The sequence below is a fragment of the Mesorhizobium sp. CA6 genome, from assembly GCF_020165035.1.
GTDB lineage: Bacteria > Pseudomonadota > Alphaproteobacteria > Rhizobiales > Rhizobiaceae > Mesorhizobium.
Genome location: NZ_JAIUHI010000015.1, coordinates 57,672 through 170,403 on the forward strand (window position 1 = coordinate 57,672; position 112,732 = coordinate 170,403).

108 protein-coding genes, 1 tRNA gene and 3 pseudogenes (2 of these 112 only partly in view) are annotated in these 112,732 nt (G+C 64.0%); 49 read left to right on the plus strand and 63 right to left on the minus strand.

Annotated features, from left to right (window positions below; all coding sequences use genetic code 11):
• Nucleotides 1-363, minus strand: the start of a protein-coding gene (locus LB526_RS21980; RefSeq protein ID WP_224629826.1) for a GntR family transcriptional regulator. The gene continues 366 nt to the left of window position 1, outside the view; the window shows 363 of its 729 coding nt (coding positions 1-363); it begins with the start codon at nucleotides 361-363; its stop codon lies off the left edge, out of view.
• Between the two features lie 147 nt (nucleotides 364-510).
• On the opposite strand from LB526_RS21980, the gene LB526_RS21985 reads away from it, so the two are divergent.
• Nucleotides 511-1,089 (plus strand): GlcG/HbpS family heme-binding protein, encoded by a 579-nt coding sequence (locus LB526_RS21985; RefSeq protein WP_224629827.1) that lies wholly within the window; start codon nucleotides 511-513, stop codon nucleotides 1,087-1,089.
• Nucleotides 1,090-1,266: 177 nt separating this feature from the next.
• Here the strand turns inward: LB526_RS21985 and LB526_RS21990 are convergent, their stop codons facing one another.
• From LB526_RS21990 to LB526_RS22015, 6 genes are all read right to left on the minus strand, one after another.
• A complete protein-coding gene (locus LB526_RS21990) occupies nucleotides 1,267-2,460 on the minus strand; it encodes a cyanate transporter (protein WP_224629828.1) in 1,194 nt (397 codons plus the stop codon).
• Nucleotides 2,461-2,584: 124 nt separating this feature from the next.
• A complete protein-coding gene (locus tag LB526_RS21995) occupies nucleotides 2,585-4,027 on the minus strand; it encodes an amidohydrolase family protein (RefSeq protein ID WP_224629829.1) in 1,443 nt (480 codons plus the stop codon).
• Nucleotides 4,027-5,751: a dipeptide ABC transporter ATP-binding protein gene (locus LB526_RS22000; RefSeq protein WP_224629830.1), complete on the minus strand. Its 1,725-nt coding sequence runs from the start codon at nucleotides 5,749-5,751 to the stop codon at nucleotides 4,027-4,029. Before LB526_RS22000 ends, LB526_RS21995 begins: the two co-directional genes overlap by 1 nt.
• Nucleotides 5,751-6,650: an ABC transporter permease gene (locus tag LB526_RS22005; RefSeq protein WP_224629831.1), complete on the minus strand. Its 900-nt coding sequence runs from the start codon at nucleotides 6,648-6,650 to the stop codon at nucleotides 5,751-5,753. Before LB526_RS22005 ends, LB526_RS22000 begins: the two co-directional genes overlap by 1 nt.
• Nucleotides 6,647-7,615, minus strand: coding sequence for an ABC transporter permease (locus LB526_RS22010; RefSeq protein ID WP_224629832.1), 969 nt, complete (start codon nucleotides 7,613-7,615; stop codon nucleotides 6,647-6,649). The genes LB526_RS22005 and LB526_RS22010 overlap by 4 nt, the downstream gene beginning before the upstream one ends.
• 133 nt (nucleotides 7,616-7,748) lie before the next feature.
• On the minus strand, nucleotides 7,749-9,320 hold the full coding sequence (locus LB526_RS22015) for an ABC transporter substrate-binding protein (protein ID WP_224629833.1): 1,572 nt from the start codon (nucleotides 9,318-9,320) through the stop codon (nucleotides 7,749-7,751).
• A gap of 164 nt (nucleotides 9,321-9,484) precedes the next feature.
• Between LB526_RS22015 and LB526_RS22020 the strand changes: the two genes are divergently transcribed.
• Together LB526_RS22020 and LB526_RS22025 are read left to right on the plus strand one after the other, a co-directional pair.
• Complete coding sequence (locus LB526_RS22020) at nucleotides 9,485-10,852, plus strand: amidohydrolase family protein (protein ID WP_224629834.1); 1,368 nt, start codon at nucleotides 9,485-9,487, stop codon at nucleotides 10,850-10,852.
• A gap of 35 nt (nucleotides 10,853-10,887) precedes the next feature.
• The gene (locus LB526_RS22025) at nucleotides 10,888-12,099 is read left to right on the plus strand and encodes an amidohydrolase (protein WP_224629835.1); all 1,212 of its coding nucleotides are present in this window, start codon (nucleotides 10,888-10,890) and stop codon (nucleotides 12,097-12,099) included.
• Between the two features lie 227 nt (nucleotides 12,100-12,326).
• On the opposite strand, the gene LB526_RS22030 is transcribed toward LB526_RS22025, so the two are convergent.
• Entirely contained in the window at nucleotides 12,327-12,524 is a 198-nt protein-coding gene (locus LB526_RS22030; RefSeq protein ID WP_224620865.1) for a multiprotein-bridging factor 1 family protein, read from the minus strand.
• A gap of 185 nt (nucleotides 12,525-12,709) precedes the next feature.
• Between LB526_RS22030 and LB526_RS22035 the strand changes: the two genes are divergently transcribed.
• A complete protein-coding gene (locus tag LB526_RS22035; RefSeq protein ID WP_224629836.1) occupies nucleotides 12,710-13,309 on the plus strand; it encodes a hypothetical protein in 600 nt (199 codons plus the stop codon).
• 33 nt (nucleotides 13,310-13,342) lie between these two features.
• Here the strand turns inward: LB526_RS22035 and LB526_RS22040 are convergent.
• Nucleotides 13,343-13,419: transfer RNA gene (locus LB526_RS22040), tRNA-Arg, on the minus strand.
• A 188-nt stretch (nucleotides 13,420-13,607) separates the two neighbouring features.
• Entirely contained in the window at nucleotides 13,608-15,101 is a 1,494-nt protein-coding gene (locus LB526_RS22045; protein ID WP_095767953.1) for a sensor histidine kinase, read from the minus strand.
• Nucleotides 15,102-15,355: 254 nt separating this feature from the next.
• Between LB526_RS22045 and rpmH the strand changes: the two genes are divergently transcribed.
• The 3 genes from rpmH to yidC are packed head-to-tail and all read left to right on the plus strand — an operon-like array spanning nucleotide 15,356 to nucleotide 17,703.
• The gene (rpmH, locus tag LB526_RS22050; RefSeq protein ID WP_008833937.1) at nucleotides 15,356-15,490 is read left to right on the plus strand and encodes a 50S ribosomal protein L34; all 135 of its coding nucleotides are present in this window, start codon (nucleotides 15,356-15,358) and stop codon (nucleotides 15,488-15,490) included.
• Nucleotides 15,491-15,506: 16 nt separating this feature from the next.
• Nucleotides 15,507-15,860, plus strand: a complete 354-nt coding sequence (rnpA, locus tag LB526_RS22055) for a ribonuclease P protein component (RefSeq protein ID WP_095767954.1) — start codon at nucleotides 15,507-15,509, stop codon at nucleotides 15,858-15,860.
• A 13-nt stretch (nucleotides 15,861-15,873) separates the two neighbouring features.
• Complete coding sequence (gene yidC, locus LB526_RS22060; RefSeq protein ID WP_224629837.1) at nucleotides 15,874-17,703, plus strand: membrane protein insertase YidC; 1,830 nt, start codon at nucleotides 15,874-15,876, stop codon at nucleotides 17,701-17,703.
• Between the two features lie 202 nt (nucleotides 17,704-17,905).
• Here yidC and secB read toward each other — a convergent pair whose 3' ends face one another.
• Both secB and LB526_RS22070 read right to left on the minus strand, forming a co-directional pair.
• Nucleotides 17,906-18,409, minus strand: coding sequence for a protein-export chaperone SecB (secB, locus tag LB526_RS22065; protein WP_095767956.1), 504 nt, complete (start codon nucleotides 18,407-18,409; stop codon nucleotides 17,906-17,908).
• Between the two features lie 351 nt (nucleotides 18,410-18,760).
• On the minus strand, nucleotides 18,761-19,255 hold the full coding sequence (locus tag LB526_RS22070) for an FxsA family protein (protein WP_224629838.1): 495 nt from the start codon (nucleotides 19,253-19,255) through the stop codon (nucleotides 18,761-18,763).
• Nucleotides 19,256-19,456: 201 nt separating this feature from the next.
• Between LB526_RS22070 and LB526_RS22075 the strand changes: the two genes are divergently transcribed.
• The 4 genes from LB526_RS22075 to LB526_RS22090 are packed head-to-tail and all read left to right on the plus strand — an operon-like array spanning nucleotide 19,457 to nucleotide 22,202.
• Nucleotides 19,457-20,164 (plus strand): Tim44/TimA family putative adaptor protein, encoded by a 708-nt coding sequence (locus LB526_RS22075; protein ID WP_095767958.1) that lies wholly within the window; start codon nucleotides 19,457-19,459, stop codon nucleotides 20,162-20,164.
• A gap of 23 nt (nucleotides 20,165-20,187) precedes the next feature.
• On the plus strand, nucleotides 20,188-21,291 hold the full coding sequence (locus LB526_RS22080; RefSeq protein WP_224629839.1) for a murein transglycosylase A: 1,104 nt from the start codon (nucleotides 20,188-20,190) through the stop codon (nucleotides 21,289-21,291).
• A complete protein-coding gene (locus tag LB526_RS22085) occupies nucleotides 21,288-21,812 on the plus strand; it encodes a Smr/MutS family protein (protein WP_140847517.1) in 525 nt (174 codons plus the stop codon). The genes LB526_RS22080 and LB526_RS22085 overlap by 4 nt, the downstream gene beginning before the upstream one ends.
• Before the next feature lie 24 nt (nucleotides 21,813-21,836).
• Entirely contained in the window at nucleotides 21,837-22,202 is a 366-nt protein-coding gene (locus LB526_RS22090) for a helix-turn-helix domain-containing protein (protein WP_224629840.1), read from the plus strand.
• A gap of 74 nt (nucleotides 22,203-22,276) precedes the next feature.
• Here LB526_RS22090 and LB526_RS22095 read toward each other — a convergent pair whose 3' ends face one another.
• The 4 genes from LB526_RS22095 to LB526_RS22110 form a co-directional block, all read right to left on the minus strand.
• The gene (locus LB526_RS22095; RefSeq protein WP_224526073.1) at nucleotides 22,277-22,531 is read right to left on the minus strand and encodes a hypothetical protein; all 255 of its coding nucleotides are present in this window, start codon (nucleotides 22,529-22,531) and stop codon (nucleotides 22,277-22,279) included.
• 195 nt (nucleotides 22,532-22,726) lie between these two features.
• Nucleotides 22,727-23,344, minus strand: coding sequence for a transglutaminase-like cysteine peptidase (locus tag LB526_RS22100; RefSeq protein ID WP_095767963.1), 618 nt, complete (start codon nucleotides 23,342-23,344; stop codon nucleotides 22,727-22,729).
• 187 nt (nucleotides 23,345-23,531) lie between these two features.
• Nucleotides 23,532-24,809 (minus strand): polyhydroxyalkanoate depolymerase, encoded by a 1,278-nt coding sequence (locus LB526_RS22105; RefSeq protein ID WP_224629841.1) that lies wholly within the window; start codon nucleotides 24,807-24,809, stop codon nucleotides 23,532-23,534.
• A gap of 290 nt (nucleotides 24,810-25,099) precedes the next feature.
• Complete coding sequence (locus tag LB526_RS22110; RefSeq protein WP_095767965.1) at nucleotides 25,100-25,462, minus strand: septal ring lytic transglycosylase RlpA family protein; 363 nt, start codon at nucleotides 25,460-25,462, stop codon at nucleotides 25,100-25,102.
• Nucleotides 25,463-25,772: 310 nt separating this feature from the next.
• Between LB526_RS22110 and LB526_RS22115 the strand changes: the two genes are divergently transcribed.
• The 4 genes from LB526_RS22115 (at nucleotide 25,773) to LB526_RS22130 (ending at nucleotide 30,608) form a co-directional block, all read left to right on the plus strand.
• Nucleotides 25,773-25,958, plus strand: a complete 186-nt coding sequence (locus LB526_RS22115; protein ID WP_224611290.1) for a hypothetical protein — start codon at nucleotides 25,773-25,775, stop codon at nucleotides 25,956-25,958.
• Nucleotides 25,959-26,424: 466 nt separating this feature from the next.
• Nucleotides 26,425-27,765 (plus strand): FAD/NAD(P)-binding protein, encoded by a 1,341-nt coding sequence (locus LB526_RS22120; RefSeq protein ID WP_224629842.1) that lies wholly within the window; start codon nucleotides 26,425-26,427, stop codon nucleotides 27,763-27,765.
• Between the two features lie 240 nt (nucleotides 27,766-28,005).
• The gene (locus LB526_RS22125; RefSeq protein ID WP_224629843.1) at nucleotides 28,006-29,442 is read left to right on the plus strand and encodes a pyridoxal-phosphate dependent enzyme; all 1,437 of its coding nucleotides are present in this window, start codon (nucleotides 28,006-28,008) and stop codon (nucleotides 29,440-29,442) included.
• Complete coding sequence (locus LB526_RS22130) at nucleotides 29,439-30,608, plus strand: trans-sulfuration enzyme family protein (protein WP_224629844.1); 1,170 nt, start codon at nucleotides 29,439-29,441, stop codon at nucleotides 30,606-30,608. Before LB526_RS22125 ends, LB526_RS22130 begins: the two co-directional genes overlap by 4 nt.
• A gap of 160 nt (nucleotides 30,609-30,768) precedes the next feature.
• Here the strand turns inward: LB526_RS22130 and LB526_RS22135 are convergent, their stop codons facing one another.
• Complete coding sequence (locus tag LB526_RS22135; RefSeq protein WP_224629845.1) at nucleotides 30,769-31,056, minus strand: GIY-YIG nuclease family protein; 288 nt, start codon at nucleotides 31,054-31,056, stop codon at nucleotides 30,769-30,771.
• Between the two features lie 254 nt (nucleotides 31,057-31,310).
• Between LB526_RS22135 and LB526_RS22140 the strand changes: the two genes are divergently transcribed.
• A complete protein-coding gene (locus tag LB526_RS22140) occupies nucleotides 31,311-32,552 on the plus strand; it encodes a D-amino acid dehydrogenase (RefSeq protein WP_224629846.1) in 1,242 nt (413 codons plus the stop codon).
• A gap of 42 nt (nucleotides 32,553-32,594) precedes the next feature.
• Nucleotides 32,595-33,401 carry an aspartate/glutamate racemase family protein gene (locus LB526_RS22145; protein ID WP_224629847.1) on the plus strand — a complete coding sequence of 269 codons (807 nt, stop codon included), beginning with the start codon at nucleotides 32,595-32,597 and terminating at the stop codon, nucleotides 33,399-33,401.
• 427 nt (nucleotides 33,402-33,828) lie between these two features.
• On the opposite strand, the gene LB526_RS22150 is transcribed toward LB526_RS22145, so the two are convergent.
• Nucleotides 33,829-34,719, minus strand: a complete 891-nt coding sequence (locus LB526_RS22150) for a LysR family transcriptional regulator (protein WP_224629848.1) — start codon at nucleotides 34,717-34,719, stop codon at nucleotides 33,829-33,831.
• Between the two features lie 96 nt (nucleotides 34,720-34,815).
• Between LB526_RS22150 and LB526_RS22155 the strand changes: the two genes are divergently transcribed.
• Complete coding sequence (locus LB526_RS22155) at nucleotides 34,816-35,811, plus strand: aldo/keto reductase (RefSeq protein ID WP_224629849.1); 996 nt, start codon at nucleotides 34,816-34,818, stop codon at nucleotides 35,809-35,811.
• Nucleotides 35,812-35,842: 31 nt separating this feature from the next.
• Here the strand turns inward: LB526_RS22155 and LB526_RS22160 are convergent, their stop codons facing one another.
• From LB526_RS22160 to LB526_RS22190, 7 genes are all read right to left on the minus strand, one after another.
• The gene (locus LB526_RS22160; protein WP_224629850.1) at nucleotides 35,843-36,445 is read right to left on the minus strand and encodes a nucleotidyltransferase family protein; all 603 of its coding nucleotides are present in this window, start codon (nucleotides 36,443-36,445) and stop codon (nucleotides 35,843-35,845) included.
• A 39-nt stretch (nucleotides 36,446-36,484) separates the two neighbouring features.
• The gene (gene pheT / locus LB526_RS22165) at nucleotides 36,485-38,893 is read right to left on the minus strand and encodes a phenylalanine--tRNA ligase subunit beta (protein ID WP_224629851.1); all 2,409 of its coding nucleotides are present in this window, start codon (nucleotides 38,891-38,893) and stop codon (nucleotides 36,485-36,487) included.
• Nucleotides 38,890-39,327 carry a GFA family protein gene (locus LB526_RS22170; protein WP_224629852.1) on the minus strand — a complete coding sequence of 146 codons (438 nt, stop codon included), beginning with the start codon at nucleotides 39,325-39,327 and terminating at the stop codon, nucleotides 38,890-38,892. The genes pheT and LB526_RS22170 overlap by 4 nt, the downstream gene beginning before the upstream one ends.
• Nucleotides 39,324-40,421 (minus strand): phenylalanine--tRNA ligase subunit alpha, encoded by a 1,098-nt coding sequence (pheS, locus tag LB526_RS22175; RefSeq protein WP_224629853.1) that lies wholly within the window; start codon nucleotides 40,419-40,421, stop codon nucleotides 39,324-39,326. Before pheS ends, LB526_RS22170 begins: the two co-directional genes overlap by 4 nt.
• 139 nt (nucleotides 40,422-40,560) lie before the next feature.
• Nucleotides 40,561-40,962 (minus strand): 50S ribosomal protein L20, encoded by a 402-nt coding sequence (rplT, locus tag LB526_RS22180; protein WP_042637600.1) that lies wholly within the window; start codon nucleotides 40,960-40,962, stop codon nucleotides 40,561-40,563.
• A gap of 93 nt (nucleotides 40,963-41,055) precedes the next feature.
• A complete protein-coding gene (gene rpmI, locus LB526_RS22185; protein WP_027166935.1) occupies nucleotides 41,056-41,259 on the minus strand; it encodes a 50S ribosomal protein L35 in 204 nt (67 codons plus the stop codon).
• Between the two features lie 326 nt (nucleotides 41,260-41,585).
• A complete protein-coding gene (locus tag LB526_RS22190) occupies nucleotides 41,586-42,233 on the minus strand; it encodes a methyltransferase family protein (protein ID WP_224629854.1) in 648 nt (215 codons plus the stop codon).
• Between LB526_RS22190 and LB526_RS22195 the strand changes: the two genes are divergently transcribed.
• A complete protein-coding gene (locus LB526_RS22195; protein WP_224629855.1) occupies nucleotides 42,232-42,390 on the plus strand; it encodes a hypothetical protein in 159 nt (52 codons plus the stop codon). The two genes, LB526_RS22190 and LB526_RS22195, sit on opposite strands and share 2 nt — an antisense overlap.
• A 74-nt stretch (nucleotides 42,391-42,464) precedes the next feature.
• On the opposite strand, the gene infC is transcribed toward LB526_RS22195, so the two are convergent.
• Entirely contained in the window at nucleotides 42,465-43,001 is a 537-nt protein-coding gene (gene infC, locus LB526_RS22200; protein ID WP_095767981.1) for a translation initiation factor IF-3, read from the minus strand.
• A 213-nt stretch (nucleotides 43,002-43,214) separates the two neighbouring features.
• Here infC and LB526_RS22205 point away from each other — a divergent pair, with 213 nt between their 5' ends.
• From LB526_RS22205 to LB526_RS22220, 4 genes are all read left to right on the plus strand, one after another.
• Complete coding sequence (locus LB526_RS22205; RefSeq protein ID WP_224629856.1) at nucleotides 43,215-43,988, plus strand: alpha/beta hydrolase; 774 nt, start codon at nucleotides 43,215-43,217, stop codon at nucleotides 43,986-43,988.
• On the plus strand, nucleotides 43,988-45,130 hold the full coding sequence (locus tag LB526_RS22210) for a benzoate/H(+) symporter BenE family transporter (RefSeq protein ID WP_224609804.1): 1,143 nt from the start codon (nucleotides 43,988-43,990) through the stop codon (nucleotides 45,128-45,130). Before LB526_RS22205 ends, LB526_RS22210 begins: the two co-directional genes overlap by 1 nt.
• 116 nt (nucleotides 45,131-45,246) lie before the next feature.
• Entirely contained in the window at nucleotides 45,247-45,726 is a 480-nt protein-coding gene (locus LB526_RS22215) for a DUF2852 domain-containing protein (protein ID WP_095767983.1), read from the plus strand.
• 120 nt (nucleotides 45,727-45,846) lie between these two features.
• A complete protein-coding gene (locus LB526_RS22220) occupies nucleotides 45,847-46,605 on the plus strand; it encodes a M48 family metallopeptidase (protein WP_224629857.1) in 759 nt (252 codons plus the stop codon).
• Between the two features lie 325 nt (nucleotides 46,606-46,930).
• On the opposite strand, the gene LB526_RS22225 is transcribed toward LB526_RS22220, so the two are convergent.
• Nucleotides 46,931-47,146: a hypothetical protein gene (locus LB526_RS22225; RefSeq protein WP_224629858.1), complete on the minus strand. Its 216-nt coding sequence runs from the start codon at nucleotides 47,144-47,146 to the stop codon at nucleotides 46,931-46,933.
• Nucleotides 47,147-47,256: 110 nt separating this feature from the next.
• Between LB526_RS22225 and LB526_RS22230 the strand changes: the two genes are divergently transcribed.
• The 6 genes from LB526_RS22230 to LB526_RS22255 all read left to right on the plus strand — a co-directional run bounded on the left by LB526_RS22230 (nucleotide 47,257) and on the right by LB526_RS22255 (nucleotide 53,078).
• A complete protein-coding gene (locus LB526_RS22230; protein WP_224629859.1) occupies nucleotides 47,257-47,916 on the plus strand; it encodes a phosphoribosylanthranilate isomerase in 660 nt (219 codons plus the stop codon).
• A 26-nt stretch (nucleotides 47,917-47,942) separates the two neighbouring features.
• Nucleotides 47,943-49,163: a tryptophan synthase subunit beta gene (gene trpB, locus LB526_RS22235; protein ID WP_224514884.1), complete on the plus strand. Its 1,221-nt coding sequence runs from the start codon at nucleotides 47,943-47,945 to the stop codon at nucleotides 49,161-49,163.
• 2 nt (nucleotides 49,164-49,165) lie between these two features.
• Nucleotides 49,166-50,005, plus strand: coding sequence for a tryptophan synthase subunit alpha (trpA, locus tag LB526_RS22240; protein WP_224629860.1), 840 nt, complete (start codon nucleotides 49,166-49,168; stop codon nucleotides 50,003-50,005).
• Between the two features lie 94 nt (nucleotides 50,006-50,099).
• A complete protein-coding gene (gene accD, locus LB526_RS22245) occupies nucleotides 50,100-51,026 on the plus strand; it encodes an acetyl-CoA carboxylase, carboxyltransferase subunit beta (RefSeq protein WP_224629861.1) in 927 nt (308 codons plus the stop codon).
• A gap of 255 nt (nucleotides 51,027-51,281) precedes the next feature.
• The gene (locus LB526_RS22250) at nucleotides 51,282-52,607 is read left to right on the plus strand and encodes a bifunctional folylpolyglutamate synthase/dihydrofolate synthase (RefSeq protein WP_224629862.1); all 1,326 of its coding nucleotides are present in this window, start codon (nucleotides 51,282-51,284) and stop codon (nucleotides 52,605-52,607) included.
• Nucleotides 52,608-52,658: 51 nt separating this feature from the next.
• Nucleotides 52,659-53,078: a VOC family protein gene (locus tag LB526_RS22255; protein WP_140843503.1), complete on the plus strand. Its 420-nt coding sequence runs from the start codon at nucleotides 52,659-52,661 to the stop codon at nucleotides 53,076-53,078.
• A gap of 36 nt (nucleotides 53,079-53,114) precedes the next feature.
• Here LB526_RS22255 and LB526_RS22260 read toward each other — a convergent pair whose 3' ends face one another.
• From LB526_RS22260 to LB526_RS22325, 14 genes are all read right to left on the minus strand, one after another.
• On the minus strand, nucleotides 53,115-53,879 hold the full coding sequence (locus LB526_RS22260) for a sulfite exporter TauE/SafE family protein (RefSeq protein ID WP_140843505.1): 765 nt from the start codon (nucleotides 53,877-53,879) through the stop codon (nucleotides 53,115-53,117).
• Between the two features lie 54 nt (nucleotides 53,880-53,933).
• Entirely contained in the window at nucleotides 53,934-54,215 is a 282-nt protein-coding gene (locus LB526_RS22265; RefSeq protein WP_027166948.1) for a cupin domain-containing protein, read from the minus strand.
• A 131-nt stretch (nucleotides 54,216-54,346) separates the two neighbouring features.
• Nucleotides 54,347-54,670: a thioredoxin gene (trxA, locus tag LB526_RS22270; protein ID WP_095767992.1), complete on the minus strand. Its 324-nt coding sequence runs from the start codon at nucleotides 54,668-54,670 to the stop codon at nucleotides 54,347-54,349.
• A 74-nt stretch (nucleotides 54,671-54,744) separates the two neighbouring features.
• Nucleotides 54,745-58,257, minus strand: coding sequence for a double-strand break repair helicase AddA (addA, locus tag LB526_RS22275; RefSeq protein ID WP_224629863.1), 3,513 nt, complete (start codon nucleotides 58,255-58,257; stop codon nucleotides 54,745-54,747).
• Complete coding sequence (addB, locus tag LB526_RS22280) at nucleotides 58,254-61,373, minus strand: double-strand break repair protein AddB (RefSeq protein ID WP_224629864.1); 3,120 nt, start codon at nucleotides 61,371-61,373, stop codon at nucleotides 58,254-58,256. The genes addA and addB overlap by 4 nt, the downstream gene beginning before the upstream one ends.
• Complete coding sequence (locus LB526_RS22285) at nucleotides 61,370-62,092, minus strand: nucleotidyltransferase family protein (protein WP_224629865.1); 723 nt, start codon at nucleotides 62,090-62,092, stop codon at nucleotides 61,370-61,372. The genes addB and LB526_RS22285 overlap by 4 nt, the downstream gene beginning before the upstream one ends.
• Nucleotides 62,089-63,600 (minus strand): tRNA (adenosine(37)-N6)-threonylcarbamoyltransferase complex ATPase subunit type 1 TsaE, encoded by a 1,512-nt coding sequence (gene tsaE, locus LB526_RS22290; RefSeq protein ID WP_224629866.1) that lies wholly within the window; start codon nucleotides 63,598-63,600, stop codon nucleotides 62,089-62,091. The genes LB526_RS22285 and tsaE overlap by 4 nt, the downstream gene beginning before the upstream one ends.
• Before the next feature lie 10 nt (nucleotides 63,601-63,610).
• Nucleotides 63,611-66,190, minus strand: a complete 2,580-nt coding sequence (locus tag LB526_RS22295; protein ID WP_224629867.1) for a sensor histidine kinase — start codon at nucleotides 66,188-66,190, stop codon at nucleotides 63,611-63,613.
• Between the two features lie 189 nt (nucleotides 66,191-66,379).
• Nucleotides 66,380-67,780 (minus strand): adenosylhomocysteinase, encoded by a 1,401-nt coding sequence (gene ahcY, locus LB526_RS22300; RefSeq protein WP_095767996.1) that lies wholly within the window; start codon nucleotides 67,778-67,780, stop codon nucleotides 66,380-66,382.
• A 289-nt stretch (nucleotides 67,781-68,069) separates the two neighbouring features.
• Complete coding sequence (locus tag LB526_RS22305) at nucleotides 68,070-68,366, minus strand: HPr family phosphocarrier protein (protein ID WP_140843515.1); 297 nt, start codon at nucleotides 68,364-68,366, stop codon at nucleotides 68,070-68,072.
• Nucleotides 68,363-68,764, minus strand: coding sequence for a PTS sugar transporter subunit IIA (locus LB526_RS22310; protein WP_027166957.1), 402 nt, complete (start codon nucleotides 68,762-68,764; stop codon nucleotides 68,363-68,365). The genes LB526_RS22305 and LB526_RS22310 overlap by 4 nt, the downstream gene beginning before the upstream one ends.
• Nucleotides 68,765-68,928: 164 nt before the next feature.
• On the minus strand, nucleotides 68,929-69,390 hold the full coding sequence (locus tag LB526_RS22315; protein ID WP_140843517.1) for an HPr kinase/phosphorylase: 462 nt from the start codon (nucleotides 69,388-69,390) through the stop codon (nucleotides 68,929-68,931).
• A 13-nt stretch (nucleotides 69,391-69,403) separates the two neighbouring features.
• Nucleotides 69,404-71,188 (minus strand): sensor histidine kinase, encoded by a 1,785-nt coding sequence (locus LB526_RS22320; protein ID WP_095767999.1) that lies wholly within the window; start codon nucleotides 71,186-71,188, stop codon nucleotides 69,404-69,406.
• 127 nt (nucleotides 71,189-71,315) lie between these two features.
• Nucleotides 71,316-72,017 (minus strand): response regulator transcription factor, encoded by a 702-nt coding sequence (locus tag LB526_RS22325; RefSeq protein WP_006201274.1) that lies wholly within the window; start codon nucleotides 72,015-72,017, stop codon nucleotides 71,316-71,318.
• Between the two features lie 341 nt (nucleotides 72,018-72,358).
• Between LB526_RS22325 and LB526_RS22330 the strand changes: the two genes are divergently transcribed.
• The 4 genes from LB526_RS22330 (at nucleotide 72,359) to LB526_RS22345 (ending at nucleotide 76,578) form a co-directional block, all read left to right on the plus strand.
• The gene (locus LB526_RS22330) at nucleotides 72,359-73,969 is read left to right on the plus strand and encodes a phosphoenolpyruvate carboxykinase (RefSeq protein ID WP_224629868.1); all 1,611 of its coding nucleotides are present in this window, start codon (nucleotides 72,359-72,361) and stop codon (nucleotides 73,967-73,969) included.
• A gap of 82 nt (nucleotides 73,970-74,051) precedes the next feature.
• Nucleotides 74,052-74,489, plus strand: coding sequence for an alternative ribosome rescue aminoacyl-tRNA hydrolase ArfB (arfB, locus tag LB526_RS22335; protein ID WP_095768001.1), 438 nt, complete (start codon nucleotides 74,052-74,054; stop codon nucleotides 74,487-74,489).
• Between the two features lie 188 nt (nucleotides 74,490-74,677).
• On the plus strand, nucleotides 74,678-75,295 hold the full coding sequence (locus LB526_RS22340) for an alpha-ketoglutarate-dependent dioxygenase AlkB family protein (protein WP_224629869.1): 618 nt from the start codon (nucleotides 74,678-74,680) through the stop codon (nucleotides 75,293-75,295).
• 107 nt (nucleotides 75,296-75,402) lie between these two features.
• Nucleotides 75,403-76,578, plus strand: coding sequence for a glycosyltransferase family 87 protein (locus LB526_RS22345; protein ID WP_224629870.1), 1,176 nt, complete (start codon nucleotides 75,403-75,405; stop codon nucleotides 76,576-76,578).
• A gap of 402 nt (nucleotides 76,579-76,980) precedes the next feature.
• On the opposite strand, the gene LB526_RS22350 is transcribed toward LB526_RS22345, so the two are convergent.
• From LB526_RS22350 to hisB, 12 genes and pseudogenes are all read right to left on the minus strand, one after another.
• Complete coding sequence (locus tag LB526_RS22350; protein ID WP_224629871.1) at nucleotides 76,981-78,579, minus strand: hypothetical protein; 1,599 nt, start codon at nucleotides 78,577-78,579, stop codon at nucleotides 76,981-76,983.
• Nucleotides 78,580-78,707: 128 nt separating this feature from the next.
• Nucleotides 78,708-80,258, minus strand: a complete 1,551-nt coding sequence (locus LB526_RS22355; protein ID WP_224629872.1) for a hypothetical protein — start codon at nucleotides 80,256-80,258, stop codon at nucleotides 78,708-78,710.
• Nucleotides 80,255-80,530 (minus strand): annotated as a pseudogene (locus tag LB526_RS22360) (GtrA family protein); the annotation flags it as partial. The gene LB526_RS22355 and the pseudogene LB526_RS22360, both read right to left, overlap by 4 nt.
• 218 nt (nucleotides 80,531-80,748) lie before the next feature.
• Nucleotides 80,749-81,708, minus strand: a complete 960-nt coding sequence (gene coaA, locus LB526_RS22365; protein ID WP_140843531.1) for a type I pantothenate kinase — start codon at nucleotides 81,706-81,708, stop codon at nucleotides 80,749-80,751.
• A 78-nt stretch (nucleotides 81,709-81,786) separates the two neighbouring features.
• Nucleotides 81,787-82,110: a phosphoribosyl-ATP diphosphatase gene (locus LB526_RS22370; RefSeq protein ID WP_095768008.1), complete on the minus strand. Its 324-nt coding sequence runs from the start codon at nucleotides 82,108-82,110 to the stop codon at nucleotides 81,787-81,789.
• A gap of 9 nt (nucleotides 82,111-82,119) precedes the next feature.
• Nucleotides 82,120-82,911, minus strand: a complete 792-nt coding sequence (hisF, locus tag LB526_RS22375) for an imidazole glycerol phosphate synthase subunit HisF (RefSeq protein ID WP_224629873.1) — start codon at nucleotides 82,909-82,911, stop codon at nucleotides 82,120-82,122.
• Nucleotides 82,911-83,750, minus strand: coding sequence for an arginase family protein (locus LB526_RS22380; RefSeq protein WP_224629874.1), 840 nt, complete (start codon nucleotides 83,748-83,750; stop codon nucleotides 82,911-82,913). Before LB526_RS22380 ends, hisF begins: the two co-directional genes overlap by 1 nt.
• The gene (gene hisA, locus LB526_RS22385; protein ID WP_224629875.1) at nucleotides 83,747-84,493 is read right to left on the minus strand and encodes a 1-(5-phosphoribosyl)-5-[(5-phosphoribosylamino)methylideneamino]imidazole-4-carboxamide isomerase; all 747 of its coding nucleotides are present in this window, start codon (nucleotides 84,491-84,493) and stop codon (nucleotides 83,747-83,749) included. The genes LB526_RS22380 and hisA overlap by 4 nt, the downstream gene beginning before the upstream one ends.
• Nucleotides 84,494-84,496: 3 nt before the next feature.
• Complete coding sequence (locus LB526_RS22390; protein WP_224629876.1) at nucleotides 84,497-84,787, minus strand: DUF1330 domain-containing protein; 291 nt, start codon at nucleotides 84,785-84,787, stop codon at nucleotides 84,497-84,499.
• A 2-nt stretch (nucleotides 84,788-84,789) separates the two neighbouring features.
• The gene (hisH, locus tag LB526_RS22395) at nucleotides 84,790-85,440 is read right to left on the minus strand and encodes an imidazole glycerol phosphate synthase subunit HisH (RefSeq protein WP_224629877.1); all 651 of its coding nucleotides are present in this window, start codon (nucleotides 85,438-85,440) and stop codon (nucleotides 84,790-84,792) included.
• A 1-nt stretch (nucleotide 85,441) separates the two neighbouring features.
• Nucleotides 85,442-85,915, minus strand: a complete 474-nt coding sequence (locus LB526_RS22400) for a DUF2628 domain-containing protein (RefSeq protein WP_224629878.1) — start codon at nucleotides 85,913-85,915, stop codon at nucleotides 85,442-85,444.
• A 4-nt stretch (nucleotides 85,916-85,919) separates the two neighbouring features.
• Nucleotides 85,920-86,516: an imidazoleglycerol-phosphate dehydratase HisB gene (gene hisB, locus LB526_RS22405; protein ID WP_224629879.1), complete on the minus strand. Its 597-nt coding sequence runs from the start codon at nucleotides 86,514-86,516 to the stop codon at nucleotides 85,920-85,922.
• 214 nt (nucleotides 86,517-86,730) lie between these two features.
• Here hisB and hslV point away from each other — a divergent pair, with 214 nt between their 5' ends.
• From hslV to LB526_RS22430, 5 genes are all read left to right on the plus strand, one after another.
• Entirely contained in the window at nucleotides 86,731-87,282 is a 552-nt protein-coding gene (hslV, locus tag LB526_RS22410; protein ID WP_224629880.1) for an ATP-dependent protease subunit HslV, read from the plus strand.
• 62 nt (nucleotides 87,283-87,344) lie between these two features.
• Entirely contained in the window at nucleotides 87,345-87,869 is a 525-nt protein-coding gene (locus tag LB526_RS22415; RefSeq protein ID WP_224629881.1) for a GNAT family N-acetyltransferase, read from the plus strand.
• 4 nt (nucleotides 87,870-87,873) lie between these two features.
• Nucleotides 87,874-88,473: a DUF2585 domain-containing protein gene (locus LB526_RS22420; protein ID WP_224546351.1), complete on the plus strand. Its 600-nt coding sequence runs from the start codon at nucleotides 87,874-87,876 to the stop codon at nucleotides 88,471-88,473.
• A gap of 5 nt (nucleotides 88,474-88,478) precedes the next feature.
• Complete coding sequence (gene hslU / locus LB526_RS22425; RefSeq protein WP_224546353.1) at nucleotides 88,479-89,789, plus strand: ATP-dependent protease ATPase subunit HslU; 1,311 nt, start codon at nucleotides 88,479-88,481, stop codon at nucleotides 89,787-89,789.
• A gap of 142 nt (nucleotides 89,790-89,931) precedes the next feature.
• Entirely contained in the window at nucleotides 89,932-90,966 is a 1,035-nt protein-coding gene (locus LB526_RS22430; RefSeq protein ID WP_411967977.1) for a DUF1402 family protein, read from the plus strand.
• Between the two features lie 379 nt (nucleotides 90,967-91,345).
• Here LB526_RS22430 and LB526_RS22435 read toward each other — a convergent pair whose 3' ends face one another.
• From LB526_RS22435 to LB526_RS22445, 3 genes are read right to left on the minus strand one after another with little or no spacing between them, the layout of a single operon-like run.
• Nucleotides 91,346-92,575: an NAD(P)/FAD-dependent oxidoreductase gene (locus tag LB526_RS22435; protein WP_224525953.1), complete on the minus strand. Its 1,230-nt coding sequence runs from the start codon at nucleotides 92,573-92,575 to the stop codon at nucleotides 91,346-91,348.
• A 5-nt stretch (nucleotides 92,576-92,580) separates the two neighbouring features.
• Entirely contained in the window at nucleotides 92,581-92,895 is a 315-nt protein-coding gene (locus LB526_RS22440; RefSeq protein ID WP_095768020.1) for a MocE family 2Fe-2S type ferredoxin, read from the minus strand.
• Nucleotides 92,896-92,926: 31 nt separating this feature from the next.
• The gene (locus LB526_RS22445) at nucleotides 92,927-94,033 is read right to left on the minus strand and encodes a fatty acid desaturase family protein (RefSeq protein ID WP_224525951.1); all 1,107 of its coding nucleotides are present in this window, start codon (nucleotides 94,031-94,033) and stop codon (nucleotides 92,927-92,929) included.
• 173 nt (nucleotides 94,034-94,206) lie between these two features.
• Between LB526_RS22445 and LB526_RS22450 the strand changes: the two genes are divergently transcribed.
• The 7 genes from LB526_RS22450 (at nucleotide 94,207) to LB526_RS22480 (ending at nucleotide 102,150) form a co-directional block, all read left to right on the plus strand.
• Nucleotides 94,207-95,238: a LacI family DNA-binding transcriptional regulator gene (locus LB526_RS22450; protein ID WP_095768204.1), complete on the plus strand. Its 1,032-nt coding sequence runs from the start codon at nucleotides 94,207-94,209 to the stop codon at nucleotides 95,236-95,238.
• Nucleotides 95,239-95,724: 486 nt separating this feature from the next.
• Complete coding sequence (locus LB526_RS22455; protein ID WP_095768205.1) at nucleotides 95,725-96,666, plus strand: sugar ABC transporter substrate-binding protein; 942 nt, start codon at nucleotides 95,725-95,727, stop codon at nucleotides 96,664-96,666.
• Nucleotides 96,667-96,847: 181 nt separating this feature from the next.
• Nucleotides 96,848-97,924 (plus strand): ABC transporter permease, encoded by a 1,077-nt coding sequence (locus LB526_RS22460; protein WP_224525950.1) that lies wholly within the window; start codon nucleotides 96,848-96,850, stop codon nucleotides 97,922-97,924.
• 2 nt (nucleotides 97,925-97,926) lie between these two features.
• The gene (locus tag LB526_RS22465) at nucleotides 97,927-98,697 is read left to right on the plus strand and encodes an ATP-binding cassette domain-containing protein (RefSeq protein ID WP_095768022.1); all 771 of its coding nucleotides are present in this window, start codon (nucleotides 97,927-97,929) and stop codon (nucleotides 98,695-98,697) included.
• An 80-nt stretch (nucleotides 98,698-98,777) separates the two neighbouring features.
• On the plus strand, nucleotides 98,778-99,770 hold the full coding sequence (gene iolG, locus LB526_RS22470) for an inositol 2-dehydrogenase (protein ID WP_224525948.1): 993 nt from the start codon (nucleotides 98,778-98,780) through the stop codon (nucleotides 99,768-99,770).
• 29 nt (nucleotides 99,771-99,799) lie between these two features.
• Nucleotides 99,800-100,594, plus strand: coding sequence for an SDR family oxidoreductase (locus LB526_RS22475; RefSeq protein WP_224525945.1), 795 nt, complete (start codon nucleotides 99,800-99,802; stop codon nucleotides 100,592-100,594).
• A 464-nt stretch (nucleotides 100,595-101,058) separates the two neighbouring features.
• The gene (locus tag LB526_RS22480; RefSeq protein WP_224525942.1) at nucleotides 101,059-102,150 is read left to right on the plus strand and encodes a 3-deoxy-7-phosphoheptulonate synthase; all 1,092 of its coding nucleotides are present in this window, start codon (nucleotides 101,059-101,061) and stop codon (nucleotides 102,148-102,150) included.
• A 21-nt stretch (nucleotides 102,151-102,171) separates the two neighbouring features.
• On the opposite strand, the gene LB526_RS22485 is transcribed toward LB526_RS22480, so the two are convergent.
• Nucleotides 102,172-102,807: a LysE family translocator gene (locus tag LB526_RS22485; RefSeq protein WP_224525940.1), complete on the minus strand. Its 636-nt coding sequence runs from the start codon at nucleotides 102,805-102,807 to the stop codon at nucleotides 102,172-102,174.
• Nucleotides 102,808-102,934: 127 nt separating this feature from the next.
• Here LB526_RS22485 and LB526_RS22490 point away from each other — a divergent pair.
• Nucleotides 102,935-103,638 (plus strand): annotated as a pseudogene (locus LB526_RS22490) (helix-turn-helix transcriptional regulator).
• Nucleotides 103,639-103,657: 19 nt separating this feature from the next.
• Here the strand turns inward: LB526_RS22490 and LB526_RS22495 are convergent.
• Nucleotides 103,658-104,458 carry a class I SAM-dependent methyltransferase gene (locus LB526_RS22495; RefSeq protein WP_224629883.1) on the minus strand — a complete coding sequence of 267 codons (801 nt, stop codon included), beginning with the start codon at nucleotides 104,456-104,458 and terminating at the stop codon, nucleotides 103,658-103,660.
• 177 nt (nucleotides 104,459-104,635) lie between these two features.
• On the opposite strand from LB526_RS22495, the gene LB526_RS22500 reads away from it, so the two are divergent.
• Complete coding sequence (locus LB526_RS22500; protein ID WP_224546387.1) at nucleotides 104,636-106,039, plus strand: FAD-dependent oxidoreductase; 1,404 nt, start codon at nucleotides 104,636-104,638, stop codon at nucleotides 106,037-106,039.
• 70 nt (nucleotides 106,040-106,109) lie between these two features.
• On the opposite strand, the gene LB526_RS22505 is transcribed toward LB526_RS22500, so the two are convergent.
• The 5 genes and pseudogenes from LB526_RS22505 to LB526_RS22525 form a co-directional block, all read right to left on the minus strand.
• A complete protein-coding gene (locus LB526_RS22505; protein WP_224629884.1) occupies nucleotides 106,110-107,186 on the minus strand; it encodes an NAD(P)H-dependent flavin oxidoreductase in 1,077 nt (358 codons plus the stop codon).
• A gap of 63 nt (nucleotides 107,187-107,249) precedes the next feature.
• Nucleotides 107,250-107,438 (minus strand): annotated as a pseudogene (locus LB526_RS22510) (LacI family transcriptional regulator); the annotation flags it as partial.
• A gap of 24 nt (nucleotides 107,439-107,462) precedes the next feature.
• Nucleotides 107,463-107,999 (minus strand): GNAT family N-acetyltransferase, encoded by a 537-nt coding sequence (locus LB526_RS22515; RefSeq protein WP_224629885.1) that lies wholly within the window; start codon nucleotides 107,997-107,999, stop codon nucleotides 107,463-107,465.
• The gene (locus tag LB526_RS22520; RefSeq protein ID WP_224629886.1) at nucleotides 107,999-108,304 is read right to left on the minus strand and encodes a DUF1778 domain-containing protein; all 306 of its coding nucleotides are present in this window, start codon (nucleotides 108,302-108,304) and stop codon (nucleotides 107,999-108,001) included. Before LB526_RS22520 ends, LB526_RS22515 begins: the two co-directional genes overlap by 1 nt.
• 90 nt (nucleotides 108,305-108,394) lie before the next feature.
• The gene (locus LB526_RS22525; RefSeq protein WP_176477055.1) at nucleotides 108,395-109,501 is read right to left on the minus strand and encodes a LacI family DNA-binding transcriptional regulator; all 1,107 of its coding nucleotides are present in this window, start codon (nucleotides 109,499-109,501) and stop codon (nucleotides 108,395-108,397) included.
• Between the two features lie 610 nt (nucleotides 109,502-110,111).
• Here LB526_RS22525 and LB526_RS22530 point away from each other — a divergent pair.
• Nucleotides 110,112-111,074: a sugar-binding protein gene (locus tag LB526_RS22530; RefSeq protein ID WP_140843592.1), complete on the plus strand. Its 963-nt coding sequence runs from the start codon at nucleotides 110,112-110,114 to the stop codon at nucleotides 111,072-111,074.
• Between the two features lie 121 nt (nucleotides 111,075-111,195).
• A protein-coding gene (locus LB526_RS22535) for a sugar ABC transporter ATP-binding protein (protein WP_224608259.1) crosses the window boundary here: on the plus strand, nucleotides 111,196-112,732 show its 5' portion. Its footprint extends 29 nt past the window's final position; only the first 1,537 of its 1,566 coding nucleotides appear in the window; its start codon is at nucleotides 111,196-111,198; the stop codon falls past the right edge of the window.

Below are 112,732 nucleotides of genomic sequence, written 5' to 3' on the forward strand. Positions count from 1 at the left end.
AATATGAGCTTGCAGCTGCTTGGCCTGTTCTCCAGTGAGCTGCCCAGCCAGGACTTCGATGACGGTGCGTTCCAGCCCACGCCGTACCTGAAATACACCACGCGCTTCGGCAAGACTCGGTGCCGCCACTTCCGCCCGCTTGTTGGGTCGCTGCGAAACCAGGCCCTCGAGCGTCAATCGCGCCAGCACGCTTCGCACCACGGTACGGCTCACCCCGAAGCTCTCGCCGACGGAATCCTCGGGAAGTTTTGTTCCTGGCGCCAGTGCCTGCTCGATGATTGCCAGCCGCAGCGCCTGATAGACGCCGTCGGCGAGATTGCCTGCTCTGCTCTTGCGCTTGGTGGATGATTTCTGATCGGTCATGGCATGCTGATCTGTTGGCGCGTGCTGATTTATCGAGTTGGGTCTTCAGGGTGTCAACCACGGCACCGTAACGGTCGGCTTGTTCAAACATTTCTCTTGCACCAATTAGTATACAATATTAGCATAAAAGTGAACACAAAATGTGTGGTGCCGAATTTCAATCCGGCGCCGGCATGCCAGATCTTAAAGGCGAGTCGAGAGCGTCCTTTTGCCCAGTTCACGGAAGAGGAGACCAGAATGACGAAACTTGGATGTCTTGCGGCCGGATTTGTCGCCTTATTGAGCTGCAGCGCTTCGGCGGAGGTACTGCAGGAACGGAACATGCCGATGGACGTAGCGCTCGAGCTCGCGCAGGGCGCCGTAAAGGCATGCGCGGCCGATAATTACAATGTGTCAGCGGCGGTCGTGGACCGCGCCGGTGTTCTGCGGGCTTTGCTGCGCGCGGACAATGCCGGCGTCCATACCCCCGATGCGGCGCGGCGCAAGGCCTATACCGCAGTCTCCGCCCGCACACCGACCAGCGCGATGGCCAAGAACATTCAGGAGAACCCAGCCGCGGCCCAGCTTACCGCCATCGACAATTTCCTTATCCTTGCTGGTGGCGTGCCGATCAAGCTTGGTGACGAGACCATTGGCGCAATCGGCGTCGGCGGCGCCCCCGGCGGCAACCTGGACGAAGCCTGCGCGCTCAAGGCGATCAAGGCGATCGAGGGTAAGCTGAAGTAGCTTGCTTTGGCATGACCGGGTCATTGTGGCCCAGGTCGCTCCCCGAATGTGAGCGCCGCCTAGGCGGGCCGGCCCGGCTCTCGAAGAGGCGGGTCATAGCATCTCAAGGCAATCGAACTTGCCGGCGGCACCACACCGTAACGCCAAAAAAGCTCGGGGCAGTTCAGCGTTCGAAGACTAGGCAAGAAGAGGCCTGAAGACCTCGCCATAGCGTTCGGGCCTGAAACGCGCGTAGATGAAGAAGGTAATGGTCACGCAGGCAAGATGCATGACCCATGCACTTGCGAAACTCCCGCTCCAGTTCCCAAGAAGAGCTGCGGCAAAGGGGCCTGTTGCCGCGATAAGGAAGCCGCCACCCTGCATCAACGCGACCAGAGCGCCGGCCTGCTCGGGTCGGTCGAGGTGATCCAGCGCAGTGACGATCGCGAGAGCAAAGCTGCCACCAAGCCCTGCCCCGCAAATACCCACCCAAAGGGCGGGAAAAGCCAATGGAACGACGGCCAGCCCAAGAAAGCCCGCCGCTTGTAAAACAAGCGTCGTCCACAGCCAGGGACGACGATCGACGTTTCGACGCGCCAATGTCGGCAGGACAAGAGCGGAAGCTGCCTGAGCAATGGCCATGACCGCGACAAGATTTCCGCTCTGGGAATTGCTCAAACCTGCAGCCTGATAATAAGGCGCAAGCCAGGCAACCATGGACGAATAGCCGGCGTTGACCAGGCCGAAAGCTGCCATCAGTGCCCATGTGCGCGGGCGGCGCAGCAGTCGTCGCGTTAGCGAAGAGTCGGGCTTGACCGCTTTCGTGTCGGAGGCGGCCCAATAGGCCGCGCACAAAGCGAACACCGCGGGAACAGCCATCGACGCCAATGCGAGGCGCCAGCTGTATCCACTGTTGACGAGCACAGGAGTAAGGCGCGCGCCGAGAGCACCGCCACCCATGATCATGCAGGAATAGAGGCCGGTAACAATTGGGATCGTTTTGGGGAATTTCTCTTTGATGATGCCGGGAAACGCTGCCTGGATGAAAGCCACGCCCGCACCGCAAAGTGCAGCCGTCAGGACCAGCCACGCGCTGCCGAACGCAACGGATCTGAGCAGCGAGCCGGCCGTCAGCACCGCAAGCGCTGCGAGTATGCCGCGGCGCGTTCCGACAACCGCCTGGATGCCGGGCGCCACGAACGCACCGATCCCCATGAGGAGCATCGGCAGCAGCGTCAACATGGCAAGGCTTGGATAGCCCATCCCGGTATCGGTCACTATATCGGTCAGTATCGGTCCGGGGGCCGTCAGGAAGGGGCGAAGGTTGGCTCCAATCAGCACGACCAGAACCAGCTGTTTCCATTGTCCGGTAACGAGTGTGATCCTCGGCATTTCATCCCTGGTTCTTTGGAGACATCCCTGGGCCCGACAAACCGCTTGGGGAACGGCTTGGATCGGCTGGCGAAAATTCAATCGCTCCTGCGCGATCGGGTCGGGCGATGCCGATTGCGTGGCGCTATTCGATAAGATCCGTGTCACGGCTGTACCGCCAGAACCGGTCAGGCGTCCGCAGCGCCTCCTGCAGGCCAAGCCGCTCGATCATCAATTCTGTCTCGCGCTGCGCGGCATCCAGAACCGCATCCTGATCGACATGAACCGGCTTGCGGCCGCGCAGCACCACGCGGCCCCCGACCAGCACCGTATGAACGTCGTTGCCGTTGGCGAAATAGGTGACCCGGAACTCCGGCATGTTGGCTGGATAGAGATGCGGGCGCCGCAGATCGACCAGAATGATGTCGGCCTTCTTTCCCGGCTCGAGCGATCCGATCTCATGGTCGAGGCCGAGAACACGCGCGCCGTCGATGGTGCACATCTCCAGTGCCTTGCCCGGCGGAAGCCAGCTTGGATCATGGAAATGAGTGCGATGGTAGTGCATGCATTGCTGCATGTGACGGAACATGTCCGCCGAGCGATCCGGCGCGGTCGCATCGGAACCGATCGCCACCACGACGCCCGCATCGAGGAGTTCCGTGACCGGGCAGCGCGCCAGGATCGCGGCGACGGCACTGGGATTGTGGACAATGCGGGTGCCGGTTTCGGCGCAGATCGCGATTTCCTCCTCGTCGAGACCGGTTGCATGGGAGAGCAGTGTGCGCGGCCCAAGGATGCCGATCTCGTTGGCAATTTTTACGCTGCCTCTCGTGTGTCCATCCTGCGTGAAGACAAGACCGCGCTCCTCGGCAATGCGCTTGACCTGGCGCGATTGAGCAACGGCGGCATCGGCATCCGCGCCGTCGAGATGCTCGCGATGGATGGTCGGCGTCAGCAACGCGACATGGAGACGATCCTCATGCGTGCGATGCCAGCGATCGGCGAGCTTCAGCGAGGTGTCGAGTTGCCGCTCGAAGGACACCGGATAATCAATACGTCGAGAGCCCTCCCAGCGCGCATAAGTCAACGGATGCGGAGGACGGGTGGTGCCGACCGCCACCACCGAGCGCGTGCCGATGCCAAGCACGCCCTCCATATGGGCATCGCCATAGGCGGGGTCGTCGGTGCGCATGACGGAATCGCCGCCGCCGAGCAGCGACACGCCGGTCGTCACGCCGAAGCGCAGGCGCTCCAGGGCGGCGAGCTGGGCCTCGGCGTGCCAGAATTCGGGCGTCGAGCCTACCGTATAGGCGCCTCGGCACGCCTGATACCAGACGTCGCTCCGGCCGCCGCCCATCGTCTTGATGAGACCGTGCCCGGCATGGGCATGGCTGTCGACGAAGCCCGGCATGATCGCCATGCCTTTGGCATCGATGGTCACCGGCGCCGGATGACTGCGCGCGACCTCTTCGGTCGGACCTACAGCCGCGATCCGATCACCCGCAACGGCAACAGCGCCGTCGGGAATAATGCGCCGCTCGGGATCGACCGCGATGACCGTGCCATTTCTGATCAGAATGTCAGCCATCACACGGTCGCCTTCTTGCTTTCCCGGGAAAGAATGCGGTCGAGCGAGGGAGCAAGGCGCAGCAGTTCGCGCGTATAGGCATGCGCGGGGGCGGAGAACAAGGTTTCCGTATCGGCGAGTTCGACGATCTCGCCCGCTTTCATCACCGCCACCCGATCGCACATTTGCCGTATGACTGCGAGATCGTGGCTGATGAACAGCATCGACAGCCCGGCAAGGTCGCGCAGATCCTTCAAGAGGTTCAGAATCTGCGCCTGCACCGACACATCCAGGGCCGAGGTCGGCTCGTCGCAGATCAGCAGAGCCGGCCGCGGTCCGAGCGACCTGGCAATCGCGATACGCTGGCGCTGGCCGCCCGAGAAGGCATGGGCGAAGCGCGCACCGGCCTCGGCTGGCAGGCCGACCGCTTCGAGCAGCGTCTCGGCGTCCAGTCTTGCCTCGGCGGCATTCGAGGCCAGTCTGTAAAACAGGATCGGCTCGGCGATGGCCGCGTTGATCCGCAGTCTTGGATTGAGCGCTGAATAGGGATCCTGAAACACCATTTGCAACGATTGCCGGACCGATTTCTCGCGCCGGGCGGTGAGCGCAGCACCTTGAAAATCAATCGTCCCCGCACTCTGCTTCACAAGACCGGCGATCGTGTTGGCGACCGTGGTCTTGCCGCAGCCGGATTCGCCGACAAGGCCAAAAATCTCACCGCGACGAACGTCAAAGGACACATTCTTCACGGCCCTGAACACCGAGGTCTTGCGACCCGGAAGAAGGGAGCGCTGCCCATATTCCACGCAAAGATCGCGCACGGTGAGTGCTGCGTCGCCATTCCTGCCGGCGACGATGCCGGTATTCTTGGCGCGCACGGCTTCGCGTGCATCCAAGGTCGCCTTGGTTGCCTCGCTCGGAATCGGCAAGCGCTCGAGGCGGGTGTCGATCGGCGGAACGGCGGCGATCAGCGTGCGCGCGTAAGGCGCCTTCGGCGCGGTCAGCACGTCGCGCGCCGATCCGCTTTCAATCATCGAGCCGTTTTGCATGATCGTCACACGGTCGGCGATCTCCGCGACCACGCCCATATTGTGCGTCACCAGCAGGACGCCGACGCGCCGCTCGTCGGCCAGGTCGCGGATGAGCTTGAGGATTTGCGCCTGCACCGAAACATCGAGCGCCGTGGTCGGCTCGTCGGCAACGATCAACCGAGGGCCGCAGGCCAGTGCGGTGGCGATGACGACCCTCTGGCGCTGGCCGCCCGACAGCTGATGCGGATAGCAGCCGAGCCGCCGCTCTGGCTCGGGAATGCCGACGGCCTTCATCAGTCCCAGCGCGCGGGCGCGGGCCTCGCGACGGCTGATCTTCAGATGCGCCAGCATGCCCTCGCAGAGCTGGCTCTCGACGGTGAAGAGCGGATTGAGGCTCGTCATCGGATCCTGGAAGATCGCGCCCACGTCGCGTCCGGGAACAATGCCTGCCGTTTTCCCGGTTCGGATGTCGATCGGCTTGCCGTCGATCGTAATGGCGCCCGAGGCGATCCTGCCGGGTGCCTGCAACAACCCCACGAGCGCGTTGCCGACGGTCGTCTTGCCGGCGCCCGACTCTCCGACCAGGGCGTGGATTTCACCAGGTTCAATCGTCAGGTCGACGTCGTTGACGGCGACCAGCAGTCCCCCATTGGCCAAGGGATATTCGACACGCAGCTTCCTGATGTCGAGCACGGGCGGCAGCGAATTTTCCATCAGTTCGCCATCAGTTTTGGATTGAAGCGATCGCGCAGGTAGTCGCCGACGACGTTGACGGCCAGCACCAGGATGACCAGCACGGCGGCGGGCATCACGGCGATCCACCACAGGCCCGAGAACAGGAACTCGTTTCCGATGCGGATCAGCGTGCCGAGCGAGGGGTACGTTGCAGGCATGCCGGCGCCAAGAAACGACAGGGTCGCCTCGGTCAGGATCGCGCCCGCGAGATTGATGGTCGCGATGACCATGACCGAGCTCATCACATTGGGCAGGATATGGCGAAGCATGATGCGGCTCGAAGGCAGGCCAATGACCTTCGCGGCGCGCACATAGTCCCGGGAAATCTCAACCATGCTGGATCCCCGCACGGTGCGTGCATATTGCACCCATTCGTTTACCGCGATGGCAAAGATCAGGATGACCGGAGCCCAGGTCGAAACAGTCTCCGGTCCAAGCTGCGCGCGGGCTATGCCGCTGACCAGCAGCGCGACGAGAATGGTAGGAAAGCTGACGAGGACATCGGCAATGCGCATCACGACGGTGTCGATGATGCCGCCGAAATAACCGGCTACCGAGCCTAAGGCGACGCCGATCACCGCCGCCAGCAGCACCGCACCGGCGCCGATGAGGATGGATATGCGCAGACCGAAAAGGATGACCGACACAAGATCACGCCCCTGGTTGTCGGTGCCCAGCAGGAACCGAGGATCGCCGCCGTCCATGAAGACGGGCGGTATCTCCATGTCGACGAGCGAATAGGAGGACACGTTTCTCGGATCGATGGGAGCAATCAGCGGGGTGAAGATCGCCAGCAGCAGAATGACGACCAGGACAATGCCGGCGATGACGACCGAGGCCGGTGGGAGCTGAATGCGTTGAAGGGCGCGCGACGTCATTGTTTCGTCCTCAGCCGGGGATCGACGAAGGTGTAGAGGACGTCGACGATCATGTTGATCAGAACGAACATGAGGCCGACGAACAGGAGATAAGCGGCCAGAACCGGAATGTCGGGAAAGCCGACCGCGTTGGTGAACAGCAGCCCCATGCCCGGCCACTGAAAGACGGTTTCCGTGACGATGGCGAAGGCGATCAACTGGCCGATCTGCAGGCCGGTCACCGTGATGACCGGCATCAGCGTGTTGCGAAGGGCGAGACGGCCATAGATGTGGCGACGCGGCAGACCACGCGCGAAGGCGAAACGGATGTAATCCGAAGACAGGACGTCGATCATCTCCGAGCGCACCAGCCGCATGATCAGCGTGAGCTGGAACAAGGCGAGCGTGATGGAGGGCAGGATCATCGACTTCAATCCCGAGGATGTCAGGAAGCCCGTCTGCCAGAAGCCCAGATCGACGACGTCGCCGCGGCCGGAAGACGGCAGCCACCGAAGATTGACCGCAAAGACCAGGATCAGCAGCAAGCCGGTGACGAAAGTGGGCATCGAGACGCCGATGAGGGTGAGCGACTGAATCAGCCGCGACAGGATTCCGTTAGGCTTCAGCGCGGACACGATGCCGAGCGGAATGCCGAGCGCAAGCGCAAGCACGGTCGCGACGATGACGAGTTCGAGCGTCGCAGGCAGGCGGGCCAGCAGGAGTTCGGTGACCGGCTGCTGATAGCGCAGGCTCGTCCCCAGGTTTCCGTGCAGCACGCGCCAGACAAACTCGCCGAACTGGACGGCGAGGGACTTATCGAGGCCGAGAGCCACGCGCAATGCGTCCTTCTCGGCCTGGCTTGCGCCCTCGCGCACCATCATCGACACGGGATCGCCGACGAAGCGGAACATCACGAAGGCCACGGCCGTAACGGCGATCATCACCAGAATGGCCTGGAGCACTCTCGCCAAGACAATCTTGATCATCAAAATGGCTTCCTGCGGAGCCCGAGCCGACCTTGCCAAAGCAAGGCGTTGTCTTTGATCGGTAGCCGGCACCATCGCCAGCTACCCAAAACCAGCAGGGCCGTGACGCCTGGAGGTGGCACGGCCCTGAGGTTCACTTCATGTGGGCAAACCAAGGTCGCACATATTCGTCGGCGAACTGCGGCATATCGAGCTTGTCCGTCATTGCCCAGGCGACCGGCTGCTGATGCAGCGGCAGGTAGAGAACCTGATCGTGCGCGATCTTGAAGGCTTCCTTCAGCAGGCTCACGCGCTTCGTCTCGTCAAGCTCGACGGCCGCGGCATGCGCAAGCTCATCGATTTTCGCATTCGACAGTCCGCTCGTGTTGCTTCCGCCAAAGGAACCATCATTGGTCGCAAGCAGCGACTGAAGCACGCTGAACCCGTCCATTGGCGGCAGCGAGGCCCATCCGAACATGTAGATGTCGAATGCTCCCTGGTCGGACTTCGGAAAGAAGGTGGTCTTGCTTTCCACGCTTGCATTGGCCTCGACGCCTATCTTGGCCCACATCGACGCAAGGGCGAGGCAGATCTGCTCGTCGGCGATGTAGCGATCGTTCGTGCAGTTCAGGTTCACCTTGAACCCGTTCGGATAGCCTGCTTCGGCCAGCAAGGCCTTGGCCTTTGCCGGATCGTAGGCCGGCGGCGCATCGACGCTCTTGTCGTAGCCAGTGACCGGAGGGGCCACCAGCGTTCCCGTCACGCGCGACTTGCCTCGCATCAGACGCTTCTGGATCGTCTGGAGATCGACCGCGTCCCACAGAGCCTGGCGCACCCGAACATCGAGAAGAGGATTGGGTTTGCCGGGCATCGCATGCAGTTCCGGCTTCCAGTTGAAGCTGAGCAGGATGACGCGCAGCGAGGGGTTCTCGACGACCTTCAGGCCCGCAGTGTTGGCAACGCGATCGATATCCTGCAGCGGGACCGGAGCGATGAGGTCAACTTCGCCCGAAAGCAGCGCCGCGACACGGGTCGCAGCAGACGCGATGGGACGAAATACGACCTCGGTCAGATTATGCTGAGGCTTGTCCCACCAGTCCTTGTTGACGGTGAAGACGGATTTGGAATCCGGCTCGTAGCTGACCAGTTTGAAGGGACCGGTGCCGTTGGCATGGTTGCTGGCATAGGTGACGACACCGGTCGAGGCATTGCCGGGCTTCAGAGCCTGGTGCTCCTCCATCCACGGCTTGCTCATGATGTAGACGGCCGCAAGGTCATTGAGCAGCAGCGGATATGGACCTTTCAGGATGATATCGACGGTGAAGTCGTCGACCTTCTTGGCGTCGATCACCTCCGGCAGGTTTTCGCGGTTGCGCGAACCGGGGTCGATCTCGCGCAGGATGGTCGCGACGACGTCATCGGCGGTGAAGGGCTGGCCTTCATGAAACTTTACGCCCTGACGCAGCTTGAACCGCCAGCGGGTCGGCTCGACGATCTCCCATGACGTGGCGAGCGCAGGCTCGAGGGCCAGATCCTTGTTACGACGCACTAACGGGTCGAACACCATGTGCTGCACGCTCTGGGTGAAGCTGTCGACCTGGGCGTTCGGATCGTAGGAGATGACGTCGCCGGCTGCGGACCAGCGCAGCGTCTGCGCGAAGCTTGGCGTGGCCAGCGGCACCAGGACGGCGAGTGCGGCCAAAAGGGGTTTCAGACGACTGTTCACAAATTCCTCCGGTTGAGATACGCACTTGTAATTATTTTTTGGATGCAGTGCGATGCGAGATTAGCTATACATAATTTGTATACAGTTGCAAGGCGCAATGATGCGGTTTTGACGCGACCGGCTCAACAAGCCGTGATCTGCGCCCGGCCGAGGAGGTGGTTCGGATGACCATGTCGCTACTGATCGAAAACGGTATCGTTCTGACGATCGACGAAGAACATCGTGTCCTCTCAAGGGGTTACGTCCTGGTCGAGGATGGTCGGATCAGCGACGTCGGCGACGGGATCGCGCCAGAGAAAATTCCCGATGTGCTGCGAATTGACGCTTCGGGAATGGTCGTCATGCCCGGCCTGATCGATACGCACGCACATGCCGGGCACACGCTGACGAAAGGGTTGGGCAATGATTCCGAAGCCTGGATGAATACCGTCGGCCGCATCTACGCCGAAGCGGTCGACGACGAATTTTGGGCCGCAGAGGCCGCTTTATCAGCCCTGGAGCGCATCAAATGCGGCACGACGACGGCCGCCCTGCTGTTCGGTGGCGGCCCCGACGTCATGCGCACGGAGGCGCCAGAGCCCGCGCTGGCGCATCTCACCGCTATTGCCGAGATGGGCGTGCGCGAAATACTCGCGGTTGGCCCGAACCGGCCGACATCGGCCCATGCGTACCGGACCTACACGCAAAGCAGCCACGCCGAAACCATAGTCTCGCCGGAGGCGCAATTGGCGGTGTGCTCAGCGCTCATCGACAGCTGGCCGCGTGACGGCAACCAGCGGATCGCTATTTCACTCCCGGTGTTTTCGGCAAGCGAGCTCGACAATCAATCAGTATACAACTTGTCGTGCAAAACGCGGGATCTTGCGCGCGACAAGAACGCCCTGCTTATCCAGGACGGGCACCGCGAAGGCTCGATCGCCGCCAATGCCGACAGGCTCGACCTGTTCGACGATCATTCCCTGTTGGCTCACTGCATTGAACTGACCGATAGAGACATTGCGGCGCTCAAACGCACCGGCGCGAAGGTCGCGCACAATCCGAGCGCATTGATGTCGGTGTTCGGTCGTTGCCCCGCAACCGAACTGATGGAAAGCGGCATTGTCGTGTCGCTTGGCACCGATGCAGCCGCGCCGGACCGCTCGTTCGACATGTTCCGCAACATGTTCCAGGCGCACCGCTATCACGCACGCCATTTCAAGGATGACAGCGTCCTTTCTCCCACACAGTTGCTCGAGATGGCGACCATGGGTGGCGCGCGAGCGCTGTCGATGGAAAGCGAGATCGGATCGCTGGAGCCGGGCAAGCGTGCCGACATCATTCTGGTCAACATGCGTCAGCCGCACTTGTGGCCACCGGTGCATCCCTCGCAGAGGCTGGCACGCTTCGCCAACGGCGCGGACATCGACACGACGATCGTCGACGGGCGCATCCTGATGCGCGGACGAAAGCTCGTCTGCCATGACGAAGATGCGATCCTGGATCGCGCCGGAAGGGCGTTCCGCCTGATGATGGAGCGCGCCGGCCTGGCATAGACGCGCATCGGGAGACAAAGACGAAAGGCTGCACAATGATCAAAGACCTCCTCATCCGCAACGTCCGGCCGATGGGCGGCGCCGCCACGGATCTCTACATCCGCGACGGCCGCGTCGCGGAACCAGGCAACCCCGATACCACAGTTCGCGAGATCGACGGTCGTGGACAGATCGCCCTGCCCGGGCTGGTCGAAGCGCACACGCATCTCGACAAGACGCTCATCGGCATGGACTGGTTCGAGAACCGTGTCGGCCCCACGCGCAACGACCGGATCCTGGCCGACCGGAAGGCCAAGCGGGAACTCGGTATAGACGCGCGACGGCAGTCAGCCCGACAGGTGATGCAAACGCTAGCGTTCGGCGTCACGCATATTCGCAGTCATGTTGATGTGGATACCGAAATCGGCATCGCCAATGTCGAAGGCGTGGTCGGGACCCGGGAAGCGTTTCGCGGACTGGTCGATGTCCAGATCGTCGCCTTCCCGCAAAGTGGGATGCTGGGGCGCGAAGGCACGCTGGCGCTGATGGAAGATGCGATAGAAGCGGGAGCCGATATTGTCGGCGGGATCGATCCGGCAACGATCGAGCGGGACCCTGTGCGCCATCTGGACGCGATCTTCGCGCTCGCGGACAAATACGCCAAGCCAGTCGATATTCATCTGCACGAGCCAGGGGAACTGGGCGCGTTTTGCCTGGAACTCATCGTCGAGCGGGCCCGCGCGCTCTCCCTTCAAGGGCGCGTCATGGTCAGTCACGCCTACTGCCTTGGCATGCTGGAAGCGCAACGCCAGCGCTCATTGATCGATGCGCTGGCTGCCGCAGGCATCGCGGTCATGACCGTCGGCAGCCCTTCCGCACCGGCGGTTCCGCTTGGCTTGATGCGCCAATCGGGCCTGGTCGTGGCATCCGGGTCCGATGGCATCCAGGGCACCTGGGAGCCATGGGGCAGCGGCGACATGCTGGAACGGGCGAAATACCTGGCGCAACGCAACGGCATGACCAACGATGCCGACCTGGAAGAGACCGCGCGGATCTGCTGCTTCGGCGGCGCCGAGGCGATCGGCCTGACCGACTATGGACTCACACCCGGTTGCCGGGGCGATCTGGTGCTGATCGATGCACGAACCTTGGCAGAAGCGGTTGCCATTACACCTCGAAACCGCACGGTCATCTGTCGCGGTCGTGTGGTGGTGAACGACGGTATTCTGGATTCCCAATTCTGCGACGAAAAGCAACGGGGCGCTTGACGGGACTTCCTACCCCGCTACACGCGTACAAAGGTGGACAGATCCCTTATGCTCGCATCTTGCCGATGATGCCGGAATCTAGGTTATGGCCACGTCACCTGTGACGTCCGCTTTGGTGCACCGGGCAGGACAATTGGAATGACCGACATGAGGCGCAAAGCCGCCGCTCGCTCGCTACGGCGCTGTGAGTGGCGCGCTCGCGAGCGGCTCAGATGTCTAACTACAATTCAGTTTGGCTCTGCTGCCAATCTTTTGATTGCTGCAGAAGGGTCAAATCCCAGGATCTTCGCCAGATCGATGAATTCGACTACGTCGACGCGGCGCTGTCCGCTTTCGAGGCGAGCCACAAACGACTGATATTCGCCTAGCCTGGCGGCGAGCTCGGTCTGAGTCATCCCACTAGCCTCACGCCTTTCAATCAGCATCGCGATCAAGGATTTGTGGCGCCGCGTTCCGAGCGTCTTGACCACAGGTGTGCCTCATCCGGTTCCAGATGAGGGCTTCAATTATATCTGATTTCCAGTTATCTTAAATTCAGATACGACGTCGCCATGTCGAGTTGGAGGAATCCAAGGTGCCGCGATCAGCAGCAATAAATCACGACCCTGTCATGGTCCTGTGGGCCGCATGGCGTCGTGCCCAACATACCTCTCAGGTGCTTTGCAGGGTGCAGCAGCGGTTGGAGACAAGAATCATTTCCAATACCGGAATTCAGGTATTGACCCCGGGCGAAGTCACAGAGCAGCCCACGCCAGTGGTCGCGCCGGATGGCATCCGCCAATACGCTGTCGCTCAGGAGGCCGAAGTCTTAGCCGTGACCGAGGCGCTCAAACTTCAGGATGGGCTCCCAGAGGTAGCAGCTCTGACCCTAGCTGGTATCTTGGCGAAGTTGGAGATCATCGTTGGAGCGGACCGGGATATCGGCGATCCTACCGATTTCCCTTGGCCACACCTCTCTTCCGTTCTGCGCGATCTGAAAACCATTGCAGGCGATTTGCCGCCATACAAGCCGGACCGCTCCAGGACTCGCGCTGATGTGGCGAGGTACATGAAACAGGCAACGCAGCTCGTAGAGGCTGTGGAGACAGAAGAGGCTGCGGAACACATACGCCAAACTGCGACATCGTTTGCGGTAACATCCGATTTTCCAAAACCGGCTGAAAAACCGGCTGAATTCCTAGAATCAAGCCGGCACAGGCTTGGCCGTTAGGTCAAAAGGTGCGGGAGAATCAATCAGATGGAATGGCGCGCCCGAAGAGATTCGAACTCCTGACCCCCAGATTCGTAGTCTGGTGCTCTATCCAGCTGAGCTACGGGCGCGCAACAGGCCGTGCATGACACAGGCCCCGCGATCCGGTCGAGAAGGCCGGCCGCGATGTGGAGTGTTCCCTAACGACTGAATTTGCGAAAAGCAAGCCGATCCGGCAAAAGTTTTGTCGCAGGTCGTTTTGCCGATGCCGATCGAGGCGCGCCGCTCCCGACAAGCGGCTCCGCAGGCGGTGGTGGGCTCAAGCCGGGCGGCGCAGGCCGTTGCGCGCCTGGTCGAGCCGCACCGGCTGGTCGGGAATGGTGACGGCGAAGACGGTGCGGCCGCCGATCGATTCGACCAATTCAACCGTGCCGCCATGAGCGCGGATCAGCTCGTGCGCGATCGCCAGGCCAAGCCCGGTGCCGCCGCTGCGCGCCGAGCCGCGGAAGGCGGCGAACAGGTTCTCGCGCGCCTTGGGCGGCAGGCCGGGTCCGGTGTCGGTGACGGTGATGCGGCTGACGCTGCCCTGGCGCTCGGCCGCGACCGCCAGCCGGCGCACCACCGCGCTTTCGGTGTCGGCGGCCATCGCCTGCACGGAGTTGCGGCAGAGATTGGTGAGCACCCGGAACAGCTGGTCGGAATCGGCATCGACCTCGAAGGCATGCTCGATGGCGTTGATGAACTCGATGCCCTCCTCGATGTCGAGCAGGCCGTGCACGTCGTCGACCAGCTGGCGCAGCCGCACGCGGCGGCGCGACGGCGCAGGCTCCTGCGTGCGGCCATAGTGAAGCACACCTTCGGAATAGGAGACGGCGCGGTCGAGGGCGCGCAGAAGCTTCGGCGCGAAGGCCTGCACGGTCGGGTCCTTCACCTGGCGCAGGCGATCCGACATCAGCTGCGCGGACGCCAGGATGTTGCGCATGTCGTGGTTTATCTTGGAGACGGCCAGGCCGAGATCCGCGAGATGCTTCTGCTCCGACAGCATCTTCTGCAGCCGGTCCTGCATCTGCGACAGCTCGCGCTCGGCGACCCCGATCTCGTCAGCACGGTCGGCGGGGCGGATGACGCGGCCGGGATCGTCAGGCGCCTCGGAGAAGGCCAGGATCGAACGCGTCATGGTGCGGATCGGCCCGATCATGATCAGGTCGATCGCCGCATAGACCAGCATGGCGGTGAACAGTGAAATGAGCAGCGATACGACGGCGACGTTGCGCGAGTATCGGAGCATAGCGTCGCGCAAACGGTAGTCCGGCATGATCAGTTCGAATTCCTTGTCGCTGTCGCCGACCGGGCCGAAGACGCGCAGCATGCGCTTGCCGCCGAAGAACAGCGTGTCGAGCGCGCCGGTCATGCCGTTGATCAGGCCGACATTGGCTATATCGATGTGCGCGTCGACCTGTGGCGGCATGTCGGCGACCACCAGAAGCCGTGAGACGCCGCCGTCACGCACGGCGATCGCCTTGGCGCCGATCGCCATCAGCACATCGTTCTGGGCGTTGTGCGACAGCGAGTTGGGCTCGCCCTGCAACAGCACGATCGACACCGCGGCGGCTGTGCTCAGGCGCTCCTTCAGCCAGTTGACCCGGTAGCTGGCGATCCAGGGCAGGAAGATCAGGATTTCAGCCAGCAGCACGAAGGCGATGGTGAGTAAAAGCAGCTTGGTCGACAGACCGCGCGACAACGGCACCCGGCGCGACGAATTCGCCGCCGCCGGCTGTGCCTTTTCGTTCGTGGGCAGAGTTTCACTCGTCATTGACGCGCATTCACAAAGGCTTGATCGGCCAAGATTATGCGATTTGCGGCTTTTTTGCCAATTTCATCGTCGGCTCCGCGAAAAATGCCTCGCGGCGGGGCGGATTGACTTCCAAAGACCTTCTTTCTATAAGCCCGCTCACGCTCGGGCCATTCGTCCCGGCGCGGTTTCGATCGCGCCTAGGCCGGCCCGGCAAAGCTCCTGTTACAAAGTGACAGAATCAAGAAGGGCCGCACCCCGCGGTATTAAAACAAATGAAGCGTACCTACCAACCGTCCAAGCTCGTCCGTAAGCGCCGGCATGGTTTCCGTGCCCGCATGGCAACCAAGGGTGGCCGTGGCGTCGTTGCCGCCCGCCGCAACCGCGGCCGCAAGCGGCTCAGCGCCTGAACGAAAGACGAGATCGTTGCCCGCACCCGGCAAGCCACAGGGGAAAACTCCCGGGCGGCTTCTGAAACGCGCGGATTTCTTGGCTGTGCGCGGCGGCGAGAAACGCCGCGGGCGGCTTTTTCTCGTTGAAGTTCTCGACCGCGGCGATGACCTTGCGCCGCGCGTCGGCTACACAGTCACCAAGAAGGTCGGCAACGCCGTGGTGCGCAACCGCGTCCGGCGGCGGCTGAGGGAAGCCGTGCGCGTTCATGCCGCCGATGACATGGCGCCCGGCAATGACTATGTCATCGTCGGGCGTGAAGACGTGCTTGCCATTCCGTTCGGCCAGTTGAAGGCCGAGCTCTCCCGCCGGCTGCGCGGAACACGATAGGCCAAGGGCTTCGATGGAAAACAACCGCAATTTCTTCATCACCATCGCGCTGTCGGTGCTGATCCTGACGCTCTGGCAGGTGTTCTACATGAACCCGCGCATGGAGCAGCAGCGCGAGCAGGCCCGCGTCGAGCAACAGCGCGTCGAGGCGCAGAAGAAGGAAGCGCAGGGCACCAATCCAGGCGCGGCCGGAACGCCGGCCCCGACCGCCGGCGCCATCCCCAGCGCGCCCGGCAGCGATAGCGTGACCGCGGCCAGCCGCGACCAGGCGATTGCCGCCACCAAGCGCGTCAAGATCGACACGCCCAGCCTCGAGGGCTCGATCAACCTGACCGGCGCGCGCCTCGACGACCTGAGGCTCAAGCACTACACCGAGACGGTCGACAAGAACTCGCCCGAGATCGAGCTGCTCAACCCGTCGTCGCTGCCCAATGGCTATTTCGCCGAGATCGGCTTCGTCGGCAACGACACCACCGGCATTGTGCCCGGCGCGGATACGGTGTGGAGCGTCGACGGCAATCCGACGCTGACGCCCTCGACGCCGGTGACGCTGACCTTCACCAACGACAAGGGCCTGACGTTCAAGCGCACCATCTCGATCGACAACGAATACATGTTCACCGTTTCCGACACGGTGCAGAATTCGGGAACGGCCGCCGTCTCGCTGTACAATTACGGGCGCGTCACCCGTTTCGACAAGCCGGCCGTCGCCAGCACCTATGTGCTGCATGAAGGCCTGATCGGCGTGACCGGCAGCGAGGGGCTGCAGGAATACAAATACGCCAAGATCGAGAAGGACAAGGAATACACGCCCAGCAAGTCGACCAATGGCTGGCTCGGCATCACCGACAAATACTGGGCCGTGACGCTCATCCCGACGGAGAAGCAGCCCTTCCAGCCGAAATTCTCCTATTTCGAGTTCAAGGACGGGCCGCACAGCCACAGCTACCAGTCCGACTACCTGTCCGACGCAATCAGCATCGCGCCCGGCCAGTCGACGACGGTCGAATCCGAGATCTTCGCCGGCGCCAAGGAAGTCTCGACCATCAACGCCTATGCCAAGGACCGGCAGATCCGCCAGTTCGACCTTTTGATCGACTGGGGCTGGTTCTATTTCATCACCAAGCCGATGTTCTGGCTCATCGACACGCTCTACAAATTCTTCGGCAATTTCGGGCTGGCGATCCTCGCCACCACCGTCGTCGTCAAGGCCATCTTCTTCCCCCTCGCCAACAAGTCCTATGCCTCGATGGCGAACATGAAGAAGGTGCAGCCGAAGATGGTTGAGATCCGCGAGAAATACGCGGACGACAAGATGAAGCAGCAGCAGGCGATGATGGAGCTCTACAAGACCGAGAAGATCAATCCGCTGGCCGGCTGCTGGCCGGTGGCGCTGCAGATCCCGGTCTTCTTCTCGCTCTACAAGGTGCTCTACATCACCATCGAGATGCGGCATGCGCCGTTCTTCGGCTGGATCCACGACCTCGCGGCGCCGGATCCGACATCGATCTTCAACCTGTTCGGCCTGCTGCCGTTCGCGGCGCCCGCCTTCCTGCCGCATATGGGCGCCTGGGCGGTGGTCATGGGCATCACCATGTTCCTGCAGATGCGCATGAACCCGGCGCCGCCGGACCCGACGCAGGCGGCGATATTCACCTGGATGCCGGTGATCTTCACCTTCATGATGGGCAGCTTCCCGGCAGGCCTCGTGATCTACTGGGCCTGGAACAACACGCTGTCGATCCTGCAGCAGGGCGTGATCATGAAGCGCCAGGGCGCCAAGATCGAGTTGTGGGACAATCTGGCATCGATTTTCCGCAAGAAACCATCGCCGGCGGAATAGACGGCTCCTGAACTGCTAAGACGAAAAAACCCCGGCCATCGTTTTGTCCGGGGTTTTTTGTTGATCAGGCCCAGCGATCAGCCGTCAACCTTCGAGATTGGCCATGGCCATGGTCCCCGGCCTCATTTCAGGGCGGAGCAAGCAGCGAAAAAAAAGCCCGGCGCTAAGCCAGGCTTTCGATAGGGTGTAGCGCCGGTTAGCCTCAGCTCACCTGGACCTTGCCAGCCGCAGCCTGGTCCTCGGCGATGCGTTGCTGGAACATCTGCGCGAAATCGATCGGATCGAGCATCAGCGGCGGGAAGCCGCCATTGCGGGTGGCGTCGGCGACGATCTGGCGGGCGAAGGGGAACAGAAGCCGCGGACATTCGATGAACAGCAGCGGCAGCATGTGCTCCTGCGGAAAGCCGCTGATGGCGAAGACGCCGCCATAGACCAGCTCGACATTGAACAGCACTTCCTGGTCGAAGGAGGCCTTGGCGTTCAGCGTCAAATTGACGTCGAACTGCTTGTCCGAGAGCGGGTTGGCGTTGACGTTGACATTGATTGCGATGCCCGGAGCCTTGTCGCGGCCGCGCAGCGAATTCGGGGCGCCGGGGCTTTCGAAGGATAGGTCCTTCACATATTGCGCAAGCACATTGAGCGAGGGCTGGTTTTGGGTGCCGTTGCCGTTGGCGGCGCCGGTCGCGGCGTCATCGTTGCTGGCCATGAGCCTTTAAGTCCTTTTGCCTGGGCAGCATTGCTGACCGGATTGAAATCGCGGGTTCGCTACCATGCTCGGCCGGACAAAACAAGTTTTGCCGCCCTCATCGGCGGAAGGAACAGGACAGCGCGAACGGCGGGGATTGGCAGGAGCCTCCCAACCTCGTCATTCCAGGGCGGAGCAGCCGCGAAGCGGCGTCGCGGAGACCCTGGAATCCATTCCGTGACCTGAGCCGTGCAATGCGGCGGAGCAGAATTTGCACCGCGGCAACACTCGGAAGTTACAGGATCCTGTGGGCTGCGCGGTACGCTCGGTTCCCGCTCCGCCCAAGGACGAACCGGTAGACGTTTTGGCCGCTTAATCGTTCTTCAGCCGCCGCCAGGGCGAATTGTGGTCCGGCCGGTCTGGATAATCGTCGCGCGAATAGTCGCTGTCGTCGAGGTCGATGACATTGTTGCGGCGGCGCGCCGAAAAGCCGCGGCTAAAGCTGGTCGCCATAACGATGCGGTTCTTCAGCAGGCGCCAGGCGAAGTCGCGCACCGGCGGCAACAAGAGAAGAATGGCGAAGATGTCGGTGATGAAGCCCGGAATGATCAGAAGGATCGCCGCCAGCACGATCATCGCCCCATGCGCGAGCTGGCGGCTGGGGTCGCGCCCGGCGTCCATTTCCGCCCGCACCCGCGCCATGACGCCAAAACCCTGAAGCCTCAGCAGCAGGCTGCCCGCGACGCTGGAAAGGATGACCAGCCCGACCGTAGCCAAAGCCCCGATCTCGCGGCCGACGACGACGAAGCCGGCGATCTCCAGAAGCGGCAGCAGGAGCAGGAACAGCGGGATTAACGAGATGCGCAAGTCTTGACCGATCGCTTTCTTCTTTTGCGGCGCTGACGGACAATCGCCGCTGGCCTTGGCGCCTTTAGATAGGTATGGCTGCCTTTGATTTGAATGATTGCGCCTGCCGTTCTATATGCTTTGGGTGTTGAACGCTATGCGACCGCGGTCCCCAGGGGTTACGCCGGTCCGGCACGGACAGGGATCGAGTTGGCGGAAATTATGGGTTTCTTCGACTTCGGCACGATTTTCTTTCTGATTGCGGCGGTTGTGATCTTTTTCCAGCTGCGCAACGTGCTTGGACGTCGCACCGGAAACGAGCGCCCGCCCTTCGATCCTTATTCAGCGAGCCGCACGCGCGAGGCCGATGCGGCGCAAAAGCCTGAAAATGTGGTGTCGCTGCCGCGCAAGCGCGCGCCGGGCGAAACTGCGCCCGAGATTTATGCCGACATCGACGCCTTTGCCAAACCCGACACCGATCTCAACAAGGGCCTGCGCTCCATCAAAGACAATGATGCGTCCTTCGAGCCGAAGGGCTTCGTCGACGGCGCCAAGATGGCCTATGAGATGATCGTCATGGCCTATGCCGACGGCGACCGTAAGACGCTGAAGAACCTTTTGTCGCGCGAAGTCTATGATGGTTTCGTCGCCGCGATCGGCGACCGCGAGGCCAAATCGGAGAAGATCCAATCCTCCTTCGTCGGCATCGACAAGGCCGACATCGTCGCCGCCGAAATGAAGGGCTCGGAAGCGCATATCACGCTGCGCGTCGTCTCCGAGCTGATCTCGGCGACCCGCGACAAGGCCGGCGCCGTCATCGACGGCGACCCTGAAACGGTGGCCGAGGTCAAGGATGTCTGGACCTTCGCCCGCGACACCCGCTCGCGCGACCCGAATTGGAAGCTTGTCGCCACCGAAGAAGAAGATTGAGATCAAGCGGCGGGGCCCCAGTCGTGCCGCTCTCTTCCGCATTCGGCATAAAATCCTTCAGCGACCTTCCGGGCTGGGGCGAAGATGACCATGCTGCGGCCTTCGCCGCGTTTCGCCGCTCGGCCTTCCACGCGCCGATAAAATCTTACCGCACCGGATCGCTCGGCGTCGATTTCAATGCTTTTGCCGATGCCTATGCCGAGGCGCGTGCCGTTTCGGCGCCGAGCAGGTCCGAGGCGCGATCCTTCTTCGAACGGCATTTCGTGCCGATGCTGGTCAAGCCCGAAAACGGCGCGGGTCTCGTCACCGGCTTCTACGAGCCCGAGGTCGAAGCCTCGCCGGTCAGGACCGGGCGATTCACCGTGCCGCTGCTGTCGCGCCCCGCCGACCTGATCGAAATCGACGACGGCAACCGGCCGGCCGGCATGGATGCCTATCTGGCCTTCGCCCGCCGGACCGATGGTGTTCCGGTCGAATATTTCGATCGCGGCGAAATCGAGCGCGGCGCGCTCGCCGGCCGGAACCTCGAAATCGCCTGGCTCGCCGAGAAGGTCGACGCCTTCTTCATCCACGTGCAGGGCGCGGCACGTCTGAAAATGACCGACGGCAGGCTCTGCCGCGTCACTTACGCCGCGAAATCGGGCCAGCGCTTCACCGGCCCCGGCAAGGTCTTGAGCGATCTCGGCGAGATCCCGCTGGAAAAGGTAACGATGCAATCGATCCGAGCCTGGTTCAAGGCACATCCCGACCGGGTCGACGAGATCCTGTGGCGGAACCGCTCCTACATTTTCTTCCGCGAAGCCGCGGTCGACGACGCGGCGCTTGGGCCCATCGCCGCCGCCAAGGTGCCGCTGACGCCGGGTCGCTCGGTCGCGGTCGACCGCCTGCTGCACACATTAGGCACGCCCTTCTATATCGACGCGCCGACGCTCACCGCCTTTGACGAAAAACCGTTCCGGCGGCTGATGATCGCGCAGGACACCGGCTCGGCCATCACCGGTCCGGCGCGCGGCGACCTCTTCGCCGGCTCAGGCGACGCTGCCGGCGAGATCGCCGGCGTGGTCCGCAACGCGGCCGATTTCTATGCGCTGGTGCCGCGTGCGCTTCTGCATGGAGCGACCCGGTGAGCCGCCGCGACGATCATCTCAGCGACGACGACCGCATCCTGTGGAACCTGGTGGCGCGCTCTGCCCGGCCGCTGAAGGGCAAAACGGCCGTCGAGATCCCCGACATCGTCGAGCCCAAGCCTGAGACGCCCCGGCCTGCCGCCAATGGCGTAGCGGCCGTGGCCGCCAAGCCGAAGGCGCCGCATGTGGCGCATTCGCTCGACGACCAGACGCTGCACAAGCTGAAAAAAGGCCGGCTGCCGATCGAAGGCCGCGTCGACCTGCACGGCATGACGCAGGACGAGGCCTATTCGCTGCTGCTCACCTTCCTCAACCGCGCGCATGCCGGCGGAATCCGTTACGTGCTGATCATCACCGGCAAGGGGTCGTCCTCGGGCGGCGACGGCATATTGCGCCGCGCCGTGCCGGCCTGGCTGTCGACGCCCGCTTTCCGGCACCTCGTCTCCAGCCACGACCATGCCGCCCGCAATCATGGCGGCTCGGGCGCGCTCTATGTGCGGCTGCGGCGGATACGGTCATGAGGATTCGGCAATGAGCCAGCCGACATGACCCCGTTCGGCGAGAAGCTCAGGGCGCTGCGCGCCGAGCGCGGCGTCAGCCAGAAGGCGATGGCCGAGGCCATCGGCGTCAGTGCCGCCTATCTGTCGGCGCTCGAGCACGGCCGCCGTGGCGCGCCGACCTGGACGCTGATCCAGAAGATCATCGGCTATTTCAACATCATCTGGGACGATGCCGAGGATCTCGCCCGGCTCGCGGAAAGCTCGCATCCCAGGGTCAGGATCGACACGTCCGGCCTGTCGCCGGCGGCGACCGAACTGGCCAATCTGCTCGCCGAGAGCATCGAGAGGCTCGATGAGGCGGAGCTGCGCCGCCTCAGCGCATCGATCCGTGCGGCTCTTGATCGGCGTTAATAATTCAGGCGTCTGGCGCCAGCGGATCGCCATGTCCGCTGGCGCTTGATTCGACTCTGTCTGAAGTCTTGAGATCAGAGCTTGCCGGTGCCGTTGGCGCTGCCGCCATTGGTGCTGCCCCGGCCCTCCTTGCCTTGATGGCCCTGATGATCGCGGCCATTTCCGCCGCCAAGGCAGTTCGCGGAGCTGACGCTGCAGCAACGGCCGCTCCACAGATCGTTGAGATTGGTCTTGGCACAGCTTTTGGTGGTCTCGTCCGCCAGGGCCGATCCGGTCAAGGCCGACACCGCGATGGCGGCAAGCAAGGTGTTTCGCAGGAAAGCAGTCATTGAAATTCTCCATGGTTGGGTTTGTCGTCCACGGCTATGTGTCGCCGACCGGACGCGAAAGGTTCATGGAGAGATGCGGAATAATATTTTCGAGAGAGCGAAGCCCTCTCTTCGTGATCTAGGGCTTGCGCTGCGTCGCTGCGCTCCTTGCTTCGCTCTAGAATGACGAAACCGAGGTAGGGCCCTCAGCTCTGCCTACTGCACCGAGCCCACAAGCACAGGCTGGCCGTCGCGGATCGAGACCCAGCGCCCGGTGTTGTCGATCGCCTGCCGCTTGAGGAAGCGGTAGCCGGTCGCGTCCCAGGCTTTGACCTTGTCGGTCAGGTTGTCGAGCACATAGTCGCCCTTGTCGGTGCGCACCGTCAGCACCGAATGGCCTTCGCCGTCCGGCTTGCGCACGACGGTGATCAAAAGGTCGGCCAGCGACATGCCCAGGCGGTAGAGCTGGCGGCGCTTTTCCAGCACATAGTCCTCGCAGTCGCCATAGCCGTCGTCCGGATAGGCCCAAACTTCGTCCTTGCCGTAGTGATCGAGATCGCTCAACGGCTTGACGGCGGCGTTGACCTTGGCGCTGACGCTGACCAGCCTGCGCCACAGCCCGTCCGTCATGGTGGCCGGCCCGAGATTGACCGGGCGGATGTTGCATTCGCTCGGATGCGATTTGCAGAAATCATAGTGGCCGATCGGTTGCGAGGTCAGGCCGCCCGTGGCCATCGCGCCAGCCGCCCAGGCCGGCACCGCCCAATGCGCAGAGATCGCCAGTCCTGCGGCTGCGCACAAGCGCAGAATCCGCGTCATCGCTGAGGAAGTCATTGCCCCCGCCCTGTTCTTTATTAACGAAACGTTAAGGGCGATTTACAGTCCGTGTCAATTGGAGACGACGGTCAGTTTGGCGGCATGGTTACCTGCGCGATCCCGTAGCGGCACTTTCGCAACAGAAGCGCGGGTGCAACACCGCCGGCCGCCAGCTGGCGGCTAGGCTGATGCCGGGCTCCGGAGTTCAGCTTTTGGCGGAACGGACCAGTTTCGGCTTCGCCGCCACGCGGTGCTGGCGGCCATAGCTGGAAATGAAGTCGACGATGCGCGGCACGATCTCCGAGCGGAAGCGCGAGCCGTTGAAGACGCCGTAATGGCCGACGGCCGGCTGCATGTAGTGCGCCTGCCTGTCGGCCGGGATGTTGACGCACAAATCATGCGCGGCCTGGGTCTGGCCGAGGCCGGAAATGTCGTCGTTCTCGCCCTCGATGGTCAAAAGCGCGACGTTGCGGATCGCCTTCGGATCGACCGGCTCGCCGCGATGCGTCATCTCGCCCTTCGGCAGAGCGTGGCGCACGAACACGGTGTCGACCGTCTGCAGGTAGAATTCCGCCGTCAGGTCCATCACCGCCAGATATTCGTCGTAGAAGTCGCGGTGCTTTTCGGCGCTGTCGCCGTCATGCTTCACAAGGTGCATGAAGAAGTCCTTGTGCGCGATGATGTGGCGGTCGAGGTTCATGCTCATGAAGCCCGAGAGCTGCAGGAAGCCGGGATAGACCGGGCGGCCGAAGCCCGGCACCGGCCATGGCGCCGGCATGATGACATTTTCGCGGAACCAGTCGACGCCCTTTTCCTTGGCCAGAAGATTGACCGCGGTCGGGTTGCGGCGCGTGTCGACCGGTCCGCCCATCAGCGTCATGGTGGAGGGCACGAAGGGATCGCCGCGCTTTTCCATCAGCGCCACCGCCGCCAGCACCGGCACGGAGGGCTGGCATACGGCCATCACATGCGTGTCGGGGCCGAGCGCGTGGAACATCTCGATGATGTAGTCGATATAGTCGTCGAGATCGAAGCTTCCTTGCGCCGCCGGTACCATGCGGGCATCGACCCAGTCGGTGATGTGCACGTCGGCATGGGGCAGCATCGCCTCGACTGTGCCGCGCAGCAGCGTCGCGTAATGGCCCGACATCGGCGCCACGATCAAAAGCTTCGGATCGGGCTTGCGGCCGGCGGGCAGCGCGCGCTCGAAGCGGATCAGGTCGCAGAAGGGCTTCGACCAGACCGTCTTTTCGGTGACGTCGACGCTTTTCCAGTCGACCACGGCCTTGTCCAGGCCGAACTGCGGCTTGCCGTAGCGACGGGTGGTTCGCTCGAAGAGCTCCGCGGTCGCCGCGACCGAGCGGCCGAAGGGGGTGTGGGAAACCGGATTGAGCGGGTTGGAGTAGAAGAGCCGCACCGCGTCGGCATAGAAGCGGGCCGGCTGCAGCGCCGCATGGTTCATTTCGTAGAGCTGGTAGAACATCGCGAACCCCGCTGCCGTCCGACGACCAAAAGGACGACGAACTGCGCCGAGCCTTGAATGTCTCCTGGCGAGGTTAGCAAGATATTGTTGCGATGCAATACGTCATTTTGTCTGACGAATGCATCTTTCGTTCAACCTGTTGAAAACCGGACCTAAGCGGGCGAGCCGGCTCAATGTGCGCTGCCGAAATGTGAAGGATATGTGTCCGGCCCCTCATGCCGGACACGACCAATGCATCGCCCTGAAGTGGGCAGCGCTTTGGATGACGACATGCATCAAAAAAAGGCGGCTCAGACGCGCGCCATACAGACGGCGGTATGGCCCGAACCGATGAAGCCCAGCTGGCCGGCGGCGCCGCGGGAGAGATCGAGCATGCGTCCCTTCACGAACGGACCGCGATCGTTGATGCGCACGACGACGCTGCGGCCGTTGTTCTTGTTGGTGACCCGAAGCTTGGTGCCGAAGGGCAAGGAGCGATGGGCTGCAGTCAGTGCCGAGGGGTTCATGCGTTCCCCTGAGGCGGTTCTGGAATGCAGCGCATACCAGGAAGCGCGGCCGCACTGCGCGGCGGCGGAGGAGGCGGATGAGGCGCCGGCCATCAGGCCAGCCGCGATCGTTACCGCGACAAGCGCAGTCTGGTTAGTTTTCTTCATGCTTTGGGGATGGCTCCGTTACAGATATGCCCCGCCGATATGTGCCGAATGAGGCGGGAAATGCGGCATTGATCTGGCAGTTCCATGGCGACAGCACACGTTTGGAGTCGCCGCGAAACAGTTTGTCATGATATTCACAGCCCCGTTAAGGCGTATTCTCACTGAATATCGGGCCTGCATACGGGACATTCGGGGCAAGATCGGCCCACAAGATTTGAAGTACTGAGGGACGGAACTGCTTCGGTTCCTCGACGTCTTTTGTTGCGTACCCATTGCCGTTCAGGATCGACTTCCGGAGAGGGTCCAGCCGATGCGATTGATCAGGTATGTGCTGGCGCTGATTGTGCTGGGGCTGGGTGCGCTGTGGTCGCTGCAAGGCCTCGGTCTCGTCAAGGGCAGTTTCATGACCGGGCAGACGCAATGGCTCTATGTCGGCCTCGTCACCATGCTGGTCGGCGTGGTCGGCCTGCGCTGGGCGACCCGCTCGCGCATATGACCTTGCCGGTCGGGGCGCAGACGGCTGGCGAAAAAGTCTGCGACCCTATCATTGCCACCTGCCAGGCCCAGTAGAAGCTCTCGTCCCGCGGTGGCAGGCGGTCGCTTTCGCGGAAAGCAGCATCCTTGCGCATTGGCTGAGCATCTCTTCTGGTCATTCTGAGGTCTACGCTCTGCTTCGCGGCGCTCCCTGGAATGACGAAGGAGTGTAAGGCGCCGGGTGCCGATCGAACGAAAAATCCGCCTGTCATCCCTTCTCGGCAAATCCATGCTTCAAAGGGCGTGGCATTGGGACCGCGATTTCGTGCTTGGCACGGTTAGTATAGTAATCTTATCAACATTGGGAGTGAGAGAACGATGCGCAACCTTCAAAAAACCGTTCCGGCGATCGTTCGTGGCTTGCGGCTGAGGCCGTCCGCGGCGCTCGCCCAGCGCTGATCGCTCAGGTCACGTTTCGGCTAGCAGTCATGGTTGGACGCGGCAACTCCATCATCATTGTCGGCGGCGGCGCCAGCGGCGTCGTGCTGGCCGCGCACCTGTTGAAGTCGCCCAATCCGGACCTGCGCGTCACGCTGATCGAGAAGCGGCCGCATTTCGGCCAGGGCATGGCCTATTCGACGCTGCTCTCGGCGCATGTGCTCAACGTCAACGCCTCCGGCATGAGCGCCTATGCCGACGACCCGACGCATTTCGCGCGCTGGGTGCTGGAACGCGGCCTCGCCAGGCCGGACCAGGGACCGTTCTACGCGCCGCGCAGCCTCTATGCCCGTTATCTGCAGGATGTGCTCGAGGGCCTCGAGGAGCGCGAGCGCGAGACCGGGCGTCTCAGGCTGATCCGCGAGGAGAGCCTGTCGATCGCGCCGACCTCGTCGGGCGTCGAAGTCGCGCTCGCCAACGGCACCAGCGTCGTCGCGCATCTCGCCGTCCTGGCCACCGGTCACGACGAGCAGCCCGGCGCCTTTCAGGGTCACGCCGTCCGCATGGGGACGGAGGCCGACACTGCGCTCGATGCTGAAGCCCAGGTGCTGCTGCTCGGTACCGGCCTGAGCATGGTCGACGCTTTCCTGTCGCTGGAGCAGCGCGGCCATCGCGGCGCCATCGTCGCGGTGTCGCGTCGCGGCCTGCTGCCGTCGCCGCACCGCAAGGGCAATCCGATCAAGCTCGATATCGCCGATATTCCGCTCGGCACCCAGCTTTCCTATTTCGTCGGCTGGTTCCGCAACCTGATCCGCGAGACCCAGAAAGCCGGCGGCGACTGGCGCGACGTCGTCGATGGTCTCAGACCCTTCAACCAGACGATCTGGCAGAATTGGCCCTCCTCGGCCAAGCGCCGCTTCGTCGAGCACACCAAGGCCTGGTGGGACATCCACCGCCACCGCATGGCGCCGGAAGTCTATGCGCGCGTCACCGATGCGGTCGCCTCAGGCCGCATCCGTCTCGTCGCCGGCAGGGTGGTGGCCATAGAACCGAACGGCGGCTTCGTGGTGAAGATCCAGCCGCGCGGCACGCAGGACGTCGAGACCCTGGACGTCGCCCGTCTCTATGATTGCATGGGCATCGCCCGCGACATATCGCGGACGTCGAACGGTGTCGTGCGTTCGCTGGTCGAGCGCGGGCTGGCGCGTCCCGATCCGCTGCGCCTCGGTCTCGATGTCACGGCGAAATGCGAGCTGATCGCGGCCGACGGCACGGTGTCGTCGAAGCTGCTCGCCGTCGGACCGCTGACGCGCGGCACTTTCTTCGAGATCGACGCCATTCCCGACATTCGCGTGCAATGCGCGAAGCTGGGCAAGCAGTTGTTGGGGTAGCACATCCGATGCCGGCGGGCAGGAACTCCGCATAGATGATTCCAACCGCCCTTCTCCCAATGCTCTCCGTGAAATTCCATTCCTCCACTCGCCGCCGGATTGGCACGATCTATCTTCTTTCCTGATGAAAAGGGCTGGAAAAGACAGGGCGCGCGATCCGCGAAACCGGAATGGATTCCCGCGGCCTCCCGCGCGAGATTGCCGAAATCCGCCTCGAACTGCTTCGATGGAGCACTCAAGATGAGCGAGCAGACAAAAGCGGCGCCGAAGGGCGCGCACATCAGCCTGTCGAGATTGCGTCCGCCTTACGCTTCGGTGCTCGACCTGATCGGCCAGACGCCGATCGTCGAGCTGACCAAATTCGACACCGGCAAATGCCGCCTGTTCATCAAGCTCGAAAGCCAGAATCCGGGCGGCTCGATCAAGGACCGCATCGCGCTGTCGATGATTGCCGCTGCCGAGAAGGCGGGCAAGTTGAAGCGTGGCGGCACCATCGTCGAGGCCACGGCCGGCAACACCGGCCTCGGCCTTGCCCAGGTCGGCATCCCGAAAGGCTATCGCATCGTCCTCGTCGTGCCCGACAAGATGTCGCGCGAAAAGATCCAGCATCTGCGCGCTTTGGGCGCCGAGGTGCGCATGACGCGATCCGATGTCGGCAAGGGCCATCCCGAATACTACCAGGACATGGCCGAGAAGATCGCCGCCGAGACCCCCGGCGCCTTCTATGCCAACCAGTTTGCCAACCCGGCGAACCCACTCGCGCATGAGACGACGACCGGGCCGGAGATCTTTTCGCAGCTCGAAGGCGATGTCGACGCGGTAGTGGTCGGCGTCGGCTCCGGTGGCACGCTCACCGGCCTCGGCCGCTTTTTCGCGAAACACTCGCCCAAGACCGAGATGGTGCTCGCCGACCCGGTCGGATCGGTGCTGGCGCCGCTGATCAAGACCGGCAAGATGGAGGAGGCCGGCAGCTGGACGGTCGAAGGCATCGGCGAGGATTTCGTGCCGCCCAATGCCGATCTGTCGCTGGTGAAAAAGGCCTATTCCATTCCCGACAAGCAGAGCATGCTGGCGGTGCGCGATCTGTTGTCCAGGGAAGGCATCCTGGCCGGCTCATCCTCCGGCACGCTGCTGTCGGCAGCGCTTCGCTACTGTCGCGAGCAGACGACGTCAAAACGCGTCGTCACCTTGGTCTGCGACAGCGGCAACAAGTATCTGTCGAAAGTCTTCGACGACATCTGGCTGGCCGAGCAGGGCCTTGCCGACCAGGAACAGCATGGCGATTTGCGCGACCTGGTCATGCGCTCGCCGCGCACCGGCGACATCGTGACCGTCGGCCCGGAGGAAACCCTGCTCAACGCCTATGGCCGCATGCGCCGCTCCGACGTTTCGCAGCTGCCGGTGCTGGACGAAGGCAGGCTGGTCGGCATAGTCGACGAGAGCGATATTTTAGCCAAGGTCGATGGACCCTATGACGGCCGCTGGGACCGTTTCAACGCGCCGGTGCGCACGGCCATGACGTCGAACCTGCACACGCTGCAGGCCAATCAGACGCTGGACGCGCTGCTGCCTGTCTTCGACCGCAACGAGGTCGCCATCGTCTTCGATGGCGAAGAGTTCATCGGCCTGATAACCCGTATCGACTTGATTAACCATCTGAGGCGCCGCGCCAAATGACTTCAAACGGCAAGAACCGCCTGGCTTTTTCCACCCGCACCATCCATGGCGGCCAGAGTCACGACCCGCTGACCGGCGCCGTGATGGTGCCGATCTACGCCACCTCCACCTACGGCCAGCAGTCGCCCGGCGTGCACAAGGGCTTTGAGTACGCCCGCAGCCAGAACCCGACGCGTTTTGCCTTCGAGCGCGCCGTGGCCGACCTCGAAAGCGGCTCGGCGGCTTTCGCCTTCGCTTCCGGCCTGGCGGCGATCGGCACGGTGCTCGAGCTGCTCGATTCCGGCGCCCATATCGTCGCCACCGACGACATCTATGGCGGCTCGTTCCGCTTGATGGAGCGGGTGCGCAAGCGCTCCGCCGGGCTGCAGGTGAGCTTCGCCGACTTCACCGACCTCGCCGCGGTCGAGGCCGCGATCCGGCCGGTGACTAAACTGCTCTGGGTCGAGACGCCGACCAACCCGCTGCTGCGCATCGTCGATCTGGAAGCGGTCGCCGCCCTGGCCAAACGCAAGGGGCTGCTCACTGTCGCCGACAACACCTTCTGCAGCCCCTATATCCAGCGCCCGCTGGAGCTCGGCATCGACATCGTCGTCCATTCGACGACGAAATATCTCAACGGCCATTCCGACATGGTCGGCGGCGTGGCGGTCGTCGGCGACAACAAGGACCTCGCCGCCCAGCTGAAATTCCTGCAGAACGCCATCGGCGCCATTTCCGGCCCGTTCGACAGTTTTCTGGCGCTGCGCGGCATAAAAACGCTGGCGCTCAGGATGGAGCGCCATTCGGCCAACGGCCTGAAAATCGCGCAATGGCTGGAGACGCGGAAAGACCTCCGCCGGGTCATCTATCCCGGCCTCGCCAGCCACCCGCAGCATTCCATCGCCGTCCAGCAGATGCACGCCTTCGGCGGCATGATCTCGGTCGATCTCGACCGCGACCTGGCGGGAACAAAACGCTTCCTCGAACGCACGCAGCTCTTCACTTTGGCCGAAAGCCTGGGCGGCGTCGAAAGCCTGATCGAGCACCCGGCGCTGATGACGCATGGATCGATCCCGGCGGAAAAGCGCGGAGCGATCGGGATATCGGATTCGCTGGTGCGGCTGTCGTGTGGGATCGAGGACGGCGATGATCTGATCGCCGATCTGGAGCAGGCGTTGCAGACCTGAGAAGTCGTAGATACCACGTCATCGTGGTAATCCTTCACGCCCCCTCTGGCCTGCCAGCCCTTGTCCTTCGTCATTCTAGGGCGGAGCAAGGAGCGAAGCGACGCGCGAAGACCCTAGAATCCATGCCGTGACGGTTGAGAGCCGCTGCGGTCCAGAACGCTCACCAGCCGATCCCGCGAAACAGCTCGAACCATTCCGGATTGGTCTTCTCGATCAGCTCGATCTTCCATCGGCGAGGCCAGCGTTTCAGTGACGTCTCACGCTGGATGGCATCAGCGATGTCGAAATATTCCTCGTACCAGACGAGACGCTGCACACCGTAACGGCTGGTGAAGCTGGAACCTTGGCCATTCTTGTGCTCGGGCATGCGACGCGCAAGGTCATTGGTGACACCGATATAGATCGTGCCGCCCTTCTGGCTTGCGGTCATGTAGACGTAACCTGTCATGTCGCGATCTTATCTGGCGCCATTGCCAGCCGCTATTCTGGACCGTTGCATTCTATGGCCAATGTCATGGCATGGATTCTAGGGTCTGCGCGCGTCGCTTCGCTCCTTGCTCCGCCCTAGAATGACGAAGCGCCATTTGCGATCGTCCTGCCCACGAGAGACGCGCTGTCCCGCTGACCGCTCGGTATGTGTGCCATTGCACGCCGCCATCCACCCTCTAAACTGCCTCCCAACTTGCGATCTCCGGAGGCGCCATGCGCGTGATCGTGTTGGGTGGCGGCGTGGTCGGTGTCACCACGGCCTATCAGCTGCAGAAGGACGGGCACGAGGTCCTCATCCTCGAGCGCCAGCCTCAGGTCGCCGCCGAAACCAGCTGGGGCAATGCCGGCATGATCGCGCCGGGGCATTCCTTCGTCTGGTCGTCGCCCAAGGCGCCGATGATCCTGTTGAAATCGCTGGTGCTGAATGACCAGGCGCTGCGCTTCAGGCTTTCGGCCGATCCTCGGCTCTACAGCTGGTCCTGGCTGTTCCTGATGGAATGCACGGCCGGGAAGGCCAGGCGCAACACGCTGCTCAAGCATCGGCTGGCGGTCTATTCGCAATCCGTCCTGCACGAGGTCGTCGCCGACGAGGCGATCGAATACGACCGCAACGATCGCGGCATCCTTTATTTCTATCGCAGCCAGCAGGCGCTCGACAAAGGCGTCGAGCATATGAAGCTGCTGGAATCCGACGGCCAGCTGATCAAGGTGCTCGGCCGCGACGCCATCGTTGCCCTCGATCCGGCGCTGGCTTCCGCCAAGGAAAAAATCGCCGGCGGCATCCATTGCCCGACCGACGAGACCGGCGACCCGGCGAAATTCACCCGCGCGCTGGCGGCAAAAGTGGCCGCGCGCGGCGGCGAGATCCGCACCGGCACGACCATCACCGGCATCGAGACGTCCGGCGACGATGTCGCTCAGGTGCTGACCGACAAGGGAAGCGTCAAGGGCGATGCCTATGTGCTGGCGCTCGGCTCCTACAGCCCGCTGGTCGCGAGCACCGTCGGCATCAGCCTGCCGATCTATCCGATCAAGGGCTATTCGCTGACCATTCCGATCGGCAACCGTCCGGCGCCGCCCACCATCGCCGCCATCGACGAGCACAATCTGGTCGCCGTGTCGCGCTTCGGCGACCGGCTGCGCGTCACCGCCACGGCCGAGTTCGCCGGCTACGACACCAGCCACAAACCGGCCGATTTCGCCTTCATGAAAGGGGTGACCGAGGAGCTCTATCCCGAAGGCGCCGACTACGACCGCGCCGAGATGTGGGCGGGCCTGCGGCCGATGACGCCCAACAATCTCCCCGAATTCGGCCGGCGGCGACTCAACAACCTCTATCTCAACACCGGGCACGGCCATATCGGCTGGACCATGTCGCATGGCTCGGCCCGCATTACCGCCGACCTGATCGCCGGCCGCAAGCCGGCGATCTCGATGGACGGAATTTTGAACTGAGAGCATGATCCCGGAGGGGGATCGAGCAGGAAAGGGAATGCCATGTCTGTCAGCGCGGCCGCTACCCGCCCGCAATCGCCGGGGCCGATCGATTTGGGCGTCCTTCCGTCGGAGATCGACGGCGGCCTCGCCTCGCGCGCGGCGATCGGCCTGGCGATCCTCGCCACCGACCAGACGCTGGAGCATGAGTTCCGCGCTCTGATCCGCATCCCGGGCGTCGCCTTCTACGAGGCGCGCCTGTTCAACGACAACGACATCACGCCCGACACTTTGCGCGCCATCGGCCCGCGCATCGCGCCGACCGTCGATCTGATCCTGCCCAGCATTCCGCTCGACGTCGTCGGCTTCGGCTGCACCTCGGCCACCATGACGCTCGGCGAGGAAGCCGTCTTCGACGAGATCCGCAAGGCGCGGCCGGGCGTCGCCTGCACCACCCCGGTCACCGGCGCTTTGGCCGCCTTCAAGGCGCTCGGCGCCAGGGGCATCGGCCTGCTGACCCCTTATGCACCCGAGATCAACCAGGGCCTGGTCCGCTATTTCACCGGCCGCGGCCTCGACATATCAGCCGTCGCCACTTTCGACCGGCGCGACGACCGCGAGGCGGCTCGCATCTCGCTTGCCTCGATCGAGGCGGCGGCCGAGACCATGGCCACCGTGCCGGGGGTGGAAGCGATCTTCATCTCCTGCACCAGCCTGCGCGTGGCGGAAGCGGTCGCCGAGCTGGAGCGGCGCATCGGCATTCCCGTCACCTCCTCCAACCACGCCATGGCTTGGCACTGCCTGCGGCTTGCCGGCATCGATGACGTCGTGCCCGCCGGCGGCCGGTTGTTTGCGCTACCGGCCGTTTGATTGGTGCTTGGCGCATGCATTGTCCAATGTAGCGCTGGTCGACCCCCCACTCCGTCTCGGCTTCGCCGAGCCACCTCTCCCCCGATCGACGGGGTAGAGGAAGGCGCCAAGCTTTTTGTCGTCAACGCTCGTCCGGCAAGGCTCCCTTCCTTTCCCTCCGGAGGGGGGAAAGGTGGCGCTGCGAAGCAGCGACGGATTGGGGGAACCACCTGGCAATCAAGCCTTGGCCTGCAGTCGCGCCAGTCACAGAAGATGTGTGCATAGCGTAGCCACATTCTGGAGGGAGGAAACGCCAACCGCCGAGATTGCGGCCTCGAAAAGCCTGGCTTTCCTCTCCGCCATGAACATGGGTGAGAGGTGAACGCGTAGCGGCCGGAGTGGGGGGCTGGCGCTGCCATATGCGATTTACCCTGCCCACTTGGGGGTGCTATCCGCTCACCTTGAAGAAATCCACGAACGCCCTGAGCGCCGGCCGCATCTGCCGGCGGCTCGGATAATAGACGAAGAAGCCGTCGAAGGACGGGCACCAGTCCTCCAGCACGCGGATCAGCCTGCCATCGGCGAGCGGCGCCTTTACATAATCCTCGAAGACGAAGGCAAGCCCGGCGCCGTCGACTGCCGCCTGGGCGACAAGATGGTCCTCGTCGAGGATCAGCGGTCCTTCCACCGCGATCTCGATTTCCTCGCCGTCCTTCTCGAACTCCCAGCGATAGAGGATGCCGCTGGAAAAACGGAAGCGGATGCAGCGATGGCCTGCGAGATCGCGCGGATGGTCGGGCTTGGGCATGGAAGCGAAATAAGAGGGCGCTGCGACCACCGCGCCGCGGATGTCAGGCCCGATCCGCACCGCGATCATGTCGCGCTGCAGGCTTTCGCCGAGCCTGACGCCGGCGTCGAAGCCGCCTTCGACGACATCGGTGAAGCGATCCTCGATGACGATCTCCAGCACGATGTCGGGATAGGCGGCGGCGAAGGCGCCGAGCCGCGGCGTCAGCACCAGATGCGCGGCGGTGCGCGGCACGCTGAGCCTGAGATTGCCGGCCGGCCGGTCGCGCGCCTCGACCGCCGTTTCCAGCGCGAGGTCGATCTCGGACAGGGCCGGGCGCAGCCGTTCCAGAAGCTGCGCGCCCTCCTCGGTCGGCGCGACGCTGCGCGTGCTGCGCGCAAGCAGCCGCACGCCAAGCCGTGCTTCCAGGCTCGACACCGCATGGCTCACCGCCGACGGCGCAATGCCGAGCTCGCGGGCCGCGCCGCGGAAGCTGGCACATTGGGCGACCGCGGCCAGCACGGCGAGTTGCGAGAGGTTCGTCCGATTCATCGTTCCATTTTATAGAGCAACCCGTACAAAAGAGAAAGAATTATCGAACGCAGTGCGAGGCGCTATCTCTCTCCCATCGCAATAAGGAGATGCGCCATGAAAACCCGCAAACTTGGAACTGAACTCGAAGTCTTCCCCGTCGGCCTCGGCTGCATGGGCATGAGCTTCGGCTATGGCGGCCAGCCGGAGGCGGAAGCGATCGCCACGCTGCGCCGCGCCGTCGAGATCGGCGTGACCTTCTTCGATACGGCCGAAGTCTATGGTCCATACGAGAACGAGATCCTGCTCGGCAAGGCGCTGAAGCCGGTGCGCGACAAGGTGACGATCGCCACCAAATTCGGCTTCAAGATTTCCGAGCACGGCGAGGGCACCGACCGCATGGTCGGCGTCGACAGCCGCCCCGAGCACGTCAAGGCAGTGGCCGAGGCCTCATTGAAGCGGCTCAATACCGACGTGATCGACCTCTATTACCAACACCGCGTCGATCCGAACGTGCCGATCGAGGACACGGTCGGCGCCATGGCGGAATTGGTGCGCGAAGGCAAGGTCCGGGCGCTGGGTCTATCGGAGGTGAGCGGCACGACGCTGCGCCGGGCGCATGCCGTGCACCCGATCGCCGCGGTGCAGAGCGAATATTCGCTGTGGAGCCGCGATCCCGAGGATGAGGTGTTCGACGTCTGCCGCGAGCTCGGCATCGGCTTCGTCCCCTACAGCCCGCTCGGCCGCGGCCTGCTCACCGGCGCGATCGCCAAGCCGGACGCGCTCGGCGCCGGCGACTGGCGCCTCACCTTGCCGCGCTTCCAGGCCGAGGCGATGGAAGCCAACAACGCCGTCATCGCAGTGCTGGAGAAGATGGCGGCGCAGAAGGGCGTGACAGCGGCGCAGCTGGCGCTCGCCTGGGTGCTGCACCAGGGTGATTTCATCGTCCCGATCCCCGGCGCAAGGAAGATACGCCACCTTGAGCAGAACACGGCGGCGGCGAATATCGGGCTGAGCGCGGCCGAGGTCGCGGCGATCGGTGACGCGCTGTCGCCCGACAAGGTAGTCGGCAAGCGCTATACGGAGGAACTGCTGGCGCTGGTGAACGGGTGAGCAACAATGGAAGGGGCGCTTCGGCGCCCCCCTACCACGGCACCACCTCGATCTCCGGCCAATACTCCTGCGCCCTTCTCCCCTTCGCCTCGTGTGTCCGCTGATTGTCCAGCACTCGGTTCGGCGTGATGCGAAACGAAAAAAGATCGTCGAGCCCGAACGGTGCCACCAATTCCAAAGCTCCGTCGGCGCCGTACCGCACCCCGACCGCATGCGTCTTCGAGGCGAAATAGCTCACCGACTCGCTCGCGCTCGCATAACGCGGGCACTCCTGCCCGAACTTCACCGGATACCATAGATGCACCCGCGCCTGGTTGCGCACCTCGACCGGCAGCGCCATCCCCGCGAAATGCTCTGCCGCCCGGCGGATCACCGCATCCTCGGCCTCGTAGGACAAGTCGGCGTCGTCGAAATAGAAGAGATCAACATCCTTGATGCCGTAGCCCGGCGGCTTGCCGGTCAGATGGTTCCAGACGCTGTTGTAGAGCGCGCCGGAGACCACCAGCCAGTCGGGAAGCGCAAGCTCGCGCACACGCGCCAGCGTTTCATCCAGCAGCGGATCGGCCGCGATGATGGCCAGGAAGGCAGCGCGCTGTTCCTCGAAGGGGAGGCCGGAATAGCGGAGATGGTGCATCGCCCTTTGGAGAGCGATTCGCCATCTCTGCGCAATGCCTTACGCCCTCAGCACGCCGCCCGTCTGCTTGTTGACGTTGTCGACGATGCGTCTTGCGAGCGCCTCGAAATCCTCGTCGGTCAACGTCTTTTCAACAGGCTGGATCGACACCTCGATGGCGATCGACTTCTTGGCCGCCCCCAGCGAGGCGCCTTCGAAGACGTCGAACACCGAAACGCCGGTGACCAGCTTCTTGTCGGCCGCCAAAGCTGCCCGCACCAGCGTGCCGGCCTCGACCGTCTTGTCGACGACGAAGGCGAAGTCGCGCTTCACCGCCTGGAACGGCGACAGCTCCAGCTTCGGCTTGGTGCGCGTCGGCTTGGCCTTCGGCTCCGGCACGGCGTCGACGAAAACCTCGAAGCCGCAGATCGGACCCGACACGTCCAGCGTTTCGAGCGTCTTCGGATGGAACTCGCCGAATGTGCCGAGCACCGTCTTTGGCCCGAGCTTGATCGTGCCGGAGCGTCCCGGATGATACCAGGCCGGGCCGCCGGGCTCGATCTGCAGCCGGTCGACCGGCGCGCCGCAGGCCTCGAGCGCCGCGATCGCGTCCGCCTTGGCGTCGAACACGCCCACCGGCCCGGCATTGCCGGACCAGCTGCGGCCCGAGCCGTCGAGCTTGGCGGTGCCGCGCCGCACGCCGGCGGCGACGCGCCGCTGCTGGTCGGCGCCATCGCCCTCATAGGTGCCCGAGACTTCGAACAGCGCCACATCGCCGATGCCCTTGTCGACATTGCGCTGCGCGGCCGCGATCAGCCCCGGCAGCAGCGACGGCCGCATGTCGGACATATCTGCGGCGATCGGGTTGGCGAGCTTGAGCGCCGTCTGGCCGCCGCCGAACAGCTCTGCATGCCTGGCGGGGATGAACGACCATGTGACGGCCTCCATCATGCCGCGCACGGCGAGCGCGCGCTTGGCGGCGCGGGTGCGCACCTGCAGCGTGGTCAGGATCCTGCCGTTGACCGCATCATGCGAGGTAAGCGGCTGGGCCAAGATGTTGTCGACGCCATGGATGCGCATCACCTCCTCGACCAGGTCGGCCTTGCCGTCGACATCCGGCCGCCAGGACGGCACCTGCACCTTGACGACGTCGCTCAGTCCTTTCGGCTCGAAGCCGAGCCGGGTCAGGATGCCAAGGGCTTCCTCCCTAGGCACCTCTATGCCGGTCAGCCGCTTCACTTCCGACAGCGGGAAGGAGACGATTTTCGGCTTGTGGCCGGCATAGCCGGCAACCTCGATTTCAGAAGGCGTGCCGCCGCAGAAATCGAGCACCAGCTTGATCGCCAGCTCGACGCCCGGCACCATGAATTCCGGGTCCACGCCGCGCTCGAAGCGGTAGCGCGCGTCGGTGATGATGCCGAGCGCGCGGCCGGTGCGGGCCGTGGCGATCGGATCCCAGAGCGCCGATTCGATCAGCACGTCGGTGGTGTTCTCGTCGCAGCTCGAATGCTCGCCGCCCATGATGCCGGCGATCGATTCCGCGCCATTGTCGTCGGCGATCACGCACATCTCCGGCGTCAGCGTGTATTCGCGCCCGTCAAGCGCCAGCACCTTCTCGCCGTCCTTGGCGCGCCGCACCACGAGATTGCCGGCGACCTTGGCGGCATCGAAGACATGCAGAGGCCGCCCGCGGTCAAAGGTGACATAGTTGGTGATGTCGACAAGCGCGCTGATCGGGCGCAAGCCGATGGCGATCAGCCGCTGCTGCAGCCATTTCGGCGACGGGCCGTTCTTGACGCCCTTCACCAGCGCCAGCGCGAAGCCGGGGCAGAGTTCCGGCGCCTCGATCTTCACCTTGACCGGGCACAGGCCTTCGCCGGCATGCGGCATGATCCCGCCGCCGGTGAGTCGGCCAAGCCCGCTCGCCGCGAGGTCGCGCGCGATGCCGTAGACGCTGGTCGCATCCGGCCGGTTCGGTGTCAGATTGATTTCGATGACCGGATCGTCGAGATGCGCGTAAGCGGCGAAGCTGGTGCCGACCGGCGCATCCTCAGGCAAATCGATGATACCGTTATGCTCGTCGGAGATTTCCAGCTCGCGTTCCGAGCACATCATGCCATGGCTTTCGACGCCGCGGATCTTGCCCACCGAGAGCGTCACGTCGATGCCGGGAACATAGGTGCCGGGCGCGGCGAAAGCGCCGATCATGCCCGCGCGGGCATTGGGCGCCCCGCACACCACCTGCACCGGTGGCTTGCCATCGCCGGTGTCGACTGTCAGCACGCGCAGCCGGTCGGCGTCCGGATGCTGCACCGCCGTCAGCACTTTGGCGATGACGAAGGGTTTCAGGCCGGCCTTGTCGTCGACGTGTTCGACCTCGAGGCCGATCGCGGTCAGCCGCTCGACGATCTCGGCAAGCGAGGCGTCGGTCTCGAGATGGTCCTTGAGCCAGGAGAGGGTGAATTTCATGCTTCTGTTCCGTTCGGTCCTTGCCCATCAGGTCTGGGCACGCTGGTCTTCAGCTCGCGCGGCAGCGCGTCGGGCATGTGCAGGAAGGGCAGTTGCTCGCGCACATGCGCATGCACTGTCGGCCTGAAATAGGCCGGCATGTCCATGGCGCCGAGCATGAAATAGATCTGGTTGTCGAGCCGCTGATCGAGATAGGCGATCGGCGAGCCGCAGATGCCGCAGAACGTGCGCTCCACCGGGCCGTTGCGATAGCTCTTCAGCGATTTGCCGTTGAGCGCGACCTGATCGGCCATGAAGCCGACAAAGGCCGACACCGGCGCGCCGCTGGCGCGCCGGCAATCGCCGCAATGGCAATAGCTGATGTGGTGCGGCTCGGTCGAGGCCTCGAACCGCACCGCGCCGCAGCGACAGCCCCCGGTGTGGGGTGCGGTCATGTCGACAGCCCCCCGAACAGCGTCGGCAGGTCGAGCGGCCGGAAGCCGTAATGCGACAGCCAGCGCACGTCGGCGTCGAAGAAGGCGCGCAGGTCCGGCATGCCGTATTTCAGCATGGCGATGCGGTCGATGCCCATGCCCCAGGCAAAGCCCTGATATTCGTCGGGATCGAGCCCGCCGGCGCGCAGCACGTTGGGATGCACCATGCCGCAGCCCAGTATCTCCATCCAGTCGGAGCCTTCGCCGAAGCGCACTTCACCGGGACGCGAGCGGTCGCACTGGATGTCGACCTCGAGACTGGGCTCGGTGAACGGGAAGAAGGACGGACGGAAGCGCATCTTGACCGACGGCACCTCGAAGAAGGCCTTGCAGAACTCCTCCAGCACCCACTTCATGTTGGCGACATTGGCTGATTTGTCGACCACCAACCCCTCGACCTGATGGAACATCGGCGAGTGCGTGGCGTCCGAATCCTGCCGGTAGGTCTTGCCGGGGATGACGATGCGGATCGGCGGCTTCTGCTTCTCCATGGTGCGGATCTGCACGGGCGAGGTGTGGGTGCGCAACAGCTTGCGCTCACCCTTCTCGTCCGGCTGGAAGAAGAAGGTGTCGTGCATCTCGCGCGCCGGATGTCCCTCGGGAAAATTCAGCGCGGTGAAATTGTAATAGTCGGTCTCGATATCGGGGCCTTCGGCGATGGCGAAGCCGAGATCGCCGAAGATCGCCGCGATCTCGTCGATCACCTGGCTGATCGGATGGATGCGGCCGCGCTCGGCCGGCGATTGGCGAACGGGGAGCGTGACGTCGACCTTCTCAGCCGCGAGCCGGGCCGCGATCGCCACATCCTTCAGTTCCGCCTTGCGCTGGGTGAGCGCTTCGGTGACGCGGTTCTTCAGGCCGTTGATCGCCGGCCCCTTCACCTGGCGTTCCTCGGCGCTCATTGCGCCCAGCGTCTTCAGCATTTCGGAGACGGAACCCTTCTTGCCCAGCGCCGAGACGCGCACCGCCTCGATCGCGGCCTCGTCCGAAGCCGCGGCGATTTCGGCTAGAAGGGAATTTTCAAGTGTATCCAGGCCGATGGTTGCGTCGTTCACGGTCAAACTCGCTACGTTGGAAATCCACGCTAACGTGAAAGTCACGTTGAACGTGATGTTCGGGCAAAAAAGAACCCGCGCCAGCCGTGCCAGCGCGGGTTCCCCAAATCAGAATTGCGTATGCTTGGGAAGCGCTGGCTTAGGCGACAGCGCTCTCAAAAGCATTCGGCGTGGTGTTCTTCAGATATTCGAGCGCGACCTTGGCCTTGGCAACCAGCGCAGCGAAAGCCTGCGGCTCGTGGATGGCCATGTCCGAAAGGACCTTGCGATCGATTTCGATGCCGGCCTTGTTGAGGCCGTCGATGAAACGGCCATAGGTCAGGCCATGCTCGTGGGTCGCGGCGTTGATGCGCTGGATCCACAGCGCGCGGAACGAGCGCTTGCGGTTCTTGCGGTCGCGGTAGGCGTATTGCAGCGACTTCTCCACCGCCTGCTTGGCGATGCGGATGGTGTTCTTGCGGCGGCCGTAGAAACCCTTGGCGGCCTTCAAAACCTTCTTGTGCTTGGCGTGGGCGGTAACGCCTCTCTTTACGCGTGCCATGTCATGATCTCCTTAAAAGCAATTCCAGGAAAAGTGTTCAGCGGTTTTCCGTTCGGAATTGCGTAAAAACAAAAGTGGTTCCAAGCCGAGGGATTAGAGGCCGTTCGGCAGAAAATTCTTGATGACCTTCTTGCCGTCCGGTTCAGCCAGAACCATCGTGCCGCGGGCATCGCGAATGAACTTGTTGGAACGCTTGATCATGCCGTGGCGCTTGCCGGCGGCAGCCGACAGCACCTTGCCGGTGGCAGTAATCTTGAACCGCTTCTTGGCGGCCGATTTGGTCTTCATCTTGGGCATTTTGCTACTCCGTATTGGTGGCGCACCATCGCGCTTCTTGTCTCGCTTCGGGCCGACCAAAGCCCGAAAAGCAAATGAAACCGCCACGGCATGCCCTGCCGGGCGGTTTTCTTGGAACGGCGGTCCTATAGATCAAAGATGGCCGGCGTGCAACACCTCGCCGTGCGACGCGCTGTCCCGCTGGGTAGGGTGGTTGAGATTCAGGTCAGGCCGAGTCGAGAATGGTGGTTTCCGAGAACCGGAGCGGAGCGTACTTAAAGTACGTGAGCACCGGAAGCGCAGGAAGCCGCCATTCGCAGGCCGGCCTCACCTGAATATCAGCCACCCTAAGGCAGCGTGAACCACACCGGCAGCATCCCCGACTGCTGCATGCCGTCGATCAGCTCAAAGGCGGGCAGCGCCACCAGAAACACCAGGCCGTCGAGCAGCGTGTTCAAGAGCAGGCGCGGCCTGAAGCTGCCGGTATCGCCTTCCTGGTAGAGCGCAAGGTTCGGGAAGAACCGCGGCACTTTGGCCAGATAGGCCTGGTAGGGCGCGCCGAGCAGTTCCTTCAGGTAACGCTCCTCGCGCAGGATGACGATGTGGAAGGCGCCGGCGCAGAGCAGCGAGAACAGGATGATGCCGCTGAACGAGCCGATCTGCGCCCCGACCCCGGCGGCAGCCAGGGTCGAAAACAGATAGAGCGGGTTGCGGGTGATCGAATAGGGACCGCCGGTGACCACCTCGGCCGATTTGCGCCCGCCGATATAAAGCGTCGACCACAGCCGCCCGACAATGCCGAGAAAGATCAAAAGCACGCCGAACATCTCGATCGACTCGTGCACGGACGTGTCCGGGGGAAAGGAAGACTGGCCGAACAGAAGCGCGCAGAACAGCACCACGATCAGCACCGCCAGCACGATCCGGCGCGTGTGCTGGTAGCCGCCCAACCCCTCAGTCTGGTTGTCGGCTGAGACCTTCACTTCATCGACCATGACCCATCCGATCGTCGATTGGTTCGCGATCGGCAAATGCCGATCGTCGATTGCTCGCGATCGCGAAGGGATCGTCGAGGTGGCTGGCGATCGGGTTGAAAACAGGCGCCCCGCCGATCGTCGGGACGCCGTGCCCGGCAATTCGGGCGGATTTTAGAGCGGGATACAAAGAGCCCGGCAACTCTCGAAACCGTGATGGACGCGACGCTTTGGCGGCCACGCCATCCCTGGTCAGCGCGGCGCCAGAACCATCATCATCTGGCGGCCTTCGAGCTTCGGCTCCGCCTCGACCTTGGCGATCGTCGCAACTTCCTCGCGCACCTTGTTCAGAAGCTGCATGCCAAGTTCCATATGCGCCATCTCGCGGCCGCGGAAGCGCAGCGTCAGCTTGACCTTGTCGCCTTCCTCGAAGAAGCGCCGCACGGCCTTCATCTTGGTCTCGTAGTCATGGCTGTCGATGTTCGGGCGCATCTTGATCTCCTTGATCTCGATGACCTTCTGGTTCTTGCGCGCTTCGGCCGCCTTCTTCTGATTGGCGTATTTCAGCTTGCCGAGATCGAGGATCTTGACGACGGGCGGCACCGCATTGGGCGAAATCTCGACGAGATCGAGCCCGGCCTCTTCGGCCAGCAGCAACGCGTCGTTGATGGAAACATCGCCTCGGTTCTGGCCGTCGGCGTCGATAAGCTGGACCCGGGGCACCCGGATGTCTCGGTTGGAGCGCGGCCCGTCCTTGGTGGGTGCCGCTGCTTTGAAAGGTCTGCGAATGGTCGTGGTCTCCTCGGCCGTTTCGTTCTGGGTTCTTTAGACAAAAGTAGGTGGACGCGCCTATGTGGGAAGCGCGGGGCGTGAGTCAATAGCATAGCCGCGCCGCAAAATCACCTGCTGCCTGGTAATTGTCTGCACCAAGCAAAGAAACCCCGCGAGCACTTTTCGTTGAACCACCGCCTGTGCCAAAAGACCGGCGGGAAGGACAAGCTCATGGCCGCCAGCGCTCCGGTTTTCATCGATGTGGACGGGTCGGGCATCGCCGTCAGGCAGATGCCGGGCGCGGCGCCCGGCGTGGTCTGGCTCGGCGGATACAAGTCCGACATGCAGGGCACGAAGGCGCAGACGCTTGCCGCCTGGGCTGCGAGCGAAGGCCACGCCTGTCTGCGCCACGACTATTCCGGCCATGGCGAGTCGGGCGGCGAATTCGCCAACGGCACGATCTCGAAGTGGTTGGCCGAGAGCCTCGCCGTCTTTCGCCGGTTCAGCAAGGGCAAGCAGGTATTGGTCGGCTCCTCGATGGGGGCGTGGATCGCCTTGCGCATGGCGCAGGAACTGCGCAAGGCGGGCGACACGAGGGTTGCCGGCCTGGTGCTGCTCGCCCCGGCGCCTGATTTCACCGTCGAGCTGATCGAGCCGGTGCTGACCGACGCGCAGCGGCAGGATCTGAGGGAAAAAGGCTTCTTCGCCGAGCCGTCCGACTATTCGGACGAGCCTTATATCTACACGCGCGCGCTGATCGAGGACGGCCGCGCCAATCGGGTGATGACCGGGCCGATCGACACCCATTGCCCGGTGCACATCCTGCAGGGCCTGGCCGATCCGGACGTGCCGTCCGGCCATGCCTTGAAGCTCGCATCCATGCTGCCCGCCGACGATGTGACGCTGTCGCTGATCCCGGACGGCGATCATCGCCTGTCCCGTCCCGAGGATCTCGACATGCTCAAGCGGGCCGTCGGCGACATGGTCAAGCGGGCGGCCGGATAATGCGCATCTCCATCCCGATATCCGCCTTCGTCGCGGCGATCGTCGGCTTCGGCGGCACGCTGGCCCTGGTCATTGCCGCCGCCAAGGCGGTCGGCGCCACGCAGATCGAGACCGCGAGCGGCGTGACGGCGATCTGCCTGGCCATGGTCGTTGAGTGTCTGTGGTTGTCCTGGCGCACCAAGATGCCGGTCATCACCGCCTGGTCGACGCCCGGCTTGGCGCTGATCGCGGCCTCCAGCGGATTTACGATGCCGCAGGCCGTCGGCGCCTTCATGGTCACCGGCGTCCTTCTGGTCGCCACCGGCCTGTTCAAGCCGTTGACCAGGCTGATCGCGAAAATCCCGGCCTCGGTCGCGTCCGGCATGCTGGCCGGCATCCTGGTCAGCTTCGCCGTCAATGCGGTGAAGGCCATTCCGGCCGACCCTTGGTTGATCCTGCCGCTGATCGCCGCCTTCTTCGTCATCCGCTTGTTCAATCCGGCTTTATCGGTGCTGGTGGTGCTGATCGGCGGCGGCCTCGCCGCTTTCCTCACCGGCCGCGTCGGCAGCCTGCCGGCGCCGGAACTGTCGACATTGACATTGATTGCGCCGCAATTCACCGCATCGGCGATCATCGGCCTTGCCCTGCCGCTCTATCTGGTCACCATGGCCTCGCAGAACCTTTCCGGTCTCGCGGTGCTGCGCGCAGCGGGCTACCATCCGGAGCCCGGTCCGCTGATCGGCGTCACCGGTCTGTTTTCGCTGCTCTCGGCGCCGTTTGGCGCCGCGACCACCAATCTCGCGGCGATCTCGGCCGCTATCTGCACCGGTCCCGATGTCCATCCCGACCCGGCCGAACGTTGGAAGACCGGCCCGTTCTACGCGCTCGCTTATCTCATCTTCGCGATCTTCGGCGCCTCGCTGGTGGCGATCTTCGCCGTCCTGCCGCAAAGCCTGATCGTGCTGGTCGCAGGGCTCGCCTTGACAGCGCCCTTGGCCAACGCGCTGTCGATCGCGCTGAAGGACGAGGCCGAACGCATGCCGGCCACCGTCACCTTCGCCGCGACGGCTTCGGGGCTCACGCTCTTCGGCGTCGGCGCGGCATTTTGGGGGCTGGTCGCCGGAATGGCGGTGCTTTTCCTCGAGAAGCTCAAAAAGCGATAATCATTTCAGGTGCTTCGCCGGTTTTGGCGGGGTTTGTCTTGAATCGCCTATTTCGCCTTCCCATTTCGATTCCACGCAGCCGGTTTGGCTGTCTCCAATGGAAGGATTGGGAGAAAATGAACACAAGTGCATTGATCCGTCCGGCCTGGACGCCGGCCACCATCGCGCTGATGGTCATCGGCTTCATGGTGTTCTGGCCGCTCGGCTTCGCCATGCTCGCCTACATCATCTGGGGCGATCGGTTGGAAGGCTTCAAGCGCGACGTCAACCGCGCCACGGACGGCATCTTCGCCGGTTGCCGTCGTCGCTCCGAGAAGGCGGCCCGCTGGGGCCACGGCTCGGCCCGCACCGGCAACGTCGCCTTCGACGATTGGCGCGAGAAGGAGCTCGAGCGCCTCGCCGAGGAGCGCCGCAAGCTCGACGAGATGCTCTCCGAGTTCGACGAGTACGCCCGCGAACTGCGCCGCGCCAAGGACCAGGAAGAGTTCGACCGCTTCATGGCCAACCGCAACAAGTCGACCGCGCCGAGCTCGACCGGCTCGAGCGACAAGGCGGGTCCGGAGGGCGGCAAAGGCACCAACCTGCTCGACGACTGAGATCCGGCGACACGTCTCGGTATGATAAGCGGCGTCGCGTTTAGCGGCGCCGTTTCTTTTTTGTTCTCTATGTAGCTTCCCTCCACTGGCCGTTTTTTTCGAATCGCGTATCGTCCAGCCATGACCCTCGGCTTCCTTCGCAACCTGACCAAGCCAAAGCCCACGCCTGTCGTCGAGCGCGAGCATTGCGTCGCCGGCCGCACGCTGCCGCTCAAGATCGTTGAGAGCGCCAGGGCCCGGCGGCTTACGTTGCGCATCGATTCCGGCGGCCAAGGCCTGCGCGTCACCGTGCCGCCCGGCCTGCGCCGCGGCGAGGTGGAGAAATTCCTCGACCGCCACCAGGACTGGCTGGAGCAGCGGCTGGCCAAGGTGCCGACGAGGCCGCAGGTGCGCCCGGGCATCCGGATCCCGATCCGCGGCGTGCCGCACCGCATCGTGCATGAGCCTTCGAAGCGCGGCACCGTCACCGTCGCGCGCGACGATCGCGGCCCGCTCCTGATCATCCATGGCGAGCGCATCCATTTGCCGCGCCGCATCGCCGACTATCTCAAGCGTGAGGCCAAGAAGGAGATCGAGAGGCTGGTGGTCAAGCACACCGAGGCGATCGGCAAGCGCGCCAAGGCGATAAGGTATAAGGATACCTCCAGCCGCTGGGGATCATGCACCTCGGAGGGCAATCTCTCCTTCTCGTGGCGCATCATGATGGCGCCGCCGGCGGTGATAAACTACCTGGTGGCGCATGAGGTGGCGCATCTCAAGGAGATGAACCACGGCCCGAAATTCTGGAAGCTGTGCGAAAAACTCTGCCCGGATACCGACCGCTGCAAGGACTGGCTGAAGCGCAACGGCGGGGCCCTGCAGGCAATTGTGTTTGAGTAACTCCAGCGGATGACAATGCAGAGAACGCCGTCACTGCTAGTGCAAACGCTGGAGATTAGCCGAGCCATCTCAGCTTCGTCATCCTAGGGCGAAGCAAGGAGCGAAGCGACGCGCGCAGACCCTAGGATCCATGCCGTGACGTGCGAACGCCGTAGCGGTTCAGAAATTGCTTTGCCTTTGGCGGGAGGCGTCCCGGAAAGGCGTTTTATTCTCTATCGCTGCACTCTTGGGCCGATGTAACGGCATGGATCCTAGGGTCTGCGCGCCGCTTCGCGTCGCTCCGCCCTAGGATGACGAAGGAGAGGTGGCGCCCTACTAGCGCCCCTCAATCATCGTTCGCCGCGTTAAGCTCTTCCGGCCGCAGTCCTTCCTCGGAGTGCGGCCACGGCAAAAAATCCCGGTCGAACGTATCGCTGCCGAAATATTCCAGCGCGCGGTGCGCCTCGGCGCCGTTGAAGGCGGCCTTGTCCATGAGATGCGCGATCACCTCGCGCGCCTGCGCGATCTTCTGCTTCAGTTCGGCGACGGTCCGGTCGGCCATGATTATTCTGCTCCCGCCTGTGGTTCCTATATGAAGGTAGTGTTTTCCGCCGGACCGGCAACAGCATGCTTTTTCTCGACTCTTTTCCCGTTTCGTGCCAAGCCCGCGCCATGACGCTCGACATAAAGATCTGCGGATTGAAGACCGACGCTGCGATGGCCGCCGCGCTTGCCGGCGGCGCCAGCCATGTCGGCTTTATTTTCTTCGCCAAGAGCCCGCGTTATGTCGAGCCCGCCGAGGCCGGCCGTCTGCGTCAGGCGGCGCGCGGCAAGGCCCTGGCGGCAGCCGTCAGCGTCGACGCCGATGATGGCTTTCTCGACGAGATCGTCGCGAAAATGCAGCCCGACATGCTGCAATTGCATGGTTCGGAAACGCCCGAGCGCGTGGCCGAGATCAAGGGGCGTTACGGCCTGCCGGTGATGAAGGCGCTGCCCATCAGCGAGGCGGCGGATCTCGACCGCATAAAACCCTTCATCGGCATCGCCGATCGCTTCCTTCTGGATTCCAAGCCGCCGAAGGGGTCGCAACTGCCGGGCGGCAACGGCGTCGCCTTCGACTGGCGCATCCTTGCCGGCCTTGACGCCGGGCTCGAATACATGCTTTCCGGTGGGCTCAACGCCGCCAATATCGGCGATGCCCTGAGACAGGCCGACCCGCCCGGAATAGACGTTTCGTCCGGTGTGGAAAGCGCTCCGGGCGTCAAGGATCCGGCGCTGATCGAGCAGTTTTTCCGGGCCGTCAGGGCCGCGCGCGACGACCGCGCCGCCTGAATACAATTCACATCAGGAGATCGGCGATGAACAAGCCGGCAATGCCCAATTCTTTCCGCACCGGGCCCGACGAGCAGGGCATGTTCGGCATTTTCGGCGGCCGCTTCGTCGCCGAGACGCTGATGCCGCTGATCCTCGATCTGGAAGAGCAGTGGAACAAGGCCAAGACCGATCCCGAGTTCAAGGCCGAGCTGCAGAACCTGTCGACCCATTATGCCGGGCGGCCGTCGAAGCTGTATTTCGCCGAGGGCCTCACGAAACATCTCGGCGGCGCAAAGGTCTATTTCAAGCGCGAGGACCTGAACCACACCGGCTCGCACAAGATCAACAACTGCCTCGGCCAGATCCTGCTCGCCAAGCGCATGGGCAAGAAGCGCATCATCGCCGAGACCGGCGCCGGCCAGCATGGCGTCGCCTCGGCCACCGTCGCGGCGCGCTTCGGCTATCCTTGCGTCGTCTATATGGGCGCCACCGACGTCGCCCGCCAGAGCCCGAATGTCTTCCGCATGAAGCTGCTCGGCGCCGAGGTGCGGCCGGTTACCGCCGGCCACGGCACGCTCAAGGACGCCATGAACGAGGCCCTGCGCGACTGGGTCACCAATGTCGAGGACACCTACTACCTGATCGGTACCGCCGCCGGCCCGCACCCCTATCCGGAGCTGGTGCGCGACTTCCAGTCGGTGATCGGCACGGAAGCCCGCGCCCAGATGCTGGAGCAGGAGGGCCGGCTGCCGGACGTCATCATTGCCGCCGTCGGCGGCGGCTCCAACGCCATCGGCCTGTTCCATCCCTTCCTCGACGACAAGGACGTCCGCATCATCGGCATCGAAGCCGGCGGCCGCGGCCTTGACGGCATCGAGCATTGCGCCTCGATGAGTGCCGGCAAGCCCGGCGTGCTGCACGGCAACCGCACCTATCTGTTGCAGAACTCGGACGGCCAGATCCTCGATGGTCATTCGATCTCGGCCGGCCTCGATTATCCCGGCGTCGGTCCCGAGCACTCCTGGCTGCGCGATTCCGGCCGCGTCCAATACGAACCAATCCTCGACGACGAGGCGCTGGAAGCCTTCCAGCTCACCACCCGGGTCGAAGGTATCATCCCGGCGCTGGAATCGGCGCATGCCATCGCCCATGCGATGAAGATCGTGCCGAAGATGGACAAGGATCAGCTCGTCATCGTCAATCTGTCCGGCCGCGGCGACAAGGACGTGCACACGGTGGCCAACATGCTGGGCATGGAGATCTGACAATGACCACCCGCATCGACCGCCGTATGGTGAAGCTCAAGGCCGAAGGCCGCCCGGCTTTGGTCACCTATTTCATGGGCGGCGACCCCGATTACGACACCTCGCTGTCGATCATGAAGGCGCTGCCGATCGCCGGCGCCGACATTATCGAGATGGGAATGCCCTTCTCCGACCCGATGGCCGATGGCCCGGCGATCCAGGCCGCCGGCCTGCGTGCGCTGAAGGGCGGCCAGACACTGGTCAAGACGCTGAAGCTGGCGGCCGACTTCCGCGCCGGCGACGACGAGACGCCGATCGTGCTGATGGGCTACTACAATCCGATCTTCATCTATGGCGTCGACCGCTTCCTCACCGACGCCAAGGCGAGCGGCATCGACGGACTGATCGTCGTCGACCTGCCGCCGGAGATGGACGAGGAGCTGTGCATTCCGGCGCTGAAGGCCGGCGTCAACTTCATCCGCCTGGCGACGCCGACCACCGACGACAAGCGCCTGCCCAAGGTTTTGGAAAACACCTCCGGCTTCGTCTACTACGTCTCGATGACCGGCATTACCGGCTCGGCGTTGGCCGACACGGGCAAGGTGGCCGCGGCTGTCAACCGCATCAAGGGCCACACCGACCTGCCGGTCTGCGTCGGCTTCGGCGTCAAGACCGCCGAGCAGGCGCGTGTGATCGGCGCTAATGCCGACGGCGTCGTCGTCGGCACCGCGATTGTCAATGCGGTCGCCAATGTGCTCGGCCCCAAGGGCGAGAAAACAGCCGATCCGGCCGAAGCCGTCGCCACTTTGGTCAGCGGTCTTGCCCAGGGCGTCCGCTCGGCCCGCCTTGCTGCGGCCGAATAGCCCGACTATTTGTTCTTGAGCAATTCCGGCCGGAAAACCCCACAGACTTTCCCTGGAATTGCTTGAAGTCCTTTCCAGGACAGGAGCCGAAGCCATGAACTGGATCACCAATTACGTCCGCCCGAAGATCAATTCGATGCTCGGCCGGCGCACCGACATGCCGGAAAACCTCTGGATCAAGGATCCCGAGACCGGCGAGATGGTCTTCCATAAGGATCTCGAATCCAACCAGTTCGTCATCCCGGCTTCCGGCCACCACATGAAGATCTCGGCCAAGGAGCGGCTGAAACATTTCTTCGATGACGGCAAATACGAGGTGCTGGAAAACCCCAAGGTCGTCCAGGACCCGCTGAAGTTCCGCGACGAGAAGCGCTACACCGACCGCCTGAAGGAGGCCAAGGCCAAGACCAACCTCGAGGATGCGATCCTCAACGGCGCCGGCACCATCGACGGGCTGCCGGTCATTGTCACCGTGCAGGACTTCGCCTTCATGGGCGGCTCGCTCGGCATGGCCGCCGGCGAAGCCATCGTGCATGCTTTCGAGGTCGCGCTGCAGCGCAAGCGGCCGCTGATCCTGTTCGCCGCTTCCGGCGGCGCCCGCATGCAGGAAGGCATCCTGTCGCTGATGCAATTGCCGCGCACCACGATCGGCGTCGACCGGCTGAAGGAAGCCGGCCTGCCCTATATCGTGGTGCTGACCAACCCGACCACCGGCGGCGTCACCGCCTCCTACGCCATGCTGGGCGACGTCCACATCGCCGAGCCCGGGGCGCTGATCGGCTTTGCCGGCCCACGCGTCATCGAGCAGACCATCCGCGAAAAACTGCCCGATGGTTTCCAGCGCGCGGAGTATCTGATGGAACACGGCATGGTCGACATGGTCGTGTCGCGCCTCGAGATGCGCCGGACCATTTCCCGTCTCTTGAAGATGCTGCTCAAGATGCCGGAGGCCGAGAAGCCGCTGGAGCCGGAGATCCTGCCGCCGGCGGTGGTCAATGCCGAGGCGCGCGCGCAAGCCTGACGCGATGTCGGCCTGAAGCGATATATCGGCTTGACGCGACATCGCTCGCCGCGAACCGCGAGTTGCGCCGCCTGTTGCGTGCTGTAGCCTCTGATTTGCGCACGGCTCGTTCGAACCGATTCCCGGTTTCGGGAACCGCCCGCCAAAGCAATTCCAGGAAAAGTGTGGAACGGTTTTCCGTTTGGAATTGCGCCAACAAAAAAGAGAGAGCGGTTCTGCATTCCATGAGATGATGAACCGCTCTAGGATTCCATCATGACAACGCTTTCCGCCGAACGCGAAATCGAACATCTGATGACGCTGCATCCGAAAGGCTTCGACCTTTCGCTGGACCGCGTCACGGGGCTTCTCGAGCGCCTCGGCAATCCGCAGGATCGGCTGCCGCCGGTTATCCACATTGCCGGCACCAACGGCAAGGGCTCCTGCGCCGCCTTCGCGCGCGCGCTGCTGGAGGCCGCCGGCCACCTTGTCCACGTCCACACCTCGCCGCATCTGGTGAACTGGCATGAGCGCTACCGGCTGGCGGCCGAAGGCGGCGGCAAGCTCGTCGAGGACGATATTTTCGCCGAGGCCATCTCGCGTGTCGCCGAGGCCAATGGCGGCCAGAAGATCACCGTCTTCGAGATCCTCACCGCCGTCACCTTCATCCTGTTCTCGGAGCACCCGGCGGAGGCGGCGATTATCGAGGTCGGCCTCGGCGGCCGCTTCGACGCCACCAATGTGATCAAGCAGCCGGCGGTTTCGGTGATCATGCCGATATCGATGGACCATGAAGCCTATCTCGGCGACCGGGTCGAGCTGATCGCCGCCGAGAAGGCCGGCATCATGAAGCGCGGCTGCCCGGTGGTGATCGGCGCCCAGGAAAGCGACACCGCGCTTCAGGTGCTGATCGAGTCGGCCGAGCGGCTGGATTGCCCGACCGTGGTCTATGGCCAGGATTTCCTCGCCTTCGAGGAAAACGGCCGCATGGTCTATCAGGACGGGGACGGGCTGATGGACCTGCCTTCGCCGCGCCTGCCGGGGCGCCATCAATACGCCAATGCCGCGGCGGCGATCGCCGCCGTCAAGGCGGCTGGTTTCGAGATCGGCCACCGCGCCGCCGAGCGGGCGATGACCCATGTCGCCTGGCCGGCACGCATGCAGAAGCTGACCCAAGGCAAGCTGGTCGACCTGGCGCCGAAGGGCGCCGAGATCTGGCTGGACGGCGGCCACAACCCCGGCGCCGGCATTGTCATCGCCGAGGCGCTGGCCGAGCAGGAGGAAAAGAACCCGCGGCCGCTGGTCCTGATCTCCGGGATGATCAACACCAAGGACCAGACTGGCTATTTCAGCGCCTTCAAGGGGCTTGCCCGCCACGTCTATACCGTGCCGGTAACCAGCAGCGACGCCGGCGTTCCCAACGACGAGCTGGCCTTGCGTGCCGAAGAGGCCGGCCTGTCGGCCGAGCCGGTCAGCTCCGTCGCCAACGCGCTGATGCTGTTGCGCGACTCTTGGGATGGCCCGGCGCCGCGCATCCTGATCGGCGGCTCCCTCTATTTCGCCGGCGCCGTGCTGGCCGAAAACGGCACGCCGCCGACCTGAGGCGAAATCGGGACAGCGTTGCGGATTCGGCGGGGGCCGAAAGGAACCGGCATGATCAAGGTGAAGCAGCTCGCTCATGTCTGCATCTTCGCGCATGACCTGGAGGCGACGCGCCGCTTCTACCGCGATGTGCTCGGCATGGACACGCGGTTCAATTTCCTGCGCGACGGCAGGATTTTCGGTTTCTATCTCGACTGCGGCGGCCGCAGCCATGTCGAGGTGTTCGAGAAAAGTGAAGCCAGCTACAGCGAGGCAAACCAGATCAACCACTTCTGCCTCGAGGTGGAAGACATCGATGCGGCGATCCTTCATATCCGGTCGAAAGGCGTCGCGGTCACGCCAAAGAAGCTCGCCTGCGACGACACATACCAGGCCTGGATCGCCGACCCCAACGGCGTGAAGATCGAGCTGTTCGAATACACCGCCAAAAGCGCGCAATTCACCGGCGGCGACCGTGTCGCCGACTGGTAAATTGGAGCGACACGTCGCCCACATGAGCAGTTGAAGTTAGACGGCAAGGTGCATCGCGGCAGGCAGTGCCAGCGAGAGCCCTGACAGGAAAAGCAGAACAAAGACGATCTTTCGCATTGTCCCTTGCGACAATGACGGTGGCCAGCGGCGTGCCGCATAGGTCATCAGCATTACGGCCGGTATGGCGACGACGAGCGCGACAGGCGACATGGTCGGCAGGTTGCCGCTTGCCGTCACCAGGATAAGCCGCACCACCTGCGCGGCGCCGAAAGCGGTGACCAGCGTTTCGCGGATTCGTACATGCGGCATTGGCTGGCGAAAGAGATGATAGACGAGCGGCGGGCCGCCGGTCGCAAACAGCCCACTCATCAGGCCCGAAACGACACCGAAGCCGACGAAACTCGCGTCCGACGATCGTTTTGCCAAGCCGGCAGGCCTGATGGCCAGTTGCAGGCTGGACATCATGATGACCAGACCGAGTCCGATTTTCAGCAGGTCGGCCCGCGTGTCCGCCAGCCATTCCAACAGGGCATACCCCAAGAGCAGCGAAGGCAGGCTTGCGACCAGGATAAGCCGCAGCTCCCGGCGCGCAATCTCGCGCCAGCCGCCCTGGATCAGCATCTGCGTGGCATTGACCAGGGTCAGCATGCCGACCATCGCAGCTGCGTCGGGCAGGGGCAGCAAGCCGACAAGGGCAATCGCGCCCATCATCACCAGGCCGAAGGCGAAGCCCGTCAGGGTCTGGACATAAGCGGCCACCGCCGCAAAACCGGCAAAGGCGAGGACAGGCGTTAGACCCACGACATCCCGCACGAGGCCGGAAAGGAAACGTGCAAGCCGGCAATCACGGCCGGCCTACTTCAGCTCGATTTCGATGAAGGCGTATTCGCCGTCATTGGCATTGATGACGTCGTGCTCGACGCCCTCCCGGCGGAAATAGGGCGCGCCTTGCTTCATCTCGGCGAAGGATTCGCCGTCCTTGGTCACCAGCTTCACCTTGCCGTCCATCAGCGGCACGACGACATAGTCGTGGCCATGGCGGTGCCAGCCGGTATTGGCGCCCGGCGCGAAGCGGTATTCGGTGACGATGACGCGCTCATTGTCGACGTGAACTGTGGCCTTGGCGGTTCCGGTCATGGAGCTCTCCCTTTCCTGCGAACAGAGGACACGGAGTGCCCGCAGGCGAGAGCCAGAGCGCGACGAGCCATGACGCCAAAGAAAAGCCCGGCGCGATGGCCGGGCTTGGATCTTGAAGACTTCAGATTGGCTCAGGCGAGACTGCCGTTGATCCAGTGCGACAGCGCGGTCTTCGGCGCGGCGCCCACTTTCATGTCGGCGACTTCGCCGCCCTTGAAGATCATCAGCGTCGGGATCGAGCGCACGCCGTATTGCGCGGCAAGCTCCGGGTTCTCGTCGATGTTGAGCTTTGCGACCTTGATCTTCGCGCCAAGCTCGTTGGCGATGTCTTCCAGCGCCGGAGCGATCATCTTGCACGGGCCGCACCATTCCGCCCAGAAATCCACCACGACCGGCTCCTTGGCGTTGAGCACATCGGCCTGGAAATTGCCCTTGTCGACCTTGACGGTGGCCATGCTGAAATCCTTTCGAAAACTCGGGTTGCACCAAATGTGGTGGTTGTGGCGGCGATGTTCAAGCAGTTCTTGTGTCACGCTGCCGTGAGTCGGGCAAGGGCGTCATCCATGGCGTGGGCGGGCAGCTCGATCAGGCGCGGCGCCTCGGTGAAGAGCAACGCCGCCGTCACCTCGCGCCCCGGATAGAGCGGCAGAAGCAGCGCGCGGTAGAGCGCAAGCTGCAGCACATAGGCAGACGGCACCTCCGCCAGGTTCCCAGGCGCCGGTCGGTTGGTCTTGTAGTCGATGATCGACACCTTTTCGGGCGTGACCGCCAGCCGGTCGATCTTGCCGGAGATCGAGCGCAGCCTGCCCTTCACCTCGAGGCTGCCCATGACGGCGACCTCCGCTCGGGAGGATGGCGAGAAAAGCGCGCCGAAGCGGCCGTCGGACAGGATGGCGAGCACCGCGTCCAGCGCCTTGTCGCGCTCGCCGTCCGGCCAGCCGGCGCCGGCGCGCGCCAGATAACGCTCGGCGGCGCCCCGCCTTTCCTCCTCCGCGATGCCGGGCAGCATCTGCAGCAATTTGTGCAGGGCAAGGCCGCGCATGATCGCAAAGCCGGGTTCGGCGGCGGCGTCGAGCACCGGCGAGCGAGTGTCGGGGACGGCTTCTTTCGCCTCGTCGATCAGCGCCGAGGCGCCGGAAGGCGAAAGCGGCCGCGGCAGCTCCTCATAACGCGGCAGCGGCCGGAACAGGTCTTCAGGCAGCGGAGCGATATGCTCGAACGGCCCTGCCTCGTCGATGCCGGTCAATGCCACCGGCGGCAGCCCGGTCATATGAAAGCGATGTACCGCCACCTCGGCCGTCGCCGGATGCCGGCGCTCGGAGCTCTCGGGCGCGCCGAGCAACGCGCGGCTGACGATCGAATGCCACGTGCCGGGGCTCGGCTGCCGCTTGCCGTGATAGCCGCAGACGACCAGCCGGTCCTCGGCACGCGTCATGCCGACATAGAGCAGCCGCCGGTACTCGTCGTCCGCCAGTTCGCGCGCTCGCACCGATGCCGCCTTCGACACGCCGTTGGAGACGTCGCTGGCCGAGCGCCACAGATAGCCCTTGCCTTTCCATTGCGTCCCCGAGCTCTCGAACGGCATCAGCCGCGGCAGATGTTGGTCGCTGAACGGCGCCGAGCCGCCATCGACCAGGAAGACCACCGGCGCTTCGAGACCCTTGGCGGCATGCACGGTCATGACGCGGACCTCGTCACGCGTCTGGTCCATCTCGCGCTTGATCTCGGGGCCGGCATTTTCGAGCGTCGAGAGGAAGGATTCCAGCCCCGGCAGGCCGGTCCGTTCCTCGGCCAGGCAAAAGCTCAGGAATTCGTCGAGGATGTCGCCGGCTTCGGGTCCTAGCCGCGCCGTCATCTTGCGGCGCAGTCCGTCGCGCGCCAGTGCCGCGGCGTAGAATTCGAACACCGGCTTGAAGGCCACTTCGGTTGCCCAGCCGTCGAGCCGGCTAACGACAGCGGCGAGGGAAACATCCTCGGCCGCATGTTGCCTGAGCGAGGCGACCAGCGGCTGGCCCTTCGGCCTTTGGCCGGCAAGCGTCAGCAACGTCTCCTCGGAGACCTCGAAGATCGGGCTGCGCAGCACCGCGGCCAAGGATAGGTCGTCCTCCGGCTGGATCAGGAAATGCCCAAGCGCGATCAGGTCCTGCACCGCGATATGGCCTGGTAGGCTGAGGCGATCGGCGCCGGCGACCGGGATCTGCCGGTTCTTGAGGCTACGCGACAGCGCATGGACGAAACGATCGCGCTTGCGCACCAGGACCAGGATGTCGCCGGCGGTCAGCTTCCTGCCCTTGCCTTCGATGACCTCGCCGCTGCGCAGCCAGGTCTGGATGGTCGTTGCCACGTGCTCGGCGACGCGCACCGCGGGCGCGCTGGCATGGTTGACCGGCAAGGTCCAGTCGTCGGGCTCCTCGACCATTTCGGCGCCGACCGAGGGCCACACCTCGACATAGCCCGGCGCGTCATTGCGGATCGCCTTATGACTCAGAGGGTCTGGATCGTGGCTGATGCCGCGCCTGACGCCCGGTTCGGCGAAGACGCGGTCAACCGCAGCCAGCACGTCGTCGCTCGACCGGAACGACCAGGTGAGCTTGAGATTGGCGAAGTCGGCCTCCGCGTCGCGCACGCGACCGGCAAACAATAGCCGGCTTTCGGCAAAGGAATCCGGCGCCGCGCCCTGGAAGGAGTAGATCGACTGCTTCTCGTCGCCGACGGCAAAGACAGTTCGGCGCACCGCTTCGCGCTGGCCAAGCCCGGCAAAGAACTCTTCCGTCAGCTTCTTCACCACTTCCCACTGGTCCGGGCTGGTGTCCTGCGCCTCGTCGAGCAGGATGTGGTCGATGCCCTGGTCGAGCTTGAACTGCACCCATGGTCCGGCATCCGGTCGCGACAAGAGACTGACCGTGCGGGTGATGAGATCGTTGAAGTCGAGGAAACCCCGCCCGCGCTTCAACTGCTCGTAGCGCGCGATCAGCCAGCCGGCGACGGTCAGTGCTGCCGCTGTCCCTTCCAGCATGCGGAACAGCGCCAGCCGGTCGGTTACGTCGAGGATTGCCTTCGCCACCACGAAATAGCGGTCCGGCAGGTCGGGCAGGCGGTCGATCAGCGCCTTCCTGAAGATTTTGGGCGGATCGTAGGGGTCGCCGTCCGCACGCAGGAATGCCTTGGCGAGCAGGCGCAGCCGCCGGATCGGATCGGCCTCGGCAAAGGCGCTCTGCGCATAGGGCAGCACATTGTTCAACACTTGCTTGGCGTCGGCTGCCTCGGCGGCACGGGCAAATTCAGCGAGCTGGCCAGGCGAAAAGCCAGGCAGCGGCCACAGCGAAGCAGCGATGTCCTCGGCCGTCTGTCCAGGCCTGAAGCCGAATTCGGCGAACAGCGGCCGGAAGTCCCGATCCTCGTCGAACTTGGCGATGAAACCGCGCAGTTCATCGCGCTTGCCGACGATCTCGGCAAGCAGCGTATCGAGCCCGAACTCGCCGCCGCGTTCCAGCACGGTGGCAAAGGCTTCCGCCAGCCCTTCGACGCCGGCGCCTGCGCCGGAGATCATGTCGCGGCGGGCATCGGCGAACAGCGAGGCCTCCATCTGCGGATCGAGCATCTCGAAATGCGCCGGGATATTGGCTTCGAGCGGGAACTGGTGCAGCACGGATTCGCAGAAAGCGTGGATGGTCTGGATCTTCAGCCCGCCCGGCGTCTCGAGCGCCTCGGCGAACAGCCGGCGCGCGCGCCGCATCATGTCGCGGTCGGCGCCGCGGCCGTCCAGCGCCGCGATCCTGATCGCCAGTTCCGCATCGGGCAGCGCTGTCCATTCCGACAGGGTCGAGAACACGCGGTTCGACATGTTGGCGGCGGCAGCCCGCGTGTAGGTGAGGCACAGGATCTTCGACGGGTCGGTGCCGTTGAGCAGGAGCCTGATGACGCGCTGCGCCAAGACATGCGTCTTGCCCGAACCGGCATTGGCCGACACCCAGGCGGAGTAGGCGGGATCAGAGGCGCGCGCCTGGCTGGCGGCGGTATCGGAGGGGATCGGATATTTCATCCCTCCGCCTCGTCCTCGCTGGCGCCGCCGGCCGACCATTCGAGCACCCGCGCCAGATGATCGTAGTCGCCGTCGGCCTCGCCCTCGCGGAAGGGCAGCGCGCGCGACAGATAGCCGGTGGTCGGGTCGGCATAATGGAAGAGCAGCCGTTCCAGCCGCGCCCAGGCCTCCTCGGAAAGGTCGTTGGCGGTGCGGAACTTGCGATTGTAGTCGAGGATCGATTCCTCGAATACCTCGCCATTCGGCTTCAGCCGCACGAAGGCGAGCTGCGAGGGTTCGCGGATGCCGAGTTCCTTGAAGGCGCCGCGCCTGAGCAACGCGCCCTCCAGCGCGAGCTGCGGCGACAGCAGCGTGTGCGCCTGCGCTTTCGAGGGCGAGGACCCTGTCTTGTAGTCGAGAATGTCGGCCATGCCGCCGGCAAGCAGGTCGATGCGATCGGCATAGCCGGAGAGCGTCACCCCGGTGCGGCCGACCACCGTCTTCTCGGCGCGCTCCTCGGCATAGCGCCTTGCGACCGCATCGGCGCGGCCATGCTCCCATTCGATGATGTTTTCGGCGAGCTTTTCGAAACGCGGCCACCAGATAGCCTCGATATCCGGCGGAAGCTTTGCGTCGGCAAAGCAGGTACGGCCCGCTTCAATGAGGCTGGCCAGCGCGCTCGACGCCATTGGATCCTCGACCCGCCGCGAGAACAGATGCAGGATCTCGTGGAACAAAGTGCCGCGTTCGGCCGCGCCCGGATCGCGGATCAACGGCTCCAGCGGCACCAGGCCGAGGATGCGCCGCGCATAGACCGCGTAGGGGTCGCGGCGCAGCGTCTCGATCTCGGTGACCGAGAAATGCTGCGGGCGCAGGCTGATCGGCGGCTTCGGCTGCGGGCGGGAGGCAAAATCCTTCTTCTCGCCGGCATCGAGCGCGCGCGCCCAGGCAAGCAGTGCGTCGCCGCGGCCGCGAAGTGCCGCCGCCGGCTCCTTGCCGAGGAAGGTCAGGATGCGCTGCAGCCAGCGCGACGGCACCGCCGGCGCGTCGCCGGAGCGGGCCGAGCGCGTCAGCACCACTTCGCCGGAGCCCATCGCCATCTGGAAGTCATGCGCGGCAAGGCCGATGCGCCGCTCCGGCGGCTCGAGGTCGATGCCGGTCTTCATCAGCCGCGACATGAAGCGGTCGCTCTCGGGCTTGCGCGGCCAAACCCCTTCATTGAGCCCGCCGATGACCAGCATGTCGACATGCTGCAGCCGAGCCTCCAGCGCGCCCCAGATGGCGATGTTGCGATCGCTGCCTTGCGCCGGCTTGACCGTCTCCGGCGCGATCAGCGCCTCCATCACGTCGGGCCACTCCAAAGCGGCGAAGGTGAAGGGCGACGACGCCGCCACCAGCCCGCGCAGCAGGTCGGCGAGTTTCTCGCCCGCATCGCCGGCATAGAGCTCCGCCAGGTCGCCGTCGACGGCGCGACCGAGACTTTCCAGCGCGACCACGCTCGCGCGCGTCAGTGTCGCAATATCGGCGCCTTTCTCGTCGCGCATCGCGGTGAGCGGCAACAGCGATTTGGTAAGGCGGCTAAGCATATCTTGGGCCTGCTCGATGCCGCGCACGGTCAAGCGCGAGAACCAGAAAGGCTGCCTTGTGTCGCCGCTCAGTTCCGCCAGCCGTGTCTCGAACAGTGCGCCGAGCGACGCGACATCGGGCCGGCCCGTGCCGCCGCGCAGCGCCACCAGCTCGACGAGCTCGGCAGCCTTGCGCATGGCCTGGCGTTCGAGACCGAGCGCGAGCAGCGGATGCTTGAGCAAGGCAAGCAGGCCGACCGGATCGCCGGGCCGGAAGGCGGCGCTCAGCGCGAGCCTGAGCAGGCTGGCGGCCGGTGTATTGATTAAAGGCGCGCCGCCGGAATCGTCGGCGACGACGCCGAAACGCAAAAGCTCGGCCGAAACCCGCCGCGCCAGCGCGCGGTCACCGGTGACGAGCGCCGCGCGCTTGCCTGGGGCCTCCACGGCGCGCTTCAGCGCGATGGCGATTGCCGCCGCCTCGTCGCGTTCGTTCGCCGCTTCAACCAGCGTCACGCCGGCCAGCGCCTGTTCGATGTCGACTGCCGTGAAGCGCGGCCGCGTCTCGGTCCAGTATTCGGTGGTTTCGGCTGGCCGCAGCGCCTCGCCGACCAGGGCCGCGCGCAACGCGAGCGGCGATGGCGCCGCAACAAGGTCCTCGACGTCGCGGCGCGGAATGCCGATGCCGCCGATCAGCTTGGCGAGGCCGTATTGCGGGTGGCCGAGCGTTGCCGGGCGCGCGCCAGGCGCCGTGATCGCCGCGAAGGATGCGTCGTCGAGCTCGCGGTCGAGCCCGGGCAGCACGACGGCGCCGTTGGGCAGGCCGGCGATCACGCCAAGCAGTTCCGCCGTGGCGGGGATGGAGCCGGTCGAACCGGCGGCAATCACCGGCCCGGCCGGCGGATTGCGCTTCAGCCGCGCTGCTTCGAGCCGGATCAGCGCGCTGCGATGCGCGGCCGGATTGGAGCGGTCGCGCTCCTTGAGCAGTTCGGGCCAGTTGTCAGTGACGATGCCGAGGAAATCCAGCGTCACCTGCCACCAGCCGGCGAGGTTGCCGGTAACCAGCGCCGCGAGCTTTGCCCAATCCGCGCCTTCGGTCTCGATCTCGTCCATCAGCCTGGCAAGGTCGCGCGCCAGCCAGATGGCGTCGGCGGCCGAGGTCGGCACGACGAATTCCTCGTTGAACCGAGCCCTGACATGCGCCGGCAGGCTTTCCTTCCAGGCGCGCACCAGCGGTGCCAGCAAAAGCAATCGCTCCTGCGCCGCGATCGGCGGCGCCAGATCTATCGCCGGCGCGGCTTCGGCGTCGAAGGCCGCCTCGTCCTCGTCGAACTCGCCGAGCGGCCGCACCGTCGGCAGGATGGCGGAGTGTTTCCCTAAAACATCGACGAAGGCGCCGCGCAGCGCCCGCGCCGCGCGGCGCGTCGGCACATAGATGGTGGCGTCGGCGAGCGCCAGCGGGTCGCCGTCGAAGCGGAAGCCGGGGATCAGGCGTCCGTCGAGCAACGCCCCCGCCAGCGTCGGCAGGAACGGCGCTCCGGGCGGAATGGAAAAGACGCGGCGCGTGCCGCTCATACCGCCTTCGCTAGGGCGCCGGCCACGGCTGCCTCGGCCGCCGAAATGGCGTCCGGAGTGCCGACGGTGATCCAGCGTCCGTTCATCTTCATGCCGAACAGGCGCCCTGCGGCGATCGCCTTGTCGAAATAGACATTGAGCGAATGCGAGCCCATGGGCGCGTCCTTGAAGATGCGCGGATGGATGATGGCGGCGCCGGCATAGATCAGGCCCGCCGGATCGCCCTTTGAGCGCCGTAGAGCTCCATCAGGGGCAACAAGGAAATCGGTGCCGACGCAGTGCCCGGTCGCTGAGTTGAGATCGGTAAGCATCAGCAGAATATCCATTCTCGCGGCGTCCCATGCAAGGGCAAGACGCTCTAGGCTGGGCTGGCCGCTGTCGATCCAGAAGGTGTCGGCATTGATGATGTAGAAGGGCTCGCCACCCAGAAGCGGCAGCGCCTTGACGATGCCGCCAGCCGATTCCAGCAGCGCCTCGCGCTCGTCGGAGATGACGATCTTCGGTGCGCGCCTATGGGCAACATGCGCGACGATCTGCTCGGGCAGATAGTGCACGTTGACGACGGCCTTGGCGACGCCGGCGGCTTCCAGGCTGTCCAGCCCCCAATCGAGCAAGGTCTTGCCGGCGACCTTCACCAGCGGCTTGGGCATCGTGTCGGTGATCGGCCGCATGCGCTTGCCGAGCCCGGCCGCCAGCACCATCGCAGTCGTCGGCTTCATGGGACCCGTTCCTCGAGCAGGCCGTGGGCCATGTAGAAATCCTTCAGGCCGCCCAGCGCCGGATGCGCCAGCGCCCGCCTCAGATAATCGCGGATGCGCGGCAGGTGTTTCAGATAGTAAGGCTTGCCGTCGCGTTTTTCGAGCCGCACGAAGATGCCGAGGATCTTCGAATTGCGCTGCGCGGCCATGATCGCATAGGCCTCGGCGAAGCCGGCCTCGTCGAAAGCGCCGGCGGCGCGCCGCGCCGCGACATAAGCCGCGACGGTGCGCCGCTCGATCTCGGGCGAGACGGTGACGCGCGCATCCATGGCCAGAGAAGCGACGTCATAGGCGGCAGGCCCGATCAGCGCGTCCTGCACATCGACGATGCCCAGCCGGTCGAGGCCGGCGCGCTCGGTCCGCCAGATGATGTTGGGCGAATGGAAGTCGCGCAGCATCAGCGTGTATTCGCTGCCTGCCAGGCGATCGAGGAGCGCGTTCCATACCTCGTGGTAGCCTGCCCGCAACGCGTCGTTTGCCGGTTCGCCGGTGATCCATGGCACATACCAGTCGACTAGAAGGTCGGCTTCGATCAGCATGGCTTCCCGGTCGAAAGGCGGCACGTCGTGAAATACGCCGGGCGCCGCTTCCAAGCGCGTAGGCCAGGCCTTGCCATGCATCATGGCCAGCAATTCGGCCGCCGCCTCGTAGCGTTTGGCGATGGGCTGGCCGTCGCGACCGAGGAAACCTTCCGAGCCGAGATGCTCGATGAGCAGAAAGCCCTGGTCGAGATCCTGGGCATGGATCGCCGGCACGCTGACGCCGGCCCCAAGCAGCGCCCGGTCGATGGCGACGAAGGCGGCGACGGATTGCGCCGTGTGGGCGATCACCGCATAGGGCTTGCCGTCGCGAACCGGCGGCCCGAGCACGAGGCGCGGCGAGTTCATCAGCACGCGCGGCGCCTTGCCGGGCAGCGAGACGATTTCGTAGGAGCGGGCGGAAGCATCGCCGACGAAGTAGCGGCGGCTGGCTTCGCCCCATCCGGCGGAGGCCAGAAAATCGCGCATCGCGAGCGATCGCGCCACGCGCTCGAAAGCCGGTCCCTGCCCGGAAAGCCGCGCCACGCGGCCTTCGCCCTGCTCGGCAAGATCGACCCACAGCGCCGTTTCCGGCAAGCGGTCAGCGGCCCGTTCCGGCCATTCGATGAGCGCCGCGCCTTGGCTTAGCGCGTCATCGAGGCCGAGCTCGTCGAGCTCGTCCGGAGCGGACAGCCGATAGAGGTCGAAATGATGCACCGGAACGCGCGTCTCGTAGCTCTGCACCAGGGTGAAGGTCGGGCTCGGCACTTCGAGATTGGCGTCGTCGGCGAGCGCCCGGATCAGCGCGCGGGCCAACGTCGACTTGCCGGCGCCGAGATCGCCTTTCAGCGCGATCGCGTCGCCCGCGCGCAACGCCATGGCGAGGTCCTCGCCAAGCCTTGCCGTGGCCGCCTCGTCGGCGAGAAAACGTTCCAACACTGGTTCAGCCATATAGTCCGCGCTACTCGGCCGCGTCGCGGATGCCCGCCGGAGTATCGGGGATTCCGGAAGGCTTGTCCGGGAAGGTGCAGATCACCGTGGTGCCCCTGTCCTGGCCGGTCTCGATGCGCACGGTTCCGCCATGCAGTTCGACGAAGCTCTTGACGATCGAAAGCCCAAGCCCGGCGCCGCGCCGCCGCCCGCCGTTGGCGCGCGGCTCGAAGCGGCGGAAGACCGATTCCAGCACATCCGGCGGCATGCCAGGGCCATCATCATGCACGGAGAACTCGACGCCGTCGGCCAGCCGGCGGCAGGTAAGCCGGATCGTGCTTGCCTCCGGCGCATAATTCGCCGCGTTGCTGAGCAGGTTGTAGAGGATCTGGCGGATGCGGGTCTCGTCGCCATGGAAGCTCGCCGGCGCCTCCGCCGCATCGATCTCGAGCTTGATTTGATGCTCGTCCAGCCGATCGGCGACCAGCTCGGCGGCCGCGGCGATCGTCCGGTCGATGTTCATCTCGGAGATGTCGAGCTGCATGATGCCGGCATCGACGGTGGCCAGGTCGAGGATATCGTTGACGATGGTGAGCAGCACCGAGGACGACGAGCCGACATGCTCGACATATTCGCGCTGCTTCGGCGTCAGCGGCCCGGTCGCGGGCAGCGACAGAAGCTCGGTGAAGCCGATAATGTTGGTCAGCGGCGAGCGCAGCTCATAGGAAACGTGCTGCACGAATTCGTTCTTCAGCTGGTCGGATTTCTCCAGCGCCTCGTTCCTGTCCTTCAGCGCCCGCTCGACATTGACGGTGTCGGTGACGTCGACGAAGGTGATCATCACCTGGCCGTTGGGCAGGTGGATCACCGCGTAGCTCAGCACCGTCCCGTCGACGAGCTCGATCTGGCCGCGGCGGTCGCGGCGCTCGTCGTCGAAGCCGGTGACTGCGGCGACGAAGCCGCCCCACGGGCTGTTCGCCGCACGCTGGTCGCACAGGTCGCGGATCGCCGAAACATGGACGTTCGGCTTGACCGCTTCCACGGTCAGCCCCCACAGCGCGACGAAGGCCGGATTGGACAGGCGCAGCCGCCCGTCCGGACCGAATACGACCACGCCTTCGGCGAGATTGTCCAGCGTCTCGCCCTGCACCCGCACGGCGGTCTGGTAGCGGCTTTCGAGGTCCATCTTTTCGGTCAGGTTCTCGAACACCCAGGTGACGCCGCCCTTCGGCTGCGGGTTCGCCACGACGCGGATCGTCTTGCCGTCCGGCAGGTGCCACCAGTGTTCCTGCGATTCGACGGCGCGATAGGCGCTGAGCAGGTTTTCCTTCCAGCGCCGCCATTCCGGCTGCTCGGCGATCCTGCCTTCGCTGCGCAGCCTGTCGAGCAGCAGCGTGTTGGAGGGAGCGCTGAGCAGGAAGCCCGAGTCGAGACCCCACAGCTTCTGGAAGGCCTGGTTGAAGAAGCGCAGCTTTTCCTCGGTGTCGAAGATCGCCACGGCGGTGTTCAACTGGTCGAGCGTATCGGCATGGCTGCGCACGGTCCGCTCGTATTCGGCGCGGATCGTCTCGGCCGCGCTGGTGTCGCAGGCGAGCCCCGCCGAACCGTCGGCGCCGGCGAAGTCGGTGACCGCGAACATGCGGCGATCGCCTTCGATCACGGTGGATAGCGTCTGTTCGAAGACCGGGTGCGACTTATGCTGCTCGGCGATTTGATCGCGCGCCTGGCCGCCAAGGAATTCCGTCGCGTCGCGCACGGCCGCGGCGGCGCTTCCTGCTTCCACGGCCTCCGCATAGGCGCGGTTGACCCATTGCAATCGCCCGTCCGCGCCGCGCAGCCACGCCGGCATCTTCAACGCGTCGAGCAGGCCGATCAAGGTGTCGTAGTCGGCGCTGAGCCGCTGGTTCTCGATCTTCAGCCTGGCCTGGTTGCGCAACGTCTCCGACAGCGAGACGAAACGCACCAGCACATGCGCCGCGCTCTTGCGCCCATGCACCTCCAGCGGCACGCCAGCCTGCGTTTCGATGACCAGATCGAAGGTCTTCGCCTGTTCGCGCAACGCGGCAACCGCGTGCTCCAACGCCGCCGCCGAGCGCGGCATCAGCCAACGGCCGAAAGCGAGGAAGGCGGACCTGTCGTCAGGCGCGCCGCTTTCCAGCGGCAGGCTGCCGATGAGTTCGGGTTTCTTGTTGTCCGTTGTCCATACGATCAGGCGCTGGTCGCGCAGATTGAGCAGCGCCTCGGAACGCTGCAGCGCAGCGTTGACGTCCGCGATGCGGGCCCTGAGCTGCAGGTTCTGCGAGGCGGTGCGTGCGCGCTCGCGGATAAGGAATATGGCCGAAACCAGCGCCGCGCCCATCACGCCCACGAACATGGCGAGCTGCATGACCTCGAGCGTGCTGACCGGCGCCGCGGCCTTTGCCGGAATGCCCGTCTCGGCGTGGGCCGCAAAGGCGAGGAGCGGGCCGGCAAGCGTCGAGGTCGCAAGCAGCAAGGCCAGCCGCGAGCCGGCACGAAAACCGCCGCGGCTCACGCCGGGGCCGGCATCATTCGAATCCTCATGGCCGCCGGAAACGGCCTTTCCCGCGCGTGGCGGGTAATCCCCCGGCATGTCTTGGTCCTCTTCGCCGCTTGAATGCAAGACCGCCCTGATGCGTCCCCGGCCCAACATGTCCCCGGACCGCGAATCACAACAATAACGCTTGCTGGAATCGGCGTGAAGAATCATTGGCGCAAAAAATAAAGCCGGATGGAAAGTCAACCACCCGGCTTCAATATATGGTAGATAATTTCGCTTTGGTTAATAGCGGTAGTGTTCAGGCTTGTACGGACCCTGCGGCGTCACGCCGATATAGGCGGCCTGTTCGCCGGACAGCTCCGTCAGCTTGGCGCCGAGCTTGTCGAGATGCAGCCGCGCGACCTTCTCGTCGAGGTGCTTGGGCAGCACATAGACCTGGTTCTCGTACTGGCCGTGCTTGCTGAAAAGCTCGATCTGCGCCAGCACCTGGTTCGTGAACGAGGCCGACATGACAAAGCTCGGATGACCGGTGGCGTTGCCGAGGTTGAGCAGGCGGCCCTCGGACAGAAGGATCATACGCTTGCCGTCCGGGAAGGTGATCAAATCCACCTGCGGCTTGATGTTGGTCCATTTCAGGTTGCGCAGCGCCGCCACCTGGATCTCGTTGTCGAAGTGGCCAATATTGCCGACGATCACCATGTCCTTCATCGACCGCATATGGTCGAGCGTGACGACGTCCTTGTTGCCGGTGGTGGTGATGACGATGTCGGCGGTGGGCGCGGCGTCTTCCAGCGTCACCACCTCATAGCCGTCCATCGCCGCCTGCAGCGCGCAGATCGGGTCGACCTCGGTGACTTTCACACGCGCGCCGGCGCCGCGCAGCGAGGCCGACGAGCCCTTGCCGACATCGCCATAGCCGCAGACCACCGCGACCTTGCCGGCCATCATGGTATCGGTGCCGCGGCGGATGCCGTCGACCAGCGATTCCTTGCAGCCGTATTTGTTGTCGAATTTCGACTTGGTGACGGAATCGTTGACGTTGATCGCCGGGAAGGGCAGCAGGCCCTTCTTCTGCAGCTGGTAGAGGCGGTTGACACCGGTGGTGGTCTCCTCGGTGACGCCGCGGATCGCTTCCCGCTGCTTGGTGAAGAAGCCTGGCGAAGCCTTCAGGCGCTTCTTGATCTGGGCGAACAGGATCTCTTCCTCCTCGCTGCCGGGATTGGACAGCACGTCCTCGCCGGCCTCGGCGCGCGCGCCGAGCAGGATGTACATGGTGGCGTCGCCGCCATCGTCCAGGATCATGTTGGAGGTACCGCCATCGGTCCACTGGAAGATCCGGTCGGTGTAGTCCCAATAGTCTTCCAGCGACTCGCCCTTGATGGCGAAGACCGGAATGCCGGCCTCGGCTATGGCCGCGGCCGCGTGGTCCTGGGTCGAGAAGATGTTGCAGGAGGCCCAGCGGATGTCGGCGCCCAGCGCCTTCAGCGTCTCGATCAGCACCGCCGTCTGGATGGTCATGTGCAGCGAGCCGGTGATGCGCGCGCCTTTCAGCGGCTTCTTGGCGCCGAACTCCTCGCGACAGGCCATCAGGCCCGGCATTTCGGTTTCGGCGATCTCGATCTCCTTGCGGCCCCAGCCGGCAAGCGAGATATCGGCTACCACATAGTCCTTGCTACCCGTCATGGCAGTGCTCCGGTGTGATTTTTCTTAAGGCGCGCCGACGCCGGAAGGCGCATGGGAGGGCGCGGTTGCCGGCTTGACTACCAGATCGGTCGCCGCACGACAATGGGACATAAAGAAATCTTTATGCGCGCATGTCTTCGGAAAAGCGAGATGTTCCGTGAAATCGGCGCAAACGCCGGGGATTGGTTGAAGCCGCCGCAACGACGCGATGGGCGTTTCGGCCAATCTCCAAGGCATGCCGCCTGCCAACGCAAACAGAGCCGACCGGAAAAAACCCTGTGCTGAGGAACTAGATTTCCTCGCCGAAACGCGAGGCGATCAGCTGCTCCAACGCGTCCATGGCCGGCACGGCTTCCGGGCCGCTGGCGATGACGCGGATCGAATAGCCTGGGCTCGCCGCCAGCATCATCAGGCCCATGATCGAGGTGCCGCCGACCTTCACGCCGTCCTTCTCGACATGGATGATGGCGTCGAAGCCGCTGGCGACCTGGACGAACTTGGCCGAAGCGCGCGCGTGCAGGCCGCGCTGATTGATGATCGGGAACTCCCGCACCACCTCATCCGTCCGCGGCGCCGATGCGTTCATTTGCTGCTCAGGAGCTGGCTGGCGACGTTGATGTATTTACGGCCGGCCGCCTGCGCTTCGTCGAGCGCGGCGGCCATGTTGTCGCCCTTGCGGATCGAGGAGAGCTTGATCAGCATCGGCAGGTTCATGCCGGCGATGACCTCCGTGCGGCCGGATTCCATCACCGAGATGGCGAGGTTGGAAGGCGTGCCGCCGAACATGTCGGTGAGCACGATGACGCCTGCGCCGGTGTCGACGCGCGCGACTGCGTCGACGATGTCGGCCCGGCGCTGCTCCATGTCGTCGTCGGCGCCGATCGCCACGGTTTCGAAATTGTCTTGCGGCCCGACGACATGCTCTACGGCATGTCGGAACTCGGTAGCGAGTTGACCGTGCGTCACGAGCACGAGTCCGATCATTCTCTGGTGGCTCCCGTCATCGCCGCTTCACAGGCGTATCTTATGTTCGCCAGCCATTCCAGGCGGCGGGAGCGCTATCTTGTCGACGCACGGCCGGTTGACAAGCCCAAAATTGCGGCGGCCCGGGCCATTTTGACGCATCGCAGCAAAAAATCCGGGCCGGATCATGAAAAAGGCTGGATCGACAGCCGCGCCATCAGCATGGGCAACGCGGCGGTAACATTTTGCCGGGCGATGTCGACGCGGGGCAGCCGGCATCCGCCGATCGTCTCCGTGGTCTCGTCCTGCAGACGCGCCATGTCCGCCGGTTCGACAAGCCGCACCACAAGATCGATCACGGCGGCCGGTTCGAAAGCCAGCGGCCGCGGCCCGATGCCGTGCACCTCAGCGAGGCCGGCGATGCTCGCCGGCGCGCGGCAAACCAGCCGGCCGCCATGCGCGGCCGCAAGCAACTGGTCGTCGCCGACCAGCCGGGCAAAAAGGCCCTGCGCGCGGCAATGATCGACAAGCGCCAGCGCCAGCGTCGTCTTGCCGGCGCCGGACGGCCCGGTGATCAGCACGCCGCGCTCGCCGACCAGTATGGCCGTCCCATGAATGTTGCGGGGCTTTGCGGCGGCGCCTGGCATGTCGGTTCGGCGATCAGCCTTCCGCCGGCAGCGTCACCACGAAACGCGCGCCCTTGATCTCGCCGGGCTTGGTGCCGGGGATGTTCTCGGCCGTCAGCGTGCCGCCATGTGCCTCGACGATCTGGCGGCTGATCGACAGCCCGAGGCCGGAGTTCTGGCCGAACGCCTCGCCGGCCGGCCGGTCGGTATAGAAGCGCTCGAAGATGCGGTCGATCTTCTCGGCCCGGATACCCGGGCCGTTGTCGTCGACGGTGATGATGTTGAACTTGCCCGCGCGCGCCAGCGAGATCGCGATGTGGCCATGCTCGTCGGGCACGAAGGAACGCGCGTTCTCGATCAGATTGGTGATGACCTGGCCGATCCTGAGGTCATGGCCGACGACGAAATAGCCTTTGGCGCCGGCCGGCAGCTTGGCGACCTTGAGGTCGATCTCGACGGCCTTCTTGTTGCGCGTCGTCTCGCGCGAGACGGCGATGAGGTCGGTGATGAACTTCTTCAGGTCGACGGTCGCCGCATCGTCGCGCGCCAGCTCGGCATCGAGGCGGGACGCATCCGAGATATCGGTGATCAAGCGGTCGAGCCGCCTCACATCGTGCTGGATGATCTCCATCAGGCGCGCGCGAGAAGCATCGTTTTTCGCCAAAGGTAGCGTTTCCACGGCGCTGCGCAGCGACGTCAGCGGGTTCTTCAACTCATGCGACACGTCGGCGGCGAAACTTTCGATCGCCTCGATTCTCGCATACAGCGCATTCGTCATATCGCGCACGGCAATGGACAAATTGCCGATCTCGTCCTGACGATCGGAAAAGTCGGGGATTTCCTCGCGGCTCTTGACGCCGCGCCGCACCCTGACGGCGGCGGCTGAAAGCCGGCGCAGCGGATTGGCGATGGTGGAGGCGAGCAGCATCGACAGGATCGCGGTGACGAGCGCCGCCACCCCGAACACGCGCAGGATCGCCTTGCGCTCGGCCGCGACGATCTTGTCGATGTCGCCGCCTTCGGTGGACAGCATCAAGACGCCGAGCACGGCGCGGAAGCGCTGGATCGGCACCGCGACGGAGACGATCTGTTCGCCCTGCTCGCTCACCCGCACGATTGTCGAAGGGCTGCCGGTCAGCGCCTTGACCACTTCGGGAAAGGCCGCGCCGTTGCCGCCGGGCTGCTCGTGGTAGACCGGCAGGTCCTTGTTGCGGAAGAAGTCGAAGATGAACTTCTCCACTCGCTCCACGACGCCCGGCTGCTCCTCGTCGACGGGCGGCAGGTCGTAGCGCAGGATCTGGCCGCGTGAATAAAGATGCCGCGAATCGAGCAGCAGGTTGGCGTCGCGGTCATAGATGCGGGCGCGGGTGCGCGTCGGCGAGATCAAGCGTCGTAGCACCGGCGCGACACGCTCGGGATTGATCGGGAAATCGAGGTTGTCGAGCTGGTCCGACCCCGGCCCCAGGCTTTCGCCCGCCTGCAGCTCCAGCAGCTTTTCTGGATCGATGCTGATCGAATCGGTTTCGACGGTCGCCGAAGCCGCGATGGCGCCGGCGATGATCTCGCCCTGCGTCATCAGGCTTTCGACGCGCGCATCGATCAGCCCGTCGCGAAAGGTGTTCAGGTAAAGGATGCCGGTGACCAGCACTGCGAGGCCGGCCAGGTTGAGGAACAGGATGCGCCGCGTCAGGCTGGAGAAGATGTGATGGCCGAGAAACCGGCGCATCGGCACCGTGATTTTCGAAACGAAGGCGGGCACGATCCGCGGCGGACGCCTTGCCGCGCCCGCCCGTCTGCCTCGCTCCACTTCCACTGCCATCGAATAGCAGGCCCTGTTTAGTTAGTGAGTAGTGAGTAGGCAGTAGGGAAGTGGTTGGCTGACTTCGGCTATGGGTGGCCGCCCGCATCATTCAAAACTGACTACTGACTATTCCCTACTGCCTATCTCAAGCTTCGCGGAACCGGTACCCGACTCCGTAAAGGGTTTCGATCATCTCAAAGTCGTCGTCGACGGCCTTGAACTTCTTGCGCAGCCGCTTGATGTGGCTGTCGATGGTGCGGTCGTCGACATAGACCTGTTCATCATAGGCTGAATCCATCAGCGCATCACGGCTTTTTACCACACCGGGGCGCTGCGCCAGCGAATGCAGGATGAGGAATTCGGTCACCGTCAGCGTCACCGGCTCGCCCTTCCAGGTGCAGGTGTGCCGCTCCTGGTCCATCACCAGCTGGCCGCGTTCGAGCGAGCGGGCCTGCTGGCTGGGCGCCTTGGCCGCCGCCTCGCGGGCGCTGGTGCGGCGCAGCACTGCGCGCACGCGCTCGACAAGCAGGCGCTGCGAGAACGGTTTGCGGATGAAGTCGTCGGCGCCCATCTTGAGACCGAACAACTCGTCGATCTCGTCGTCCTTCGACGTCAGGAAGATGACCGGGAGATCCGACTTCTGGCGCATGCGGCGCAACAGCTCCATGCCGTCCATGCGCGGCATCTTGATGTCGAGGATGGCGAGGTTCGGCGGCCGTGCCGCCAGGCCTTCCAGCGCCGACGCGCCATCGGTGTAGGTTTCGACCCGATAGCCCTCGGATTCGAGCGCGATCGACACCGAGGTCAGAATGTTGCGGTCGTCGTCGACAAGCGCGATTGTTGCCATTTCAAGCGGCTCCCTCATGAGCTGTCCCTTCTGTCGTCGAGAAGGGGCTTTTGCAGGACAAATTGGGTACAAAATGTGGCACGGGCCTTGTCCGAAGTCACGGGCGGCCTGCCGTCACACGCCATCGCACCTATAGTGGGATTGGACGAGCCGAGCCTGCCAATCCTTTGGGCAACCTCTACGGTTTTTTGCACATATAAACGATTTAAACAACTTTCAAATTTTTTAAATCGATTAATGATTTGATATCATTCGGCTTTTCTGGTTCTGAACCTGACGGCCCCAGCGCGGGCTCCGGGAAGTAACCCGTCAGATGCGGCCAAATCCAGAGAGGAAATTTGATGTCGGAAGCCGGCAAACGCAACCCCGACTGCGCCATCGACGCGATCGGCCTGAAGACAATGGGCATGGTACGCTATAATTTTGGCGCGGCCGAACTCTACGAGGAAGCGATCCGGCGCGGCGAGGCGAGGTTGACCGCGCAAGGCGCGCTGGTCGCCGAGACCGGCCAGCACACCGGGCGTTCGCCGAAGGATAAATTCGTCGTGCGCGACGAGGCGACCGGCGGCCAGGTCTGGTGGGACAACAACAAGGCGATCTCGCCGGGTGAGTTCGAAGCGCTGCTGGCGGATTTCAAGGCACATGCAGCCGGCAAGGACCTCTACGTGCAGGACCTCGTCGGCGGCGCCGACGCCAATCTGAAGCTGCCGACCCGGGTCATCACCGAATTCGCCTGGCATTCGCTGTTCATCCGCAATCTTTTGATCCGTCCCGAAGCCGCGGAAATCGAGCGTTTCGTGCCGCAGCTTACGATCATCGACCTGCCCTCCTTCCGCGCCGATCCGGCGCGTCACGGCACCCGCACCGAAACGGTGATCGCGGTCGACCTCACCCGCAAGATCGTTCTGATCGGCGGCACCTCCTATGCCGGCGAGATGAAGAAGTCGGTTTTCACCATGCTGAACTATCTGCTGCCGGCAAGGGGCGTGATGCCGATGCACTGTTCCGCCAATGAAGGTGCGGACGGCGACGCAGCCGTCTTCTTCGGCCTGTCCGGCACCGGCAAGACGACGCTGTCGGCCGACCCGTCGCGCACGCTGATCGGCGACGACGAGCATGGCTGGGGCCCGCAGGGCATCTTCAATTTCGAAGGCGGCTGCTACGCCAAGACGATCAGGCTGTCGGCGGAGGCCGAACCGGAGATCTTCGCCACCACGCAGCGCTTCGGCACGGTGCTGGAGAACGTGGTGCTCGACGCCGGCCGCGTTCCGGATTTCAACGATGGCAGCCTGACCGAGAACACGCGCTGCGCCTATCCGCTGGATTTCATCCCCAACGCCTCGAAGACCGGCCGTGCCGGGCATCCGAAGAACATCATCGTGCTGACCGCAGACGCCTTCGGCGTCATGCCGCCGATCGCCAGGCTGACGCCGGCGCAGGCGATGTACCATTTCCTGTCGGGCTATACCGCCAAGGTTGCCGGCACGGAAAAGGGCGTCACCGAGCCGGAGGCGACGTTCTCGACCTGCTTCGGCGCCCCGTTCATGCCGCGCCATCCATCCGAATACGGCAATCTGCTGCGCGAGCTGATCGCCGGCCATTGCGTCGACTGCTGGCTGGTCAACACCGGCTGGACCGGCGGCGCCTACGGCACCGGCCGCCGCATGCCGATCAAGGTAACGCGCGCCTTGCTGGGCGCCGCGCTCGACGGTTCGCTGAAGTCGGCCGAGTTCCGGACCGACGCCAATTTCGGCTTCGAGGTGCCGGTGGCGGTCCCGGGTGTCGACGGCGCCATTCTCGACCCCCGCTCGACCTGGACGGACAAGGCCGGTTACGACCGCCAGGCCGCGAAGCTGGTCAACATGTTCGCCGTCAATTTCGAGAAGTTCGAACGCCATGTCGACGCGACCATCCTCGGCGCGGCGCCGCGGATGCAGGAAGCGGCTGAATAGCAGTCACTGCTAACTTCTTCCTCCAGGGCCTGGCTCGCGCCGGGCCTTTTCTTTTTGCCGCCGTCGCGTCATGAGTGCGTGCATGGCAAGCGACGACGATATCATCATCTCCGGCGAAGCGGTCATCCGTCCTGGCGACCTGCATGAGGACTTCATCCGCTCGTCCGGTCCGGGCGGCCAGAACGTCAACAAGGTGGCCACCGCCGTACAGCTGCGCTTCGACGCGGCGAACGCGTCCGGCCTGTCCGAGCGCGTGCGCGAGCGCGCCATCAAGCTGGCCGGCCAGCGCGCCACCAAGGACGGCGTCATCGTCATCGAGGCAGGCCGCTTTCGCACCCAGGAGCAGAACCGCGCCGACGCGCGGGCGCGGCTGACTGCATTGATCGCCAAGGCGGCCGAGCCGCCGCCTCCGCCGCGCAAGAAGACCAGGCCGTCCAAAGGCGCCGTGGAGCGCCGCCTGAAGAGCAAGGCAGGCCGGTCGACGGTGAAGAAGCTGCGCGGTCGGGTGGAAAGCGACTGATCCGGCCAAAGCCGCTGGTTTCGGGTCGCCGCCTTCTTTGAAGGATGGCATGGCTTGGAGCATGATGCCGAACAGTGTGAAGCGGTTTTCGGGACATCATGCCCTATCTCTCTGATTTAGAGACGGATTCAGATTTCATGTCGAACAGACCCGAAACCATCCGGCGCTAGGGAGCAACGGATCGATCCATGCTCGTTCTGCCCAAAGGCGTCCGCCATATGCCGGGCTACCTCCCGCGCCCGGCCCAGGAAGCGCTGGTCGAGGAGATCAGGCGCGTCGTGCAGGCCGCACCCCTCTACGTGCCGGCCATGCCGCGCACCGGCAAGGAGATGAGCGTGCGCATGACCAATTGCGGCGCGCTTGGCTGGGTGACCGACAAGGAGCGCGGCTATCGCTATCAGCCGACGCATCCGGTGACCGGCGAGCCCTGGCCGCCGATCCCGGAAGCCCTGTTGGAATTATGGCGCGAGGTCTCGGCCTATCAGCATCCGCCCGAGGCATGCCTGGTCAACTTCTATTCGGCGGATGCCAAAATGGGCCTGCATCAGGACCGCGACGAACAGGATTTCGCCGCGCCCGTGGTGTCGGTCTCACTGGGCGACGACTGCCTGTTCCGGGTCGGCCAGGACAGGCGCGATGGCGGCACCAAGTCGTTCAGGCTGAAGAGCGGCGACGTCGTCGTGCTTGGCGGCGAAGGCCGCCTCGCCTTCCACGGTGTCGACCGCATCTATCCGGCGACATCGGCGCTGCTGAAGAACGGCGGCCGCATCAATCTGACGCTGCGGCGGGTGACGGTGCCTGGCTGAGCATATTGGGGCAAGACGATCTTAAGGACACCTGGGCTACAATCGCGGTCGCTATCACTGAGATCGCCATGCAACCTGATTGGATTAGGACCAGAAGCCTTTTGGACGTGGCCATTGTCACGGTCGTGTCGATCATCGCCGCATGGATGACTTGGTTCTATCTGAGCTTTCTGTGGACCTTGGACAGCCGAGGCTTTTCCGCGCTGTCGCACAGGCTCCCCTACTGGGATTTCACCAACCTCTGGGCAGGTTCGCGCATGGCCATCGAGGGCCACGTTGCCGTTCTCTTCGACGTGGAGGCCTACCGCGCGGCGCTGCGCGCGATGTTCTCACCCGACCTTCCAAATCAGGAATGGAGCTATCCGCCGAACATCCTCCTGCTCGGCGTTCCGCTTGCCACCTTGCCGATCCTCTCCGCCTATCTGATCTGGACGTTCGGGACCGTGCTGTGCCTGTGGCTGGCTGTCCGGCCGCTGAAGCTCGGAGCGGCCGTGGAACTGGCGATCGTCTTGAGCCCGGCGGTTATCTGGAACTCCTTGTTCGGCCAGAACGGCGCGCTGACCGCCGCGCTGTTGATCGGAGGCCTCGCCGTGGCGCCAAGGCGCCCGCTGCTGGCCGGAATCCTGTTCGGCCTGCTGACGATCAAACCGCATCTCGGCATTCTCGTGCCCTTCTGCCTGCTCGCCAGCGGCAACTGGCGCGCCGTTCTCGCGGCCATCGGCACCAGCGTCGTGATCGCCCTCGCCACCGGCCTGTTCTTTGGCTTCGATGTCTGGCGGCTGTTCCTGACCGAAACCCGCCCCTTGATGACGGCGATCATGGAGGCGCCTTATCCGCAGCCCTATCAGTACAACGCAATAACGGTGTTCTTCACGGCGAGAGCTTTCGGCGCCGGGGTGACCTCCGCCTATGGCGTGCAGGCGGTCGCGACCATCGCTTCCATCGCCGCGGCGATCTGGCTCTGGCGGCCGGGCCGCGTGGTCTCGCATCAGGAACGCGTGGTGCTTACCGCTGTCCTTGCGATCCTGGCCACGCCCTATGGCTACACCTACGACACGATCGGTGTGGCCGTAGCGGTGGCGATGCTCGCCGCGATGGTTTCCAGGCCGCCTCGGCTGATCCTGGCGATTTGCTGGCTCGCGCCTTTCGTCGTGAATTTTTTCACCTGGGGCGGATATTGCGTCGCTGTCCTGATCCCGCTGTTTCTTGCCGCGTGGATGCTGCATTCGATATGGACGAGAGGCCCGAAGGCTGAACTCTCGGGAGAACCGTCCCTAGCCTGAAACAATTCCAAGATACGTGCGCAGCGATAGGCTCGGCGGCTTTGCCGCAGCCTTCCGTTCGCCGCAGGAAGTATGAAGAATGACGGCCATGTCAATTTGAGGCGGTCGCGGGTCCTCGTGCCTGGCTAATTCCGGCGTTGCGCTGTAGCACCCGTACCTCGCCCCGCGCGCACCACGCCATCAGCGGCAGGAAAAGCGCGACGCCGATATGCTCACGCTCGCTGAGACATTGCCGGGAAACAGCACCGGCATCGCATAGGCGGCGGGGGCAAGCGCGAGAAGCGCCGGTCCTTCCCTGAAACGGGCGGCGCACCCCCGCGCCGGCCAGCATCAGTCCCGCCAGGGCAGCCAGAAAGGAGATATCCTTTAAGCGCCAATTGATTTCGATCAGCCAGTGCCGTCCTAATTGCGTTCGGCGATATCGCTGCGGATGAACAGGGTTACGGAGGCGTTCTGATAGAGCAGACGATAGTCCTGCAAAGCCTTTGCGATCAAAGGGCTGTCACGCAACGGCGCCGTTGCGTGCGGCTGCGTCAGACGGAGCTTTATCGGTACGTCCGGTCCTGCGGTTCCGTCATCGGCAACGATATCCGGCCGTTTCGTGGCCAACTCACTGGCGATCGCCTGCGTGTAATCCGCGCGCAAGGCTTCGAGCCTGAGGCGGGTCGCGATATCCGGCCCAGACTCGATCAGGACCTGGGCATCATTGACCATCCAGCCGGACGGGTGGCGCCCAACCATGCGAGCGCCGGTCATCCGGACGAGCGGATTGCCGATCTGCAGCGCCGAGCCGATCGATATAAAGGTCGGGTGATCGGCGATCCGGTTGATGGCGGCCGTCGCCGCGTCGAGATCGCCACGCGGTTCGACGAATGCCAGGCCTTGCCGTGGCGCGAGGGTCGCTACGAGCAAAAGCAGACCGAACCCGACACCCGCCCTTGCCAGCACAGGCAGGTCGCGCTGTGGCCGCAACCGGATAAACTGGAGCACAAAGGCCAACATGCCGAGCGTCAGGAACGGCATCGCCTGATAGGTCCAGCCTTTGCCCAAGACGACAAACCCAGGGATATAGCCAACACCTGCCAGCAGCAGAATCTTCGCATCGCGATCGAGCCAGTCAGGGTAGGCCATGGCCAACGTTGCCGCGGCCATGGCCACGAAAATCTTCACCGGCAAGAGCATCAACATGTCGACGGCCGGCAAGCGCATCGGCAAATAGACCTCGCGCAGCAAAGGCAGGACATCGGTGAAGAAGGGCTGCATGAAAACCACAAGCACGACCAGATAGGCGACGGTCAAAACAGCGCCGAACACATTCTCGGTCGTCAGCAGAGGCCGCGCCGAGCGTCGCTGCGCGGCAAGGACCAGCACCGGCGCAGCCAGCGCCAGCACGCTGAAGGGCGGTTTGATCATGACGAAAATCGCGGCGCCAATCCCGGCGGCAAGCCGCTCGGCCGTGCTGCCGGCGCGGAAATCCGCTGTCCGGTCGCGTGCCGCAAGCAGCGCCAGCCAAGGCAAAAGGCAGATGACTGCGATTTGTTCGCGCTGGCCGAAATCCGCCGGCGACAGCGCAAGCAGAAGAAACACCAGGACCGGAACTGCCCAGAGGAATCGCGTCAGCATTTGGTCGGCACGTACAAGGATTCGAGCTGAAAGCCAGACCGAACCGATTGCCAGCATTACCATGCCGAGCCCCACCCAGAGCTCCGCCGAAAGCCCGGTCAACCGCTCAAGAATCAGGAATGGCAGGTAGAGCCAGGTCGAAAAGGGCGGATTGGCCTCAGCGATGTCGACATAGAGGCGTTCGCCGCTCAGCACGCGGTCGCCGACGGTCAGCAGCCACGATACGTCGACATTGCCTGGCAAGAGGCGCGAGACGACGATCGCATAGAGGGCGATCAACAATGTTGCGGCAGCCGGCAGGCCAAGGCGAAATGCAGTTCCGGCCTGACGGGGCCGCAGATCGGCCTGCTCGCCTGAAGCAACCAATGGCGCATCCATGCCGGTAGCCTCAATAGCAGTACAGCGTTTGTGGCTTAGTTTCTAACGGACCGGCAGTTAAGCGCGCTTTAACCGGCAGCCACCGTTCAAAATTTCCTCGCGACCTCTCCCGAAAGGACGGCTGCGGATCACTCTGCCTGGGCAGTTCCTGCATTGCGCAGCAACACCTGCACTTCGTCATCCTCGGCAATCTGCTGATAGCGTCGCAGGAAGTTGGTGTAGTCTTGCCACTGGGCAAGCTCCGCATTCCAGTCCCTGTCCTTTTTCTCGACGATTATCATGGCAGGCTTCTGGGTCTCGAGTTCGGCGATCTTGCTCTCGATGTAGCGATCGGCGATCTGCCGGTAGTGGGACGCGGCCTCCTGGTCGCCGTCCCGGCTTGCGATGCCCGAAAGATAACGCGCTGATTCACCCAGCCAGTCGTTGCAATGGCGTGAAATCCATGTCCCGCCGAGCATGCGGGTAAGTGGATGGCCCCCCGAGATGTCGGCGCCGACTAGCGCGACGGTCGGCTGAGGAGCAGCGGCCTTAAGCTTGGCGACAAACTCTGCACTGAGCTTCTGTGTCTGCATGAACGGGATGGCGGCGGCCGCAATGATGACAGCCAGCAGCACCTTGCGCACCAGTTCCATTGCCGTGCCCGGCGACTTGTATGTCGCCGGGGCAGCTTGCGCCATCCTCAGCAGGAGGGCCGCCAGAATCAGACTGAAGGCCGGAAATGCGTGATAGGGCCAGCCTTTTGCCTGGTAGATCAGCGGCACGGTCGCAGCCAGCGAAGCAAGCGTGAACACGGTGACCAGTGGCGACAAAGGCAATCCCGGTCTAAGAAGATATAGCGCGGCAAGAGCGACCACATAGATCGGCACATAGATCTCCAGCAGCGCCTGCATCTTCTGCATCCGCATATAGGTGTCGGCCAGCATCGGATAGACGACGCTCAGGAATTCCGGATGGAAATACTGGACGGCAACGACATAGGCGACGCAAACCAGGCCGATCGCCCAGTTCTCGACGGCGAAAAGCATCCGGATCGACCGGCGGCTCCAGGCCGCGTAGAGCGCCGGAACGAGCACGACCAGTGCATAATAGGGCTTCACCAGAACCAGCACGCTGCCGCTAAGCCCGGCAAGAACCGCCGTCAGGATACTCGGCGCGCGTCCTTCGATAGGTGCCGCGCGCCACGCCGTCAGCACCAGCATCGGCAAAAACAACGCGATCCCCAGTTGCTCCCGTTCGGTGAAAGCATTGCCCGGGAAGATGACAAGCAGGGCCAGGAACAGCGGCAACATTGGAAACAGCGCGCGGTTCTCGGCAAGACCGGCCTGCTTGGCGATCAGCCCGGCAAACGCCAATCCTGCCAAGCAAATCGCATAGCTGTAGGCATGAACCGCCACCTCCGGCGACATGCCGACCTTGTGCGCCAGTGCCACGACCGGCATGAACATCCAAGGCGTGAAAGGCGGATTGACTTCGAAAATATCGACATAGAGCCGTGATCCGGCAAGCATCTTCTCGCACAGCGTGATCACCCAACTTGTGTCTGGTATGACGCCCCATCGCATCTGCCAGGGAATGGCGGCCGCCAGGACCAGCAGGCAAAGGATCACGGTCCATGCCCACATGCTGCGCGCTTCGCCGATAGGCGCGTCTGCTGTCGGTCTGTCGAGCACGGCGGTCATCGGCTCTCTCCTTCGGGGCAGAGGGGGCCGTTGGCGCCCATGGGAGCGCCGAAGACAAACTTGCGTAAGACTGCGAAGTTCAGAACCGGCACTAGAATGGAAGCCAGCGCCACCGGCGCCGACGACAGGTATCCGGCGAGATCGGTGAGAATTGCGGCCAGCCCAACGGAGAGGAGGAATCCGGCCCCGGTTGCACAGGCGAAGCGGAAGATTTCGACGCCAAGCGCACCGTCAGGCATGAACGTCACGCAGCGATGCCCGCAATAGGAAAACGCTGCTCCGGCGCTGGCGTCGAGCTTGTCGAGTTAGGCTCATCCCGCCGGACAAATAGCGGCAGCGCCGCCTCTGCATTGAAGCCCGAAATGACCAGTGAATAGACCGGGGCTCGCGTCCCGCGGCATTGCCCGCATTGATCACCGGTTGCCTCCCGACACCCGCTGGAGTTTGGCTGGCAACGCTAGTCGGGATTGCCTAAGGCGTCGTTAAGGGGTCACAATTTCCTTAACGCGACTTCCTCGATCAGGTGGTTGGTGCCCTTGCGCAGGATGAGGTCGGCCCGCGCCCTGGTCGGCAGGATGTTCTCGCGCAGGTTCTTCAGGTTGATGTTGGCCCACAGCCCCTCGGCGATGGCCCGCGCGGCATCCTCGGAGAGCTGCGAATAGCGGTGGAAGAAGGAATCCGGATTGCGGAAGGCGGTTTCGCGCAGCCGCATGAAACGCTGGATGTACCATTGATGGATCAGCTTCTCGTCGGCATCGATATAGATGGCGAAATCGAAGAAGTCGGACAGGAATGGCACGATCTTGCCATCCTTCGGCAGCTTGCCCGGCTGCAGCACGTTGATGCCTTCGAAGATCAGTATGTCCGGCCGGTCAATGGTGACGAACTCGCCGGGGATCACGTCGTAGGTCAGGTGCGAATAGACCGGCGCCCGGACGCTGCTTTGCGCCGACTTGATGCCGGACAGGAATCTCAGCAGCGCGCCGACGTCGTAGCTCTCGGGGAATCCCTTGCGCTCCATGAGGTTCTCGCGGCGCAGGATCTCGTTGGGCAACAGGAAGCCGTCGGTGGTGATGAGGTCGACTTTCGGGCTCGACGGCCAGCGCGCCAGAAGCTCCTTCAGCACGCGCGCCGTGGTCGACTTGCCGACCGCGACCGAGCCGGCAATGCCGATGATGAAGGGTGTCTTGACGACGTCCTGCGCGTTGAAAAAGGCCTGGCGCTGCCGGAACAGCAGCTGGCTTGCCTCGACATGGGCCGAAAGCAGCCGAGACAGCGAGAGGTAGATGCGCTTGACCTCTTCGAGATCGACCGGGTCGTTGAGCGAGCGCAGCCGGTCGATCTCGTCCCCGGTCAGCGTCAGCGGCGTGTCGGCGCGAAACTGCGACCATTGCTCGGCGGAGAAGAATCGATAGGGGGAGTACTTCTCGGTCGGAGCCAGCTGGTCCATCGGGTTTCCTGCCCTCCTAGAGCGTGCCGCCGAAAAGTGCGAAGCCGTTTTCGGGCGACATCGTGCTCTCTCTTTCGATCAGCCCTGGGGCCGGGACGCCTTTTCGGCGGTACCCGAGCGGCTGGTTCGGCCCTCAAGCTCCTTCAGCACCTCGTCAAGCGGAATGCCCGCGATGCCAAGGACGACCAGCCAATGATATATAAGATCGGCGCTTTCCGAAACGACGGCTTTCTTGTCCCCCTTGACGGCGGCAATCACCGTCTCGACGGCTTCCTCGCCGAGCTTCTGCGCCGCCTTATCGATGCCTTTGGCGAACAGCTTCGCCGTCCATGAGTCGGCGTCGCCGGAATGGGCGCGCTGATGGATGATCGTTTCCAGCTCGGCGAGCGAAAATTGAGCCATAGCAGCGGTTTAAGTCCGATGGGCGGCCGAGTCCAGCCGCATCGGCAGGCCGGCCCTGGCCATATGCGTCTTGGCTTCGGCAATGGTGTAGGTGCCGAAATGGAAGATCGAGGCGGCAAGCACCGCAGCCGCATGGCCGTCGCGGATGCCCTCGACCAGGTGATCGAGCGTTCCGACGCCGCCAGAAGCGATCACCGGGACGCGCACCGCGTCGGCAATCGCGCGGGTGAGCGCGATGTCGTAACCGGCCTTGGTGCCGTCGCGGTCCATCGAGGTCAAAAGGATCTCGCCGGCGCCGCGCTCGACCATGCGCTGCGCGAATTCGACCGCTTCGATGCCGGTCTTCTCGCGTCCGCCATGGGTAAAGATCTCCCAGCGGTCGGTCTCGCCTTGCGCTGATACCTTCTTGGCGTCGATCGCCACGACTATGCACTGGTTGCCGAATTTATCGGCAGCTTCCGCGACGAAATCCGGGTTCTTCACCGCCGCCGTGTTGATCGACACCTTGTCGGCGCCGGCCAGGAGCAGCTTGCGGATGTCGGCCACCTGGCGCACGCCGCCGCCGACGGTGAGCGGCATGAAGCACTGCTCGGCCGTTCGGGCAACCACGTCGAAGATCGTCTCGCGATTGTCGGACGAGGCGGTGATGTCGAGGAAGCAGAGCTCGTCGGCGCCTGCGGCATCATAAGCCTTGGCGGCCTCGACCGGGTCGCCGGCATCGACGAGGTCGACGAAATTGACGCCCTTGACCACGCGGCCGTTCTTGACGTCGAGGCAGGGGATGACGCGGGCCTTGAGCATCACTTGCGCTCCAGCGTCGAGAGCAGGTCGACCACCAGCGCGCCGACCAGCGGCGGCACGTCGCCCTTGGGATCGAAGGCTGGATCGTAGGCGGAGATGGTAAGCCCGGCGATGGCGAGCGGCCCGGCGAGGCCGCACATGGCGGTGCGCAGCTGCTCGGGAGCCGGACCGCCCGGCGTGGTGTAGCGGTTGGCCTGCAGCTTCTCGGGGTCGTGCACGTCAAGATCGACATGCATGTGAACCTGGCGTGCGCCGTCGGCCTTCAGCCTTTGCGCGGCGCTCTTCCAGTCCGGGCATTCGGTCCGGATGATCGGCAGCTTTTCCAGCAGTTCCTGTTCCGCGCTGTCGAGGTCGCGCGCGTTGACCAGAACGCAGCGCGACGGATCGACCGGCTTGAAGCCCGGGATCTGCGCCGCTATCGATCGCCAGCACAGGCCCAGCACGGTGGCCAGCGCCATGCCGTCGAGAAAGCCCGTTGTGGTGGTTTCCGGCGTGTTGAGGTCGCCGTGCTGGTCGGCCCAGACGATGGCGTCGGCACCGGCACCGGCCACGGCGCCGGCGGCGGTCAGGCAGTTGCCGGCCAGCACGATCGGAAACCGCTTCCTGTCCAGCGCCATGCGGACTTCGCCTGAAACGGCGTTGCAGACGGCAAATCCGGTGCCGATCTCGCGCTCGGCTTCGTCCTCGACCACCTTGCCGATGTCGCTCACCTCGACATCGTGCCCGGCGAGCTTCAGCGCCTCGGCCAGCCCGCCCGAAATCAGCGCGTCCGGGCCCTGGCCGCAGCCGCCGTGGAAATGGCCGCTGTCATAGGAGGCCAGGATGATCGAAATATTCACGCTCTTGCCTCCGCCCGCTCGCCGCGCAGGATCGCCAGCGCCTCGGCTGGGTCGATACGTCCGTCATACAGGGCGCGGCCGGAGATCGCGCCTTCGAGTTTTTGCGCGTCGGGCATGGTCATGCGCACGATGTCGGCGATCGAGGCGAGGCCGCCGGAGGCGATCACCGGAATCGACACGGCCTCGGCGAGGTCGATGGTCGAATCCCAGTTGATGCCGGTCAGCACGCCGTCGCGGTCGATGTCGGTGTAGATGATGGCGGCGACGCCGGCGCCCTCGAATTTCTTGGCCAGCTCGATGACGCCGAGCTCGGAGGCCTCGGCCCAGCCTTCGACCGCGACCTTGCCGCCCTTGGCGTCGATGCCGACGGCTATTTTCCCGGGAAAGGCCTTGCAGGCCTCCTTGACCAGTTCGGGTTCGCGCACCGCCACGGTGCCGAGGATAACGCGCGTCAGGCCGCGATCCAGCCAATCCTCGATCTGCGGCAAGGTGCGGATGCCGCCGCCGAGCTGCACCGGGTTCTTCGTCGCCTTCAGGATGGCACCGACCGCCGCCGAATTGACGCTCTGGCCCTTGAAGGCGCCGTTGAGGTCGACGACATGCAGCCACTCGAAGCCCTGCTCCTCGAAGGCGCTGGCCTGCGCGGCGGGATCGTCGTTGTAGATGGTGGCGGTGGCCATGTCGCCATGCTTCAGGCGCACGCACTTTCCGTCCTTGAGGTCGATGGCGGGAAACAGGATCATCGGTCAGGCGCCCTCGACAATGACGAAATGGCCGGTCGAAGCGGCGAGCCGGAACTTCGAGGCATGCTGATATTCAGGCGAATGATAGCATTCGATCGCCTTGTCGTAGGACTCGAACTCCACCAGCACGTGACGGTTGCCGGTCGGCCCTTCTGGACTCTCGTAGCGTCCCGCGCGGACCGGGAACTTTGCGCCGTATTTCGCGAAGGCGACGGCATTCGCGTCGATATACTGCTTGTAGACGTCCAGATCGCGGACATTGATCATCGCCATCCAATAGCCCTTCTTGCTCATTGTCAGGGCCTCCACTTCAGGAAATTGGTGATCAGGGCCAGGCCGAGCGCTTGGCTCTTCTCGGGGTGGAACTGCGTGCCGGCAAGGTTGTCGCGGGCGACGGCCGCCGTCACCGCGCCGCCATAGTCGGTCGTCGCCAGCACTTCGCCCGAATTCTTCGCGTCCAGATGATAGGAATGGACGAAATAGGCGTGCAGCCCCTTCGGGCCGGTCTCGATGCCGGAAAACAGTGGGTGCTTGCGTTGGAGTTCGATCGTGTTCCAGCCGATCTGCGGGATCTTCAGCGCCGGATCGGACGGCGTGATCTCCTTAACGTCGCCGGCGATCCAGCCAAGACCTGGGGTGATGGTCTTTTCGAGGCCGCGTTGCGACATCAGCTGCATGCCGACGCAGATACCGAGGAAAGGCCGCCCTTTGCGAAGCGCGGCCTCTTCCACCGCCTCCCACATGCCTGCCACCGCATGCAGGCCGGCGGCGCAGTCGGCATAGGCGCCGACGCCCGGCAGCACGATGCGGTCGGCGGAACGCACGCGCTCGGCGTCGGACGTCAGCTCGATCGTCGCGGCAAGGCCTGCCTCATGCGCGGCGCGCTCGAAGGCCTTGGTGGCCGAGCGCAGATTGCCCGAGCCGTAGTCGATGATTGCCACCCGCATGTCAGGGCCTTCCAGGCGTATGGGTCAGGCCGAGCGCCATGCCTGTCTGCGGCGGACGTGCCTGCGATGCATCCGGCACGATGCGCGGCAGGGCGGGCTGCTCCTCGCTCTCCACGTCGGTTTCCAGCGCATGGCGCGTCTCGGCATCGCCGAGATTGCCGGCCTCGATCACGCCCCATTCGCGCCAGCCGCGCCGCCGCAGCGAGGCGATCCGCAGGCCCTGGCCTTCGAAGCCGACATAGAGCGAGACCAGCAGCGACAGCAGCGATCCGGCCCCTTCGAGCCCGAGCCTCTCGCCGGCAACCGACAGGATCGCCATGACTATGAAGGTCAGAGCCGCCTCGATCCACATCCGGTGCCAGGCGAGCCAGAGCGGCGCGACCAGGAAACCCAGCCAGGTGAAGCTGTCGCGCACGAAAATTGCGTCCTCGGCTCTGTTGCCGGCCAGCGGCGCCATCACGACATAGATCGCCATAGGGCTATCCTTTCAGGGATCCCTTGGTGGAGGGAACCGCGTCGGGCTGGCGCGGATCGGGCTCCAGCGCTGCGCGCAACGCCCGCGCCACCGCCTTGAAGCAGGTTTCGGCGATATGATGGTTGTTGGCGCCGTAATGGTTGGCCACATGCAGCGTGATGCCGGCATTCTGCGCCAGCGCCTGGAAAAACTCGCGCACCAGCTCAGTGTCGAACGTGCCGATCTTCGGCGACGAGAAGCCCACATTCCAGACCAGGAACGGCCGGCCCGACACGTCGATCGCGGCCCTGGTGAGCGTCTCGTCCATGGCAAGGTCGATCGAGGCATAGCGCATGATGCCGCGCCGTTCGCCCAGCGCCTTGCTCAGCGCCTGGCCGATCGCGATGCCGGTGTCCTCGACCGTGTGGTGGTCGTCAATATGCAGGTCGCCCTTGGCCTTGACCGTCATGTCGATCAGCGAATGCCGCGACAGCTGGTCGAGCATATGGTCGAAGAAGCCGACGCCGGTCGAAATGTCGGATTTTCCCTTGCCGTCGACATCGACGGAGACCGAAATCTCGGTTTCCTTGGTCTTGCGGCTGACTTCGGCCGAACGCGTCATCGCTTTGTCCTTGTTGCCCTGCTTGGAGGCGCAGGGCTTGAAAACGAGAGCCTTCTATCAGCATGATCCGGCGATTGCCAGTTGCCATTCCGGCCGCTATCGGCTCGGCCTGAGGCGGTTTGCAATCGTTGGCCCTATGCATACATATGGCCGATCAAACTCACTCGTACCGCGCCAATCGCCTTTTCGAGGGATAGCGCGCATCGGAGCTCAAATGTCGAATGAACTCACCATGCACGCCACGACCATCATCAGCGTGCGCAAGGGCAACAAGGTCGTGATCGCCGGCGACGGCCAGGTCAGCCTCGGCCAGACGGTCATGAAGGGCAACGCCCGCAAGGTCCGCCGCATCGGCAAGGACGGCAGCGTCATTGCCGGCTTCGCCGGCGCTACCGCCGACGCCTTCACCCTGCTCGAGCGGCTCGAAGCCAAGCTGGAGCAATATCCGGACCAGCTGACGCGCGCCTGCGTCGAGCTCGCCAAGGATTGGCGCACCGATCGCTATCTGCGCCGGCTGGAGGCCATGATGCTGGTCGCCGACAAATCGGTCTCTCTGGCGCTGACTGGCAATGGCGACGTTCTGGAGCCCGAGCATGGCGTCATGGCCATCGGCTCCGGCGGCAATTACGCGCTGGCCGCGGCACGCGCGCTGATCGACACCGACAAGGATGCCGAGGAGATCGCCCGCAAGGCCATGCAGATCGCGTCCGACATCTGCGTCTACACCAACAACAATTTTGTCGTCGAAACGCTCGATGCCGCTTGAACATGACCCCGAACCGAAGGACCGCGAAAGCGAACGGTGGCCGCCGGTTTTCGGACAAGATCATGGTCGAACAGGAAGATAGCTATGATTTTCGGCCGGTCACGGAAAAAGACCTGCCGATGATCGCCGGCTGGCTGCGCGAGCCGCATGTCGCCGCATGGTGGGACGATCCGGAAAAGGAAATCGCCGAGATCCGCGAGCATATCGATTCGGTTTCGGTGGAGCCGCTGATCGTCGAGCTCGACGGCAGGCCGATCGCCTATCTGCAGAGCTATGATCCGCATATGGAGGACGACCATCCCTATGCCGACCAGCCCTTCGGCACGCTGGGCATCGACCTCACGATCGGTCCGCCGGAACTGGTCGGGGTCGGCCATGGCTCGGCCATCCTGCGCCAGTTCGTCGAGGAGCTTTTGGAGGAAGGCGCGCCGCGCGTCATCATCGATCCGCATCCCGACAATGGCCGCGCCATCCGCGCCTATGAGAAGGCCGGCTTCAGGCCGATCGGGCGCAGGCATTCGCAATATGGGGACGTCGTGCTGATGGCCGTCGATGCGGCCAACGACGATGAACATCTGGGGGACTGATTGAATGACTGCATCCGGAGGGGACAAGACGCTTTCGGCCTATGAAGACAGCTGGCGCATGGGCCTGCTGCTCGTGCTCGCCTTTATCATATTCCAGGCAGGCGCCTTGTACGGCATGGGCCATCCGCCGATCTGCACCTGCGGCTACGTCAAGCTCTGGCATGGCGTGGTCAACAGTTCGGAGAACTCCCAGCACATCGCCGACTGGTACACATTCTCGCACATCATCCACGGCTTCCTGTTCTATGCGCTGGCCTGGGCCCTGTTCCCGCGCTCGCCGGTGGGCTTAAGGCTCGCCTTCGCCGTACTCATCGAAGGCGGCTGGGAGATCCTGGAAAACAGCCCCTTCATCATTGACCGCTACCGCGCCGGCACCATCTCGCTCAACTATTACGGCGACTCGATCATCAACTCGGTGTCCGACACGCTGTTCATGGCGCTGGGATTTGTGATGGCGCGAAAGCTACCTATATGGGTGGTCGTGGCCCTGGCGCTCATCTTCGAGTTCGGCACGGGTTACATCATCCGGGACAATCTGACGCTCAACGTGATCATGCTGCTGCATCCGTTCGAGTTTATCAGGCAGTGGCAAAGTGGAATTTGAGTAATATGAGCACATTTTCTCCCCGCGAAATCGTTTCGGAACTCGATCGCTTCATCATCGGCCAGAAGGACGCCAAGCGCGCCGTGGCCATTGCCTTGCGCAACCGCTGGCGCCGCCAGCAGCTGGAAGGCCAGATGCGCGAAGAGGTGATGCCGAAGAACATCCTGATGATCGGCCCGACTGGGGTCGGCAAGACCGAGATCTCGCGGCGTCTGGCGCGGCTCGCCGGCGCGCCCTTCGTCAAGGTCGAGGCCACGAAATTCACCGAGGTCGGTTATGTCGGCCGTGATGTCGAGCAGATCGTGCGCGATCTCGTCGAGGTCGCCATCGGCCTGACGCGCGAGAAGATGCGCGAGGACGTCGCCGCGCGCGCCCAGATCAACGCCGAGGAGCGCGTGCTGGAAGCGCTGGTCGGCAAGACGGCGAGCCCGGCGACCCGCGACTCCTTCCGCAAGAAGCTGCGCGACGGCGAGCTCGACGACAAGGAGATCGAGATCGAGGTGGCCGACACCGGCACCGGCGGCATGCCCGGTTTCGAGATTCCCGGCATGCCGGGCGCCAATGTCGGCGTGCTCAACATCAACGACATGCTTTCGAAGGCCATGGGCGGCCGCAGGACCAAGACCCGCAAGACCACGGTGCGCGATTCCTATGCGCTGTTGGTCAACGACGAGTCCGACAAGCTGCTCGACCAGGACGAGGTGGTGCGCAGGGCGCTGGAATCGGCCGAGAATGACGGCATCGTCTTCCTCGACGAGATCGACAAGATCGCCGCAAGAAGCGACATTTCGGGCGGCCCGTCGCGCGAAGGCGTGCAGCGCGACCTGCTGCCGCTGGTCGAAGGCACCACGGTCGCGACCAAATATGGGCCGATCAAGACCGACCATATATTGTTCATCGCTTCGGGCGCCTTCCACGTCTCCAAGCCGTCCGACCTGCTGCCCGAGCTGCAGGGCCGCCTGCCGATCCGTGTCGAGCTGCGCGCGCTGGAGAAGGCGGATTTCATCCGCATCCTCACCGAGACTGAGGCGAGCCTCATCAAGCAGTATATCGCGTTGATGAAGACCGAAGGCGTCGAGCTGACCTTCACCGACGACGCTATCGATTCGCTTGCCGGCATCGCCGTCGATCTCAACGCCAGCGTCGAGAACATCGGCGCCCGGCGCCTGCAGACGGTGATGGAGCGTGTGCTGGACGAGATTTCCTACGACGCGCCCGACCGCCACGGCACGGCCGTCACCATCGACGCCGCCTATGTCGAGAAGCATGTCGGCGACCTGTCGCGCAACACCGACCTGTCGCGGTTTATTCTTTAAGCTCTATCTGGGTTTCGGGCTGGCCTTCGAGCCGGCCTGAAACGCCCGCCCAATGCCCCGATTTCGGGCTGGCTTCCGGCCGGCCTGAAACGCCTTCCAATGCGAAGTGTGGCCAAATGGAAGCATCTGGCCACCATTTTCGCTGGCAGCTCGAAGCCTTCTCTCGACTCTGCCATGCGCTTTACCTAGTTTGCCGCGCATTCGAAGGCGGCGGCGTATGAAGAAACTTATCCTGCTTTTTCTCGGCATGGCCCTGGCGGCGGCGGTGGCAACCGCCGATGCCGCGACCATCGTGCCCCCGGGCAACCGCAACAGCGTGCAGCCGGATATTCCAGGCGCCTCCAGCCGGCGCACCCAGGCCACCAACACCACCTTCCAGGCCAAGTACCGCAAGGTCTACGCGCTGTTGCAGAACGATGCCGAACTGCGCGGCAAGATCAGGAAGGCGGCAGCAGCCTACGGTATCGATCCCATGCATATCGTCGGCGCCATCGTCGGCGAGCATACCTACAATGTCGACGCCTACGACCGTCTGCAGACCTATTACGTGAAGGCGATCTCCTATTTGTCGAGCAAGCTCTCTTTCGCCTATCACGGCGAGGACGTTTCGGATTTCATCCAGCGGCCGGAATTCGAGAAATGCGCAGGCATGGACGACAGCTACGACCTTTGGGAATGCCGCGAGCAGGTGTGGAACCGCGCCTTCCGCGGCAAGAGCGTCGGCGGCGAGGATTTCCCCAACGATCGCTTCGGCGCCACCTTCTTCCAGCCTTATTATGCCGGCCAGACCTTCGGCCTCGGCCAGTTGAACCCGCTGACCGCGCTGCAGATGAGCGACCTCGTGCACAAGGTCTCGGGCCTGCCCAGGCTCGACGTCGGCGATCCCAACGCCGTCTACAAGACCATCATGGACCCGGACCTGACGCTGCCTTACGTCGCCGCGACCATCAGGAAGTCCATCGACGCCTACCGCGGCATCGCCGGCTTCGACATCTCGAAAAATCCGGGCCTCACCGCCACGCTCTATAATGTCGGCAACCCCGAAGAGCGGGCTTATGCTCTGAAGGCCGAGAACGACAAGCGCCGCGCCGCCGGCGAACCGGAAAAGCTGCCCGAAGAAAACTATTACGGCTGGCTGGTCAACGACAAGCTGGATGAGCTGAAGGCGCTGTTTTAGGCGCGTCAGGCTTTGAGAGCGGAGCCGTAGGGTGCATGCCAGCTTGGCGCATGCATTGTCCAACGTAGCGCTGGTCGACCCCCACTCCGTCTCGGCTTCGCCGAGCCACCTCTCCCCCGATCGACGGGGGAGAGGAAAGGCGCCAAGCTTTTTGCCGTCGACGCTCGTCTAGCAAGGCTCCCTTCCTTTCCCTCCGGAGGGGGGAAAGGTGGCGCTGCGAAGCAGCGACGGATTGGGGGAACCACGTGGCAATCAAGCCTCAGGTCGATCAGTCACGCCAGTCACAGAGTACGTGTGCATAGCGTAGCCCGTTTTACGGGTAGAAGGTGCCGGCAGGCAGATGAGGGCCAGCGCCGAGCTCAACAATTACCAAGGCAGTTCACGCCGCCAGCAGCGACTTCAGCTTGACCGCTTGCGAGCCGAGCGCTTCCGGGGCTGGGGTCGCCCGCTTGGCAATCAGCATTTCCGCCAGCCGGATGTCGCGCGCCACCGCATTGCCGGGGCCGATGCCGCTGGCGGCCACCAGCCTGCCATCCTCGGCCAGATGGAACAGGATGAAGGCGCCGTCGTCGAGGTCGCGCCGCACGATACTCTTGCCTTCGTCCGACAGCCCGGCGATCTGCAGGGTCAGCCCATACTGATCCGACCAGGACCACGGCACGGCGGCATGCGCCTCTTCGGCGCCCAGCATGTTCTTCGCGGCCAAGGCGCCCTGTTCCTGGGCGTTGCGCCAGGCTTCGAGGCGCACGCGCCGGCCGCCATAGACGGCAAGCGGGAACGAGCAGCAGTCGCCCGCGGCGAAGATATCCGGGTCGGCGGTGCGCAACTGCTCGTCGACTGCGATGCCGTTGTCGATGGCCAGCCCCGCCTCAGCGGCAAGCGCGGTCACCGGCACGGCGCCGATGCCGATCACCGCGAGATCGGCGACGATGGCCTGCCCGTCGGCCAGCGTGATGCTGACCTCCGCGCCGTCATCGGCAATCGCCGCTATCCCCTGGCCGGTGCTGATCGCAACGCCCTCGGCCTCATGCGCCTTGTGGATGATCTCGGCGATCTCGGCCGGCACGCCGCGCATCAGGATGCGCGGCTGCGCCTCGATGACGGTGACGGCGGCGCCTAGCTTGCGCGCCGCGGCGGCAAGCTCGAGGCCAATGAAGCCGCCGCCGATAATGGCGACGCGGTTGCCGGCGCTGAGATGAGCGCGAATGGCCAAAGCATCGTTGAAGGTCCTGAGATAGACGCAACGCCCCCCGAGACCCGGCATCGGCAGCGTGCGCGGCACGGATCCGGTTGCCAGCAAAAGTTTTTCGTATGGCAGGGAGGATCCGTCCGACAGTTGCACGACATGCGCGGCACGATCGATCGCGACGGCCCGGACGGAATGGATGTGGCGGATCGCGCGCTCGGCGAAAAGCGCGTCGGTGGCGATCGCCTTGATCGAAGGCGCCTCGCCGGTCATCGCTTCCTTCGACAGCGGCGGCCGCTCATAGGGCAGATGCGGCTCGTCGCCGACCAGCGTCACCGGCCCCTCGAAGCCGAGATCGCGCAAAGCGAGCGCGGCGCGCCCGCCGCATTCGCCGGCTCCGATGACCACCATTCCTCCCGTCATCAGCGTCACCCGACCTGAACAAGAACTTTGCCGGCGTCGACCTTGACCGGATAGGTCCTCAGGTTGACGCAGACCGGCGCGCCGCGCGCATCGCCGGTCTTGTAATTGAAGCGGCCATTGTGCTTCGGGCATTCGATGATGTCGTCCATGACCAGCCCGTCGGCCAGATGCACCTTTTCATGCGTGCACAGCCCGTCGGTCGCGAAATATTCGTCGTCCGGGCTGCGGTAGATGGCGAAGGTGCGGCCGGCATGGTCGAACCGCATCACGTCCTCCTCATCGATGTCCCCGGCCGCGCAGGCCTCGACCCAGTCGCTCATCTCGTCCTCCGCGAAAATTCGGTTGGTTACGCTATTCGGCCGCTGCCGCCACCGGATTGTCGTTGTGCAGCTCTTCCCGGTAGGGCTTCGCCGTCGGCGGCAGCGCGCGCTTAAGGAAATAATCCTCGTTACGCAGCTGGCGCAGGAAGGCCGGGATCATCTCGCGATAGCCGGCCAGGATCGACGGTGTCGGCGCCGGCAGATCGTGCTTGATCATCTCGTGCAGCCTCGGCAGCGCGTGGTAGGGCACCATCGGGAACATGTGGTGCTCCACATGGTAGTTCATGTTCCAGTAGATGAAGCGGCTGACCGGGTTCATGTAGACGGTGCGGCTGTTGAGCCGATGGTCGATGACATTGTCGGCGAGCCCGCCATGCTGCAGCAGTCCGGTCATGACGTGATGCCAGGCGCCGTAGAGGCGGGGCAGGCCGATCAGCAGCAGCGGCAGCCAGGAATGCAGGTAGAGGGCCAGGGCGATGGTCGCGATATAGATGGCGAGCCATAGGCGGGCGACGCGGATGGCCTTCGGCTGTTCCTGTTCGGGGATGTAGGTCTTTTCCGCCGCGCTGATGACGCCGGCGGCGTTGCGCAGCATGTCGGTCATGGCATGCCATGCGTCGAGAATGCCGAAGAAGTTCAAGACGACGCGCAGCAGATCCGGCGGCCGCATGACGGCGATCTCCGGGTCGCGGCCGACGATGATGGTGTCGGTGTGGTGGCGTGTATGGCTCCAGCGCCATGTCACCGGATTGCGCATGATCATGAAGCAGGCGAGCTGGTAGACGGCGTCGTTCATCCACTGGGTGCGGAAGGCCGTGCCATGGCCGCATTCGTGCCAGCGGGAATCGGTCGAGGAGCCATAGAGCGTGCCATAGACGAAGAAGAACGGCACGCACCACCAGCTGCCCCAGAACCAGGCGCCGCCCGCGCCGCTGAGGATAAGCGCGCCGAGCCAGATGATGGTGTCGCGGATCGCCGGCTGGTCGGAGCGCTGCATCAGCTCCTTCATCTGCTTGCGCGGGATCTCGGTATGGTACCACTCGGCCGCCGCCAGCCCGTTCTCGACCGCGAGCTTGGCGTCGCGGCCGGTCAGGCTGTAGTCGCGTGGCGACGCCGACGAAGACGTCATGGCAGTCATTGAGCTTCCTCCAACAACGCCTGGCGAACGGTTTTAGCAGGTCTCGGGTCGTTCATGGCCGGCTTCCACTTCACCATACCGCCGGCCCATGATAGTCTCAACATCAGGAAGATAGTTTCTATCATTTCCTATCAGAATGAGATATGCTGAGTCGGACAGGCAATGGAGCATTCATGGCAAAGCGGCCGACCATTAGCGATCTCGCGCGCGTCTCGGGCGTCAGCGTCGCCACCGTCGACAGGGTGCTGAACAGCCGCCTGCCGGTGCGCGAGGAGACGGCGCGCCGGGTGTATGAGGCCGCCACCGAGATCGGCTACCACGCGGCGGGGCTGATCAAGCAGCGCATGCGCCAGGAATTGCCGGAATACCGGCTCGGCTTCCTGCTGCTGAGGGGCAATGACGTCTTCTATGGCGATTTTGCCAGGGAGCTCGAGCTGGCGGTTTCGCAGTCGCAACGTTTCCGCGGCACTGCCGCGATCGACTTCGCCACGTCGCTGGCACCCGATGAGATTGCGGGCCAGATGCGCAGGCTGGCGGCCAAGTCGAGAGCCATCGCCGTTGTCGGCCCGGATCACCCGACGCTGACGGCGGTGGTGGAGGCGCTGAAGGCGAGGGGGCAGCCGGTGTTCTCCCTGCTGTCCGATTTTGCCGCCGGCATCCGCGAGGGCTATGTCGGTCTCGACAACCGCAAGGTCGGACGCAGCGCCGCATGGATGATCGCCAAGGCCGCCAGGAAGCCGGGCAAGGTGGCTCTCTTCGTCGGCAGCCACCGCTTCCATGGCCACGAGCTGCGCGAGATCGGCTTTCGCTCCTATTTCCGCGAGCACGCGCCGGATTTCACCGTGATGGAGACGCTGGTCAACCTCGAGGCGAATGACGTGACGCATGACGCCATGCTCGATCTCCTGGCGCGCCATCCCGATCTTGCCGGTTGCTATGTCGCCGGCGGCGGCATGGAAGGCGCCGTCTCGGCGCTGAGAACGGCAAACCCGGCCGATATGCCGGTCGTCATCTGCAACGAGATCAACGCCGTCTCGCGCGCAGCACTTGCCGACAACATCCTCACCATGGTGATCTCGACGCCGCTCGCCGCGCTCTGCCGGGAACTCCTGGGACTGATGGCCCATGCCATCGAAAGCGGCGCCGCCAATGCGCCGGGGCAGACCTTCCTGCCCTTCGATATCTATCTGCCAGAAAACATCTAGAAGCTCCAGCGCAGGAATTTTGATCGGTCGCCCGTTTGCGTTGGCAGGCGGCACGCGTTGGAGATTGGCCGAAGCGCCCATCGCGTCGATTCGCTCCTTGCTTCGCCATAGTTCGCATAGAATGACGAGGTTGGGGCAGCTTCAGCCAATTCCCGGCGTTTGCGATGGGTCGATGTGAAAGAATCCATCAGGCTGATGGATTCTTTCATGGCGATTTGCTTCGATTCGGGCTCGGGTTTCGACGATCGGGACCGAAAAACCGGCCAATCTCGTCGGAATCGCCCTTGACGTTTCCAAAACGAAATGGAATAAATATTTCACTAACTAGGCTTTTTGGTTCTTTCGTTCCGAAGCGCCAGTGCGAATGGAGGAAGAGGCGTTCCAGTCGAGTTGGGACGCCGCATGGCCGCAGGGAGAGATTCCCCGGGCAAACCGGGGATTCCGGTTCAAATGGGTGCAGCCGGACACCAAGTGGAGGAGAATAAAATGAAGAAACTGCTTTTGGGCGTCGCGCTTTCGGCGCTGATGTGCTCATCCGCCTTCGCCGCCAAGATCGGCGTTTCGATGGCCAAGTTCGACGACAACTTCCTGACCGTGCTGCGCAACGGCATGATCGCGCAGGCCAAGGGCATGAGCGGTGTCGAATTGCAGGTCGAGGATGCGCAGAACGACGTGGCCAAGCAGCTCGACCAGATCAAGAACTTCGCCGCCTCGGGCGTCGACGCCATCATCGTCAATCCGGTCGACACCTCGGCCACCCAGGCAATGTCGGACGCGGCCGCCGCGGCCAAGGTCCCGCTGGTCTATGTCAATCGTCAGCCGGTCAATGTCGACCAGCTGCCGGACAACCAGGCTTTCGTCGCGTCGAACGAGGCGGAATCCGGCACGCTCGAGACCAAGGAAGCCTGCCGCCTGTTCAAGGAAGCCGGCAAGAAGGAAGCCAATGTCTACGTGATCATGGGCGAGCTCTCGAACCAGGCCGCGGTGCAGCGCACCAAGGACATCGAGGAAGTCATCGCCACGCCGGACTGCAGCTTCATCAAGATCATCGACAAGCAGACCTCGAACTGGGATCGTGACCAGGCGCAGAACCTGATGACCAACTGGCTGTCGTCGGGCAAGGCGTTCGACGGCGTTATAGCCAACAACGACGAAAGCGCCATCGGCGCCATCCAGGCGATGAAGGCCGCCAATATCGACATGAAGTCGGTGGTCGTCGGCGGCGTCGACGCCACCCAGGACGCGTTAGCCGCTATGCAGGCAGGCGATCTCGACGTGACGGTCTTCCAGGACGCTGCCGGCCAGGGCGCCGGTGCGCTCGATGCGGCGCTGAAGCTCGCCAAGGGCGAAAAGGTGGAACACAAAGTCTATATCCCGTTCCAGCTCGTCACTCCGGCGAACATCGACAAGTTCTTGAAGAAGAACTGAGGCGCGCCGGCGCAGTTCCAGGAACGGTTTTCGGTACGGAATTGCGTGAAGACAAACCGCGGGGTGATGCCGCGACGCATCGGACTGGCTGAAATCGGCTGCTGGCGAAGCGGCGCCGCTCTGTTCCTCTCCCGCCCGACAGGGCGGGAGAACGGGGCGCGGTCATTCGGAGGAAGAAGACGTGTCACAGACATCGCATGGCATTGGCGGGTTGAGCTATGACGCCAAGAAGCGTCCATGGCCGGCCGAGTTCAACGTGTTCCTGGCGCTGGTCATCCTCGTCGTCGCCTTCGAGCTGATCGGCCGCGTCTTCCTCGGCGACAGCTTCCTGTTCAACACGCGCGAGAATGTGTCGGGCCTCTTCAACGAGCAGCGCCTGCAGATCATCATCCTGCAGGTCTCGATCGTCGGCATTATAGCCATCGGCGTCACCCAGGTCATCATCTGCGGCGGCATTGACCTGTCCTCGGGCTCGATCGTCGGCGCCACCGCCATGATCGCCATGAGCTTCGCGCAGGTTGCGACCGTCAACGGCAATCCCAATCCCAAGGCGATGTTCATCGATTATGGCTGGACCGACCTGCCGGTCGTCGTGCCGGTGCTGGTCGCGATCGGCTGCGGACTGATCGCCGGCCTGATCAACGGCCTGTTGATCGCCTATACCCGCATTCCGCCTTTCATCGCCACGCTCGGCATGATGGTCACCGCCCGCGGCATCGCCAAATGGTGGTCGAAGGGCCAGCCGATCTCGTTCCCGACCGACAGCTTCGCGGCCATCGGCAAGGGCCTGATGCCTGTCGTCATCTTCATCTCGCTGGCGCTCCTGTTCCAGCTTATCCTGAGCTATACGAAATACGGCAAGCATTGCTATGCGATCGGCTCCAACGAGGATGCCGCGCGCATGTCGGGCATCAAGATCGCCAATCACAAGGTGCTGGTCTACGCCATCGCCGGTATCCTCGCCTCGCTTGCCGCAGTGGTGCTCTGCTCCAAGAACCTCACCGCCCAGGCCGGCATGGGCGTCATGTACGAGCTCGACGCCATCGCCATGGCGGTCATCGGCGGCGTTTCGTTGTCGGGCGGCCGCGGCTCCATCATCGGCACCGTGATCGGCTCGCTGATCTTCGGCGTCATCATTTCCGGCTTCACCTTCCTGCGCCTCGACGCCTACTATCAGGAGATGGTCAAGGGCGTGATCATCGTCGGCGCGGTCGTTCTCGATCAATGGCGCCAGCGCCGCCGCGCGATAGGAGCTTGACCATGTCCGACATCGTTCTGAAGACCGAAAACCTCACCAAGCATTATGGCGGCGTGCACGCGCTGCAGGAGGCGAATTTCGAGCTGCGCAAGGGCGAGCATGTCGCCATCATGGGCGACAACGGCGCCGGCAAATCGACCTTCGTGCGCCAGATCACCGGCGTCGAGCAGCGCACCGACGGCAAGATCTGGTTCGACGGCAAGGAAGTGAACTTCGCCGGCCCGATCGAGGCGCGCGAGGCGGGCATCGAGACCGTGTTCCAGAACCTCGCTCTGGCCGACGATCTCGACGTGCCGTCGAACCTGTTCCTCGGCCGCGAGAAGGTGCTGTTCAACCTCGGGCCGTTCTCGATTCTCGACCGCAAGGCGATGCGCAAGGCGACCGAGGCAGCGCTTGTCCGCACGGCGGTGAAGATCCCGAACCTGTCCAGCACCATCCGCCATATGTCCGGCGGCCAGCGCCAATGCGTCGCGATCGCCCGGACCGCGACCTTCGCCTCCAAGCTGATCATCATGGACGAGCCGACGGCGGCGCTCGGCGTGCAGGAAACCGCGCAGGTCGAAAACATCATCCGTACGCTGAAGGAAAACGGCGAGCCACTGATCCTGGTCAGCCACAACATGCGCCAGGTGTTCGACCTGGTCGACCGCATCGTCGTCTTCCGCCGCGGCCGCATCGTCGCCAATTTGCGCAAGCAGGACACCGACGGCAACGACATCGTCGCCTACATCACCGGCGCCAAGACCGGACAGGCGGAGCTTCAGGCCGCCTGACGGACGCCGCGACGGGACCAACCAATTGTCCGCGCCACCAGACGCGGGCGAGCCTTTAACATCATCTCGAAGGATATTCCATGACTCTCCGCTTCGCTCTTCTCGGCGCCGGTCGTATCGGCAAGGTGCATGCCCGCGCCGTCGGCTCAAATCCGCAGGCAAAACTGGTTGCCGTGGCGGATGCCTTCGAGAAAGCGGCGACTGATCTCGCCTCCGCCTACGGCGCCGAAGTGCGCACGATCGATGCCATCGAGCAGGCCAAGGACATCGACGCCGTCATCATCTGCACCCCGACCGACACCCACGCCGACTTGATTGAGCGCTTCGCCAAGGCCGGCAAGGCGATCTTCTGCGAGAAGCCGATCGATCTCTCCGTCGAGCGGGTCGAAAAATGCCTGGCCGTTGTCGAGGAGACCAAGGCCACGCTGATGGTCGGCTTCAACCGCCGCTTCGACCCGCATTTCGCCGCCGTGCGCAAGGCGATCGACGACGGCGCCATCGGCACGGTCGAGATGGTCACCATCACCTCGCGCGATCCGGGCGCCCCGCCGCTCGATTATATCGCCCGCTCCGGCGGCATTTTCCGCGACATGACCATCCACGACTTCGACATGGCGCGCTTTCTGCTCGGCGAGGAGCCGGTTGCGGTGAGCGCGCATGCTTCGGTGCTGGTCGACAAGAAAATCGGCGAAGCCGGCGATTTCGATTCGGTCAGCGTCATCCTCGAGACCGCCTCCGGCAAGCAGGCCGTCATTTCCAATTCGCGCCGAGCCACCTATGGCTATGACCAGCGCATCGAGGTGCACGGCTCCAAGGGCATGGTCGCGGCCGAGAACCAGCGGCCGGTGTCGATCGAGCTCGCCAACGACAAGGGCTACACCCGTCCGCCGCTGCACGACTTCTTCATGACCCGCTACATCGACGCCTATGCCAACGAGATCGCCTCCTTCATCGCCGCGGCAACTGCCGGCAAGAAGGCGGCGCCGAGCGGCAAGGACGGGCTGATCGCGCTGAAGCTGGCCGACGCGGCCTTGCAGTCGGCCAAGACGGGCAAGACCATCCGCGTCGATTGAAATTTGAATACGGATTGAGGAGCACAGCGATGAACGGTTTGGCCGGTCGCAATTCAGAAACGCGCGCCATCGTCACCGGCGGCGCGCAGGGCATCGGCTTCGCGGTTGCGGAAGCGCTTGCCGATGAGGGCTGCCGCGCGCTGGCCCTGATCGGCCGCTCGCAGGAAAAGGGCGACAGAGCGGTCGCGGCGCTGAAGAAGAACGACGTCGACGCCATCTTCATCAGCGCCGATGTCGCCAAGGTTGCGGACTGCAAGCGCGCCGTCGAGACCGCGATCAAGCATTTCGGAACGCTGAACGCGCTGGTCAACGCCGCCGCTACTTCCGCGCGAGGCTCGCTGGTCGAGACATCGGAAGAACTCTTCGACCAGATCTTCGACACCAATGTCCGCGGCCCCTTCTTCCTGATGCAGGGCCTCGTCGCGCATCTCCTGGAGCGCAAAGCGCCGGGCTCGATCGTCAACGTTCTGTCGATGTCGGCGCATGCCGGCCAGTCCTTCCTGACGCCCTATTCGACCAGCAAGGGCGCGCTGATGACGCTGACCAAGAATGTCGCGAGCGCTTATCGGCGGAACCGCATCCGCTGCAATGCGGTGCTGCCGGGATGGATGGACACCGAGGGCGAGGCGATCGTCCAGAAAAAATGGCACGGAGCGTCGGATGACTGGTTGGAGAAGGCCGAGGCCGCGCAGCCCATGGGCCAGCTGGTCAAGCCCGCGCAGCTTGCCCGGCTGATCACCTACATGCTGAGCCCGCAGGCGGGCGTCATGACCGGCTCGCTGGTCGACTATGATCAGAACATAGCCGGCGTGGTCGGGGAGTAGTCGCAGGGGAGCCTGGCGGCGACGCAGGTCACTTCGTCATCCACGGGCGGAGCAAGGAGCGAAGCGACGCGGCGCAGACCCGAGGATCCATGCCGCGACTCCGGAGCGTTGCTGCGGTCCAGAATTATGCATCGCCGCGCTCTTCGGCCAAGGTAACGGCATGGATTCCAGGGTCTTCGCGACGGAGCTTCGCTCCTGCTTCGCCCTGGAATGACGAAATCGCGAAGGTTCGGCCCACCCGAAATTGCCAGCCTCAACAGGCACGTGACAAACGCCCACGCATCGATTATATCAGCCGCATGATCCACCTGACCGCCTCGTTTTGGTACTTTTATTTCAGCTCGCTGGCGGCGGGAGGATTGCGCTCGATCTGAAAACTCCAGATCAAAAAATCCGACAAGCCGCCAGACCTGGCGGCTTTTTTGTTTCAGCCGGCAGGTCTCCTAAACCAGGAGCAGAAAGCCGTGTTGACCACCACAGACGACCTCCGGGTCACCGAAATCAGAGCCTTGAGCACGCCGGACGAGGTGATGCGCGAGATACCGCGCTCGCTCACCGCGACGCGCACCGTCGCTGCCTCGCGCAACGCCATCCATTCGATCCTCTCGGGGACCGACGATCGACTGCTTGTCATCGTCGGCCCATGTTCAATCCACGATCCGGTCGCGGCCGTTGACTATGCCAGCCGTCTGGCGGCGCTGCGCGAGGCCCTGGCCGACCGGCTCGAGATCGTCATGCGCGTCTATTTTGAAAAGCCGCGCACCACGGTCGGCTGGAAGGGCCTGATCAACGATCCCGACCTCGACGGCAGCTTCAACATCGAAAAAGGGCTGCGCATGGCGCGCAACGTTCTGTCGGCCGTCAACAATCTCGGCCTGCCGGCGGCGACCGAGTTCCTCGACATGACCATTCCGCAATACATCGCCGACCTCGTCGCCTGGGGCGCGATCGGCGCGCGCACCGCCGAAAGCCAGATCCATCGCGAGCTGGCCTCGGGCCTGTCCTGCCCGGTCGGCTTCAAGAACGGCACCGACGGCAATCTCAGGATCGCCGGCGAGGCGGTGAAGTCCGCCGCCCAGCCGCATCATTTCATGGCGGTGACCAAGGGCGGCCGCAGCGCCATCGCGGCGACCACCGGCAACGAGGATTGCCATGTCATCCTGCGCGGCGGCATTCAGCCGAACTATGATGCCGCAAGCATCGACGCCGCTGCCGCCGAGCTTGGCCGCATCGGCGTCGCGCCGCGGCTGATGATCGATGTCAGCCACGCCAACAGCGCCAAGAAGCCGGAGAACCAGCCGAAGGTCGCGCATGACGTGGCGGGCCAGGTCGCTGCGGGCGACGAGCGCATCATCGGCGTCATGATCGAGAGCAATCTCGTCGCCGGCCGGCAGGACGTCGTGCCCGGCAAGCCGCTCGTCTACGGCCAGAGCATCACCGACGGCTGCATCGACTGGGCGACCACGGAAACGGTGCTGCACGGCCTCGCCGGCGCCGTCGAATGGCGGCGGTCCGTGAAGCGCGAAATGCTCGCCAGCCGGCAGGGTGCGGCTTGAGCGAAATGGAGAGGGCGGCGATCACGCCGCCCTCAACCCTTCCCAGGCCGTGAATATCGAAACGGCAAACAGCAGCAGCCCTGCCATGCGCCCGGCGAGAACGGTCGCGCGGGGATTGGCCACAAGCATCTGCCTGCTGCGCCCCGCCGTGACGGCGAGCCCGCCATAGATCGCGGCTTGCGTGGCGACCGTTAGCAATCCCATGATCGTCGCCTGCATCCAGATCGGACCGTAGGCCGGCTTCAGGAATTGCGGATAGACGGCGAGGATGAAGAGATAGGCCTTCGGATTGATCAGGCAGGTGACCAGGCCCCGGCGAAACGCCTTCCAGGCCGAGCGGCTCCCCGTTGGTCCGTTGTCGCCGACGGTGATCGAGCTGCGCATCAGCGAAATGCCGATATAGGCCATGTAGGCGGCGCCGGCGATCATCAGGGGCGTGAACAGGATCGGCACGAAATGCATGAGCAGCCCGACGCCGATCGCGCCGTTCAGCGTGTGCACGGCGCCTCCGAGCATAATGCCGGCGGTGGCGGCCAAGCCCCTGTTGCTGCCGCCGGTCAGCGCATTGGCCAGCACGAACAGCATGTCCATGCCCGGAACGGCGATGATGCCGAACAGAAGCACGAAGAACAGCCAGAGATTTTCGCCATAGCTCATGTCAGTTGCCTGTCGCATTATCTGCTTGCGCGAAAAGGAATCTGTTGCTTTTCAAGCGGGTAGGCGACTCTATAGGTCACTCCAACTGACGGGGGTGTGTCAGTTGCGTTCTGATCGGGCCAAGGAAATGCGCAAGGCCTCGCGGCTGTTCGAGATCATCCAGATCCTGCGTCTGGCCAAGAAGCCGGTGACGGCGGCGACGATCGCCGGGCATTTGGAAGTCACCGTACGCTCGGTCTATCGCGACATCGCGGCCCTGCAGGCGATGCGCGTGCCCATCGAGGGCGGGCGCGGCATCGGCTACATCTGCGCCCTGGCTTCGACCTGCCGCCGCTGATGTTTTCCATCGAGGAGATGGAAGCGATCGTGCTGTCCTTGGCGCTGCTCGAGCGCACCGGCGACGAGGAGCTCAAGCAGGCCGCCAAACGCGTCGGCGCCAAGATCGCCGGCGCCGTGCCGCAGCCTTTGCGGCAGACGCTCGACGCCAACGCCCTCCATGCCTGGGGCTTTGCAGCACCCTCCGCTTCAGCCGTCGACCTCGCTCTGGTCCGCCGCGCCATCCGCGACGAGGAGAAGCTAAGCCTCTCCTATCGCGACGAGGCGGGACGGCCGACCGGCCGCATCATTCGCCCGGTCGCCCTGATCTACTATGCCGAAACCGCCAACATCGTCGCCTGGTGCGAGTTGCGGCAGGCCATCCGCAATTTCCGCAGCGACCGCATCGAGGATTGCCGGGCGGCCGGCCAATGGTTCAAGGGCGAAGGCGACCGGCTGCGGCAGGTGTGGGTCGACGGCTGGGAGATCAATGCCCCGGCGGCCGCCGGCAACTGACGCGTTGCCGCCTTATGTCTCAGGGAACGATGCCGCGGCAGGCCCAGGCGACATTGGCGAAGGATCGCGGGCCATCCGGCCGGCCGGCTTGATAGGCATCGCGGACGGCGGCCTCGACACGCTCCCGCTCGGCTGCATCCAATGTGGTCATGTATTTGCCGAGCGGGCCTTCGCCGGCGCCGATCGGCACCCAGAAGTCGTCGAAATTCGCGTAGTCCATGCGGATCATCGGCTCGGCCTCGGTGACATCGACGAGACCCTGCTCGACAAAGGTCCGCTTCATCTCGCCCGGCTGCATCATTGGCTGGAAGCAATAGCGGTTGCGCAGCTGACGCCCGCTTTCGCTGAGCGCCGCAACTGTGTCGATCATCATGCGCATGCCGGTCATGCCGCCGTAATGGTCCCAGACCACGGCCGCGACCACACCGCCCGGCCGCGTCACGCGGCGCATCTCGGCCACCGCCTTGCCGGCTTCCGGCACGAAGTGCAGCACCAGCAGCGCCAGCGCGCGGTCGAACGCATCATCGGCGAACGGCAAGGCGGTGGCATCCGCCTGCTGGATGGTGACGCGCGGATCGGTGTTCCTGTCCTTCGCCGCCGCGACGAAGACCGGCGAGAAGTCGATGGCCTGGATATCGGTGAGATCGCCTGACTTCGCCAGCTCGAAGGTCAGGCTGCCGGTGCCGCAACCCACGTCGAGGACTTTTTCGCCGCCGGCCAGACCGGCGAAATCGATGAACTTGGGCGCGAGCCTGCGGCTCCAGCGCCCCATCAGTTGCTCATAGCCCGACGCCGCGTGAACGGTGAAACTTGATGTCATCTCGCCCTCCCTTCGTTGAAGTCAACCTAGACTTCCACGGAAGCCATGCCAAGCAGCCAAAGCAGCGGATCGTTCCGTGACCGCACACAAGCGGTGGGCCTGGCGGCCCGGCACGTTGCCGGGACTGTGCGCAGAAGCTAATATGGCGCCTAACCCTCGCGGATATTGGGGGACGGGGTGAGCAAAATCCTGATTTGCGGTGGAGGCGTAATCGGGTTGTGCACGGCGGCCATGCTTGGCCGCGATGGTCACGACGTGACGGTCCTCGAGGCTGATCCGGCGGACCGGCCTTCGAGTTCCAGTCAAGGATGGGACTGGGAGCGCCCCGGCGTTGCGCAGTTCAGGCAGCCCCACAACCTCAGCTCGCGTTTCCGGATGGTCGCCGATCAGGAGTTGCCGGGGCTGACGGATATTTTGCTGCGCGCCGGCTGCGTCTGGATGGATTTCTTCGACCCCCGATCGTTGCCCCCGACGATAACGGACAGGGCGCCCCGCCCGGGCGACGAAGCCATGCGCTTCGTTACCGGCCGGCGGCCGGTGATCGAGTGGGCCGTAGCCGAGATGGCGCAAGCTGCGCCCAATGTGACGGTCCGGCGGGGGATCAAGGTTCGCGAGCTGATCACGGGAGCCTCAGCCATTCCCGGCGTGCCGCATATTGCGGGCGTTCGCACGACGTCCGGCGAAGAGATTCGCGCCGACCTGGTGATCGATGCGATGGGGCGGCGAAGCCCTGCCTGCGAATGGATCGTTGCCGCCGGAGGCCGCAGTCCGAGCGAGGAAGCCGAGGACAGCAATTTCGTCTATTTCACTCGCTATTTCACGGGCAAGCAGCGGCCGCGCCGAAAGGGCCGCCTGCTCACTCCGATGGGGCTGTTCTCGATTCTCACCCTGGATGGCGACAACGACACCTGGTCGGTCACTCTGTTCACCTCCGCGAGAAACAAGGCCATGCGCGCTTTGCGCGACACCGCCACGTTCCACCGTGTCGTTACGGCATGTCCGATGCAGGCCCATTGGCTGGACGGCGAGCCGATCACGCACGTCCTGCTGATGGCGGGCGTTCTCGACCGCTACCGGCGGTTTGTCGTCGACGGCCAGCCTGTCGTCACCGGGTTTGCGGCTGTGGCCGATGCCTGGGCCTGCACCAATCCGTCCGCCGGGCGGGGGTTGAGCGTCGGCCTTCTGCACGCGCAGGTGCTCAGGAATATCGCTCGCCGGCACATCGGCGACCCTGCCGAATTCTCGCGGGAATACGATGTCGAGACCGAGCGCCAGGTCGGCCCGTTCTATCGCAACCAGATCGCCGCCGACCGTGCCCGGATCGCGGAGATGAACGCCTTGGCCGACGGCCTTCCTGTTCCGCCGCCGAATCCGGTCATGGCCCGGCTTTTCGCCGCCGCTAGCGAGGATGCCGACGTGTTTCGCGGCGTGATCGAGATCGCCATGTGCGTTTCGCTGCCGCAGGATGTCGTCGCCAGACCGCATATCGCGGCGAAACTGGCCGAACTGGACGGTCGCCCTTTGCCGCCGAATCCCAACATCATCGATCGCGACCGTATGGCATCGCTACTTGCCGGCTGATCTTTTCGCAATCCGGCGTCGACGCTCGGGGTTAAAAGCTCATCGCGGACGTCGACGACGAAGACTTCGCTCACGCAGGCGTCGTTTTGCCGGTCGAGAGGGCGTCGAACACTTCGCCCGTTTCGGCCACGAGCGTTCGCACCAGTTGCCCGGCCGGAAGCTCCCTGTTCAGGGCCGCCGCCTGCCCATAGAGATGGAAGGCGAAATCCTTGTCGCCGCCGAGCGGAGCGCTGAGCGCGACCATTTGCGGGAAGTCCGGAAGGGGCACCCTGCTCTCCTCCATTTCCAGGGCGTAGCGGGTGCGTCTCGCGCGCGCCGCGCGGCCGGTGAAGGCATCGGTGATCATCGTGTCCATGTCGGTCGCCGTGCGGATCAGGGCGCGGCGCGGTGCGTCCGTGCCGGCTTCGTCGCAGGACAGGAAGCCGGTGCCGATCTGCACGCCGCTGGCGCCAAGCGCGAAAGCGGCCGCTATGCCGCGGCCGTCGGCGATGCCTCCCGCGGCAATGACCGGGAGCTCGACGGCATCGACGACCTGGGGAACCAGCGCCATCGTTCCAACGCCGTCGCCAGGACCATTGGGAGCGTGCGAACCGCGGTGACCTCCCGCCTCCCAGCCCTGGGCTATGACCGCGTCGGCTCCACCGTCGGCGAGCTTGCGCGCCTCGGCGACATTCGTCGCGGTGCCGATGATTGCGATCCCGGCCTGCTTCAGCCTGCCGACGGCAGCCGCATCCGGAATGCCGAAATGAAAGCTCACGACCGGCGGCCGGATCTCGAGCAGCAGTTCAAGCTTTTCTTCATCGAAGCCCGGTCCGATCGGCGGAAGCCGCCGCGAGGGTTCGCCAAGCGACAGCTCCTCATAGTAGGGCCGCAACCTGTCAATGACCTGGGTCAGCACGGCGTCGCCGGTGTCGGGTCTGGGAAAAACAAAGAAGTTGAGGTTGAAGGGACGCACGGTCAAGGCGCGCATCTGGCGCGCAACGTTGCGCAGGCCATCCGGCAGCATCGATGCGCATCCGAGCGACCCCAGCCCACCGGCATTGCTCACCGCGGCGGCGAGCTCCGGCGTCGCCGAGCCCGCCATCGGCGCCTGGATGATCGGATGCTCGATCTTCAAGAGATCGCATAAACGCCGGTTCGGCCACATGAGCGTTTTTCCTGTTGGGAAGGAACACACGCTCACTCATCATAAGCCGGTCTCGGGGCCGGGTCATCGGAATTGTTCGGGTACGCTCCCCACGCTCTCCCGCTCCACCAGCGGGCACTCCAGCTTGGTGATCGGATAGCGGCCGCGGCCGGGCGTCGGCGGCGTCTCCAGCTGCTCGATCGCCCATTGGCCCATCGCCAGATGCGGCAAGGTCGTCAGCGGCGGGAAATGATGGCGGGCGATCTCCTCGTCATGCAATGGCCTGCACAACTCGCCTCAAGTTTTCGAGAACAGCGCCTGTATCGTCTCGATCGGCATCAGCATGACGCGCTCGCCCAGCGGAGACATAGTGAAGCCGTGACGCTGGTAGAAACCAACGGCGTCGTCGTCGATGGCGTGCGCCACCACGGCACGAACCCCGGCAATGTCCGAAACCGCGAGGCAACGCCGGAGCGCATCGGAAAGCAGGTCGCCCCCGAGGCCCATTCCCTGGAACGCCTGATCGATCGCCAGACGGCCTATCAGCAGCAAAGGAACCTGTTCAGGCATGCCCCGGCGTAGCTTGGCGCTTGGCAGCGCGACCCGTTCTTCCATCGCCGTGGAGATCGCGTAGTAACCGACGACACGATTTTTCGTGCCCGCGTCGCAGACGACATAGGTTCGGGCAGACAATCCCTCGCCGGCGAGGGCACGGTTTCGCAGCCAGTCATCAAGGGTGGGATGCCTGCCGTTGCGAAATTCTGCGACATCATGAATGATGGTCAGCCGTTCCGGAGCACGGACTCGCGGGCCTTGCGATTGCCCAGCGGGCATCAGCGCTCCCAGGCTGGCTTGCGCGTCATGCGGGCGCGAAGCTCTTGCGACGGTTGGTTCGGAGCATCAAGCAGGTCAAGAAATTTCTCATGCGCGTCGGCATCGAGAAAGAAGGCACGCTGGTCCAGAATGGTCTCCTCAGCCTGCCTGCGCGCACTGTCCAGCATGAACTCCGACAGTTTTTGCCCGCGCAAGCTCGCGGCGCGGTTGAGAATGGCCTTCGTCTCGGCCGAAGCGCGGATCTGAATCACATCATTCTTGCGAACTGCGTTGTGATTGCCGCCAGCATGACTGGGCTGCGCCATCGAAATCCTCCTCTGTCAGGGTCAGATATCTAGCGATTGTAAGTACAATGTCAATACGTTCCAAGCCTTGAAGTGGCGATCTGGGACATCCTATCCCTTCACGCCTGCCACGCTCTCCCGTTCCACCAGCGGGCACTCCAGCTTAGTGATCGGATAGCGGCCGCGGCCGGGCGTCGGTGGCGTCTCCAGCTGCTCGATCGCCCATTGGCCCATCGCCAGATGCGGCAGGATGGAGGTCGTCAGCGGCGGGAACAGATGGCGGGCGATCTCCTCATCGTCATAGCCGACCACGGAGATGTCCTGCGGGATATGCAGGCCCGCTTCCTTCAGCGCCTCGTAGCAGCCGATCGCGGTGCGGTCGTTCTGGCAGAAGATGGCGGTCGGTCGCTCCTTGAGCCCGAGCAGCTTGACCGTCGCGGCATAGCCGGCGCTGGCCGACCAGTCGCCCTCCACCACCAGTTCCGGGTCGAACGGGATGTCGGCGGTGGCTAGAGCGCGGCGATAGCCCTTGAGCCGATCCTGAGCGGCCTGCATCCACGGCTCGCCGGTGATGGTGGCGATGCGGCGATGGCCATGGCCGATCAGGTGTCTCGTCGCGCTCTGGCCGCCGGCGATCTCGGAGGGAACCACGGCCGGGAAGGCATAATCGGCGGTGTAGCAGTTGAGCAGGATGACCGGCATCTCGAGACTGTAGAGGAAATCCGGCGCGGCGATCTCGCGGGTGAAGATGGTCATATAGATCAACGCCGTGATGCCGCGCCCCGTCAGCGCCTGGATGGCGCGCGGCTCCATCACCGCGTCGCCCATGGTCTGCGCCACCAGAAGCACGTTGCCGGCGTTCCACGAGGCCTGCCGCGCGCCCTCGATGGCGACCACCGCCTCGGGGCTGGTGGCGAGCTGGTCGACCGCGAAGCCGATGACGCCATCCAGGCCTTCGAAGGGCGTCACCGGCGGCCGCAGCGCGGAAAAGACCGGCGGCGAATAGCCCAGCGCTCTGGCCGCCTCGATCACCCGGTCGCGTGTCTGTTGCGACAGCCTGATGCCCGGCGAATTGTTGAGCACGAACGAGACCGTCGCCTGCGAGCAGCCGGCCGCGCGCGCGATGTCGGTCATGGTGACACGTCCTTTGGGCTTGGCGGCCGGCTTGCGGCGCCTGGAAGCCCCGGGAGGATCACGCAGTTCCGTCGGTTCACTCATGGTCGGTTCCCAAACCCGGCCGGCTCCAAAGCAAAGGCCGATTGCAATGGCAAGATGGTCGGCACGCTCATCTGAAACGCACTATTGATAATAAGTATTATCAAGCGCGACATGCAAATCGCCGGCCGCGCCGCGTCGCGACGAAATCAGTCCGATAAGGTCAGCAGCGCTGACAATTCCTACGGGTTTCCGTGCTGTAGAAAGCTTTTGCGCACGTGCTCTCCTCACTCCCGGCGCATCTTTCGACCAGCGTCTCCTCCGCTTCGAAAGCACGCGCCTCAGCCCAAAACTAATACTCTTTACTAATAGCTGTAAGCGTTCTACTGTCAACTCGTCGTAACCGTCCGGGCTTCCGCTCGGTGCCGGCAAAGTGCGAAGGATGCTCGCTCGAAAGCCGGCGGACCGCCGGTTGGGGCTCGTGTCCATCCTCACGAAAATGTCAGACAAATCGGACTATTTACGAATGCCACATGAGTGTCTAGTGTCTCGACCGCGGCCGGATCGGAACCGTTCTTAAGTCGGCGGACCTTTGCGCCATACCCTTGAGGAGGAGGGTTATCCGCGCCGCAGCCGAGACATCAGCGAAGAGTTCTACAAGGGAGGTTGAACTATGAAATCCATGATACGCAACGCATCCGTCGCCGCGGCGGCCTTGGCATTAGGCCTGTCGGCAAGCGCCAGCGTGCGCGCCGACGACAAGCCGACGCTGGCCTTCGTCGTCAACGGTGCGTCAGACTTCTGGAAGGCGGCGGAAGCCGGCGTGAAGAAGGCGCAGGGCGAACTGCCCGACTACAATCTCGAGCTCAAATATCCGGAACAGTCTTCGGTCGCCATCCAGCAGCGGCTGATGGACGATCTGGTGACGGCAGGCGTCAAGGGCATCATGGTCTCGGCCGTCGATCCCAAGACCTCGACCGACGGACTGAACAAGATCGCGTCGGAAACCGCGCTGTTCACTACCGACTCGGATGCCCCGCAGACCAAGCGCGTCGCCTATATCGGCTCGTCCAATGTCGATGCCGGCAAGCAGGCGGCCGAGATCGCCAAGAAGGCGATGCCCAACGGCGGCAAGTGCCTGGGCTTCGTCGGCCTGCTCGGCGCCGACAACGCCAAGGAGCGCATCCAGGGCATGAAGGACGGGCTCGCCGGCAGCAAGATCGAGCTGGTCGACGTGCGCGGCGACGATATCGACCAGGCGCGTGCCAAGAAGAACGTCGAGGACGCGCTGGTCGCCAGCCCCGATATCACCTGCATGGTCGGCTTCTATTCCTACAACACGCCGCGCATCTATGAAGCGCTGCGCGACGCCGGCAAGCTCGGCCAGATCACCGTCGTCGGCTTCGATGACGATCCGATCACGCTGGGCGGCGTCAAGGAAGGCACCGTCGCCGCGACCGTGGTGCAGCAGCCGTTCGAATGGGCCTATCAGGGCATGAAGCTGATGGCCTCCTACCTCAAGGGCGACAAGTCGGGCATCCCGGCCAACAACCTGATCATCATCCCGACCAAGATCATCGGCAAGGATGATGTGGACGCCTACGCCGCCAATCTCAAGGCGATGCAGGGCAAGTAAGCTCAGCACAGTTGCGCCGGCTCAAGGTTTCGCCTTGAGCCGGCGTTCGTATTGACGGACCCGCCAAGGCCCGTCAGTCTGTGGCCACCGGCTGTTGCCCCGTGCGGTAAACTATGGCGTGATGACCTCTACCGATTCCACTCAACCGACCACCGCTCCGTTCCTGAGCCTCGAGGCCGTGCGCAAGACCTATCCGGGCGTTGTGGCGCTGGACAGATTCTCGATGGAGGTCCGGCCCGGCGAGGTCATAGGCCTGGTCGGCGAAAACGGCGCCGGCAAATCGACGCTGATGAAGATCCTCGGCGGCGTGACGCGGCCGGACAGCGGCACCATCACCGTCGACGGCGCGGCGCATGACGCGCTGACCGTCGAGCAGAGCATCGGCTCCGGCATCGCCTTCGTGCACCAGGAATTGAACCTCTTCGAGAATCTCGACGTCGCCGCCAACATCTTCTTCGGCCGCGAGCCGCTGCGTGCCGGGCCGCTGAGGCTGGTCGACCGCGCGAAACTGCGCGAGATGGTGGCGCCGCTGCTAAAGCGCGTCGGCGCCAATTTCTCGGCCGACGCGCCGGTGGCGTCGCTGTCGCTCGCGCAGCAGCAGATGGTCGAGATCGCCAAGGCGCTGTCGATCAAGGCGCGCCTTGTCATCCTCGACGAGCCGACTTCCAGCCTGCCGATGGCGGAAACCGAAAAGCTGCTCGACGTCATCAAGGGCCTGAAGGCGCAAGGCATCAGCGTCATCTTCATCTCGCACCGGCTGCATGAGATCGAGCGCGTCGCGGACCGCGTCGTAGTGCTGCGCGACGGCACGCTGGCCGGCACCCTTCCCAAGAGCCACATCAATCACGACGAGATGGTCAGGCTGATGATCGGCCGCATGCTGAAGGAGCGCGAGAAGGCCGGCGAGGCCGCCCGCGCGCCGGGTAGCGTGGCCCTGTCGGCGGATGCGATCCGCACCAGCACCTATCCGGACCGGCCGGTCAGTCTGGAGTTGAAACGCGGCGAGATCCTCGGCCTGGCGGGCCTGGTCGGCTCCGGCCGCACGGAGCTGGCGCGCGTGCTGTTCGGCATCGAAGAGCGGTTGGCCGGCAGCGTCACGCTCGACGGCAAGCCGCTGAATGTGACATCGGCGGCGGATGCGGTGGCGAATGGCATCTTCCTTGTGCCGGAGGACCGCAAGCTCACCGGCATACTGCTGGACCTGTCGATCGCGCAGAACATTTCATTGCCCAACCTGCCGGCCCATGCCAGGCGCTCGCTGGTCTCGGTCGGCGCCGAGCTCGCGACGGCCGAAAAGCAGAAGAAGAACCTCGGCATAAAGGCGCCGTCGGTGCTCACCCGCACCGGCACGCTGTCGGGCGGCAACCAGCAGAAGGTGGTCCTGGCCAAATGGCTGGCGATGAACCCCAAGGTGATGATCCTGGACGAACCGACGCGCGGCATCGACATCGGCGCCAAGGCCGAGATCTACGGGCTGATGCGGGCGCTGGCCGACGCCGGCGTCGCCGTGCTGATGATCTCCAGCGACATGGAAGAAGTGATCGGCGTGTCGGACCGCATCGCGGTCATGCATGAGGGGCAGATCTCCGGCATCCTCGACAAGGACGATTTCAGCCAGGAGAACGTGCTTTTGCTGGCGGTCGGCAAGAAGCCGAAAC

Coding starts and splice junctions, on each gene's coding strand:
- LB526_RS22125 (WP_224629843.1), top strand. CDS start 28,006: ATGAGCGAGCAGACAAAAGCGGCGCCGAAGGGCGCGCACATCAGCCTG.
- LB526_RS22005 (WP_224629831.1), bottom strand. CDS start 6,650: ATGACGTCGCGCGCCCTTCAACGCATTCAGCTCCCACCGGCCTCGGTC.
- hisB (WP_224629879.1), bottom strand. CDS start 86,516: ATGACGCGTTCGGCCGAAGTCAGCCGCAAGACCAAGGAAACCGAGATT.
- LB526_RS22030 (WP_224620865.1), bottom strand. CDS start 12,524: ATGCTGATTGAAAGGCGTGAGGCTAGTGGGATGACTCAGACCGAGCTC.
- LB526_RS22045 (WP_095767953.1), bottom strand. CDS start 15,101: ATGACGAGTGAAACTCTGCCCACGAACGAAAAGGCACAGCCGGCGGCG.
- LB526_RS22115 (WP_224611290.1), top strand. CDS start 25,773: ATGCGATTGATCAGGTATGTGCTGGCGCTGATTGTGCTGGGGCTGGGT.
- arfB (WP_095768001.1), top strand. CDS start 74,052: ATGGCAAGCGACGACGATATCATCATCTCCGGCGAAGCGGTCATCCGT.
- addB (WP_224629864.1), bottom strand. CDS start 61,373: ATGAGCGGCACGCGCCGCGTCTTTTCCATTCCGCCCGGAGCGCCGTTC.
- LB526_RS22205 (WP_224629856.1), top strand. CDS start 43,215: ATGGCCGCCAGCGCTCCGGTTTTCATCGATGTGGACGGGTCGGGCATC.
- rplT (WP_042637600.1), bottom strand. CDS start 40,962: ATGGCACGCGTAAAGAGAGGCGTTACCGCCCACGCCAAGCACAAGAAG.
- LB526_RS22285 (WP_224629865.1), bottom strand. CDS start 62,092: ATGAAGCCGACGACTGCGATGGTGCTGGCGGCCGGGCTCGGCAAGCGC.
- LB526_RS22135 (WP_224629845.1), bottom strand. CDS start 31,056: ATGACAGGTTACGTCTACATGACCGCAAGCCAGAAGGGCGGCACGATC.
- LB526_RS22190 (WP_224629854.1), bottom strand. CDS start 42,233: ATGGTCGATGAAGTGAAGGTCTCAGCCGACAACCAGACTGAGGGGTTG.
- LB526_RS22475 (WP_224525945.1), top strand. CDS start 99,800: ATGAACGGTTTGGCCGGTCGCAATTCAGAAACGCGCGCCATCGTCACC.
- LB526_RS22225 (WP_224629858.1), bottom strand. CDS start 47,146: ATGGCCGACCGGACCGTCGCCGAACTGAAGCAGAAGATCGCGCAGGCG.
- LB526_RS22145 (WP_224629847.1), top strand. CDS start 32,595: ATGTCTGTCAGCGCGGCCGCTACCCGCCCGCAATCGCCGGGGCCGATC.
- LB526_RS22230 (WP_224629859.1), top strand. CDS start 47,257: ATGACGCTCGACATAAAGATCTGCGGATTGAAGACCGACGCTGCGATG.
- LB526_RS22075 (WP_095767958.1), top strand. CDS start 19,457: ATGGGTTTCTTCGACTTCGGCACGATTTTCTTTCTGATTGCGGCGGTT.
- LB526_RS22295 (WP_224629867.1), bottom strand. CDS start 66,190: ATGCCGGGGGATTACCCGCCACGCGCGGGAAAGGCCGTTTCCGGCGGC.
- ahcY (WP_095767996.1), bottom strand. CDS start 67,780: ATGACGGGTAGCAAGGACTATGTGGTAGCCGATATCTCGCTTGCCGGC.
- LB526_RS22340 (WP_224629869.1), top strand. CDS start 74,678: ATGCTCGTTCTGCCCAAAGGCGTCCGCCATATGCCGGGCTACCTCCCG.
- hisH (WP_224629877.1), bottom strand. CDS start 85,440: ATGCGGGTGGCAATCATCGACTACGGCTCGGGCAATCTGCGCTCGGCC.
- rpmH (WP_008833937.1), top strand. CDS start 15,356: ATGAAGCGTACCTACCAACCGTCCAAGCTCGTCCGTAAGCGCCGGCAT.
- tsaE (WP_224629866.1), bottom strand. CDS start 63,600: ATGGCTGAACCAGTGTTGGAACGTTTTCTCGCCGACGAGGCGGCCACG.
- LB526_RS22110 (WP_095767965.1), bottom strand. CDS start 25,462: ATGAAGAAAACTAACCAGACTGCGCTTGTCGCGGTAACGATCGCGGCT.
- LB526_RS22010 (WP_224629832.1), bottom strand. CDS start 7,615: ATGATCAAGATTGTCTTGGCGAGAGTGCTCCAGGCCATTCTGGTGATG.
- LB526_RS22435 (WP_224525953.1), bottom strand. CDS start 92,575: ATGACGGGAGGAATGGTGGTCATCGGAGCCGGCGAATGCGGCGGGCGC.
- LB526_RS22315 (WP_140843517.1), bottom strand. CDS start 69,390: ATGCCAGGCGCCGCCGCAAAGCCCCGCAACATTCATGGGACGGCCATA.
- LB526_RS22350 (WP_224629871.1), bottom strand. CDS start 78,579: ATGGATGCGCCATTGGTTGCTTCAGGCGAGCAGGCCGATCTGCGGCCC.
- LB526_RS22440 (WP_095768020.1), bottom strand. CDS start 92,895: ATGAGCGACTGGGTCGAGGCCTGCGCGGCCGGGGACATCGATGAGGAG.
- LB526_RS22140 (WP_224629846.1), top strand. CDS start 31,311: ATGCGCGTGATCGTGTTGGGTGGCGGCGTGGTCGGTGTCACCACGGCC.
- trpA (WP_224629860.1), top strand. CDS start 49,166: ATGACCACCCGCATCGACCGCCGTATGGTGAAGCTCAAGGCCGAAGGC.
- LB526_RS22320 (WP_095767999.1), bottom strand. CDS start 71,188: ATGGCAGTGGAAGTGGAGCGAGGCAGACGGGCGGGCGCGGCAAGGCGT.
- addA (WP_224629863.1), bottom strand. CDS start 58,257: ATGAAATATCCGATCCCCTCCGATACCGCCGCCAGCCAGGCGCGCGCC.
- LB526_RS22195 (WP_224629855.1), top strand. CDS start 42,232: ATGACCCATCCGATCGTCGATTGGTTCGCGATCGGCAAATGCCGATCG.
- LB526_RS22485 (WP_224525940.1), bottom strand. CDS start 102,807: ATGAGCTATGGCGAAAATCTCTGGCTGTTCTTCGTGCTTCTGTTCGGC.
- LB526_RS22450 (WP_095768204.1), top strand. CDS start 94,207: ATGGCAAAGCGGCCGACCATTAGCGATCTCGCGCGCGTCTCGGGCGTC.
- LB526_RS22310 (WP_027166957.1), bottom strand. CDS start 68,764: ATGATCGGACTCGTGCTCGTGACGCACGGTCAACTCGCTACCGAGTTC.
- LB526_RS22220 (WP_224629857.1), top strand. CDS start 45,847: ATGACCCTCGGCTTCCTTCGCAACCTGACCAAGCCAAAGCCCACGCCT.
- LB526_RS22215 (WP_095767983.1), top strand. CDS start 45,247: ATGAACACAAGTGCATTGATCCGTCCGGCCTGGACGCCGGCCACCATC.
- LB526_RS22120 (WP_224629842.1), top strand. CDS start 26,425: ATGGTTGGACGCGGCAACTCCATCATCATTGTCGGCGGCGGCGCCAGC.
- LB526_RS22100 (WP_095767963.1), bottom strand. CDS start 23,344: ATGACTTCCTCAGCGATGACGCGGATTCTGCGCTTGTGCGCAGCCGCA.
- LB526_RS22130 (WP_224629844.1), top strand. CDS start 29,439: ATGACTTCAAACGGCAAGAACCGCCTGGCTTTTTCCACCCGCACCATC.
- LB526_RS22255 (WP_140843503.1), top strand. CDS start 52,659: ATGATCAAGGTGAAGCAGCTCGCTCATGTCTGCATCTTCGCGCATGAC.
- LB526_RS22355 (WP_224629872.1), bottom strand. CDS start 80,258: ATGACCGCCGTGCTCGACAGACCGACAGCAGACGCGCCTATCGGCGAA.
- LB526_RS22325 (WP_006201274.1), bottom strand. CDS start 72,017: ATGGCAACAATCGCGCTTGTCGACGACGACCGCAACATTCTGACCTCG.
- trpB (WP_224514884.1), top strand. CDS start 47,943: ATGAACAAGCCGGCAATGCCCAATTCTTTCCGCACCGGGCCCGACGAG.
- LB526_RS22525 (WP_176477055.1), bottom strand. CDS start 109,501: ATGAGTGAACCGACGGAACTGCGTGATCCTCCCGGGGCTTCCAGGCGC.
- pheT (WP_224629851.1), bottom strand. CDS start 38,893: ATGAAATTCACCCTCTCCTGGCTCAAGGACCATCTCGAGACCGACGCC.
- LB526_RS21990 (WP_224629828.1), bottom strand. CDS start 2,460: ATGCCGAGGATCACACTCGTTACCGGACAATGGAAACAGCTGGTTCTG.
- LB526_RS22265 (WP_027166948.1), bottom strand. CDS start 54,215: ATGACCGGAACCGCCAAGGCCACAGTTCACGTCGACAATGAGCGCGTC.
- trxA (WP_095767992.1), bottom strand. CDS start 54,670: ATGGCCACCGTCAAGGTCGACAAGGGCAATTTCCAGGCCGATGTGCTC.
- LB526_RS22530 (WP_140843592.1), top strand. CDS start 110,112: ATGAAATCCATGATACGCAACGCATCCGTCGCCGCGGCGGCCTTGGCA.
- LB526_RS22445 (WP_224525951.1), bottom strand. CDS start 94,033: ATGACTGCCATGACGTCTTCGTCGGCGTCGCCACGCGACTACAGCCTG.
- LB526_RS22090 (WP_224629840.1), top strand. CDS start 21,837: ATGACCCCGTTCGGCGAGAAGCTCAGGGCGCTGCGCGCCGAGCGCGGC.
- LB526_RS22000 (WP_224629830.1), bottom strand. CDS start 5,751: ATGGAAAATTCGCTGCCGCCCGTGCTCGACATCAGGAAGCTGCGTGTC.
- LB526_RS22250 (WP_224629862.1), top strand. CDS start 51,282: ATGACAACGCTTTCCGCCGAACGCGAAATCGAACATCTGATGACGCTG.
- LB526_RS22155 (WP_224629849.1), top strand. CDS start 34,816: ATGAAAACCCGCAAACTTGGAACTGAACTCGAAGTCTTCCCCGTCGGC.
- LB526_RS22105 (WP_224629841.1), bottom strand. CDS start 24,809: ATGTTCTACCAGCTCTACGAAATGAACCATGCGGCGCTGCAGCCGGCC.
- hisA (WP_224629875.1), bottom strand. CDS start 84,493: ATGATCCTGTTTCCCGCCATCGACCTCAAGGACGGAAAGTGCGTGCGC.
- LB526_RS22025 (WP_224629835.1), top strand. CDS start 10,888: ATGATCAAAGACCTCCTCATCCGCAACGTCCGGCCGATGGGCGGCGCC.
- hisF (WP_224629873.1), bottom strand. CDS start 82,911: ATGCTCAAGGCCCGCGTCATCCCCTGCCTCGACGTCAAGAACGGCCGC.
- LB526_RS22390 (WP_224629876.1), bottom strand. CDS start 84,787: ATGAGCAAGAAGGGCTATTGGATGGCGATGATCAATGTCCGCGATCTG.
- LB526_RS22305 (WP_140843515.1), bottom strand. CDS start 68,366: ATGAACGCATCGGCGCCGCGGACGGATGAGGTGGTGCGGGAGTTCCCG.
- LB526_RS22020 (WP_224629834.1), top strand. CDS start 9,485: ATGACCATGTCGCTACTGATCGAAAACGGTATCGTTCTGACGATCGAC.
- LB526_RS22420 (WP_224546351.1), top strand. CDS start 87,874: ATGACTGCATCCGGAGGGGACAAGACGCTTTCGGCCTATGAAGACAGC.
- LB526_RS22035 (WP_224629836.1), top strand. CDS start 12,710: ATGGTCCTGTGGGCCGCATGGCGTCGTGCCCAACATACCTCTCAGGTG.
- LB526_RS21995 (WP_224629829.1), bottom strand. CDS start 4,027: ATGGCTGACATTCTGATCAGAAATGGCACGGTCATCGCGGTCGATCCC.
- rpmI (WP_027166935.1), bottom strand. CDS start 41,259: ATGCCCAAGATGAAGACCAAATCGGCCGCCAAGAAGCGGTTCAAGATT.
- hslV (WP_224629880.1), top strand. CDS start 86,731: ATGTCGAATGAACTCACCATGCACGCCACGACCATCATCAGCGTGCGC.
- accD (WP_224629861.1), top strand. CDS start 50,100: ATGAACTGGATCACCAATTACGTCCGCCCGAAGATCAATTCGATGCTC.
- LB526_RS22210 (WP_224609804.1), top strand. CDS start 43,988: ATGCGCATCTCCATCCCGATATCCGCCTTCGTCGCGGCGATCGTCGGC.
- coaA (WP_140843531.1), bottom strand. CDS start 81,708: ATGGACCAGCTGGCTCCGACCGAGAAGTACTCCCCCTATCGATTCTTC.
- LB526_RS22095 (WP_224526073.1), bottom strand. CDS start 22,531: ATGACTGCTTTCCTGCGAAACACCTTGCTTGCCGCCATCGCGGTGTCG.
- iolG (WP_224525948.1), top strand. CDS start 98,778: ATGACTCTCCGCTTCGCTCTTCTCGGCGCCGGTCGTATCGGCAAGGTG.
- LB526_RS22330 (WP_224629868.1), top strand. CDS start 72,359: ATGTCGGAAGCCGGCAAACGCAACCCCGACTGCGCCATCGACGCGATC.
- LB526_RS22520 (WP_224629886.1), bottom strand. CDS start 108,304: ATGGCGCAGCCCAGTCATGCTGGCGGCAATCACAACGCAGTTCGCAAG.
- LB526_RS22515 (WP_224629885.1), bottom strand. CDS start 107,999: ATGCCCGCTGGGCAATCGCAAGGCCCGCGAGTCCGTGCTCCGGAACGG.
- LB526_RS22495 (WP_224629883.1), bottom strand. CDS start 104,458: ATGACATCAAGTTTCACCGTTCACGCGGCGTCGGGCTATGAGCAACTG.
- LB526_RS22400 (WP_224629878.1), bottom strand. CDS start 85,915: ATGGCGATCTATGTCGTGATGGCGCCGCTGGCCGGCAACAGAGCCGAG.
- yidC (WP_224629837.1), top strand. CDS start 15,874: ATGGAAAACAACCGCAATTTCTTCATCACCATCGCGCTGTCGGTGCTG.
- LB526_RS22455 (WP_095768205.1), top strand. CDS start 95,725: ATGAAGAAACTGCTTTTGGGCGTCGCGCTTTCGGCGCTGATGTGCTCA.
- LB526_RS22150 (WP_224629848.1), bottom strand. CDS start 34,719: ATGAATCGGACGAACCTCTCGCAACTCGCCGTGCTGGCCGCGGTCGCC.
- LB526_RS22170 (WP_224629852.1), bottom strand. CDS start 39,327: ATGACCGCACCCCACACCGGGGGCTGTCGCTGCGGCGCGGTGCGGTTC.
- LB526_RS22160 (WP_224629850.1), bottom strand. CDS start 36,445: ATGCACCATCTCCGCTATTCCGGCCTCCCCTTCGAGGAACAGCGCGCT.
- LB526_RS22505 (WP_224629884.1), bottom strand. CDS start 107,186: ATGTGGCCGAACCGGCGTTTATGCGATCTCTTGAAGATCGAGCATCCG.
- LB526_RS22465 (WP_095768022.1), top strand. CDS start 97,927: ATGTCCGACATCGTTCTGAAGACCGAAAACCTCACCAAGCATTATGGC.
- secB (WP_095767956.1), bottom strand. CDS start 18,409: ATGGCCAGCAACGATGACGCCGCGACCGGCGCCGCCAACGGCAACGGC.
- hslU (WP_224546353.1), top strand. CDS start 88,479: ATGAGCACATTTTCTCCCCGCGAAATCGTTTCGGAACTCGATCGCTTC.
- LB526_RS22415 (WP_224629881.1), top strand. CDS start 87,345: ATGGTCGAACAGGAAGATAGCTATGATTTTCGGCCGGTCACGGAAAAA.
- LB526_RS22370 (WP_095768008.1), bottom strand. CDS start 82,110: ATGGCTCAATTTTCGCTCGCCGAGCTGGAAACGATCATCCATCAGCGC.